This window comes from Amycolatopsis halotolerans, assembly GCF_042647905.1.
Taxonomy (GTDB): domain Bacteria; phylum Actinomycetota; class Actinomycetes; order Mycobacteriales; family Pseudonocardiaceae; genus Amycolatopsis; species Amycolatopsis halotolerans.
Window position 1 is genome coordinate 166,203 of the sequence record NZ_JBHRWI010000042.1, and the last position, 113,759, is coordinate 279,961.

The 113,759-nt window shown below is 69.8% G+C and carries 102 protein-coding genes (2 of these 102 cut by a window edge); 66 read left to right on the top strand and 36 right to left on the bottom strand.

Features of this window, described 5'->3' with window-relative positions; all coding sequences use genetic code 11:
- Together ACFORO_RS31315 and merB are read right to left on the bottom strand one after the other, a co-directional pair.
- Positions 1-1,058, bottom strand: the 5' portion of a protein-coding gene (locus ACFORO_RS31315; protein WP_377872728.1) for a polyprenyl synthetase family protein. It extends 34 nt beyond the left edge of the window; 1,058 of the gene's 1,092 nt are visible here — the first part of the coding sequence; it begins with the start codon at positions 1,056-1,058; its stop codon lies off the left edge, out of view.
- Positions 1,059-1,129: 71 nt separating this feature from the next.
- Positions 1,130-1,774, bottom strand: coding sequence for an organomercurial lyase (gene merB / locus ACFORO_RS31320; RefSeq protein WP_377872727.1), 645 nt, complete (start codon positions 1,772-1,774; stop codon positions 1,130-1,132).
- Positions 1,775-1,980: 206 nt separating this feature from the next.
- Between merB and metF the strand changes: the two genes are divergently transcribed.
- The 5 genes from metF to ACFORO_RS31345 all read left to right on the top strand — a co-directional run bounded on the left by metF (position 1,981) and on the right by ACFORO_RS31345 (position 7,311).
- Entirely contained in the window at positions 1,981-2,865 is an 885-nt protein-coding gene (metF, locus tag ACFORO_RS31325) for a methylenetetrahydrofolate reductase [NAD(P)H] (RefSeq protein WP_354747968.1), read from the top strand.
- 42 nt (positions 2,866-2,907) lie between these two features.
- A complete protein-coding gene (locus tag ACFORO_RS31330) occupies positions 2,908-4,587 on the top strand; it encodes a DUF885 domain-containing protein (RefSeq protein WP_354747966.1) in 1,680 nt (559 codons plus the stop codon).
- Positions 4,588-4,638: 51 nt separating this feature from the next.
- On the top strand, positions 4,639-5,139 hold the full coding sequence (locus tag ACFORO_RS31335; protein ID WP_377872726.1) for a GNAT family N-acetyltransferase: 501 nt from the start codon (positions 4,639-4,641) through the stop codon (positions 5,137-5,139).
- A gap of 204 nt (positions 5,140-5,343) precedes the next feature.
- Positions 5,344-6,240 (top strand): DMT family transporter, encoded by an 897-nt coding sequence (locus tag ACFORO_RS31340; RefSeq protein ID WP_377872725.1) that lies wholly within the window; start codon positions 5,344-5,346, stop codon positions 6,238-6,240.
- Positions 6,241-6,315: 75 nt separating this feature from the next.
- The gene (locus ACFORO_RS31345; protein WP_377872724.1) at positions 6,316-7,311 is read left to right on the top strand and encodes a DUF3558 family protein; all 996 of its coding nucleotides are present in this window, start codon (positions 6,316-6,318) and stop codon (positions 7,309-7,311) included.
- Between the two features lie 110 nt (positions 7,312-7,421).
- On the opposite strand, the gene ACFORO_RS31350 is transcribed toward ACFORO_RS31345, so the two are convergent.
- Together ACFORO_RS31350 and ACFORO_RS31355 are read right to left on the bottom strand one after the other, a co-directional pair.
- The gene (locus ACFORO_RS31350; protein ID WP_377872723.1) at positions 7,422-8,009 is read right to left on the bottom strand and encodes a GNAT family N-acetyltransferase; all 588 of its coding nucleotides are present in this window, start codon (positions 8,007-8,009) and stop codon (positions 7,422-7,424) included.
- A complete protein-coding gene (locus tag ACFORO_RS31355; protein ID WP_377872722.1) occupies positions 8,006-8,530 on the bottom strand; it encodes a YbaK/EbsC family protein in 525 nt (174 codons plus the stop codon). Before ACFORO_RS31355 ends, ACFORO_RS31350 begins: the two co-directional genes overlap by 4 nt.
- 714 nt (positions 8,531-9,244) lie before the next feature.
- On the opposite strand from ACFORO_RS31355, the gene ACFORO_RS31360 reads away from it, so the two are divergent.
- From ACFORO_RS31360 to ACFORO_RS31375, 4 genes are all read left to right on the top strand, one after another.
- Entirely contained in the window at positions 9,245-9,796 is a 552-nt protein-coding gene (locus ACFORO_RS31360) for an SAV_6107 family HEPN domain-containing protein (protein WP_377872721.1), read from the top strand.
- Positions 9,786-10,550: a maleylpyruvate isomerase N-terminal domain-containing protein gene (locus ACFORO_RS31365; RefSeq protein ID WP_377872720.1), complete on the top strand. Its 765-nt coding sequence runs from the start codon at positions 9,786-9,788 to the stop codon at positions 10,548-10,550. Before ACFORO_RS31360 ends, ACFORO_RS31365 begins: the two co-directional genes overlap by 11 nt.
- A gap of 169 nt (positions 10,551-10,719) precedes the next feature.
- Positions 10,720-11,421 carry a VOC family protein gene (locus ACFORO_RS31370; protein ID WP_377872719.1) on the top strand — a complete coding sequence of 234 codons (702 nt, stop codon included), beginning with the start codon at positions 10,720-10,722 and terminating at the stop codon, positions 11,419-11,421.
- A gap of 1,178 nt (positions 11,422-12,599) precedes the next feature.
- Entirely contained in the window at positions 12,600-13,388 is a 789-nt protein-coding gene (locus tag ACFORO_RS31375; protein WP_377872718.1) for a GNAT family N-acetyltransferase, read from the top strand.
- Here ACFORO_RS31375 and def read toward each other — a convergent pair.
- From def to ACFORO_RS31390, 3 genes are all read right to left on the bottom strand, one after another.
- Complete coding sequence (def, locus tag ACFORO_RS31380; RefSeq protein WP_037809726.1) at positions 13,321-13,821, bottom strand: peptide deformylase; 501 nt, start codon at positions 13,819-13,821, stop codon at positions 13,321-13,323. The two genes, ACFORO_RS31375 and def, sit on opposite strands and share 68 nt — an antisense overlap.
- Before the next feature lie 178 nt (positions 13,822-13,999).
- Entirely contained in the window at positions 14,000-18,661 is a 4,662-nt protein-coding gene (locus ACFORO_RS31385; RefSeq protein ID WP_446681611.1) for an ATP-dependent helicase, read from the bottom strand.
- 78 nt (positions 18,662-18,739) lie between these two features.
- Positions 18,740-19,948, bottom strand: coding sequence for a hypothetical protein (locus tag ACFORO_RS31390; protein WP_377872717.1), 1,209 nt, complete (start codon positions 19,946-19,948; stop codon positions 18,740-18,742).
- 141 nt (positions 19,949-20,089) lie between these two features.
- On the opposite strand from ACFORO_RS31390, the gene ACFORO_RS31395 reads away from it, so the two are divergent.
- The 4 genes from ACFORO_RS31395 to ACFORO_RS31410 all read left to right on the top strand — a co-directional run bounded on the left by ACFORO_RS31395 (position 20,090) and on the right by ACFORO_RS31410 (position 24,592).
- Complete coding sequence (locus ACFORO_RS31395; protein ID WP_354747948.1) at positions 20,090-21,919, top strand: Hsp70 family protein; 1,830 nt, start codon at positions 20,090-20,092, stop codon at positions 21,917-21,919.
- Positions 21,920-21,953: 34 nt separating this feature from the next.
- On the top strand, positions 21,954-22,148 hold the full coding sequence (locus ACFORO_RS31400) for a DUF3046 domain-containing protein (RefSeq protein WP_344268025.1): 195 nt from the start codon (positions 21,954-21,956) through the stop codon (positions 22,146-22,148).
- A gap of 249 nt (positions 22,149-22,397) precedes the next feature.
- Positions 22,398-23,441 (top strand): recombinase RecA, encoded by a 1,044-nt coding sequence (gene recA / locus ACFORO_RS31405; RefSeq protein WP_377872716.1) that lies wholly within the window; start codon positions 22,398-22,400, stop codon positions 23,439-23,441.
- 632 nt (positions 23,442-24,073) lie between these two features.
- Positions 24,074-24,592: a regulatory protein RecX gene (locus ACFORO_RS31410; protein ID WP_354747944.1), complete on the top strand. Its 519-nt coding sequence runs from the start codon at positions 24,074-24,076 to the stop codon at positions 24,590-24,592.
- Between the two features lie 64 nt (positions 24,593-24,656).
- Here the strand turns inward: ACFORO_RS31410 and eda are convergent, their stop codons facing one another.
- Together eda and edd are read right to left on the bottom strand one after the other, a co-directional pair.
- Entirely contained in the window at positions 24,657-25,280 is a 624-nt protein-coding gene (gene eda, locus ACFORO_RS31415) for a bifunctional 4-hydroxy-2-oxoglutarate aldolase/2-dehydro-3-deoxy-phosphogluconate aldolase (protein WP_377872714.1), read from the bottom strand.
- Positions 25,277-27,217: a phosphogluconate dehydratase gene (gene edd, locus ACFORO_RS31420; RefSeq protein ID WP_377872713.1), complete on the bottom strand. Its 1,941-nt coding sequence runs from the start codon at positions 27,215-27,217 to the stop codon at positions 25,277-25,279. The genes eda and edd overlap by 4 nt, the downstream gene beginning before the upstream one ends.
- 328 nt (positions 27,218-27,545) lie before the next feature.
- On the opposite strand from edd, the gene ACFORO_RS31425 reads away from it, so the two are divergent.
- Positions 27,546-28,445, top strand: coding sequence for a helix-turn-helix domain-containing protein (locus ACFORO_RS31425; protein WP_377872712.1), 900 nt, complete (start codon positions 27,546-27,548; stop codon positions 28,443-28,445).
- On the opposite strand, the gene ACFORO_RS31430 is transcribed toward ACFORO_RS31425, so the two are convergent.
- The gene (locus ACFORO_RS31430) at positions 28,442-29,563 is read right to left on the bottom strand and encodes an epoxide hydrolase family protein (RefSeq protein WP_377872711.1); all 1,122 of its coding nucleotides are present in this window, start codon (positions 29,561-29,563) and stop codon (positions 28,442-28,444) included. The genes ACFORO_RS31425 and ACFORO_RS31430 overlap by 4 nt on opposite strands.
- 118 nt (positions 29,564-29,681) lie before the next feature.
- Between ACFORO_RS31430 and ACFORO_RS31435 the strand changes: the two genes are divergently transcribed.
- The 7 genes from ACFORO_RS31435 (at position 29,682) to ACFORO_RS31465 (ending at position 35,542) form a co-directional block, all read left to right on the top strand.
- Positions 29,682-30,260, top strand: coding sequence for a CGNR zinc finger domain-containing protein (locus tag ACFORO_RS31435; protein ID WP_377872710.1), 579 nt, complete (start codon positions 29,682-29,684; stop codon positions 30,258-30,260).
- 209 nt (positions 30,261-30,469) lie between these two features.
- Positions 30,470-30,757 carry a hypothetical protein gene (locus ACFORO_RS31440; protein ID WP_377872709.1) on the top strand — a complete coding sequence of 96 codons (288 nt, stop codon included), beginning with the start codon at positions 30,470-30,472 and terminating at the stop codon, positions 30,755-30,757.
- Entirely contained in the window at positions 30,754-31,584 is an 831-nt protein-coding gene (locus ACFORO_RS31445) for a hypothetical protein (RefSeq protein WP_354747933.1), read from the top strand. The genes ACFORO_RS31440 and ACFORO_RS31445 overlap by 4 nt, the downstream gene beginning before the upstream one ends.
- 58 nt (positions 31,585-31,642) lie before the next feature.
- Complete coding sequence (locus ACFORO_RS31450) at positions 31,643-33,559, top strand: fumarate reductase/succinate dehydrogenase flavoprotein subunit (protein ID WP_354747931.1); 1,917 nt, start codon at positions 31,643-31,645, stop codon at positions 33,557-33,559.
- On the top strand, positions 33,556-34,308 hold the full coding sequence (locus tag ACFORO_RS31455) for a succinate dehydrogenase/fumarate reductase iron-sulfur subunit (protein WP_344267985.1): 753 nt from the start codon (positions 33,556-33,558) through the stop codon (positions 34,306-34,308). The genes ACFORO_RS31450 and ACFORO_RS31455 overlap by 4 nt, the downstream gene beginning before the upstream one ends.
- A gap of 266 nt (positions 34,309-34,574) precedes the next feature.
- Positions 34,575-35,198 carry a hypothetical protein gene (locus ACFORO_RS31460; RefSeq protein ID WP_377872707.1) on the top strand — a complete coding sequence of 208 codons (624 nt, stop codon included), beginning with the start codon at positions 34,575-34,577 and terminating at the stop codon, positions 35,196-35,198.
- The gene (locus ACFORO_RS31465) at positions 35,195-35,542 is read left to right on the top strand and encodes a VOC family protein (RefSeq protein ID WP_377872706.1); all 348 of its coding nucleotides are present in this window, start codon (positions 35,195-35,197) and stop codon (positions 35,540-35,542) included. Before ACFORO_RS31460 ends, ACFORO_RS31465 begins: the two co-directional genes overlap by 4 nt.
- Positions 35,543-35,610: 68 nt before the next feature.
- Here ACFORO_RS31465 and ACFORO_RS31470 read toward each other — a convergent pair whose 3' ends face one another.
- The 4 genes from ACFORO_RS31470 to ACFORO_RS31485 all read right to left on the bottom strand — a co-directional run bounded on the left by ACFORO_RS31470 (position 35,611) and on the right by ACFORO_RS31485 (position 38,997).
- Positions 35,611-36,504: an amino acid ABC transporter permease gene (locus tag ACFORO_RS31470; protein WP_377872705.1), complete on the bottom strand. Its 894-nt coding sequence runs from the start codon at positions 36,502-36,504 to the stop codon at positions 35,611-35,613.
- Positions 36,501-37,148 (bottom strand): amino acid ABC transporter permease, encoded by a 648-nt coding sequence (locus tag ACFORO_RS31475; protein ID WP_354747921.1) that lies wholly within the window; start codon positions 37,146-37,148, stop codon positions 36,501-36,503. Before ACFORO_RS31475 ends, ACFORO_RS31470 begins: the two co-directional genes overlap by 4 nt.
- An 84-nt stretch (positions 37,149-37,232) precedes the next feature.
- Positions 37,233-38,138 carry a glutamate ABC transporter substrate-binding protein gene (locus ACFORO_RS31480; protein ID WP_354745585.1) on the bottom strand — a complete coding sequence of 302 codons (906 nt, stop codon included), beginning with the start codon at positions 38,136-38,138 and terminating at the stop codon, positions 37,233-37,235.
- Between the two features lie 130 nt (positions 38,139-38,268).
- Entirely contained in the window at positions 38,269-38,997 is a 729-nt protein-coding gene (locus ACFORO_RS31485) for an amino acid ABC transporter ATP-binding protein (protein ID WP_377872803.1), read from the bottom strand.
- A 280-nt stretch (positions 38,998-39,277) separates the two neighbouring features.
- Here ACFORO_RS31485 and ACFORO_RS31490 point away from each other — a divergent pair, with 280 nt between their 5' ends.
- Genes ACFORO_RS31490 through ACFORO_RS31500 form a run of 3 tightly spaced genes read left to right on the top strand, consistent with a single transcriptional unit; the run spans position 39,278 to position 41,913 of the window.
- The gene (locus ACFORO_RS31490; protein WP_354745583.1) at positions 39,278-39,946 is read left to right on the top strand and encodes a response regulator transcription factor; all 669 of its coding nucleotides are present in this window, start codon (positions 39,278-39,280) and stop codon (positions 39,944-39,946) included.
- A 3-nt stretch (positions 39,947-39,949) separates the two neighbouring features.
- Positions 39,950-41,350 (top strand): ATP-binding protein, encoded by a 1,401-nt coding sequence (locus ACFORO_RS31495; RefSeq protein WP_377872704.1) that lies wholly within the window; start codon positions 39,950-39,952, stop codon positions 41,348-41,350.
- A complete protein-coding gene (locus ACFORO_RS31500) occupies positions 41,350-41,913 on the top strand; it encodes a hypothetical protein (RefSeq protein WP_377872703.1) in 564 nt (187 codons plus the stop codon). Before ACFORO_RS31495 ends, ACFORO_RS31500 begins: the two co-directional genes overlap by 1 nt.
- Here ACFORO_RS31500 and ACFORO_RS31505 read toward each other — a convergent pair.
- Together ACFORO_RS31505 and ACFORO_RS31510 are read right to left on the bottom strand one after the other, a co-directional pair.
- Positions 41,910-42,827, bottom strand: a complete 918-nt coding sequence (locus ACFORO_RS31505; RefSeq protein ID WP_354745577.1) for a TAXI family TRAP transporter solute-binding subunit — start codon at positions 42,825-42,827, stop codon at positions 41,910-41,912. The genes ACFORO_RS31500 and ACFORO_RS31505 overlap by 4 nt on opposite strands.
- 19 nt (positions 42,828-42,846) lie before the next feature.
- Positions 42,847-43,557 (bottom strand): heparin lyase I family protein, encoded by a 711-nt coding sequence (locus tag ACFORO_RS31510; RefSeq protein ID WP_377872702.1) that lies wholly within the window; start codon positions 43,555-43,557, stop codon positions 42,847-42,849.
- 257 nt (positions 43,558-43,814) lie between these two features.
- Between ACFORO_RS31510 and miaB the strand changes: the two genes are divergently transcribed.
- Together miaB and ACFORO_RS31520 are read left to right on the top strand one after the other, a co-directional pair.
- Complete coding sequence (miaB, locus tag ACFORO_RS31515; protein WP_344267966.1) at positions 43,815-45,296, top strand: tRNA (N6-isopentenyl adenosine(37)-C2)-methylthiotransferase MiaB; 1,482 nt, start codon at positions 43,815-43,817, stop codon at positions 45,294-45,296.
- The gene (locus ACFORO_RS31520; RefSeq protein ID WP_377872701.1) at positions 45,293-45,769 is read left to right on the top strand and encodes an Rv2732c family membrane protein; all 477 of its coding nucleotides are present in this window, start codon (positions 45,293-45,295) and stop codon (positions 45,767-45,769) included. Before miaB ends, ACFORO_RS31520 begins: the two co-directional genes overlap by 4 nt.
- A 125-nt stretch (positions 45,770-45,894) precedes the next feature.
- Here the strand turns inward: ACFORO_RS31520 and ACFORO_RS31525 are convergent, their stop codons facing one another.
- Complete coding sequence (locus tag ACFORO_RS31525; RefSeq protein ID WP_354745569.1) at positions 45,895-47,208, bottom strand: DUF349 domain-containing protein; 1,314 nt, start codon at positions 47,206-47,208, stop codon at positions 45,895-45,897.
- Positions 47,209-47,433: 225 nt separating this feature from the next.
- On the opposite strand from ACFORO_RS31525, the gene miaA reads away from it, so the two are divergent.
- Positions 47,434-48,354, top strand: coding sequence for a tRNA (adenosine(37)-N6)-dimethylallyltransferase MiaA (gene miaA / locus ACFORO_RS31530; protein ID WP_377872700.1), 921 nt, complete (start codon positions 47,434-47,436; stop codon positions 48,352-48,354).
- 9 nt (positions 48,355-48,363) lie between these two features.
- The gene (gene dapF, locus ACFORO_RS31535) at positions 48,364-49,191 is read left to right on the top strand and encodes a diaminopimelate epimerase (protein WP_354745565.1); all 828 of its coding nucleotides are present in this window, start codon (positions 48,364-48,366) and stop codon (positions 49,189-49,191) included.
- On the opposite strand, the gene valS is transcribed toward dapF, so the two are convergent.
- Complete coding sequence (valS, locus tag ACFORO_RS31540; RefSeq protein ID WP_377872699.1) at positions 49,192-51,690, bottom strand: valine--tRNA ligase; 2,499 nt, start codon at positions 51,688-51,690, stop codon at positions 49,192-49,194.
- A 9-nt stretch (positions 51,691-51,699) separates the two neighbouring features.
- A complete protein-coding gene (locus ACFORO_RS31545; protein WP_377872698.1) occupies positions 51,700-52,953 on the bottom strand; it encodes an MFS transporter in 1,254 nt (417 codons plus the stop codon).
- 58 nt (positions 52,954-53,011) lie between these two features.
- Between ACFORO_RS31545 and ACFORO_RS31550 the strand changes: the two genes are divergently transcribed.
- The 3 genes from ACFORO_RS31550 to ACFORO_RS31560 are packed head-to-tail and all read left to right on the top strand — an operon-like array spanning position 53,012 to position 56,068.
- Positions 53,012-53,518 (top strand): ArsR/SmtB family transcription factor, encoded by a 507-nt coding sequence (locus ACFORO_RS31550; protein ID WP_377872697.1) that lies wholly within the window; start codon positions 53,012-53,014, stop codon positions 53,516-53,518.
- A gap of 43 nt (positions 53,519-53,561) precedes the next feature.
- Complete coding sequence (hflX, locus tag ACFORO_RS31555) at positions 53,562-55,007, top strand: GTPase HflX (RefSeq protein ID WP_344267952.1); 1,446 nt, start codon at positions 53,562-53,564, stop codon at positions 55,005-55,007.
- Between the two features lie 53 nt (positions 55,008-55,060).
- Positions 55,061-56,068 (top strand): hypothetical protein, encoded by a 1,008-nt coding sequence (locus tag ACFORO_RS31560; RefSeq protein ID WP_377872696.1) that lies wholly within the window; start codon positions 55,061-55,063, stop codon positions 56,066-56,068.
- 482 nt (positions 56,069-56,550) lie between these two features.
- Here ACFORO_RS31560 and lexA read toward each other — a convergent pair whose 3' ends face one another.
- Positions 56,551-57,210 carry a transcriptional repressor LexA gene (gene lexA, locus ACFORO_RS31565; protein ID WP_377872802.1) on the bottom strand — a complete coding sequence of 220 codons (660 nt, stop codon included), beginning with the start codon at positions 57,208-57,210 and terminating at the stop codon, positions 56,551-56,553.
- Positions 57,211-58,208: 998 nt separating this feature from the next.
- Here lexA and ACFORO_RS31570 point away from each other — a divergent pair.
- From ACFORO_RS31570 to ACFORO_RS31590, 5 genes are all read left to right on the top strand, one after another.
- Positions 58,209-59,120: a LysM peptidoglycan-binding domain-containing protein gene (locus ACFORO_RS31570; RefSeq protein WP_377872695.1), complete on the top strand. Its 912-nt coding sequence runs from the start codon at positions 58,209-58,211 to the stop codon at positions 59,118-59,120.
- A 310-nt stretch (positions 59,121-59,430) separates the two neighbouring features.
- Entirely contained in the window at positions 59,431-59,922 is a 492-nt protein-coding gene (nrdR, locus tag ACFORO_RS31575) for a transcriptional regulator NrdR (RefSeq protein WP_037809784.1), read from the top strand.
- Between the two features lie 38 nt (positions 59,923-59,960).
- Complete coding sequence (locus ACFORO_RS31580) at positions 59,961-62,777, top strand: vitamin B12-dependent ribonucleotide reductase (protein WP_377872694.1); 2,817 nt, start codon at positions 59,961-59,963, stop codon at positions 62,775-62,777.
- Positions 62,778-62,941: 164 nt separating this feature from the next.
- The gene (locus ACFORO_RS31585) at positions 62,942-63,358 is read left to right on the top strand and encodes a prevent-host-death protein (protein ID WP_377872693.1); all 417 of its coding nucleotides are present in this window, start codon (positions 62,942-62,944) and stop codon (positions 63,356-63,358) included.
- On the top strand, positions 63,355-63,783 hold the full coding sequence (locus ACFORO_RS31590; RefSeq protein WP_377872692.1) for a cytotoxic translational repressor of toxin-antitoxin stability system: 429 nt from the start codon (positions 63,355-63,357) through the stop codon (positions 63,781-63,783). The genes ACFORO_RS31585 and ACFORO_RS31590 overlap by 4 nt, the downstream gene beginning before the upstream one ends.
- Positions 63,784-63,797: 14 nt before the next feature.
- On the opposite strand, the gene ACFORO_RS31595 is transcribed toward ACFORO_RS31590, so the two are convergent.
- From ACFORO_RS31595 to ACFORO_RS31605, 3 genes are read right to left on the bottom strand one after another with little or no spacing between them, the layout of a single operon-like run.
- Entirely contained in the window at positions 63,798-64,190 is a 393-nt protein-coding gene (locus ACFORO_RS31595) for a tautomerase family protein (RefSeq protein ID WP_354745549.1), read from the bottom strand.
- 11 nt (positions 64,191-64,201) lie between these two features.
- Positions 64,202-64,729 (bottom strand): DUF4865 family protein, encoded by a 528-nt coding sequence (locus tag ACFORO_RS31600; protein ID WP_377872691.1) that lies wholly within the window; start codon positions 64,727-64,729, stop codon positions 64,202-64,204.
- Between the two features lie 5 nt (positions 64,730-64,734).
- Complete coding sequence (locus ACFORO_RS31605; protein ID WP_377872690.1) at positions 64,735-65,292, bottom strand: TetR/AcrR family transcriptional regulator; 558 nt, start codon at positions 65,290-65,292, stop codon at positions 64,735-64,737.
- Between the two features lie 135 nt (positions 65,293-65,427).
- On the opposite strand from ACFORO_RS31605, the gene ACFORO_RS31610 reads away from it, so the two are divergent.
- The 3 genes from ACFORO_RS31610 (at position 65,428) to ACFORO_RS31620 (ending at position 67,383) form a co-directional block, all read left to right on the top strand.
- Positions 65,428-66,249, top strand: coding sequence for a S1 family peptidase (locus tag ACFORO_RS31610; protein WP_377872689.1), 822 nt, complete (start codon positions 65,428-65,430; stop codon positions 66,247-66,249).
- A gap of 5 nt (positions 66,250-66,254) precedes the next feature.
- Positions 66,255-66,743 carry a hypothetical protein gene (locus tag ACFORO_RS31615; RefSeq protein WP_377872688.1) on the top strand — a complete coding sequence of 163 codons (489 nt, stop codon included), beginning with the start codon at positions 66,255-66,257 and terminating at the stop codon, positions 66,741-66,743.
- A 61-nt stretch (positions 66,744-66,804) separates the two neighbouring features.
- Positions 66,805-67,383, top strand: coding sequence for a hypothetical protein (locus tag ACFORO_RS31620; RefSeq protein ID WP_377872687.1), 579 nt, complete (start codon positions 66,805-66,807; stop codon positions 67,381-67,383).
- Here the strand turns inward: ACFORO_RS31620 and ACFORO_RS31625 are convergent.
- Complete coding sequence (locus ACFORO_RS31625) at positions 67,380-69,389, bottom strand: prolyl oligopeptidase family serine peptidase (protein WP_377872686.1); 2,010 nt, start codon at positions 69,387-69,389, stop codon at positions 67,380-67,382. The two genes, ACFORO_RS31620 and ACFORO_RS31625, sit on opposite strands and share 4 nt — an antisense overlap.
- A 107-nt stretch (positions 69,390-69,496) precedes the next feature.
- Here ACFORO_RS31625 and ACFORO_RS31630 point away from each other — a divergent pair, with 107 nt between their 5' ends.
- Positions 69,497-70,399 (top strand): neutral zinc metallopeptidase, encoded by a 903-nt coding sequence (locus ACFORO_RS31630; RefSeq protein WP_377872684.1) that lies wholly within the window; start codon positions 69,497-69,499, stop codon positions 70,397-70,399.
- On the opposite strand, the gene ACFORO_RS31635 is transcribed toward ACFORO_RS31630, so the two are convergent.
- The gene (locus ACFORO_RS31635; protein ID WP_377872683.1) at positions 70,392-70,970 is read right to left on the bottom strand and encodes a TIGR03086 family metal-binding protein; all 579 of its coding nucleotides are present in this window, start codon (positions 70,968-70,970) and stop codon (positions 70,392-70,394) included. The genes ACFORO_RS31630 and ACFORO_RS31635 overlap by 8 nt on opposite strands.
- Positions 70,971-71,051: 81 nt before the next feature.
- Here ACFORO_RS31635 and pdxR point away from each other — a divergent pair, with 81 nt between their 5' ends.
- Both pdxR and ACFORO_RS31645 read left to right on the top strand, forming a co-directional pair.
- Positions 71,052-72,461 (top strand): MocR-like pyridoxine biosynthesis transcription factor PdxR, encoded by a 1,410-nt coding sequence (gene pdxR, locus ACFORO_RS31640; protein ID WP_377872682.1) that lies wholly within the window; start codon positions 71,052-71,054, stop codon positions 72,459-72,461.
- Positions 72,462-72,559: 98 nt separating this feature from the next.
- Positions 72,560-72,991: a CBS domain-containing protein gene (locus ACFORO_RS31645; RefSeq protein WP_377872680.1), complete on the top strand. Its 432-nt coding sequence runs from the start codon at positions 72,560-72,562 to the stop codon at positions 72,989-72,991.
- Positions 72,992-72,995: 4 nt separating this feature from the next.
- Here the strand turns inward: ACFORO_RS31645 and ACFORO_RS31650 are convergent, their stop codons facing one another.
- Positions 72,996-74,519 (bottom strand): DUF4139 domain-containing protein, encoded by a 1,524-nt coding sequence (locus tag ACFORO_RS31650; protein WP_377872679.1) that lies wholly within the window; start codon positions 74,517-74,519, stop codon positions 72,996-72,998.
- A 124-nt stretch (positions 74,520-74,643) separates the two neighbouring features.
- Here ACFORO_RS31650 and ACFORO_RS31655 point away from each other — a divergent pair, with 124 nt between their 5' ends.
- Positions 74,644-76,374 (top strand): Xaa-Pro dipeptidyl-peptidase, encoded by a 1,731-nt coding sequence (locus ACFORO_RS31655; RefSeq protein WP_377872678.1) that lies wholly within the window; start codon positions 74,644-74,646, stop codon positions 76,372-76,374.
- Here ACFORO_RS31655 and ACFORO_RS31660 read toward each other — a convergent pair.
- Both ACFORO_RS31660 and ACFORO_RS31665 read right to left on the bottom strand, forming a co-directional pair.
- Complete coding sequence (locus tag ACFORO_RS31660; RefSeq protein ID WP_377872677.1) at positions 76,350-76,991, bottom strand: response regulator; 642 nt, start codon at positions 76,989-76,991, stop codon at positions 76,350-76,352. The two genes, ACFORO_RS31655 and ACFORO_RS31660, sit on opposite strands and share 25 nt — an antisense overlap.
- Complete coding sequence (locus ACFORO_RS31665) at positions 76,988-78,124, bottom strand: sensor histidine kinase (RefSeq protein WP_377872676.1); 1,137 nt, start codon at positions 78,122-78,124, stop codon at positions 76,988-76,990. Before ACFORO_RS31665 ends, ACFORO_RS31660 begins: the two co-directional genes overlap by 4 nt.
- A gap of 90 nt (positions 78,125-78,214) precedes the next feature.
- Between ACFORO_RS31665 and ACFORO_RS31670 the strand changes: the two genes are divergently transcribed.
- Together ACFORO_RS31670 and ACFORO_RS31675 are read left to right on the top strand one after the other, a co-directional pair.
- On the top strand, positions 78,215-79,066 hold the full coding sequence (locus ACFORO_RS31670) for a M23 family metallopeptidase (RefSeq protein WP_354745519.1): 852 nt from the start codon (positions 78,215-78,217) through the stop codon (positions 79,064-79,066).
- A 203-nt stretch (positions 79,067-79,269) separates the two neighbouring features.
- Positions 79,270-80,364: a DUF4192 domain-containing protein gene (locus tag ACFORO_RS31675; protein WP_377872675.1), complete on the top strand. Its 1,095-nt coding sequence runs from the start codon at positions 79,270-79,272 to the stop codon at positions 80,362-80,364.
- A 507-nt stretch (positions 80,365-80,871) separates the two neighbouring features.
- Here the strand turns inward: ACFORO_RS31675 and galE are convergent.
- The 3 genes from galE to ACFORO_RS31690 all read right to left on the bottom strand — a co-directional run bounded on the left by galE (position 80,872) and on the right by ACFORO_RS31690 (position 83,846).
- A complete protein-coding gene (gene galE, locus ACFORO_RS31680) occupies positions 80,872-81,852 on the bottom strand; it encodes a UDP-glucose 4-epimerase GalE (RefSeq protein WP_370939061.1) in 981 nt (326 codons plus the stop codon).
- 90 nt (positions 81,853-81,942) lie between these two features.
- The gene (gene galK / locus ACFORO_RS31685; RefSeq protein ID WP_377872674.1) at positions 81,943-83,127 is read right to left on the bottom strand and encodes a galactokinase; all 1,185 of its coding nucleotides are present in this window, start codon (positions 83,125-83,127) and stop codon (positions 81,943-81,945) included.
- Positions 83,124-83,846 (bottom strand): metal-dependent transcriptional regulator, encoded by a 723-nt coding sequence (locus ACFORO_RS31690; RefSeq protein ID WP_354745511.1) that lies wholly within the window; start codon positions 83,844-83,846, stop codon positions 83,124-83,126. Before ACFORO_RS31690 ends, galK begins: the two co-directional genes overlap by 4 nt.
- 109 nt (positions 83,847-83,955) lie before the next feature.
- Between ACFORO_RS31690 and ACFORO_RS31695 the strand changes: the two genes are divergently transcribed.
- From ACFORO_RS31695 to ACFORO_RS31710, 4 genes are all read left to right on the top strand, one after another.
- On the top strand, positions 83,956-84,795 hold the full coding sequence (locus ACFORO_RS31695) for a sulfurtransferase (RefSeq protein ID WP_377872672.1): 840 nt from the start codon (positions 83,956-83,958) through the stop codon (positions 84,793-84,795).
- A gap of 72 nt (positions 84,796-84,867) precedes the next feature.
- On the top strand, positions 84,868-85,659 hold the full coding sequence (locus ACFORO_RS31700; RefSeq protein ID WP_377872671.1) for a DJ-1/PfpI family protein: 792 nt from the start codon (positions 84,868-84,870) through the stop codon (positions 85,657-85,659).
- A 57-nt stretch (positions 85,660-85,716) separates the two neighbouring features.
- Positions 85,717-86,889: an acetoin utilization protein AcuC gene (locus tag ACFORO_RS31705; protein WP_377872669.1), complete on the top strand. Its 1,173-nt coding sequence runs from the start codon at positions 85,717-85,719 to the stop codon at positions 86,887-86,889.
- A gap of 410 nt (positions 86,890-87,299) precedes the next feature.
- Positions 87,300-90,008: a bifunctional acetate--CoA ligase family protein/GNAT family N-acetyltransferase gene (locus ACFORO_RS31710; protein ID WP_377872667.1), complete on the top strand. Its 2,709-nt coding sequence runs from the start codon at positions 87,300-87,302 to the stop codon at positions 90,006-90,008.
- Here the strand turns inward: ACFORO_RS31710 and ACFORO_RS31715 are convergent.
- Positions 89,992-91,020, bottom strand: coding sequence for an acyl-CoA dehydrogenase family protein (locus tag ACFORO_RS31715; protein WP_354745504.1), 1,029 nt, complete (start codon positions 91,018-91,020; stop codon positions 89,992-89,994). The two genes, ACFORO_RS31710 and ACFORO_RS31715, sit on opposite strands and share 17 nt — an antisense overlap.
- 11 nt (positions 91,021-91,031) lie before the next feature.
- Positions 91,032-92,195 carry an acyl-CoA dehydrogenase family protein gene (locus tag ACFORO_RS31720; RefSeq protein WP_354745502.1) on the bottom strand — a complete coding sequence of 388 codons (1,164 nt, stop codon included), beginning with the start codon at positions 92,193-92,195 and terminating at the stop codon, positions 91,032-91,034.
- Positions 92,196-92,298: 103 nt separating this feature from the next.
- Between ACFORO_RS31720 and ACFORO_RS31725 the strand changes: the two genes are divergently transcribed.
- The 13 genes from ACFORO_RS31725 (at position 92,299) to ACFORO_RS31785 (ending at position 104,110) form a co-directional block, all read left to right on the top strand.
- Positions 92,299-92,484 carry a ferredoxin gene (locus tag ACFORO_RS31725; protein WP_116202111.1) on the top strand — a complete coding sequence of 62 codons (186 nt, stop codon included), beginning with the start codon at positions 92,299-92,301 and terminating at the stop codon, positions 92,482-92,484.
- A 124-nt stretch (positions 92,485-92,608) separates the two neighbouring features.
- Positions 92,609-93,490, top strand: coding sequence for a 3-oxoacyl-ACP reductase (locus tag ACFORO_RS31730; protein WP_354745500.1), 882 nt, complete (start codon positions 92,609-92,611; stop codon positions 93,488-93,490).
- Between the two features lie 13 nt (positions 93,491-93,503).
- Entirely contained in the window at positions 93,504-94,268 is a 765-nt protein-coding gene (locus ACFORO_RS31735) for a glucose 1-dehydrogenase (protein ID WP_377872665.1), read from the top strand.
- 117 nt (positions 94,269-94,385) lie between these two features.
- Entirely contained in the window at positions 94,386-95,177 is a 792-nt protein-coding gene (locus tag ACFORO_RS31740; RefSeq protein WP_377872664.1) for an MlaE family ABC transporter permease, read from the top strand.
- A gap of 1 nt (position 95,178) precedes the next feature.
- Positions 95,179-96,039 carry an MlaE family ABC transporter permease gene (locus ACFORO_RS31745; RefSeq protein WP_354745496.1) on the top strand — a complete coding sequence of 287 codons (861 nt, stop codon included), beginning with the start codon at positions 95,179-95,181 and terminating at the stop codon, positions 96,037-96,039.
- Positions 96,036-97,391, top strand: coding sequence for an MCE family protein (locus tag ACFORO_RS31750; protein ID WP_377872661.1), 1,356 nt, complete (start codon positions 96,036-96,038; stop codon positions 97,389-97,391). Before ACFORO_RS31745 ends, ACFORO_RS31750 begins: the two co-directional genes overlap by 4 nt.
- Entirely contained in the window at positions 97,388-98,425 is a 1,038-nt protein-coding gene (locus tag ACFORO_RS31755) for an MCE family protein (protein WP_377872659.1), read from the top strand. The genes ACFORO_RS31750 and ACFORO_RS31755 overlap by 4 nt, the downstream gene beginning before the upstream one ends.
- Positions 98,422-99,453, top strand: a complete 1,032-nt coding sequence (locus tag ACFORO_RS31760; protein WP_354745490.1) for an MlaD family protein — start codon at positions 98,422-98,424, stop codon at positions 99,451-99,453. The genes ACFORO_RS31755 and ACFORO_RS31760 overlap by 4 nt, the downstream gene beginning before the upstream one ends.
- Positions 99,450-100,646 carry an MCE family protein gene (locus ACFORO_RS31765; protein ID WP_377872655.1) on the top strand — a complete coding sequence of 399 codons (1,197 nt, stop codon included), beginning with the start codon at positions 99,450-99,452 and terminating at the stop codon, positions 100,644-100,646. The genes ACFORO_RS31760 and ACFORO_RS31765 overlap by 4 nt, the downstream gene beginning before the upstream one ends.
- A complete protein-coding gene (locus tag ACFORO_RS31770; protein WP_377872654.1) occupies positions 100,643-101,833 on the top strand; it encodes an MCE family protein in 1,191 nt (396 codons plus the stop codon). The genes ACFORO_RS31765 and ACFORO_RS31770 overlap by 4 nt, the downstream gene beginning before the upstream one ends.
- A complete protein-coding gene (locus ACFORO_RS31775) occupies positions 101,833-103,074 on the top strand; it encodes an MlaD family protein (protein WP_377872652.1) in 1,242 nt (413 codons plus the stop codon). Before ACFORO_RS31770 ends, ACFORO_RS31775 begins: the two co-directional genes overlap by 1 nt.
- 62 nt (positions 103,075-103,136) lie before the next feature.
- A complete protein-coding gene (locus ACFORO_RS31780) occupies positions 103,137-103,625 on the top strand; it encodes a hypothetical protein (RefSeq protein ID WP_377872801.1) in 489 nt (162 codons plus the stop codon).
- On the top strand, positions 103,622-104,110 hold the full coding sequence (locus ACFORO_RS31785; protein ID WP_377872650.1) for a hypothetical protein: 489 nt from the start codon (positions 103,622-103,624) through the stop codon (positions 104,108-104,110). Before ACFORO_RS31780 ends, ACFORO_RS31785 begins: the two co-directional genes overlap by 4 nt.
- Here ACFORO_RS31785 and ACFORO_RS31790 read toward each other — a convergent pair.
- The 3 genes from ACFORO_RS31790 to ACFORO_RS31800 all read right to left on the bottom strand — a co-directional run bounded on the left by ACFORO_RS31790 (position 104,088) and on the right by ACFORO_RS31800 (position 106,866).
- Positions 104,088-105,029: a methylenetetrahydrofolate reductase gene (locus tag ACFORO_RS31790; RefSeq protein ID WP_377872648.1), complete on the bottom strand. Its 942-nt coding sequence runs from the start codon at positions 105,027-105,029 to the stop codon at positions 104,088-104,090. The two genes, ACFORO_RS31785 and ACFORO_RS31790, sit on opposite strands and share 23 nt — an antisense overlap.
- Positions 105,030-105,193: 164 nt before the next feature.
- Positions 105,194-106,339, bottom strand: a complete 1,146-nt coding sequence (locus ACFORO_RS31795) for a GDSL-type esterase/lipase family protein (protein ID WP_377872646.1) — start codon at positions 106,337-106,339, stop codon at positions 105,194-105,196.
- Positions 106,340-106,383: 44 nt separating this feature from the next.
- Positions 106,384-106,866, bottom strand: a complete 483-nt coding sequence (locus tag ACFORO_RS31800; protein ID WP_377872644.1) for a hypothetical protein — start codon at positions 106,864-106,866, stop codon at positions 106,384-106,386.
- Between the two features lie 71 nt (positions 106,867-106,937).
- Here ACFORO_RS31800 and ACFORO_RS31805 point away from each other — a divergent pair, with 71 nt between their 5' ends.
- The 4 genes from ACFORO_RS31805 to ACFORO_RS31820 form a co-directional block, all read left to right on the top strand.
- Entirely contained in the window at positions 106,938-108,176 is a 1,239-nt protein-coding gene (locus ACFORO_RS31805) for an aminotransferase class I/II-fold pyridoxal phosphate-dependent enzyme (protein ID WP_377872642.1), read from the top strand.
- 66 nt (positions 108,177-108,242) lie between these two features.
- Complete coding sequence (locus ACFORO_RS31810) at positions 108,243-109,337, top strand: FAD-dependent monooxygenase (RefSeq protein ID WP_377872641.1); 1,095 nt, start codon at positions 108,243-108,245, stop codon at positions 109,335-109,337.
- Positions 109,338-109,364: 27 nt separating this feature from the next.
- Positions 109,365-109,829, top strand: coding sequence for a YbjQ family protein (locus tag ACFORO_RS31815; RefSeq protein WP_354745469.1), 465 nt, complete (start codon positions 109,365-109,367; stop codon positions 109,827-109,829).
- 104 nt (positions 109,830-109,933) lie between these two features.
- Positions 109,934-113,759, top strand: partial view of an RHS repeat-associated core domain-containing protein gene (locus ACFORO_RS31820; RefSeq protein ID WP_377872639.1) — the 5' portion only. 980 nt of this gene lie beyond the right edge of the window; 3,826 of the gene's 4,806 nt are visible here — the first part of the coding sequence; its start codon is at positions 109,934-109,936; its stop codon lies beyond the right edge, outside the window.

Sequence of the window (113,759 nt, forward strand, 5' to 3'; positions counted from 1 at the left end):
TCGGCGAGCGCCGACGGGGCGGGCTCGGCCAGGTGCGCGCGTTCCAGCGCGGCGTTCGCGGAGGCGGTCAGCTCGTCGATCTGGCGCTCCACCGCGGCGACCGCGCCGACCGAGGTCAGCGCCTCGCGGACCTGGTCCACGGTGCCGCCGGTGAGGTCAGCGGCACCGATCGCGTCGGCGATCACCTTGGCTGCGGCGTGGTCGCCCTTCTCCTCGGCCAGCTGCAGGCCCAGCGCCACGAGCAGCGTGCGCTTGCCCTCGCGCAGGTCGTCGCCGGCGGGTTTGCCGGTCACTGACGGGTCGCCGAACACGCCGAGCAGGTCGTCGCGCAGCTGGAACGCCACGCCCACGTCGCCGCCGAACTCCAGCAGCGTGGCGATCAGCCGGTCGTCCGCCCCGGCGAGCGAAGCGCCGAGGTGCAGCGGCCGCTGGACGGTGTACGCGGCCGTCTTGAGCCGGTCGATCCGCAGCGCGGCCTCAGGCGAGGCGTCGCCCACGGCCTGCGTACGGACGTCGAGGTACTGCCCGGCGAGGACCTCGGTGCGCATCGCGCGCCAAGCCGGGCGAGCCGCCGCGATCGTGGCAGCGGGCAGCGGGGCCTCGGCGAACATGTCGTCGGCCCAGGCCAGCGCCAGGTCGCCCACCAGCACCGCGCTGGCCAGCCCGAACACCGACGGCGACCCGAGCCAGCCACGGTCCGCGTGCAGTTTCTCGGCGGCCACGTGCACGGTCGGCCTGCCGCGGCGAGAGTCGGAGGAGTCGATGAGGTCGTCGTGGATCAGCGCGCAGGCCTGGATCAGCTCCAGGCTCGCGACCGCCCGCAGCGCGCCCTCGGCGAGCGGACCGGAAGCCGCGCCGCCCGCGCCGCGCCAGCCCCACCAGGCGAACGTCGGGCGGATCCGCTTGCCGCCGCCCAGCACGAAACCGGACAGCGCCTCGATCCCGGCCGCGACGCTCGGCTCGGTGCGCAGGATCTCGGTCCCCGCCCGGCCGAGGAAATCGGCCAGCGCACGCTCCACGTGCACGGGGAGATCGGCGTCGAATCCGGGCGCGTCCATGTCTTCATCCTCCGGGACGCGGGCGGCCGGGGTCACGCCGGGCGCCCCCGGATGTGGCGCACCAGACGCGCTCAGCCGCTCCGGAACGCGTCAGGACGCCCGCTCGCCGCGAAGTATTCCGCCGCCTCCGCGGGCCCGCGCGGCCGGTAGCCGGGTTCCAGGCAGCCCGCGTACCAGTCCTTCGCGAGATGCCACAGCGCGTCGAGCCCGAGCACCTCGCCCGGACTGTCCACACAGGACTCGGCGCAGTACAGCCGCTGCTTCCCGCGATCGCCCGCGAGCTGCTCAGGCGAGGCCGGGAAGTACGCGACCTGCGCGCCCTCAGGCGGCCGGTCCCGCCGCACGACCAGCGCGGACGGCTCGCCGCAGCCCGGGCAGCGCGTCGCCACCAGCACCTCGGGCTCGCCGGAGACGAGGTGCGGGATCGCGAACGAATCCCAGGCGCACCCGCCCCACCACATGGTGTGCTCGCCCATCACCGCGAACCCGAGCGGGACCGCCGCGAACGGCGCGGCCAGCGCCACGTGCTCGCATTCGTCGAGCCACAGCCATCTCGGGTCGGCCATCCGGTGCAGCGCCTGTTTCGCCACCGCGAGCGACCCGTGCGCGGCGTCGGCCAGTTCGGGCGCGGTGGGCGGGCGGCCGCGCGAGGCGAACGCGCGGTAGACGGCCACGCGCACGTCTTCGTCCCAGGCCAGATCGTCTTCACTGCTCATGGGCTCGCCTCCCCGGAGGGTTCGCCCCCTGACGGTACGCGCGCCCACGCCCGCCGGGAGGGTTTGCGGTCCGTGAGGGGAACCCTGAGGGACTCAGAGTCCCTCAGGGTTCCCCTCACGGACGTCCCCGGCATCGGTACGCCGCGTGGCCAAGGCCACCCGTCGGCTCTGCCGGGGCTCGAGCCGAGCCACTACCATTTCACTCCATGACGTCGGTGATCGAAAGGCTGCGGGGGGACGGGCCCGCGTTCTCCGTCGAGTTCTTCCCGCCCCGCGACGAGGCCGACGAGGCCGTCCTGTGGAAGGCCATCCGCGAGCTGGAACCGCTGGACCCGGCGTACATGTCGATCACCTACGGCGCGGGCGGTTCGAGCCGCGACGGCACCATCCGCAGCATCGCCCGCGTCGCCACCGAGACCACGCTCTGCCCGATGGCGCACCTGACGGCGGTCGACCATTCGGTGTCCGAACTGCGGAACGTGATCGGCTGGTACGCGGCGGTCGGCGTGCGCAACATCCTCGCGCTGCGCGGCGACCCGCCCGGCGACGTCTACGGCGACTGGGTGCCGCACCCCGAGGGCCTCACCTACGCCGAGGAACTGGTCGAACTGGTCCGCTCGCTCGGCGACTTCTGCGTCGGCGTCTCGGCGTTCCCGTACGGCCACCCGCGCTCGGCGGACCTGGAATCGGACACGAAGCACCTGGTGCGCAAGTTCCGCGCGGGAGCCGATTTCGCGATCGCGCAGCTGTTTTTCGAGGCCGAGGACTTCCTGCGGCTGCGCGACCGGGTCGCCGCCGCGGGCTGCGACGCGCTGGTGCTGCCCGGCATCATGCCGCTGACCACCCTGCGGACGCTGCACACCACGATCAAGCTGTCCGGTGCCCCGGCGTCGCAGCGCCTGCTCGACCGGCTCGAACCGCTGTCGGACGACCCCAAGTCCTTCCGCGCGGCGGGCATCGACTGGGTCACCGAACTGTGCGAGAAACTGATCGCCGAAGGCGTGCCCGACCTGCACTTCTACACCTTCAACCGGTCCAAGGCGACCCGCGAGGTGGTGACCCGGCTCGGACTGGTGCCCGCCCGCGCGTAACTGCGTGGGCTCGGGGCGCCTCCGGCCGGTAGCGTGCCGGGCATGGCTTCCACCGAACAGAGCGTTCCGGAGATCTGCGACCGGTACGTCGACGATTACGTGGCCGTGGACCCGGTCGCGGCCACCATGCTCGGCGTCGCGGGCTATGACGACCAGCTCACCGACTATTCGCCCGCCGGCCACGACGCCCGCGCGGAGCTGGCGCGGCGCGCGCTGGCCGCGGTGACCGCCGCGGAACCGGCGGACGCGGGGGAGCGGGTCGCGAAGGCCGTCTTCAGCGAGCGGATCGGCCTCGAGCTGGAGATCCACGACGCGGGTCTCGACGCCGCTTCGCTCAACGTGATCGAGAGCCCGGTGCAGGGCCTGCGGATGGTCTTCGACCTGATGCCGACCGACACCCCGGACGACTGGGCGAACGTCGCGGCCCGGCTGCCGAAGGTGCCCGAGGCGCTCGCCGGGGTCCGCGCGTCGCTGCTGGCCTCGGCCGACAAGGGGCGGGTTTCGGCGCTGCGGCAGGTCTCGAAGGTCGCCGAGCAGTGCGAGACGTGGGCCGGGCTCAAGGACGGACCCGGGTTCTTCGCCAGCATGGTCGCCGGCGCGGGGGTCGATTCGCTGAAGTCCGACCTGGCCGCGGGAGCGCGGGCCGCGGACGAGGCGTTCGCGGAGTTCGCCGGATTCCTGCGCGCCGAGCTCGCTCCGAAGGCCCCGGTCAAGGACGCCGTCGGCGAGGACACCTACCGGCTGTGGTCGCGCTACTTCATCGGCGCGGAGCTGGACCTGCGCGAGGCGTACGAGTGGGGCTGGCACGAATTCTCGCGGCTGGAAACGGAAATGCGCGCGGTCGCGAACCGCATCAAGCCCGGCGCGACGCCCGCGGAGGCCGCCGCGGTGCTCGACGCCGACCCGCGCTACCGCGTGCAGGGCCGCCCGCAGTTCGAGGCGTGGATGCAGCAGCTGTCCGACGACGCGTTGAAGTCCTTGCGCGGCAAGCACTTCGACATCCCGGACCGGCTGATGGCGCTGGAGTGCAAGATCGCCCCGCCGGGCGGCGGCGTCGGCGCGTACTACACCGGGCCGAGCGAGGACTTCAGCCGTCCCGGCCGGATGTGGTGGTCGCTTCCCGCGGACCGCAACGAATTCACGACCTGGCGCGAGGTCTCGACGGTCTACCACGAGGGCGTCCCGGGCCACCACCTGCAGATCGCGACGGCGGTCAACCAGGCCGAGACCCTCACGAAGTACCAGCGGCTCATGACGTTCATCTCGGCGCACGGCGAAGGCTGGGCGCTGTACGCGGAACGCCTGATGGAGGAACTCGGCTACCTCTCCGACGACGGCAACCTGCTCGGCATGCTGTCCGAGCAGATGTTCCGCGCCGCCCGCGTCGTGGTCGACCTCGGCATGCACCTGGAACGGGAAATCCCGGCGGGCACCGGATTCCACGAGGGCGAGCGCTGGACGCCCGAGCTGGGCCTGGAGTTCATGCTGACCCGCACGATCACCGACCACGCGCACGTCCACGACGAGATCGACCGCTACCTCGGCTGGCCGGGCCAGGCCCCCGCGTACAAGCTCGGCGAACGCCTGTGGCTCGCCGCGCGCGACGACGCCCGCGCGCGGCAGGGTTCGGCGTTCGACATCAAGCAGTTCCACACCAAGGCCCTGCAGATGGGCGGCATGGGACTGGACACCCTGCGCGAGCAGCTGGCGCAGCTGGACTGAGACTGCTTTCCCGGGCCGGTGTTCCCGCACCGGCCCGGGTGTCTTCCTCTCATGGTTACCGCTCAGCTCATCGAAACCGCCCGGTTGGACCTGCTGCCGCTGTCTGTCTCGCATGCCGAGGAGATGGCGTCAGTGCTGTCCGACCCGGCCTTGCACACGTACATCGGCGGCGCGCCGGACTCCTTGGCCGCTCTCCGTTCGCGCTACCGGCGGATGACCGCAGGCTCGCCCGATCCGGCGGTGTCCTGGCTGAACTGGGTGATCCAGGTGCGCGATTCCGGCCTGGCGGGCACTGTTCAGGCGACGGTCGACGGTTCGGTCGCCGAAATCGCCTGGGTGGTGGGAACTCCGTGGCAGGGCCGAGGCATCGCCACCGAAGCCGCGCGAGGACTCGTGGGCTGGTTGCTCTCGCAGCCGGTGGACGCGATCATCGCCCACATCCACCCGGAAAACCGGGCCTCCGCCGCCGTCGCGGCCGCTGCCGGGCTCACCGCCACCGACGAATGGCAGGACGGCGAAATCCGTTGGCGCCGCACGCCGCAAACCCGTTGATCGTCCCCTCGGCCTCTGGTTAAGCTCCCGTCCGTGCAGTGGCTCCTCGTCGTCATCCCACCACCAGCCTCCTGAGCGGGGCAGTTTTCGCCGCGTGCGCCCGAAACCGGGCCCGCGGCCACCGGATGACGTCCTGAACCGGCCCGTGCACGCTGCCCCGCGTCGTCGATTTCCGATTCCTTCGACGCAGGAGCCCACTTCCGAATGTCTGTTCTCGTACCTTCGCGCGCCCGCTCGTCGGCCGCCCTTGTCGTAGCCGGTGTGCTCTGGGGAACCGGCGGCCTGTCCGGCTCGCTGCTCGCCCAGCAAGCCGGCCTGCACCCGCTGGCCGTCGCCACCTATCGCTTGCTCATCGGCGGCGCCGCGAGCGCGGTCTACGTCGCTCTCACCGGCGGACTTCGCTTTCCAGCCAAGCAAAACTGGTGCCGTCTCGTTCTCATCGGAGCCCTCTTCGCGCTCTTCCAAGCCAGCTACTTCGCCGCTGTCGCGCTCAGCTCAGTCAGCACAGCGACGATGACCACGATCGGTGCCGCACCCGTTGTCCTCACGGTGTTTTCCGCGGTGCGGCGGCGTCGCGCACCCCAGTTGTGGACGCTGGTGTCCGTCGGCGGCGCCGTCGCGGGGCTGGTGCTGTTGCGCTGGTCGCCGGAAACCGCGGCGTCACCCGCCCGGCTGGTCGGCGGCCTCGGCTTCGCGCTGCTTGCGGCGACCGGGTTCGCCGTGCTCACGCTCATCACGGCGAAGCCCGTCGACGGCCTCGATCCGTTGGCCACCACGGCATTCGGCTGCCTGACCGGCGGTTTGCTGCTGACGCCCGCCGCACTGTGGCTCGGCATGGACCTGCCCGCCCGCGCCGACGTGCTGCTGCTGGCTGTGTATTTCGGCGTGGTCCCGACAGCCGTCGCGTATGCCGCATACTTCCGCGGTCTCGGCGGCGCCCACCCGGTGCTGGGCGCGCTGTCCGCGCTGCTGGAGCCGCTGACGGCGTCCGTGCTTTCGGTTGTTTTCCTGCACGAACGGCTGAGCGCGTTCGCGTGGGGCGGCGCGGTGCTGCTCGTGGCGGCGCTCGCGGTCGGCTACTGGCGGCCTGAGCCCCGGTGAGCATCATTCACGGACTGTCCGCATTTTTGGAGATTTCGCCACGAACGGGTGACAGATTCCGCTACGGTGCCGCGCATGATCACCGAAAACCGAATATTCCGGGCATCGGCGCTGGCTGCTGGGGTGGCTCTGCTGGCGTTGCTCGCGGGCTGCGGCGGCTCGACCGCGGGCACCGCCGCCGCGGACTCTCCCACCTCCGAAGCGAAACCCCCGATCACCGACCCCGCGGTGCAGGCGGCGGCCCTGCGCACCGTGGATCCGTGCGCGCTGCTGGACAGCAAGACCCTCGGCGGCGTCGGCGCCCCGGACCAGTCGAGCCTTTCCTCCTCCGAATGGGGCGAGTGCCGCGTCGACGTCAAGGACGCCGGCGGCAAGACCGTCGAATTGGTGCTGCGCGTCGGCGACCAGCTGATCATGTCGAAGGACCCGGTCGAGAAACTCGAAGGCCTTCCGCTGGTCGTCGACGGCGACAAGCCAGGGTCGTGCTGGGTCTCCGTCGTGACGTCGTTCGAACAGTCGCTGGGGATCACCTTCCAGACCAAGTCCGCCGGCGACGCCTGCGCGCCCGGCCGCGCGGCGCTGACCAAGGTCGTGCAGGCCCTGCACAGCTCCCCGCCGCAGTACAAGCAGGTGCCCGGCTCCGTGCTGACGACCGATCCGTGCGCGGTGGCGGGCAAGCAGGCCGTCGAGACCGCGCTGGGGCAGAAGTCCTTCGTGGAGCCCAAGAGCCTGCACGAATGCGACTTCTGGTCCGGCGACGGCACCCATTACCCGCAGGTGTCCGTGCACCTGCACCAGGGCCTGCCCGCCGATGCCGGGGACGGCCAGCCCGCCGACCTCGGCAATGGCGTCACGGCCATCCAGAAGAAGGACGCGGACAGCAGCGTGGTCAGCTGCGACGCGACCTGGCGCAAGGTCGAGACTCCGAAGGACGACGAGGCTCACGGGTACGGCGAGATCGTTTCCGTGCAGTTCAGCGGCGAGCCCGAAAGCGGCCTCGACACCGCCACCGCCTGCACGAAGGCGGTCGCCGTGGCCAAGACGGTGGCGCCGTCGCTCGGTCACGCCTGATAGCTCGCAATCACTGGCGCGCACGGCCTCTGGGGGCCGTTTCGCGGAGACGCTCCGCTGCGGTAGGCGAGCGCGCCGCACGCCCGGTCCGGCACCGGGCGTGCGGCGTCCTACGCCTGACCCTGCTGCGCTTCGAGCGGCAGCGACCGGCCGAGAATCGCGAACGGCCGCGGATCGCCGGTGAACTGGTAATCGCGCAGAACGTCGACGAACCCCATGCGCCGGTACAGCTTCCACGCCCGGCTCGTGCCTTCCGGCGTGGAGAGCAGGACGTTCGCGCTGGGGACGCCGTCGAGCAGCCGGCGCAGCAGGTCCTCGCCGATCTGCTTGCCCTGGTTCTCCGGCCGCACGTGGATCTCGGTGAGCTCGAAGTAGTCCGTCAGCCAGCGCTCGGCTTCCTCCGTCCCGGCGCGGCGGGTGAGGCCGTGCCGGACCTGCTCGTGCCACCACTGCCCGGCGCGGCCCTTGTAGCCGTACGCGACTCCGAGCAGCACGCCGTTGTCGTCGAGGGCGGCCATGCAGCGCCAGCCCTCGCGCAGCGCGTGGGTGAGCCACATCGGCGCGCGCTGCTCGGCCGTGCCCTCGGAGTAGCGCATCGCGTTCACGTAGATCGCCAGCGCTTCCGGCAGCCGGGAGCGGAACTCGTCGGCGGAGAGCTGCACGTACCGGGAACACCCGGAGGAGGACATGGCGGTCACAGTCGACCATCCTCCCCTTCGCCCGCCAGATCGCCCGGGGTGCCCCCGGTGAGCGTGACGAGCGCGTCGAACGTGGTCGGGAAGACCGATTTCGGATGCCCCGCCGCGGCCCACACCTCGGGACAGTCGCGCAACGCCGTGTCCACGAGCGTCACGAGCCGCTCCGGATGCCCGACCGGAGCGACGCACCCGATCGGCTGTCCCGTGTGCTCCCGGACGAACGCCGCGTCCGCCTTGCCGACCTCCGCGACCCCCGCGAGTTCCGCCAGCCGGGACTCCTTCGCCCGATGCGCCCCCGAGGTGAGGGCAAGCAACGCCACCTCGGCCCCGTCGCTCGTGCGGGCCCGGAAAACCAGGCTGTTGGCAATAGCGCCGACCGGCACGCCGAGCGCCTCCGCGGCCTGCGCGGCAGTGCGCACCTCGGCGGGCAGCACCCGCACTCCGTCAGCGGCGGCGTGCTGCCCGGCCTCGCCCAGCGCGGCGGTGACCTTGGCGACAGCGGGATGGTCGTGGGTGCTCACTCCGTTATGAGACCACGCCAGTGCGGCCGTGTCCCGCACCACGTGCCCCGATTCCACCGGCGGGGTTGAGCGGAGTGGCCGGCGCGGCTACTCTGGAAACAGATCGAACAGACGTTCGATACCCGGTGGGAGCGCACCGGCCGGTCCCGGGGTGGGGGAAGCACCTCGGGCCCCGGCCGGGCCCACCCGAGCAGGAGGAGGGTCGCCATGTCCGTCTCGGTCGTGTCCCCCGCGGACCGTGCGTTGGAGGGCAGCCCAGACCGACCTGGCGCGGTTGGCGAACAGCTGACGTTCGGCGCGGCGGTGCAGCCGGGAAGTGCTGGTTCAGCCTCGGCCGCTTCCGCGGCCGTTCCCTCGGACAGTGCTGCTCAACCGGCGGCTTCCGCTGCGCACGTGGTTCCCGAAGGCAGTGCTGTCCAACCGTCGGCTTCTGGCGCTCCGTCTGCTTCGGCTCCGTCGTCCGCTTCGACGGCTGGCTCTGCTCGGCGTGCTGCTCCGGCGACCGACCCCGCGCTGCCCTTTGCGCCAGAGGACATCTCCACCGCGCGATCCGCCGCGGCGGCCCAGCCCGCTCTCCAGCCTGAGCGCACCCCGGCGGGTTCCTCCGCATCCAGGCTGTCGGAGAACCGCTCCACCGCACCCTCTGCCGCAGCGGCCAACCCCGCTCCCCAGCCCGAACGCACCCCGTCGGGCGCTCCAACCTCCAAGCCAACCGTGCACCACGTCCCCGAACCCGCCCTGCCCAGTTCGCCGCCCCCGAGGCAGGTCGTCCACCGCAGCCGAGCCGCCGTCCGGCCCTCCGCCGAGTCGGCCGCCCATCGCTCCGGCGGCCCGGGCCAGCCGCAACTCCCGCTGTCCTTGCGCCCGCCGGTCGCTCCCGAGGCGGTCACCCTCCTGGCCCAGGCCAATCGCGGACTCGACCACGCGGAAAACGAACACGACCCGGCCGAACGCTTCATCGGCGCCTACCTCGCCGCCCTGCGCGGCGCGGGTGCGGTGCTCGCCGTCCGGGGTCGTCCGCGTCGAGGCCGGGGCCGTCCCGCCAGCGGCTGGGTGCTGCTCGACGCCGTCGCTCCCGAACTGCGCGAATGGTCGGCCTTCTTCGCCGACCATTCCGAAACCCGGGCCGCCGCCGAAGCGGGCATCACCGGCCGCGTCACCGCCGAACTGGCTGAGGGCCTGCTGCAGGCAACAGCCCAGTTCCTCGAATTGGTCCGCCGGGTCGTGCACGGCCTGCCGATGTCCGGGGAAGCTCATGTCGCGTGAACTCGGCACGGTCGACCACGGCCGGTTGCTCGAGGCGTTCTCCGCGGAGGCGCTGCTGCTGGGGGAGGTGGCGCACTCGGCGTCGCCCGATTCGCCGGTGCCCACCGCCCCGGGCTGGACGTTGAACGAGCTGCTCAAGCACGTCGGCGCCGTGTACTGGCAGGTGCTCGGCTGGATCCGCGAAGGCCGCCGCCCCGAACTGTGGCGCGAACCCCTGCCCGGCCAGCCGGTCGTCGATTTCTACTCCGCCGCCCGCACCGAACTCGAGGTGGAACTGGCCGACCACGACCCGGCCTCCCGAGCCGCCACCTGGTGGTCCGCCGACCCGACCCACGGTTTCTGGCGCCGCCGCATGCTCCACGAAACCCTCGTCCACCGAGTGGACGCCGAAAACGCAGCCGGAACCGGCGACTCGACAGTCCCGGACGACCTGGCCGCCGACGGCGTCGACGAGGCCCTCACCCTCTACTTCGGACACAAGCTCACCACCATGGGCATCTCGGGAACCCGAAACGGCACAGTGGGTTTCCACACCGGAGGCCACAGCTGGATCGCGAGAGCGGGCCCCGGCGAAACAGAAGCCTGGCGCTGCTCTGCCCGAGAAGCCGACGCCGCGGACGCGATAGTCACCGGCTCGCCCGAAAACGTGTACCTCTGGCTCTGGGGGAGAGTCCCGGTGACCATGGTCCACACCGACGGCGACCACGAGCTGTCCGCCCAAACCTGGGCCCTGCTGCGACTGGCCACCAGGTGACCGCCTAGAACCGAAAGCGGGGAAGCTTCTCGGTTTCTCACCGGCCACCTGGCGATCCGGCTGTGCCGGCAAGCGCGATACCCCCGCGCTTGCCGGCACAGTTCTTTCACCCGGTCTCGCCAGCGCACGATCCGCCGTTTTTGTCGGACCTCCCCGTTACCGTGGCGACATGGCAACCCGTCTGGTCAACCTGGCCATCGCCGCCGAACAACCAGCCCGCCTGGCCCGGTTCTGGTCCGGCCTCCTTGGCTGGCACACCACCGCGGAATCCCCGGACGAGGTCCATCCCGCAGCGAACGACGGCTGTGATCTCAACCTGGTCTTCGCCCGCTCGTCCCGTCCGAAGACCACCAAAAACCGGCTGCACCTAGACCTCTCCAGCACGTCCGGCGAACACCAACGCGAAACCGTCGCCCGAGCCGTTTCCCTAGGCGCCCGCCCCATCGACATCGGCCAGCGCGACGTCCCGTGGATCGTCCTGGCAGACCCCGAAGACAACGAGTTCTGCGTGCTGGAACCTCGCCAGGAATACGCCAGTGCCGGTGCCCTGGCAGCGATCGTCGTGGACGCAGAGGACCCCGCACGCCTAGCGCATTTCTGGTCTTCGCTCACAGCCTGGCCCATCACCGCCGATGAGCCCGCCATCACTACCCTCCGCAACCCCTCCGGCCGCGGCCCCACTCTCGAATTCCTCCGCGTGAAAACCCCGAAGCACGACCGAAACCGCCTTCACCTGGAACTAGCCCCGGCCCTCGACGAGGACCACGCCGCCGAAGCCCGCCGCCTCCAAGCAGCCGGTGCCCACTTGATCGGCCAGACCGACTTCACCGACCCGGAAGACAACGAATTCCGCCTGCTCGCCCCACGCTGATCCGCGCCACGTTTCCCGCAGATCACGCATTCCCGGGCACCCTCTGACAAACCCGAAACACCACAGGACGCCCCCGGTTACGTGCGTCAGGAACGGTAAGTCCCATGGACATGCCTTCGACGCCCCGCAGCCTCCTCGCAAACGCCCTTGCCGACGAGCCGGCACACCTCGCTCGCTCCGAGCCAAACCCCAGCCATTCCAAAGAAAACCGCCCACCGGCCCGAGCCTGGCGAGTACGCGTACGCTCCGACGACTACCCCGGAACGCTGGCCCGCTTCGCGATCCGACTAGCCGACCTCGAATGCCGCATCGTCGGCCTCACCAGACACCCCGTACCCGGCGGCGTCCTGGACGAGTTCGTGCTGCGCCCCGCAACCGGCCTGCCGCAACACCTCCTGATAGACGCCCTCCGCGACGAAGGCGGCGATTGCCTGGGGATGACCGAAACCGCCATCCCCGAACTCCGCGCACCGGCCCCCGCACCCGAGGATTCGATCGCCGAGGCCGTCGCCCGGGAACTCCTCACTCCGATCACGGACACACCCGCTCCCGGCCGGACGACTGCCGCTGCGCCTGATACCGGGGAACACGGTGTTCCGGAGGCAACTGCGTTCCGCGCCGACCGGGAGATGCGCGCTGGGATGCCTGCGTGCGAACACCATGCTTCGTCAGCGTCGGCGGCTGACCAGACGACCCGCTCTGAAGCCGATGCCAGCGAACGCTCTGCGGCAAAACCGCTCCCGGGTGCGGAGCACCCGCCCGCTGATTCCGTCGTCGGAGAATCGCGCGGCCTTGGAGCAAGTGCTTTCGCTGCCGATCGAGAGGCCACCTCCGGCACCGGCGTCCGGAAGCCTGCCGCAGCTCAACCGCTCGCGCTGGGGAAGTCCGACGGCGATGCCGCGATCCGGGAGTCGCCTGCCTCGGCGGTGAACGGATTCGTCGCAGTTCAGGAGGCCGCAACGGGAGCCGGTACTACGGAACTCCGTGCGGCGACTGCGCTCCCCGTCGCGGGGGAGTTGTGCATCGGGACTGGAGACCTGCCCGCCCCGGCAGCACCCGCGCGCGCCTTAGCGCGAGAGGCAGCTGTCGAAACCAGCGTTTGCGGCCTTCGCGATTCGACCGCAACGGCCCTCAGCGCCGCTCGGCGGGCGATTGCCGATCCCGGTTGCCGTGCTCCGATGCTGCGGTCGGTCCTGTCCGCCGACCTCGTCACGCTGGTTCCCGCGAACGAATCCAACCCGGCGCGCACGGAGGGCGGGCACCGGGCGGTCTTTCCCTTCGGCGACGGGCAGGCGTTCGTCGCGCGGCGGCGGTGGGTGGCGTTCGCCGACTCCGAACTTGCTCAGGCTGCGGCGTTCCTGGAATTACTCGCCGCGGCGGAGCAGAATCTGGCCGGGCCGATGGTGCTTGACCGTCCGGACGGGGCCGCGGTCGTTCTGCGGATCGGCACTCCGCGCGACATCGACGCGATCGGCGCGGTGCACCTTCGCTGTTCGGCGAAGACATTGTTCAACCGCTACCACACCGGGCTGCGCACGGTTCCCCGAAAATGGCTGCACCGCTTGCTCATGCCGCCGCGCGGAACCAGCTTGCTCGCAGTGTGCGGCCCGGACGTGATCGGGTTCGGACAGCTGATCTCTCAGCGCGACGGCACGGCTGAGGTATCGCTGCTCGTCGAGGATGCTTGGCAGCGACAGGGAATCGGCACGGCGTTGCTCGCTCGGCTGATCGCCCTCGCCGGGGCGGACGGGATCACGGAACTGACCGCGGTCCGCCTTCCGAGCAACGACGCCATGGCCCGGACTGCCGCGCGCGCCGGACTGTACGTCGAAACCAGCCCGGACGACGACACGGTGCTGCGGCTCTTCGCCGCCCGGACGCCCCGGGCTCCGCGGCCGGTCAGCGGTTCCAGAACCAGTCTTTGCCCCGCGCCTCGCGCAGCGCCTGCTTCTTCCGGTCGGGAGTGAGCCGGTCGAGGTAGAGCTTTCCGTCGAGGTGGTCGGTTTCGTGCTGGAGGCATTGGGCCAGCACGTCGACGCCCTCGACCTCGATCGGCTCGTTGCGCAGGTCGACGCCCCGCACGACGGCGTGCTTCGCGCGGACTGTCGGGAACCACAGCTCCGGCACGGACAGGCAGCCCTCGCCGATTTCGTGCGTCTCCTCGGAGAGGTGGGCGATCTCCGGGTTGATGACGTACCCGGTCAGCCCGCCGACGTCGTAGCTGAACACCCGCAGCCCGACCCCGATCTGCGGAGCCGCGAGCCCGGCCCGGCCCTCCGGCTGCACGCTGTCGAGGAGGTCCTTCACCAGCGCCTCGATCTTGCTGTCGAACGTGGTCACCGGGTCGCACACGGACTTGAGCACCGGGTCACCGAAGTAGCGCAACTCGCGCATCGCCATGATCGAACGTCCTTTTGTCCACCGAGGGGCCACGAGAAGTCTAGTGACGCCACCTGCTTCCCCGACGCGGGTCCGCCGCGCGCGCCCGCTGACCGCGCGACGGAGGCAGCCGATCGGTGGGACTATGGGCCGGACGCGTCCATGCTCATGGCTAGGCCGAGCAACAACCCAGGCAGTGTCAAGCTCTCAAACGGAGTCCCTTCGGAGTCGCACGGAAGCCGGCTTCCTGCAGGATCTCGGCCAGCTCCGAGGTCAGCGCGTGTTCTCCGTCCGCGCGCTGCACGGCCAGTTGACCCAGCCAGCCCTCCCGGACCGCAGTCGACAAGGCAGCTGCGGCGGCCTGCAGCGAACCGCGTTCCTCCGTGAAGCTCAGCAAGGAGCGACCGCCGCGTTCGACGTACAGGGCCGGGATTCCGTCGACTAGCACCGCCAGCGCTCCGGCTTTGCGCGCTGGCCGGTGTTTCGTGTCGCCAGTCGCGGCAGGCCAGGACAGTGCCGCGCCGTACGGCTGTGCTGGGTCCGCGGCGGCGAGAACTACGGCACGAGCGCTGTCGTTGCGGCTCGCAGTGGCGGGCGCGGTGCTGGAGAGGGCGCGCAGCCGGTCGACTGCGCCCTTCGCCGCGAACTGTGCGGCGCCGAGACCCTCGACGACGTAGCCGCGAATGACCTGCCCGGTGTCCTCCATGCCGCGCAACACCTTGTAGATCCCGGAAAAACCGCCGGTGACCCGTTCGGTGTCGAGCGCGCCTCGGGTGAGGACGCCGTGCCGTTCCAGGAACGCCTCGGTGCGGGCGTGCGCACGACGAGTCGGCTCGGCTTCCCGAAGTGGGGTCAGCGCCCATCGGCCAGCGGCGGTCGGCGGTCCGGTGCGTGAGGGCATCGCCGGACGCCCGGCGCGCATGCGGGCGTACCGGCCGCGTGGTGCTTGCCGCCGCGGCTTGTGCGCGCCGTGGCCCGCGACCTGCGCGCGCAGCGGCGCAAGCGTGTCGCCGGTGACCAGCCCGGCCCACACCAGATCCCACAGCGCGGCCACCACGGCACCATCGTCCGGCGATTGCTCCAGGCCCGGCGTGACCCGGTCGACGAGCTGCCGGAAGAACAACGCTCCGCCTTCCAACGCCGTCACGATCGCTTCGTGCAGTGGGCTGGTCGGCGGATTCTCCTCGACCTCGGGCAGCAGCAGATCCGCGACGTCGGACGGAGCCAGCGCCAGCCAGCCGTCTCCGCCGGAGAGCGCGCCGCAGCCCGCCCAGGTGACCTCGCCCGCGGTGGTGAGTTCGTCGAGCAGCGCGGGGGAGTAGCCCGGCAACCGGCTGGGCAGGATCAGCGACTCCACCGCGCTCGCCGGCAAGGGCGCGCCGGCAAGCTGTTCGACCACCGACAGCACGTCGTCGGCCGTCGGCGCGGACCGCAGCCGCGCGCCGATTCCGTGCCACGAGGGCAAGAACCGGCCCAGCGCCGCCGGTTCCACGGGCTCGACCTCTGCCCGCAGCCGGGCGAGCGACGCGCGCCGCAACCGCCGCAGTACGGCCGCGTCGCAGTATTCGACGCCCACACCATGGGTTTCCGGATGCCCCACCGGACTCAGCTCGCCGCGGACCAGCCTGCCTTCACCGGTGAGCCGGTCCAGCACGCCGGTGACAACTGCTGTTCCTAGCCCGAACCGGTCTGCCGCAGCAGTCGCGGAGAACGGACCGTGAGTCCGCGCGTAGCGGCCGAGCAGATCGCCCACTGGATCCGCCACCGGCTCGGTGAACGCCTCGGGCACGCCGACCGGAAGCGCGACGCCCAGTGCGTCTCGCACCCGTCCGGCGTCCTCGATGGCCAGATACCGCTCCTCGCCGCCGATGCGCACTTGGATCGCACGCCGTGCCGAGGCGAGTTCTGCCAGCCACTCCGGCTGGATCCCGCGCTCCGCGGCTTCCGCGATGGACAGATCGCCGAGGAACCGCAACAAGTCCGCCGCGTCCTCCGCCGACCGGGCGTGCCGGTCCGGATCGAGCCGCTGCAGCGACCGTTCGACCTCGGCCACTGCCTCGGGATCGAGCAGTTCGCGAATCGCTTCCGTACCGAGCAATTCGGCCAGCAGCGCGGAATCCAGCGACAACGCCGCGGCCCGCCGTTCGGCCAGCGGGGCGTCTGTCTCGTACAGGAACATCCCGACGTAACCGAACAACAGGCTCCGTGCGAACGGCGACGGGGCCGGTGTCTCCACTTCGACCAGCCGCACCTTGCGCGCCCGGACGTCCGACATCAGCTCCCGCAGCCCGCCGACGTCGTAGACGTCCTGCAGGACCTCGCGCATGGCCTCCAGCACGACCGGGAACCGTTCGTACTTCGCCGCCACTGACAACAGCTGCGACGCCCGTTGCCGTTGCTGCCACAACGGAGTGCGCCGCCGCGGATCACGTCGCGGCAGAAGCAGCGAGCGTGCCGCACACTCCCGGAACCGCGCCGCGAAGACCGCCGAACCGCCGACCTCCGCCACGATCAACTGCTCGACCTCCTCCGGGTCCAGCAGGACGTCGTCGGCGCCGATGGCGACTTCGCCGCCGTCGGCGTCGAGCGCGTCGGGCAGCCGCAGCACGATGCCGTCGTCGGAGTGCGCCACCTGGGCGTCGACGCCGCGGTTTTCCCGCAGCCGGGCGGCGATCGCGAGCGCCCACGGAGCGTTGACCTGAGCGCCGAACGGCGAGTGCAGCACGATTCGCCAGTCGCCCAGTTCGTCGCGGTAGCGCTCGAGCAGGATGACCCGGTCATTGGGCACGTGCCGGGTCGCTGATTTCTGTTCTTCCAGATACGCCAGCAAGTTGTCACAGGCGCGCTGGTCGAGCCCGGCCGCGGCGGCCCGGTCTCGCGCCGCCGGGGTGTCCGAAGTGGACAGTTCGCGGACGAACGCGCCGAGCGCCCGCCCCAGTTCCAGCGGGCGTCCGGCGGCATCGCCCTTCCAGAACGGCATCCGGGCGGGCTGGCCGGGAGCGGGCACGACGATCACGCGGTCATGGGTGATGTCGGTGATCCGCCACGACGAGGTGCCGAGCAGGATCGTGTCGCCGACCCGCGATTCGTACACCATCTCCTCGTCGAACTCGCCCACGCGCGAGCCGGGTTTGCCTTCGTCGCCCGGCGTCATCACGGTGAACAGCCCGCGGTCCGGGATGGTGCCGCCGGACGTGACGGCGAGCCGCTGCGAGCCCGGCCGCCCGTGCAGCTCGCCGCCGACCCGGTCCCACGTGATCCGCGCCCGCAGCTCGCCGAACTCCTCGCTCGGATAGCGGCCGGCGAGCATGTCGAGCACCGCGTGCAGCGCGTCGTCCGGCAGCGAGCTGAACGGCGCCGCCCGCCGGACTAGCGCCGCCAGCTCCGGAACTGTCCACGGTTCGAGCGCCACCATCGCCACGACGTGCTGGGCCAGCACGTCGAGCGGGTTGCGCGGGTAGCGCACCGCCTCGATCGCCCCGGTCGCCATCCGTTCCGCGACCACCGCGCACGACACCAGGTCGCCGCGGAACTTCGGGAACATCACGCCGGACGACACCGCGCCGACCTGGTGCCCGGCCCGGCCGACGCGCTGCAGCCCGGACGCCACGGTGGGCGGAGCCTCGATCTGCACGACCAGGTCCACCGCGCCCATGTCGATGCCGAGTTCGAGCGACGACGTGGCCACCACGCACGGCAGCCGCCCGGACTTCAGTTCCTCTTCGACGTGGGTGCGCTGCTCGCGGGACATCGACCCGTGGTGCGCCCGCGCGATGACCGGCTCCGCACCCGACGTGACGCCGGACTGCCCGACCGCCTCCGCCGGGAACGCGTCGTTCTGAGACAGACCGGTCTGCTCGGACGCGAGTTCGTTGAGCCGCGCGGTGAGCCGTTCGGTGAGCCGCCGCGAGTTGCCGAACACAATGGTGGAGCGGTGCGCGCGGATCAGCTCCAGCACCCGTTCCTCCACCGCGGGCCAGATCGACGGCCGCTTCACCGCCGCGCCGGCCACCTCTTCCTGGGTGCCGATCCCGCCTTCGGACGGCAATTGCGACAGCGACGTGAGGTCGTCGAGCCGCTCCATCGGAGACGGTGCCGGGCCGTCGAGGTTCGCCATGTCCTCGACCGGCACTTCCACCCGCACCTGGATCGTCTTCGCGAGCTTCGGCTGCACGACGGTGACCGGGCGACCGCCGGCGAGGAACGCGCTCACCTCGTCGACCGGGCGCACGGTGGCCGACAGCCCGATGCGCTGGGCCGGCTTGGGCAGCAGCGCGTCGAGCCGTTCCAGCGACAACGCCAGGTGCGCGCCGCGTTTGCCGCCCGCGACGGCGTGCACCTCGTCGACGATCACCGTCTCGACGCCCTTCAGCGATTCCCGCGCCGAGGACGTGAGGATGAGAAACAGCGACTCCGGCGTGGTGACCAGCACGTCCGGCGGGGTTTTCCCGAACGACCGGCGCTCCGCCGCCGTGGTGTCGCCGGTGCGCATGCCGACCTCGATCTCCGGCGCGGGCAGGCCGAGCCGGTGCGCGGCCTGGGAGATGCCCGCCAGCGGCGCGCGCAGGTTGCGCTGCACGTCGACCGCCAGCGCTTTCAGCGGCGAGACGTAGAGGATCCGGCACCGCTCGCGCGGGTTCGCCGGCGGCGGTTCCGCCGCCAGCCGGTCCAGTGCCCACAGGAACGCGGACAGCGTCTTGCCGGACCCGGTGGGCGCCACGACCAGGGCGTGCTGCCCGGCGTGTGCGGCCCGCCAGGCCCCTTCCTGCGCGGCCGTCGGGGCGGCGAAGGCTCCGGCGAACCAGGTGCTGGTCGCCGGGGAGAAGAGGTCGAGGACGTCGTTTGCCACGGGATCCATCATGCGCGGCACCCCCGACAATTTCCGGGGCCAGGGCACAGCGGTCCGAGCCGGATCCGCTCGTGTGGGTGACCGATCGGCTTAGATCGCGTACTTCCACACAGTCAGCGAATAGGCCGAATACCAGGCCCCGACCAGCACGAACACGGTCGTCGCGGCGATCATCGTGGACTTCTTGCGACCGGCCAGCCCCATCGCGACGGGCAGCAGGAGAGCGAAGTCCGGAAGCAGGAACCTCGACTTCAGGGCAGGCAGCCCGGCGCTGCACAGGACCAGCACCACGACCCCCGCCGCATACGCGGCCAACGGCCACGGAATCCGGCGGCCGGTCACGGAGACGACCGCGAGCGCGATCGCCGCGAGCGTCACGAGCACGACGAGCGTCTCCCACGCATTGCCCGAGGTGAAGAGCGTCTGCGTGATCCACTTCCAGGCTTCGGAACCGGCGTCGAAACGCGTGTTCCAGCCGCGAAGCTCCACGTCCTGCCAGCCGGTCAGGCTGCCGGTCTGCACCGCGACGAACATCCAGTAGCCGAGCAGCCCGAGCGGCGCGACGAAAACGCACACGAGCGCGTTCCACCGCTGTCTGTTCCGCCACACGTCGACGGCCGCGGCGATCACCACGACAGCGACCAGCACGCACGCGGTGGACCGGGTGAGCCCGGCGAACAGCGTCGCGGTAGCGGCGAGGTACCACTTGCGTTCGAGCACGCCGACCAGCGCCCACGCGGCGAACGCGGTGAAGAGCGCCTCGGTCATCACCATGCTCTCGGCGATCGCCATCGGCGCGGCGCCCCACAACACGGCGAGCAGCAGCCCCGCCCGCTGGCTGTGGACGAGCTGGCCGATCCGGTACATCGCCGTCGCGGCCGCGATTCCGGCGAGCGTCGACACGAGGATGCCCGCCCCGAAGTACGACACCCCAGGCAGCTTCTCGAGCATGCCGGTCAAAGCCGGGTACAGCGGGAAATAGCCGTACGCCGCATCGGGATAGGGCAGCCCGGCGGCGTCGAGCGGATTGCTCACGCCGGTGTAGCTGTGCTCCGCGATCTGCAGATACCACCAGCCGTCCCACGACTGCAGCCGGTCGCCCAGCGGCAGGTCCCGGGGCGCGGCCATGGCTGCGAGCGCGCCGACGCCGACCAGTCGCACCACGAGGAACAGCACTGCCGCGTGCACGTAGCCGGAACGGCCCCATTTGGCCGCCGCGACCCGCCACGGTCTTGCCGGACCGCCCGCCGCGGTCTGTCCGAACTGTGCTCGGCGAGTCTTGTCCACTAGCTCTGTCATTGCCTCCCCGTCCTCGGAAGACGAGACGTTCCGTTGTCTCCCGGGGTTGCGCGCGCCGCGAGTTTCGCGGGTCCGCACGCACGGTGACCGGGCACGTGGCAGCATCTCCGCCAGCGCTGCTTGAGTCGAGGGGAAATTACTGTGCGGATCCTGTCGGTGGACCTCGGGACGTCCAACACCGTTGCCGTCCTTTCCGCGCACGGCAGGCCGCCTCGCGTCGTAGAGGTCGACGGGTCGGCCAACATGCCCTCCGCGGTGTTCGCCGGTGAAGACGGCACACTCATGGTCGGCCGGGACGCCGAACGTCGCGCGCGCCTCGACCCGACACGGTTCGAGCCCAACCCTAAACGGCGCATCGACGAGCAGACGCTGCTGCTCGGCACAGACGTCGTCCCGGTCAACGAAGCGCTGGCCGCGATCCTGCGCCGGGTGCTCGACGAGACCACGCGCCAGCTCGGCGGCGAGCAGCCGGACGAGGTCCGGCTCACCCACCCCGCGCAGTGGGGCCCGGTGCGCCGCAACGTATTGCTGAGCGCGGCGCGGCTTGCTGGCGTTCGCGGAAACGTAGTCCTCGTGCCGGAGCCAGTCGCCGCCGCGGCGCACTTCGCGTCGTTCCCGGAGCGCGCGTTGGCGCCAGGACAGGCTCTCGCGGTGTACGACCTCGGCGCGGGCACCTTCGACGTCGCAGTCGTCGGCGCGAACCAGAACGGCTACACAGTGCTTGCCGAAGACGGTCTGCCCGATCTCGGCGGCCTCGACGTCGACCAGGCGCTGATGGTCCACGTCGGACGTGAGGTGTCGCACTCGGACCCGCAGCGCTGGCAGCGGCTGCTTCGCCCCGAGTCCACTGCGGACCGGCGTACGCGACGCGCGCTGCAAGAAGACGTGAAGGCCGCGAAGGAAGCACTGTCTCGGCATCCGCAGACAGAGGTCCCGATGCCGGAGCCGTTCAAAGACGTGCTCGTCACGCGCGGAGAGCTCGAAGGCTTGGTGCGTCCCGCGATGCTGCGCAGCGTGGAGCTGCTTTCGCGGACGCTGCGTTCGGCTGGGCTGACCTCGGATCGTCTTGTCGGCATCTACCTCGTCGGTGGTTCGAGCCGGTTGCCGCTGGTCGGGTCGATGATCGCGGAGAAGCTCGGCGTTGTCCCGACGAGCCTTGACCAGCCCGAGACGGCCGTTGCGCTGGGTGCGCAGCACGTCGCTAAAGACGGACTGTCGATGCGTACGCAGAACGTCGAGGGCCAGGTGGCGTCAGGCGCGCCGTACGCGCCGCCTGTTGCGCCACAAGGCAACTACCCGGCGTACTCGCCGACGCAGCCACAGCCGATGCCGCCGTTCCAGCCTTCGCCGGCACCGTCCAACTTCCCGACGTACACGCCCGCTGCGCCGGAGAAGAAGAGCCGCACCAAGCTGTTGATCGGCATCGCGGCGGCTGTGGTGGTCGTGCTCGCGGCGGGGCTGACAGTGTTCCTGACAACACAAGGTTCGTCGGTGAAGACGTACACCGCTGATGAATGCCGTACGCCGGGGCAAGCCGACTCGTCCGGACTGACCGGCTGCATGCGTCAGCTGGCGGGCAAGGTCGCTGACAACGGCGGCTGCGCTCCCGGCATGGGCAACGGTCCGGCCGCGCCGGCGAAGAGCCTCGGTGCCGCGTCGACGTGCGCCGCGCCGGGACGCGCGGGCACTCAGGTGACGTACGTGCAGGGGCAGTCGGCAGCGGAGCTGAAGCAGTACACCGACGGACTGCTCTCCTCCGCGGGCGGCGACCGCACCGAAGCGGACTGGAAGGGCAACGCCCTCGAAGGCCACTACGCGGCGGCGGCCGGGCAGTCGTCGGCGGTCCTCGTTTTCACGGTGAAGGACCGGCCTCTCGTCGGGTTCCTCTATCAGGTGAATTCCGGCGGGCAGGCGGCCACGCCGGGTGCCCTGGCCGACTACTTCGAACAGAACGTCCAGCCGGGGGAGTGATCCGCGGCGGAGCGGGAAAGCTAGCATTCGCCCGATGCGTATCACGGTGTTCCGACGGCTGATGGCCGAGGAGTTCGGGTCCGGACGCGCCGAGATGCTCGCCAAGGACCACGTGTTCAGCGGGCTCGGCGGGCGCACGGTCGAAGAGGCGCTGAACTCGGGGACGTCGGCGAAGGAGATCTGGCGAGCGGTCTGCGTCGAGTTCGAGGTGCCGCCGGAACGGCGCTGACCTGGGGGTTCCAGCTCCGGAAGCGGCGGAGGGCGAAAACCTCGCCGGACGGGCGTGTCGCTGTAAACCTCGAACACCTGTTCGTCTATGGTGTTGTGCACAACGGGGCCAGCGATCCACAGATCAGTCGCCGCGCCTGGAATTGTCGGTCCCTCCCCGTAGCGTCGGACCGGACAGAGCTTGGACCCCGGACAAGCTTGATCTGGACAACCGAACAGACACAGGCCCCAACCAGCGAGGTGGACTTCCATGCCAGCAGCACCCGACAAGGACAAGGCGCTCGAACTCGCCCTTGCGCAGATCGACAAGCAGTACGGCAAGGGCTCGGTGATGCGCCTCGGCGAGGACAACCGTCCGCCCATCGCCGTGATCCCCACCGGCGCGATCGCCCTCGACGTCGCGCTCGGCATCGGCGGCCTGCCCCGCGGCCGCGTCATCGAGGTCTACGGCCCGGAATCCTCCGGTAAGACCACGGTCGCCCTGCACGCGGTGGCCAACGCGCAGCGCAACGGCGGCATCGCGGCGTTCATCGACGCGGAGCACGCGCTGGACCCGGAGTACGCCAGGAAGCTCGGCGTCGACACCGACGCGCTGCTCGTGTCCCAGCCGGACACCGGCGAGCAGGCGCTGGAGATCGCGGACATGCTGATCCGCTCCGGCGCGCTCGACATCCTGGTCATCGACTCCGTGGCCGCGCTCGTGCCGCGCGCCGAGATCGAGGGCGAGATGGGCGACTCGCACGTCGGCCTCCAGGCCCGCCTGATGAGCCAGGCGCTGCGCAAGATGACCGGTGCGATGAACAACTCCGGCACCACCGCGATCTTCATCAACCAGCTGCGCGAGAAGATCGGCGTCATGTTCGGCTCGCCGGAGACCACAACCGGCGGCAAGGCGCTCAAGTTCTACGCCTCGGTCCGGCTCGACGTCCGCCGCATCGAAACGCTCAAGGACGGCGGCGAGCCGGTCGGCAACCGCACCCGCGTCAAGGTCGTCAAGAACAAGATGGCCCCGCCCTTCAAGCAGGCCGAGTTCGACATCCTCTACGGCGTGGGCGTCTCCCGCGAGGGCTCGCTCATCGACATGGGCGTCGACCAGGGCATTCTGCGCAAGTCGGGTGCCTGGTACACGTACGAGGGCGACCAGCTCGGCCAGGGCAAGGAGAACGCGCGGAAGTTCCTGCGCGACAACCCGGACATCGCCAACGAGATAGAGAAACGCATCAAGGAGAAGCTCAACATCGGCCCGCAGGTCGACGCCGAAGCCGAGGCAGTGCCCGCGCCGGTCGACTTCTGATCCGGGGAGGGGAGGGGATCGGCAGGTTCCCTCCTCGGTGCTCGGGTCAGGTATCGGGCTGTCGCTGAAGCCTGGGTCTGGTGCGGTTCGCCGCGCCGGGGTCCCCCGGTGAGGTCCAGGTCCGCTGCGATCCGTCGCGCCGGGATCTTCGACGGGTCTGGGCCTGGTGCGGTTCGCCGTAGCGGGATATTCGGGCGTGGCGGTGTTCCGGCGGCGGCGTCCTGTTGCTTGGCGGGGGAGAGGATTCCCTGCCTGGGTGCGGGGCTGCTGGGTGCGGTCGGCGGATCGTGAGCTGGCTGCAGCTGAGCCTCTCAGCGGATCGTGTGCGATTGCGGCTGCGCCGGTCAGCGATGGGGACCGGATTGCGGCTGGGGTCGGTCGGCGCGGTGTGCGCGGTCGGCCCGAGACGGCGGGCGCGTGGGCTTGCCGGTGCCGGGATTCGCTGGCACGGAGGCTGGTCGCGTCCGGTCCGGGGTGAGTTTCGTCGGCCGCGGTTCGGTCGGCGGGAGGCAAGACGGTGCTGAACCGGCGGTGTCCGGCACCGGGTGAGAAACGGTGTGGCGGTGCCGTCGTCCGACGGCGGCACTGGGAACGGGAGTGTGGTCGTGGCCAGGGCGCCGAAGGTCGATCCGATGGAGTTGCCTCCGGAGGAGCGGGCCAAGAAGGCCAAGGAGATCTGCTTCGACCTCCTCGCCGCCCGGCCGCGGGCGGTCGAGGAGCTGCGGCAGACGTTGCAGCGCAAGGGTTTCGACAGCGAGACCAGCGAAACCCTGCTCGGCAAGCTCGACCGGGCCGGTCTCGTCAACGACGCCGAGTTCGCCGAAGCCTGGGTCCGCGACCGGCACGCCAACCAAGGGTTGTCGCGCACGGCGTTGGTCGCGGAGTTGCGGCGCAAGGGCGTCGACGACGAGGTCGCCGCACTTGCGGCGGAGGAAGTCGACCGGGAATCCGAGGAACAGCGGGCTCGCGAGCTGGTGCGCAAACGGCTGAGGTCGCTCGGGAACGTCGACGAGCAGACCGCGATCCGCCGGTTGCTCGGGTTCCTCGCGCGCAAGGGCTATCCGCAAGGACTGGCGTACACAGTGATCCGCGACGAGCTCCGCGAGTTCGGCGCGGAATCCAGCCTGCTGGACGACGCGACGGTCGACTGATCGGGCCTGCGCCACCAAGAAACCCGCCGCCTCCAGCACGAAGGCGACGGGTTTCCGGGAAGGCTCAGCGCAGCGCGGCGGCTTCGGCGGCCAGCTTCTCGACGGCAGCGAAGTCCTTGGCCGCCACCAGCTTCGACGGCGTCAGCCACGAACCGCCGATGCAGCCGACGTTCGGCAGCGCCAGATACGACGGTGCCGACGACACCGTGATCCCGCCGGTCGGGCAGAACTGCAGCTGCGGCAGCGGACCGGCGATCGACTTCAAGAACGCCGCGCCCCCGCTGGCCTCCGCAGGGAAGAACTTCAGCGCGCTCAACCCGCGTTCGGCCAGTCGCATCGCCTCCGACACCGTGCTCGCGCCCGGCAGGAACGGCAGCCCGGTGGCGAACGCGGCGTCCAGCACCGAGTCCGTGCAGCCCGGCGTCACGAGGAACTTCGCGCCCGCGTCGGCGGCCTGCTTCGCCTGCTCTGGCGAGGTCACCGTTCCGGCACCCACGACGATGTCCGGCACCTCCGCGGCCACCCGCTCGATCGCGGCCAGTGCGACCGGCGTGCGCAGCGTCAGCTCGATCACCCCGATCCCGCCGGCGTGCAGGGCGCGGGCCGTCGGGACCGCGTCGTCGACGTCGTCGATCACCACGACGGGCATCACGGGGGACAGGGCGAGCAGGTCCGTGCCGGTGGTCACTGACCGACCTCCTGGGTCTGGAGAGCGTAGGGGGACGAGTCCATTGTCCCGCTTCCGAATGGCGGAACGCCCCGGGCGAGGTCCAGCTCCGGCGTGAGGGCCCCGAAGACGCTCGCGCCCTGGTCAGCCGGGCCGATCGCGCGCCGCAACGCCCCGAACAGCTCCCGCCCGGTCCCACTCCACGCGGCCTCCGACGGCGGAGCGTCCGCGAGGTCCCGCCGCGAAAGTTCGTCGTCCGCGATCAGTACGTCGAGGGACCCGGACCGGGCGTCGAACCGGATCACGTCGCCGTCGGCGATCCGGGCGATCGGTCCGCCCACCGCGGCCTCCGGCGTCACCTGAATCGCGGCCGGGACCTTGCCCGACGCGCCCGACATCCGTCCGTCAGTGAGCAGCGCGACCCGGAAACCCCGGTCCATCAGCACGCCCAGCGCCGGGGTCAGTCCGTGCAGCTCCGGCATTCCGTTCGCCTGCGGACCCTGCTGCCGCAGCACCACGACAACATCCCGGTCCAGTTCCCCGGCCTCGAACGCGACCTGGAACCCCTCCTGCGACGTGAACACCCGCGCCGGTGCCTCCACCACCCGGTGCTCAGGAGCCACCGCCGACACCTTCGTGACGGCCCGGCCCAGGTTGCCTTCCACCATCCGCAGCCCGCCGTCCGGCGCGAACGGCCGCCACACCGGACGCAGCACCTCCTCGTCGAGGCTGCGCGTCGGCACGTCTCGCCACACCAGTTCGCCGTCCGACAAGATCGGCTCTTGCGTGTACCGGCGAAGACCGGGACCCGCGACGGTGCGCACGTCCTCGTGCAGCAGGCCCGCGTCGAGCAGCGTGCCGACGAGGAACTGGATGCCGCCGGCCGCGTGGAAGTGGTTGATGTCCGCGCTGCCGTTCGGGTACACCCGCGCCAGCAGCGGCACGACCGCCGACAGGTCCGAGAAATCGTCCCAGCTCAGCTGAATCCCGGCCGCCGCGGCGATCGCCACCAGGTGCATCGTGTGGTTCGTCGACCCGCCGGTGGCCAGCAGCGCGACGATGCCGTTCACGAACGCTTTTTCGTCCAGCACCTGCGAAATCGGCGTGTACGCCTCGCCTCGGGACAGTTCGACGACCCGCCGTCCGGCCTCTGCGGTGAGCGCCTGGCGCAACGGCGTGTTCGGTGGCACGAAGCTGGCTCCCGGCAGGTGCAGGCCCATCACCTCGACCACCATCTGGTTCGAGTTGGCGGTGCCGTAAAACGTGCAGGTCCCAGCGGAGTGATACGACGCCGCTTCGGCGTCGAGCAGGTCTTCCCGCGTCGCGAGCCCCTCCGCGTACAGCTGGCGCACGCGGGCTTTTTCCTTGTTGGGCAAGCCTGAATTCATCGGCCCGGCAGGCACGAGCACCGCGGGCAGATGCCCGAACGACAGCGCGCCGATCAACAATCCCGGCACGATCTTGTCGCACACGCCGAGCAACAACGCCGCGTCGAACATGTCGTGGGACAACGCGATCGCCGTCGCCATCGCGATCACCTCGCGGCTGAACAGCGACAACTCCATGCCCGGACGACCCTGCGTGATGCCGTCGCACATCGCGGGCACCCCACCCGCGAACTGCGCGACACCGCCGACTTCGCGGACAGATTTCTTCAGCCACGCCGGGTAATCCTGCATCGGCTGGTGCGCGGAGAGCATGTCGTTGTAGGAGGACACGATCGCGACGCCGGGCGCGCGCAGCTGCCGCAGCGCCTGCTTGTCGACGCCGTCCATCGCGGCGAAACCGTGCGCGAGGTTGCTGCAAGCGAGGCCGCGGCGGACCGGCCCCTCCTCGAAAGCGGCCGCGCTGCGGGCGAGGTACGCCGCGCGCGTGTCCGCGCTGCGCTCGGCGATCCGGTCGGTGACGTCGGCGAGAACGCGGTGCACCGCGGCGGTCGGGTTCGGGCTGCTGCTCATCTCAAGCTCCCGGCTCGTGACGGGTTCGCGAGACGGCGGCGCTGGCGTCGCGGGAACGTGACGGTGCACACGGTAACCCGAAAACCCTCCGGAAACAAAATCGATTCAGAAGACCCCCTATGGGGTGACGGTGCCGGGCCTGGGCCGGGCGGGCGGCGCTGGTCCGGGAGGTGCGGCTGGTGCCGGCGAAGCCGGTGACGCGGCCGTGGAGCTGGGCTCAGGGGGTACTCAAGACTGTGTCGTCCGCTGCTGAAGACACGGATCGGGCGATGTGAATAGGTGTCAGCAGCTTGGGACAGGCACTATCCGCGGCTGGAGGTGACTGTGGATGCGAGATTCGGAGATGCCCGCCCCGTACGACCGCGTTTTGGGCACGGCACTGCGGAACGCCCGGATCGAGGCGAGCTTCGGTTTGGGCGAGCTGGGCCGGTGGCTCGGGGTCGACCCGGCGCTGCTGTCGAGCTGGGAGCTGGGCCAGCGGATGCCGACGCTGGAGGACGTGGCAGGGGTACTGGGCGCGCTCGGAGTGGTCGGCGAGAAGAAGGCGCGGATCATGGCGCTGGCGCGCGAGCTGGCGGGGTCGAGCTGGGTCATGCGGGGATCGCAGGAGGACACGGCGCACTACGCGATGGTGGCCGGGCACGAGCGGACCGCGGAGTCGGTGACAGTGTGGGCTCCGCTGCAGATCCCGGAGTTGCTGCAGATCCCCGATTACGCGCGGCTGGTGTTCGGTCCGGGCCTGCGGGACAAGGAGATCTTGGAGCAGGTTGTGGAGAACCGCTTGAGTCGCAACGAGATCCTGTTCGGTGCGGAGGCGGTCGAGGCGCAGCTGTTCGTCGGAACCGAGGCACTGCGGAACCACCTTGGCGATGCCGAGGTAATGCTGCGGCAGGTGCGGTACCTCATGGAGGTTTCGCAGACGGTGATGATTCGGCTGGTCCCGAGTCCGGCCGTTTCGGAGGACGCGTTCAGCCGGTACCGGCAGCGGGACGAGACGGAAGTCGTGTACTGCCCGCACCATCGCGCGGGTGTCTTTCTGGTCGGTCGGCAGGCTGCCCCGTACGCGGGAACCATCGAGCGGCTGGCCGAGTCCGCACTGTCTCGAACGGATTCGCTGCACAGCTTGTCGGCCGCGGCCGCCGGTTTCGCGGAGGAGGTGAAAACCCAGCGGCTGGCGAATGAGGCCGGACTGACGAGGCTCTTGGCAGGCGAGGATCCCGTTGGCTAGCGGAACAGGCGGAAGAACCCGCGCACTTGTTTGACCAGCGACTCCGGCTGCTCCAGCGCGGCGAAGTGGCCACCACGGGGCAGTTCCTCGAACCAGCGCAAGTCGGTGAACCGCAACTCGGCCTCCCGCCGCGACGGGCGGGTGATGTCGCGCGGGTAGACCGACAGCCCGGACGGCGCGGTCACCTTGTCCCGGAAGTCGGCGAAGCTCTCCCAGTACAGACGCGCCGACGACGTGGCCGACGCGGTGAACCAGTAGACCGAGATCTCGTCGAGGATCGCCTGCCGCGACACCGCGTCCTCGGGATGGCCGTCGTTGTCCGTCCACGCCCAGAACTTCTCGGCGATCCAGGCGGCCTGCCCCGCCGGGGAGTCGGTGAGGCCGTAGCCGAGCGTCTGCGGCCGGGTCGCCTGGATGGCCGCGTACCCCCGGCCGGTGCGCTCGATCTCCTTCTGAGCCTCGAGGCTCGCCCGTTCAGCGGGCGTTGGGTCGTCGAAGTTGCCTAGCGTCACAGACCCCATGTTCAGGTGCACAGCGGCGACCCGCTCGGGCGCTACTTCACCCAGCGCGCCGGACACCGCCGAGCCCCAGTCACCACCTTGCGCGCCGTACCGGTCGTAGCCCAGCGAGACCATCAACGTGTCCCAGGCGCGCGCGGTGCGCGTGAGGCCCCACCCGGTCGTCGACGGCTTGTCACTCCAGCCGTATCCGGGCAATGACGGCGCGACCACGTGAAACGCGTCCGCCGGGTCACCGCCGTGCGCGCGCGGATCGGTCAGCGGGCCGAGAATCTCCAGGAACTCGAGCACCGAACCCGGCCACCCGTGCGTGAGCACGAGCGGGAACGCGTCCGGCTCCGGCGAGCGGACGTGCAGGAAGTGGATGCCCAGCCCGTCGATCGTGTCGCGGTACTGCGGGAACACGTTCAGCCGCTCGGCGAACCCGAAGTCGTAGTCCTCGGCCCAGCTGCGGCACAGCTCCCGCGCATACTCCAGCGGCAAACCCTGTGACCAGTCGTCCACCGGCTCGCGCTCGGGCCACCGGGTCCGTCGCAACCGTTCACGCAGGTCCGCGATCTCGGCTTCGGTGACGCTGACCTCGAATGGCTCGGCGGACATGGCAAGGCTCCTTACTGGTCAAGGCCCCTTCCGCGCGGGAGCGTCCCTGCCAGGTATGTTGTGACATGCGAAAGTGCATTTGCATGTCACGCTACGGGGCAGTGAGGAGATACGTCAAATGCAGGACGCATATCACGGCCCAGTGGCAGTCCAGGCGGCCGTCGACCTGGCCAACACCTTGAGACCGATCAAGGGTGAGGACGCGCTCGAGACCGTGGAGCAGCTCCGGAAGTTCCTCGACGGCCATCCCGCGGCTGCCCCTCCGAGTTCGGCCGCAAACCAAGGCCCGCGGCATCTCACCCGCGCCGATCTGACGGAGGTCCGCGCGTTACGCGAGACGGTGCGCGAGGTGCTCGAACGGGCGGCCGCGGACCCGGTCGAAGCCGCGGGCCTGATCAACGACGGCCTGCGTCGCAACCGCGCCACCCCGGTACTGCGCCACGAGGACGACCGCTGGTGGACCGAGGTAATCTCCGACACCGACCGCTGCTCGGCGCACCTAGCGGCGACTTTGCTGAGCGCACTGGCCTCCGTGATCGCCACACTCGGTCCCGCTCGTCTCGGCGTATGTGCCGGGTTGAACTGTCGAGCCACTTTTGTTGACCTGTCGCGCAACGGCTCGAAGCAGTACTGCACCCGAAACTGCGCACACCGGGCGAGTGTCGCGGCCTACCGGAGCCGTCGCAGCCCGCGTTGAACGCCGACTGACGGCCCAGAGACGGCCCAGGGACGTCCTGGACCCCACTTTCGGCCCCTATCTAGGGAGAAATCCCCAGGTCAACAGGTACAACATGCCCCGCTCTGGTAAATGTGCTACTTGTCACAGTGCACCGCGCGAGGCAGAGTCGTACCCGGCGACGTTGATCGTCACCCGAACTGCCGGCCCCACCATCAGGGAGGCTTCCGATGTCCACCACAGAGATCGCCGAACTCCGGCGCACCATCGGCCAGTTGCGGCAGTGCGTGGGCGCATTGCGATCGCGCTACGGCGACGCGTCCGCGGTGCGCCGGCTGGCCAACGACGTCGAGCGGCTCGACATCGACACCGCTGATCTGGACGGGCACCCGCCCGCTGTGCCCGCGCAGGCGAAAGCCGTCGAACGCGTGCCTGTCCCCGATACTCCCTACGATCCGGCGCTGTGGAATGGCGCTGACGACGAAGGTGTCGGTGGCTACAAGCGCGACCAGCGGTGAGCGCCCCCGCTGACAACGACGTCAGCCGCGCCCCCACCGGCGTTCGAGCGCCGGGGCGGGCGCGGCTCGCCGCCCGGACACTGCGCACCGACCGGTGGTGGCTGTCGCCCCTGCTCACTGTGCTGGGGCTGGCCACCTTCGTCGTTTACGCGACTGTCCGGGCATTCGTGCGCACCGCCTACTGGGTGCCCGAATACCACTATCTGACGCCGTTTTACTCCCCCTGCGTGTCCACTTCCTGCGTCCCGGGATCGAGCCACTTCGGGCACTGGTTCGGCGAAATGCCGACCTGGCTGCCGCTCGGCGTGCTCGTGCTGCCGTTCCTGCTCGGGTTCCGGTTGACCTGCTATTACTACCGCAAGGCCTACTACCGCTCCGTATGGTTCTCCCCGCCTGCCTGCGCGGTCGCCGAACCGCACGCGCGCTACACCGGCGAGACGCGGTTGCCGTTGATCGTGCAGAACGTGCACCGGTATTTCTTCTACGTCGCGTGCGTCGTGTCGCTCGTCAACACCTACGACGCCATTGTCGCCTTCCGGAGTCCCACCGGGTTCGGTTTCGGGCTCGGCAACGTGATTCTCGTGCTGAACGTCGTGCTGCTGTGGGCGTACACGCTCTCCTGCCACTCGTGCCGGCACGTCACCGGCGGGCGGCTCAAGCATTTCTCGAAACATCCCGTCCGGTACTGGATCTGGACGCAGGTCACGAAGCTCAACACGCGGCACATGGCCCTCGCGTGGACGACGCTCGGCACGCTCGTGCTGACCGACTTCTACGTGATGCTCGTGTCCAGCGGTGCGATCTCGGACCTGCGATTCGTGGGCTGAACCCCGGAAATCCAGCAGCGCAAGGCAGTTCTCCCCAGCTCGTGAGGTGGCTTATTCCATGACCGAGGTCGAACGGCACAGCTACGACGTGGTGGTGATCGGTGCCGGCGGCGCCGGTCTGCGCGCGGTGATCGAAGCGCGCGAACGCGGTTTCAGCGTCGCGGTGGTGTGCAAATCCCTTTTCGGCAAAGCGCACACGGTGATGGCCGAGGGCGGCTGCGCGGCGTCGATGGGCAACGCGAACTCGAACGACAACTGGCAGGTGCACTTCCGCGACACCATGCGCGGCGGGAAGTTCCTCAACAACTGGCGGATGGCCGAGCTGCACGCCCGGGAAGCGCCGGACCGCGTCTGGGAACTGGAGACGTACGGCGCGCTCTTCGACCGTACCGCGGACGGGCGGATCAGCCAGCGCAACTTCGGCGGACACACGTACCCGCGGCTCGCGCACGTCGGCGACCGCACCGGGCTCGAGCTGATCCGCACGATGCAGCAGAAGATCGTTTCGCTGCAGCAGGAGGATTTCAAGAAGTACGGCGACTACGAGGCCCGGATCAAGGTCTTCGCCGAATGCACGGTCACCGAGCTGCTGCTGGACAACGGCGCGGTCGCCGGGGCGTTCGGCTACTGGCGCGAGAGCGGGCGGTTCGTGCTGTTCGAAGCGCCCGCGGTGGTACTCGCGACGGGCGGCATCGGCAAGTCGTTCAAGGTGACTTCGAATTCGTGGGAGTACACCGGCGACGGGCACGCGCTGGCCCTTCGCGCCGGCGCGAAGCTGATCAACATGGAGTTCGTGCAGTTCCATCCGACCGGGATGGTCTGGCCGCCGAGTGTGAAGGGCATCCTCGTCACCGAGGGCGTGCGCGGCGACGGCGGGGTGCTCAAGAACTCCGAGGACAAGCGGTTCATGTTCGAGTACGTGCCCGAGGTGTTCAAAGGCCAGTACGCGGACAGCGAGGGCGAGGCCGACCGCTGGTACACCGACCAGGAGAACAACCGCCGCACGCCGGACCTGCTGCCGCGCGACGAGGTGGCGCGGGCGATCAACTCCGAGGTCAAGGAGGGGCGCGGATCCCCGCACGGCGGTGTGTTCCTCGACATCGCGAGCAGGTTGCCCGCGGAGGAGATCCAGCGGCGGCTGCCGTCGATGTACCACCAGTTCAAGGAACTGGCCGACGTCGATATCACCAAGGAGGCCATGGAGGTCGGTCCGACCTGCCACTACGTGATGGGCGGCGTGGAGGTCGACCCGGACACCGGCGCGGCGAGCGTGCCCGGTCTGTTCGCGGCGGGGGAGTGCTCCGGCGGGATGCACGGGTCGAACCGGCTCGGCGGCAACTCGCTGTCGGACCTGCTCGTGTTCGGCAGGCGAGCCGGGCTGGGCGCGGCGTCCTATGTGGACGGTCTCAAGGACCGGCCCGCGGTTTCGCAGTCCGATGTGGACACCGCGGCCGCGATGGCGCTCGAACCGTTCGACCCGCCCGCCGACGGCACGCCGGAGAATCCGTACACGCTGCACACCGAGCTGCAGCAGTCGATGAACGACCTGGTCGGCATCATCCGCAAGGCCGGGGAAATCCGGCGGGCGCTGGAAAAGCTCGCGGACATCCGCCGTCGCGTGCGGCAGGTGGAGGTGGAAGGCCACCGGCAGTTCAACCCCGGCTGGCACCTCGCGCTCGACCTGCGGAACATGCTGCTGGTGAGCGAATGCGTCGCCCGCGCGGCGCTGACTCGCACGGAAAGCCGCGGCGGCCACACCCGCGACGACTACCCGTCGATGGACGCGGACTGGCGGCACCGGCTGCTCGTCTGCTCCGCGCAGCCGGGCGACAATCCGCTCGTGCCGGACGTCGACGTGGCCGTGAAGGAACAGGTCCCGATGCGGCCGGACTTGCTCGAGCTGTTCGAACTCGACGAACTGGGCAAGTACTTCACCGACGGCGAGCTGGAGACCCACCCCGGGAGGACCGCGTGAGCTACCAGGCGAAGTTCCGCGTGTGGCGAGGCGACGCGACCGGCGGCGACCTGCAGGACTTCACCGTCGAGGTGAACGAGGGCGAGGTCGTGCTCGACATCATCCACCGGCTGCAGGCCACCCAGGCCGCCGACCTCGCCGTGCGCTGGAACTGCAAGGCAGGCAAGTGCGGCTCCTGCTCGGCGGAGATCAACGGCAGGCCGCGGCTGCTGTGCATGACGCGCATGTCGACGTTCACCGAGGCCGAGGTCGTGACGGTCACGCCGATGCGCACCTTCCCGGTGATCCGCGACCTCGTCACCGACGTGTCGTTCAACTACACGAAGGCTCGCGAGATCCCGTCGTTCACCCCGCCGGAGGGGCTGAAACCCGGCGAGTACCGGATGCAGCAGGTGGACGTCGAGCGCTCGCAAGAGTTTCGCAAGTGCATCGAGTGCTACCTGTGCCAGAACACCTGCCACGTCGTCCGCGACCACGAGGAGAACAAGGAGAGCTTCGCCGGACCTCGGTACCTCATGCGGATCGCCGAACTGGAGATGCACCCACTGGACGTCGCCGACCGCCGCGACGCCGCCCAGGACGAGCACGGGCTCGGGCTCTGCAACATCACGAAGTGCTGCACCGAGGTGTGCCCGGAAGGCATCCACATCACCGACAACGCGCTGATCCCGATGAAGGAACGCGTCGCCGACCGCAAGTACGACCCGATTGTCTGGCTGGGGGACAAGCTGTTCCGCCGTAACCGGTGACCGGCGCGCTCCCTCGGCACGACGCCGTGGTGGCTGGGTTCGCGGACCCCTTCACCCGGTCTGTGGGCGTATTCAGTTGTGGTTGGGCGATAGGCATTTCCTCCTCAGGTGGCGACAACGGGCGTAATGGCATGGAGCAGATCCCGTCCGGCCGGACGGCTGGGCGAGCGCCAGTACCGAAGCCGAAACCGAAACCGGCATCGGCAGCGGGACCGGGAACGGCACCGAAACCGGCACCGAAACCAGCATCGGCGTCGGCACCGACGATGAAGCGGGACGTGCTGGCGGACCGCATCATCGGGGCGCTGGCTGTCTCGTGCCCCGGTTCCCGTGCGCAGCTGCGCGGTTCGCTGCGCACGGGAACCGCGGACGAGTACAGCGACATCGACGTCGAGTGGCTCGTGCCCGACGGAGGCCTGGCCGGCTGCCTGGCCTCCGTGCGGGCGACGCTGGAGCGGGTGCAGCCGGTGGCGGCCGTCCGGACGGCGCCTGACTGGTTCCACTCGACGCGACAGCGGTTGCTGTTCGTGCGGTTCGCCGAGGTTTCCTTGTTCTGGCGGCTTGATCTCGCCGTGCGCGAGGTCGGGGCCGGTCCGGGCGATCCGGCCGATCACGCGCGGGACGGAGAGTGGTCCAAGCCGGCCAGTGCGCTGGCCAACGCACTGGGAGCGATCAAGGCAGTTGCTCGCGGGCGCTACGAGGATGCTCGAGGGCTCTTGTCACGGGGATGTTCTCGCATTGATGAAATCGACGTTAGCACGGGTTCGTGGGTCGACGGCATCACTCGATTGGCTCGTGCCGCGGCGAGCCGGGAAGCGGAGCTGACCGCGCTGGCGGAAGAGACGATTTCCCTTGCCAGAGAAGAACTTTCCGGAAGGACGCAGTCATGATCACCGGTGCTCACGTGATCCTCTACAGCAAAGACGCAACGGCCGACCGAGAGTTCCTCAGGGACGTACTAGAACTAGGCCACGTGGACGCAGGCAACGACTGGCTCATTTTCCGTTTGCCCCCAACGGAACTCGCGGTTCACCCGTCCGAAGGTGACCCGCGGCAAGAGTTCTACCTGATGTGCGACAACCTCGACGAAACAGTCCGCCAGCTGACCGGCAAGGGTGCCAAAGTGGACGGTGAGGCGACGACAGCCTCGTGGGGCACGCGAGTGTCGATCCGCCTCCCCAGCGGCAGCGTCCTGCCGCTGTATCAACCGCGCCATCCGACAGCGCACGGCTGAAAGCAAGAAACCCCCGGTGCCGCAACGAAAGCAGCGCCGGGGGCTTCAAACGAGAACGTAACGAACCGTCAGGCAGATCCAGCGCCCCCGAGCGCGTTGCTGCCCGCGGCAGCGGCGAGCCCCGCCTGCTTGATGCCGGCGTCCGTGTCGATGTGCTTCTTGCTGCGGCGGTTGCGCCGCTCCAAGTACGTCGCGAGCGCGGTCAGCAGCAGGCACATCGCGATGTAGATCGCGGCGGCCACCAGCGTCGACGGCACGATCGGGCGGCCGAAGTCGCCCTGGCTGCCGATGTAGCGGGCGTAGTACAGCAGCTCCGGGTACGTCACCAGGAAGCCGAGCGCGGTGTCCTTGAGCAGCACCACCAGCTGGCTGATGATCGTCGGCAGCATCGCGCGCAGAGCCTGCGGCAGCAGGACCGTGAACATCACCTGGGTCTTGCGCATGCCGAGCGCGTACGCGGCTTCGCTCTGGCCCTTCGGCAGCGACTGGATGCCCGCGCGGAACACCTCCGCCAGCACCGAGCCGTTGTACAGCGTCAGGCCGAGCACCACCGCGAACAGCGGCGACGTGTCCACGCCGAGGGTCGGGAGGCCGTAATAGAACAGGAACATCAGGATCAGCAGCGGGATCGCGCGGAAGAACTCCACGATGAACGTGCAGAATCCGCGCACCCACGCGTGATCGGAGAGCCGTCCGGCGGCGAACACCGCGCCGAACACGATGGCGAGCACCGCGCCCAGCGCGAAGGCCTTCACGGTCGCCAGCACGGCGGTCGCGAGGTCGCTCTGCACCTGGGAGTACTGCAGCCATTCCCATTTGCGGGCGGTGAACTGGCCGCTGTCGATGAAGCGGAAGATCACGAACGCGATCAGCGCCACCACGGCGACGATGCCGAGCACCGCGTAGATCCGGTGCCGCATCCGCGCTTTCGGGCCCGGGGTGTCGAAAAGAACCGTGCTCATCGGGCCACGCTCCAGCGCTTCTCCAGGCTGCGCTGCACCAGCGACAGCACCGACACGAGGATGATGAAGCCGAGCGCCACCCACAGCAGCGCGATCATCTGGTTGTCGCCGCGTTCGGACACGTACTGCCGGATCGCGCCGGCCTCGGCCACCGAGAACCCGCTGGCGATCGTCGTGTTCTTCAGCAGCGCGATGAGCATGCTGACGAGCGGCGGCACCACCGACCGCAGGGCCTGCGGGAGGACGATGCCGCCGAGGATCTGCCCGGACGACAGGCCCAGCGCGCGGCCCGCCTCGGCCTGGCCGATCGGCACCGTGTTGATGCCCGAGCGCACGACCTCGCAGATGAACGCGGACGTGTAGATCGTCAGCGCCACCGCGGCGGTCGGGAAGTAGTCGATCTTGACGATGTCGAGCAGCGGGTAGGCGAACACGAGGAACGCGAACACCAGCGTCAGCGGCGTGTTGCGCAGCACGGTGACGTAGGTCGTGCCGATCGCGCGCAGCATCGGGACCGGGCTCACCCGCAGCATCGCGAGGACCGTGCCCAGCACCAGGCTGCACGCTCCCGCGATCAGGAACAGTTCGATCGTGGTGAGAAAGAACGGACCGAAGAGGTCCAGATTGTCGAGCAGGACGTCCATGGAGCCTTCCCCGCGTCCGTGTGCCGATAGTGGGTGTACGGCGGCCGGTGGGCGAAAGCTTCGCCCACCGGCCGCCGGATCAGGTCAGTACCGCTCGATGGCCGGCGGCGTCGCGGGCGCGCCGGACTTGCCGAGGGTGGCGTCGTAGATCTTCTTCCAGGTGCCGTTGGTCTCGGCGGCCTGCAGCAGGTCGTCGATCTTGTCGCGCAGCACCTTGTCGTCCTTGTTCAGGCCGATGCCGTAGGGCTCCTTCGAGAACGGCTTGCCGACGACCTTGAAGCTGTCCGGGTCCTGCGCCGCGTAGCCCTTGAGGATCGCGTCGTCGGTGGTGACCGCGTCGACGTCCTTCGTGTTCAGCTTCTCCACGCACTGCGAGTACTTCTGGAACTCGACGATCTGGTCGGTCAGCTTCTGCTCGCGCACGCGCTGGATCGGGGTCGACCCGGTGACCGAGCAGACCTTCTTGCCCTTCAGCGTCTCCGGGCCGGTGATCGAGGTGTCGTCCTTGCGCACCAGCAGGTCCTGCCCGGCCTGGAAGTACGGGCCGGCGAACGACACGAGCTTCTTGCGCTTGTCGTTGATGGTGTAGGTGCCGACGTAGAGGTCGACCTGGCCGTTGGAGATGGCCTGCTCGCGGGCGGCCGAGTCGATCGTCGTGTACTTGATCTTGTCCTCGCTGAAGCCGAGGCCCGCCGCGACCATCCGGGCGATCTCGACGTCGAAGCCCTGGAACTTGCCGGTCTTCGGGTCCTTCTGGCCCAGCTCGGGCTGGTCGTCCTTGACGCCGATGGTGATCGTGCCCGCGGACTTGATCTTCGTGAAGACCGACGAGCCGTCGAGCTTGACGTCCTTCGCCACTTCGTAGGTCGGCAGCGCCGCGGCGTTGGTGTTGGCGTCCCCGCCGGAACCGGCCGGGGTGCCTTCCTTGCCGCAGGCCGTGAGCAGCAGCCCGCCGGCGAGCAGGGCGGCCGCGAGGGTGCGGATCCTCATGTCAGTCTCTCCAATATCTGTCCGGGAAAAATCTGTCCGGGAACGTCGGTGCCGGTCGGGGCGGCACCGATGGACACGGCCGATTACAGCCACCTCGGCCGCGGGGCGCCGGGGGATTCCCCCGAACGGGTCAGTGGGTCAGGATCTTGCCGAGGAAGTCCTTGGCGCGGTCGGACTTCGGCTTGGTGAAGAACTCTTCCGGCGTCGTGTCCTCGACGATCTCGCCGTCGGCCATGAACAGGACGCGGTCGGCCGCGCGGCGGGCGAAGCCCATCTCGTGGGTGACCACGAGCATGGTCATGCCGTCCTTCGCCAGCCCGGTCATCACGTCCAGCACCTCCTGGACCATCTCCGGGTCCAGCGCCGAGGTCGGCTCGTCGAACAGCATCACCTTGGGCCGCATCGCGAGCGCGCGGGCGATCGCCACGCGCTGCTGCTGGCCGCCGGACAGCTGGGCCGGGTACTTGTCGGCCTGGTTCGCGATGCCGACGCGCTCGAGCAGTTCCATCGCGGTCTTGCGGGCCTGCGCCTGCGCGGTCTTGCGCACCTTCACCGGCGCGAGCATGACGTTCTCGAGGATCGTCTTGTGCGCGAACAGGTTGAACTGCTGGAAGACCATGCCGACGTCGGCGCGCAGCGCGGCGAGCGCCTTGCCCTCGGCGGGCAGCGGCACGCCGTCGACGGCGATCTCGCCGGAGTTGATCGGCTCGAGCCGGTTGATCGCGCGGCACAGCGTCGACTTGCCCGACCCGGACGGCCCGAGCACGACGACGACCTGGCCGCGCGGCACCTCGAGAGTGATCTCGCGCAGCACGTGCAGCTCGCCGAAGTACTTGTTCACGGCGGCCGCCTTGATCATCGGCGTCGCCACCTCGGTGGTCATCGTGGCCTCCAGAGCTCCGTTGGTCGTCGGCGTCCGCGGAACCGGGGTTCCGCAACGCTTGCGGAAACCTACTACCGGGACATCTCTTGTAAAGACGGCTTGAGCAATACTTAGGGTTTCAACTACGTATCGGATGCGGCCGTCGTGGCGGCTTTCAGCCTAGTCGGGACTGTGGCGGCCGCCACGCACCGTGTCCGCGGGGCGTGGCGCCCTAGAGTCCGGCTACCGTGGTCGGGATCACCGGGGAGGCTGAAGCGTGCGCGTGCTGCTGGTGGAAGACGACGACCGGGTCGCGGGCGCGCTCGTCCCCGCGCTGGTCCGCCGGGGCCTCACCATGCAGCGGCTGCCGTCCGGGGCCGGCGTGCTCGACCGGGTCCACGACGTCGACGTGATCCTCCTCGACCTCGGCCTTCCCGATGTCGACGGCGTGGTGCTCTGCCGCCAGATCCGCGCGGTCAGCGACGTCGCGGTGATCGTGGTGTCCGCGCGCGGCGAGGTGAACGACCGGGTGCACGGCCTGCGCGCCGGCGCCGACGACTACCTGGTCAAGCCGTACGACGTGGAGGAACTGCTCGCGCGGGTCGAAGCGGTGCGCAGGCGGCGCACCGAAAAGACCACGCCGACGGTGCCGGTGGTCGAGGTCGGCGACGTCCGGATCGACCTCTCCCGGCACGAGGTGCTGGTCGCGGGCGAGCCGATCGCGTTGTCCCGCAAGGAGTTCCAGGTGCTCGCGCTGGTCGCGGCGGCGGGCGGCGCGGTGTGTTCGCGCGAGCAGGTGCTGAACGAGGTGTGGGGGCACCGCGGCGCGGCGGAGAGCCGTTCGCTGGACGTACACGTCGCCACTCTGCGCACCAAACTCGGCCGTCCGGCGCTGATCGAAACGGTGCGCGGAGTCGGTTACCGGCTGGGCATCCGGCGGGACTGACCGATGCGCGTCCGGCTGCAGGGCATCGTCGTCACGCTCGTCGCGCTGCTCGTGTTCGGGCTCGGCATCCCGCTCGCGTTGAGCATCGCGAGCAGCCTCCAGCAGAAGCTCTTCCTCGACCGGCTCACCGACACCTCGCGGTTCGCCTCGCTCGCCCAGCGTCCGCTGCTGGACAACCAGCTCGGCCGGCTGGAGCCCGAACTGCGCCGGTACACCGAGGTGTACGGCGTGAAAGTGGTCGTGGTGAACCAGGACGGCGACCCGGTGCTGAGCTCGCCGGGCGGCACCGACGCCCGGCGCGTCGACCGGGCCGCGATCCGGGTGCCGGTGAACGAGGCGCTCGCCGCCCGTCCGCCCGAAGCCGGGCCGCTGCTGATGCCGTGGGCCAGCAAACCGCTGGTGCTGGCCGAGCCGATCCTCATCGACGGCGAGGTGCGCGGCGCGGTCGTCACGGAGTCCGCGACCGATCACATCCGCACCCAGTTGCTGTGGCAATGGCTGCTGCTGGCCGCGTGCGCGCTGGTCGCGTTCGGGCTCGCGCTGCTCGTCGCGCTGCCGGTGGTGCGCTGGACGCTGCGCCCGGTCCGGCGGCTGGACGAGGCGACGGGCGCGCTGGTCGCGTCGGTGGTCAGCGGCCGGGAAGCGGAGCCGGTGGGAGAGAGCGGCGGGCCGCCGGAGCTGCGGCAGCTCGGGCGGTCGTTCGACCGGATGGCAGCGAGTGTGTCGGAAGCGCTGGCCGCGCAGCGTGCGTTCGTCGCCGACGCCTCGCATCAGCTGCGCAATCCGTTGACGGCGTTGAAGATCCGGCTGGGCAATCTCGACGGCCAGGTGACCGACGAAACCGCGGCCGCCGATCTCGAAGCGGCACAGGTGGACGCCAAACGGCTGAACCAGATCCTCGACGAGCTGCTGTCGATGGCCCGCGCCGAATCCGCGGGCGGCGAACTGGTCTCCGAAGACCTCGCGGAGGTGATCGCCGATCGGGTCGCGGACTGGTCGGTGGTCGGGGCGGCTCGCGAGGTCGCGCTGGAGAGCGCGGTGGACGTCAACGGGGCGCGGGTGCTCGTGCCGCCGCGTGGCCTGGAGGTCGTGCTCGACGCTTTGCTGGACAACGCGCTCAAGTTCAGCCCCTCCGGTACCTCGGTGGAGGTGGCCGCGAGCGTCGCGCAGGACCGGGTGACGGTTTCGGTCCGCGACCACGGTCCTGGGCTGCGAGAGGACGAACTGGAGCGGGCGGTGGACCGGTTCTGGCGGAGCACGGCGCACCAGAACGTGCCGGGGTCGGGGCTGGGGCTGGCGATCGTGACGGAGATCGTCCGGCATTCCGGCGGCGAGATGCGGTTGTCCCTGCCTGAGGGCGGCGGGTTGCGGATCGCGATGGACTTCCCGGTCGTGGAGCGCTGATGGGAATCGACGTCTTCGCCTTGGTCGCCGACTGGGCTCCGACGGTCGCGGCGTACCGCGAAGCAGGCGGCTCCGGCTTCTACTGGGACTACGACGACCAGCCGTACTTCACCGAGCACCGGCTTCCGGGCGGCAAGGCCTTCCTCGAAGCCGGGCAGTACTACGACCTGCTCCGGCCGCACTTGCCCGAACGGCTGCGGCAACCGGCGGACGCGGTATTCGGCCAGGTCTTGCCGTGCGCCGTCGGCTACGACTGGACCGCCGAGGACCGCGACGACTTGGCCGCCGACGCCGGTCTCGACGGCAGTGGCGACATCATCTACGCGTTCCGTCCGGATACCGCCGCCGCCGTCGCGCGATCGCCGGTGCCGTGGGAGGAACTCGCCGCGGCGGCCGAAGAGCACCCGGTGCCCGGCGAGCGCCTCGCTCCGGCCGGTACGCGGGCAGGCATGTGGCAGGTCGTCGACTGGGACAGCTTTCACTGGCACGCCAGCGCACACCTGGCATCGGTGACGGACGCGGTTCAAGCCGGCCGCGGTCTTGTCACCATGGTGTCGATCTAGACCTTCTCCGCGCGGTAATACGCCAGCGCCCCGGGATGCAGCGGCAGCGGCCCCGTCTCGATCCCCGGATGCACGTCGATCGACAGCGCCGCCCGGTTGACCGCCGCGAGCGCGGGCCGGGCGTCGTACAGGCCCTTCGTGAGCGCTTCGGCGACGTCGGCGGACATCGAGGTGGGCACGACCAGGAAGTTCGGCACCACCAGCGTCGTGACCGGGCCGCCCTGGTCGTAGGTGCTGCCGGGGATGGTCGCGGTGCCGTACACCGGGCTGAACCGCTGCATGCCCGGCATCAGCGAGGACATGTCGAGCAGCCGCAGGCCGATCTTGCGGTTGTACTCGGTGATGAGCGGCGTCGGCAGCCCGCCGGACCAGAACATCGCGTCGATCTTGCGGTCGGCCAGCGCGGTGAGCGAATCGTCCAGGCTCAGCTGGTCGATCGCGACCGCGCCCTTCAGCCCGGCGACCCCCAGCACCCGGTCGGCGATGTACTCGACGCCCGACTCCGGGGAGCCCACCGCGATGTGGCGGCCGCGCAGCATCGACACCGAGGTGTAGGGCGAATCCTTGCGGACGACGATGTGCAGGTAGTCGTCGTGGATGCGGGCCAGCGCGGCGAGCTTGCCGGGGTGCGCGGCCGCCGCGTCCGCGGCCAGGTCCGCGGCGACGAACGCGACGTCCGCGCCCCCGGAAAGCACTCGGTTGAGGTTGTCGCGCGACCCCTGGGTGGCGAGCACCTCGGGCGTCTCGATGCCGAGTTCGCCCGCCCACGACGACGCCAGCGGCCCGGCGAGGTCGTGGTAGACGCCGCCCACCGACCCGGCCGCGACGCGCAGGTGCAGGTTCGCGAAGCTCGGCCCGCACCCGCTCAGCAGCACCATGAGCACTGCCAGCGCCAGCGTCCGCCTCCATCGCATGGGGCGATGGTGCCAGAGGTCAGCCGGTGACGTCGGTCAGGCTGCTGCCCATCCGGATCTTGCTGAACCATTGCGTCGCCGTCTCGTCGGCCTCGTGGTAGACGCCCCACTTCAGATAGTTGCGGTCGCCGTCGATCGTGGTGCCGGTGTAAGTGGTCGACCCGTCGGAGAACGTCTGCTGCTTGCCGTCGAACCAGAACTGGATGGTGCCCTTGGTGCGGTCGGTCGAGATCCGGAAGGCGATGTCGTGCCACTGGTCGTTCGAGACCGGCGCTTCCCAGAGCTTGACGCTCGTGTGGTCGACGGTCCATTCCTCCAGCTGGAGCTTGCCGCCGGAGATCTTGAGGACGATCGGGTGGTTCGCGGTGCCGGTGCTCGGGCTGCATTTCAGCTGGAACACGTAGCGGCTGGTGGAGTCGGTGATGCGGTACTTCGACGACCAGCCGAGGTAGAAGGTCTTGCCCGCTTCGAGGTCCGGGCCGACCGCCTCGCAGCGTTCCTCCTTCGCGAGCTGCTCGGCGACGAACACTTTGCCCTTCGCGGAGTCCGCGGTCTTGAAGTGGCCGTCGGCGCACTGGACCGAGTTGAACGCCTTGGCGCCGTCGGCCGGGTCGGCGGACCAGGTGACCGAGCGGGGAGCCGGGGCCGCGGCGACCGGCGCGGCCGCCAATGCCGCGACGGCGAGAGTGCTCGCGACAGCAGCCGCGGAGCAGGCGAAAACCTTGCGCACTTTTCCTCCAGAGCGGCGGCGGTCCGATTCGGAAACAATGGCGATGATCTTATCTTCGGGAGCGCGCGGAAAACAATAGGAGAAATTCCGGCGGTATTGTTCTGCGGTGCCCGGTTCAGTGCATTTCCGTTCCCGGTCAACGGCACATTTCCCGATTAACGGAATGCCGGGCGGGCCAGGTCGCGGACGCCGTCGCATAACGCCCGCGAGGCGGGTGCCGGGTCCGGCGCGGGCTCCGGGGTTTAGGCTGGAGCACGATGAACGCGAAAACGTACCAGATCCGCACGTTCGGCTGCCAGATGAACGTGCACGACTCCGAACGGCTCGCCGGGCAGCTCGAGGAAGCCGGCTACGTCCCCGCCGCGGGGCCGTCGAAGCCGGATCTGGTCGTGTTCAACACCTGCGCCGTGCGGGAGAACGCGGACAACAAGCTCTACGGCACCCTCGGGCACCTCCGCCCGGACAAGGTCGCCAATCCGGACATGCAGATCGCCGTCGGCGGCTGTCTCGCGCAGAAGGACCGCGGCGACATCGTCAAGCGCGCTCCGTGGGTCGACGTCGTCTTCGGGACGCACAACATCGGTTCGCTGCCGACGCTGCTGGAGCGCGCGCGGCACAACGCCGAGGCCGAGGTCGAAATCCTCGAATCGCTCGAGACGTTCCCGTCCACGCTGCCCGCTCGCCGCGAATCGTCCTACGCGAGCTGGGTGTCGGTTTCGGTCGGCTGCAACAACACCTGCACGTTCTGCATCGTGCCGTCGCTGCGCGGCAAGGAGCGCGACCGCCGTCCCGGCGAGATCCTCGCCGAGGTCGAGGCGCTGGTCGCCGAGGGCGTGCTCGAGGTGACCCTGCTGGGCCAGAACGTGAACTCCTACGGCGTCGAGTTCGGCGACCGGCTCGCGTTCGGCAAGCTGCTGCGCGCGACCGGCGGGATCGACGGGCTGGAGCGCGTGCGGTTCACCTCGCCGCACCCGGCCGCGTTCACCTCGGACGTCATCGACGCGATGGCCGAGACGCCGAACGTCTGCCACCAGCTGCACATGCCGCTGCAGTCCGGTTCGGACCGGGTGCTGCGCGAGATGCGCCGCTCGTACCGGTCGACGCGGTTCCTGAACATCCTCGACGAGGTGCGCGCCAAGATGCCGGACGCCGCCATCACCACCGACATCATCGTCGGCTTCCCCGGCGAGACCGAGGAAGACTTCCAGGCGACGCTCGACGTCGTCCGCGCCGCGCGGTTCTCCAGCGCGTTCACCTTCCAGTACTCGAAGCGCCCCGGCACGCCCGCCGCCGAGATGGCGGAGCAGCTGCCGAAGGAGGTCGTGCAGGAGCGCTACGACCGGCTGGTCGAGCTGCAGAACGAGATCTCCTGGGAAGAGAACCGCAAGCTGGTCGGCCGCCGGGTCGAGCTGCTGGTCGCGGCGGGCGAGGGCCGCAAGGACGCGGAGACGCACCGGATGAGCGGGCGCGCCCGCGACGGACGGCTGGTGCACTTCACGCCGTCCGGTTCGGCTGTCGACCGTTCGGTCCGGCCGGGCGACGTCGTGGAGACGGTGATCAGCTACGGCGCGCCGCACCACCTCGTCGCCGACGGCGACCTTCTGACGCATCGCCGCACGCGAGCGGGCGACAACGCCGAAGCCGGTCTTCGGCCCAAGACGAGCGGGGTCACCCTGGGACTGCCGGGCTTCGGAGCCCCGGCGGCGCAGCCTGCCCCGGTGAGTGGGTGTGCAGGATGAGCGAACCGGGAACGCCGGCCGAGGTCGACCGGCGACTCAGCGACGAGATCGACGACGCGGGCCGCAACGCCGCGCGCACGGTCGAGCTGGGCAGGCGCGGCTTCACCATCTCGGTGCTGATGTTCGTGCTGCTGGTGGCCCAGATCCTGCCGTGGGCCCAGGGCCGCGCGGGCTGGGAGACGCTCGCGGGCGAGGCGGGCGGGGTCCCGCAGCTGTTCGCCGTGACGTCCACCGGCGTCGGCGTCTTCATCGGCGCGGTCGCGCTCGTGTCGCGCCGCTGGTGGGTCGCGTGGTGCTGCGCCGCGGGCGGCTGGTTCGCCTCGGTCGACGGCCTGCTGGCGATCTGGTCGCAGCAGTCCGCGCACGCCAGCGGAGCGGCCGGCGACGGTCCGGGAATCGGGATGATCGTGGCGTGGATCGCGACGATCATCCTGGCGACGCTCTGGATGCGGACGGCGTTCTCGCGCGCCTGACCGCTTCCGCTAAAAGTCCGTGAGGGGAACCCTCACGGACTCTGATTCCCGCAGGGTTCCCCTCACGGACTTCGGCGGGCAGCAGAACGGCCGGTACCCAGCGGTACCGGCCGTTTCGGGAAAAATCAGCGATCGGCGACGGCGGCTTCCGCGGCCTCCATCCATTCCCGCCACTGAGCGGCCTGCTCGTCGGCCTTCTTCGCCCGCCGCTCGTCCCCGGCGGCCCGCGCTTTCGCGGCCTGCGATTCGAACTGCTCGACGCGCTCCCGGAACTGCGCGGCGCGCGCCTGCGCCTCCGGGTCGGTGCGGCGCCAGCGGCTGTCCTCGGCCGACTTCACCGCGTCCTGCACGGCCTTGAGCCGCCCGTCCAGCTCGCGGATGCGTTCGCGCGGGACCTTGCCGATCTCGTCCCACTGCTCCTGGATCCGGCGCAGCGCCGACTTGGCCGCCTCGAGGTTGGCCGCGACGTCGATCTTCTCAGCCTCGACCAGCAGTTCTTCCTTGCGCTGGGCGTTGCCGGCGAACTCCGCGTCGCGCTCGGAGAACACGGCCGAGCGGCGGGCGAAGAACGCGTCCTGCGCCGCGCGGAACCGCTGCCACAGCGCCTCGTCGCTGTCCTTCGGCGCGCGCCCGGCGGCCTTCCACTCGGCCATCAGGTCCTTGTACCGGCCCGCGGTGGCGCCCCAGTCGTCCGAATCGGCGATCGACTCGGCCTCGGCGATCAGCTCTTCCTTGCGCTGCTTCGCGCTCGCCCGCTGCTTGTCCAGTTCGGCGAAGTGCGAGCCGCGGCGGCGGTTGAACGCCTCGCGCGCCTTCGAGAACCGCTTCCACAGCTCGTCGTCGGTCTTGCGGTCGACGCCCTTGACCGTCTTCCACTCGTCGAGGATCGCGCGCAGCCGGTCGCCCGCGGCCTTCCACTGCGTGGAATCGGCGGCGATCTTCTCCGCCTCGTCGGCCAGCGCCTGCTTGCGCGCGACTGCCGCGGCCCGGGCTTCCTCGCGTTCGTGCTTGACGTTGACCAGCGCCTTCTCCGCCAGCCCGATCACGAACTCGAGCCGCGCGGAGAGCGCCTTCAGGTCGCCGACCACGGCCGCCTCGCCGAGCCCGTCGCGGATCTGGGTGGCGCTCGACAGCGCGTGCTTCGGGTCGCCCGCCCCGGAGTTCAGCCGCGTTTCGAGCAGTTCGACCTCGGTGCGCACGTCGTCGAAGCGGCGCGCGTAGTGCAGCAGGCCCTCCTCGGGCGTGCCTGCCTGCCAGACCCCGACCTCGCGTTCGCCGTCGGCGGTGAAGACGTAAACGGTGCCTTCCCCGTCGACCCGGCCCCAGGTGGCGGGGGCGGGCTCGGCGGGCGGCACCGGAGGCGCGGCATGGCCGGCGCCGTGCGCGTGCGGCACCGGGTGCGGTGCCGGGGTGCCGGGGGACGTGTTCTCCTGGGCCATCGCAGGCTCCTTATCGCCTGTACGCCCGCGGCTGCGGGCGCCCCGCCGCGTGAGCGGGGCCGGGTTACGCTGTTGTCGTGCTCTGCCGGGGGCATGGGGCCCCAGCGGCATTCAAGCAGCTCAGCGCGCGCCGTGGTACTGGATGAGCCGCCTGAAAGCGTTGATCCTACTTCTCCTTGACGCTCCGTGCCCGCGTCTATCCCCGGCCGGGTAGCGTTCTGCGGCGTGATCAGCCCTGCTCAACGGCCCCGTCCGGTGGCCGTCGTCGGCCCCACCGCCACCGGGAAGACGGCACTGGCCGTCGAGCTGGCGCTGGCGCTGGACGGCGAGGTGGTGAACGCGGACGCGCTCCAGCTCTACCGGGGCATGGACATCGGCACCGCCAAAGCGACTATGCGAGAACGGCGAGGGGTCCCGCACCACCTGCTGGACGTACTCGACGTGACCGAGACCGCGTCGGTCGCCGCCTATCAGCGTGACGCCCGCGGCACGATCGAGCGGATTCTCGAAGCGGGCCGGGTTCCGGTGCTGACTGGCGGCTCGGGACTGTATGTGCAAGCGGTCCTGGACGACCTCCGTTTCCCCGGCACCGACCCCGCGGTGCGCGCGCGGCTCGACGAGGAGGCCGCCGAATTCGGCACCGCCGCGCTCTACACCCGGCTGGGGGAGCGCGACCCGGTCGCCGCGGCGGCGATCCTGCCCACGAACACCCGGCGGATCGTGCGGGCGCTGGAGGTCATCGAGATCACCGGCGAGCCGTTCTCGGCGAACCTGCCGAAACCGGGTCCGGCGCGCTGGGACACCGTGCTGATCGGGGTCGACCGCGAGGTCGCAGAGCTGGACGAGCGTGTCGACCTGCGGGTGGAGCGGATGTTCGAAGGCGGTCTCGTGGACGAGGTGCGCGCGTTGCTCGGTCGCGGTTTGCGGGACGGGAAAACCGCTTCACGGGCGCTCGGCTATCAGCAGGTGCTGGCCGAACTGGACGGCGAAAGCGACTTCGCGGCGGCAGCGGCGGCGACCGCGCAGGCCACCCGCCGGTTCGTGCGGCGGCAGCGTTCGTGGTTCCGGCGGGACAAGCGGATCCAGTGGTTCGACGGCGGATCGGCGGACCTGGCCGCGCGGGTCCTCGCCGTGCTCGACCAGTAGCCTGGACGCATGGGCGGCATCGAATTCCTCAAGGGCCACGGCACGCAGAACGACTTTGTGCTGCTGCCTGACGCGGCCGGCCGCCTCGACCTCACCGCGGAGCGAGTCGCGGCGCTGTGCGACCGGCAGCGGGGCATCGGCGCGGACGGCGTGCTGCGTGTCGTGCGCGCGAAGGCGATCGGCGAAGAGTCGGCGGGCGAGTGGTTCATGGACTACCGCAACGCGGACGGTTCGATCGCCGAGATGTGCGGCAACGGCACCCGCGTTTTCGCGCGCTACCTGGTCGACGCCGGGCTGGCCGAGGACGGCGAGTTCGTCATCGGCACCCGCGCGGGCGACCGGCCGGTCGTCGTGCACCCGGACCGTTCGGTCACCGTCCAGATGGGCCCGGCGGCGATCACCGGCACGTCGGTCACCGTGGTGGCCGGGCAGCCGTTCTCCGGCGTCGCGGTGAACGTCGGCAACCCGCACCTGGTGTCGGTCACCGACACCGACATCGCGGGCCTGGACCTGCGCGACCAGCCAGACTTCGACCACGACGTCTTCCCGACCGGCGTCAACCTGGAGTTCGTCAACGTGCTCTCCGAGGGCGCGCTGCGGATGCGCGTGCACGAGCGCGGCGTGGGGGAGACGCGCGCCTGCGGCACCGGCACGGTCGCCGCGGTGGCCGCCGCGCTGCACCTCGCGGGCAAGGACGCCGGCGAATCCACAGTGGACATCCCGGGCGGCCGGGTGTCGGTCACGGTCGGACGCGGCGAATCGACGCTGTCCGGACCGGCCGAGATCGTGGCCCGCGGCGAGCTGGACGAAGCCTGGTGGCTCGCCGCGGGCGCTTGATCAGCTGATCGTCACCGCCACCGAGAGTTCGCCTTCCTGGGTGGCCACGGTGTTGACCACGCCGGCGACTCGCACGTCCTCGGCGATTCCGGCGAAGCCTTCGAGCACGTCCGCCGGAGCGGTGACCGACAGCGTCTCGACGGCGGTCCGCATCGACACCTTCGCGTCGGACTTGGCCCGGCGCACGGCAGCGATCACGGAACCGGCCAGCGGCAGCAGCGTGCTGTCGCCGTCGACGTCCGGCGCGGTCGGCCAAGACGCCTGGTGCACCGAACCTTCCCGCCACCACGACCAGATCTCTTCCGTGGCGAACGGCAGCACTGGCGCGAACATCCGCACCAACGCCGACAGCACGGTCCGCAACGCCACCTGTGCCGATTCCGCTGCCGCCGCGCCGAGGTCGCCGTACGCGCGGCCCTTCACCAGTTCCACGTAGTCGTCGCAGAACGTCCAGAAGAAGGTCTCCGTCACCTGCAACGCACGCGCTTGGTCGAGCGCCTCGAAAGCGGCTGTCGCTTCCTCGATGACCTTCGCCAGCGAGGCGAGCACGGACCGGTCCAGCGGCTCCGTCGCGACCGACTCGGCCGCCGGCGTCCCGAGGCCGAGCACGAACTTGCTCACGTTCAACAGCTTCGTCGCCAGCCGTCGCCCGACCTTCATCTGGCCTTCGTCGACCGCCGTGTCGACACCCGGGCGAGCGCTGGCCGCCCAGTAGCGCACCGCGTCGGAACCGTGCCGCTCCAGCAGATCCGCCGGGGTGACGACGTTGCCGACCGACTTGGACATCTTCTTGCGGTCCGGGTCGAGCACCCAGCCGGAGATCACCGCGTCCCGCCACGGCAGGACGTCTTCCTCCAGTTCGGCGCGCACCGCGGTCGAGAACAGCCAGGTGCGGATGATCTCGTGCGCCTGCGGCCGCAGCGAGTACGGGAACACGCGGCGGAACAGGTCGTCGTCGAGGGTCCAGCGCCCGGCGATCTGCGGCGTCAGCGACGACGTGGCCCAGGTGTCCATCACGTCCGCCTCCGCGACGAACCCGCCCGGCACGCCGCGCTGCTCCTCGGCGTAGCCCGGCGGAACGTCGGTGCTCGGGTCCACGGGCAGGTTCGCGTCGGCGGGCACCAGGACGGCGTCGTGGTCCGGCTCGCCGTCGGCGTCCAGCGGGTACCAGACCGGGATCGGCACGCCGAAGAACCGCTGGCGGCTGACCAGCCAGTCGCTGGTCAGGCCCTCGACCCAGCTGCGGTAGCGGACCTGCATGTGCGGCGGGACCCAGTTCAGCTCCTCGCCGCGCGCCAGCAGTTTCGTGCGCAGCGCGTCGTCGCGGCCTCCGTTGCGCAGATACCACTGGCGGCTGGTGACGATTTCCAGTGGCTTGTCGCCCTTTTCGTAGAACTTCACCGGATGCGTGATCGGCCTCGGCTCGCCGCGCAGCGCGCCCGCCTCCCGCAGGAGGTCCACCACGATCTGGCGTCCAGTGTGGACAGTCTTGCCCGCCAGCGGCTCGTACGCCCCGGCCGGAACGCCGTGCGGCGGCTCGGCGCGGAACCGGCCGTCGCGGCCCAGCACCGGGCGCGTTTCCAGCTGCAGTGCGCGCCACCAGGTGACGTCCGTGGTGTCGCCGAAGGTGCACACCATCGCGATGCCGGTGCCCTTTTCCGGATCGGCGAGATGGTGCGCGTGCACCGGCACCTCGACGCCGAACACCGGCGTGCGCACGGTCTTTCCGAAAAGGCCTTGGTACCGCTCGTCATCCGGATGCGCGACGAGTGCGACGCACGCGGGCAGCAATTCGGGCCGCGTCGTGGAGATCAGCACTTCGCCGTCATCCGCCGTGAACACGAGATCGTGATACGCGCCCGGCCGTTCGCGGTCTTCCAGTTCAGCCTGCGCGACGGCGGTGCGGAAAGTGACGTCCCACAGCGTCGGGGCTTCGGATTGGTACGCCTCGCCGCGCGCGAGGTTGCGCAGGAACGCGCGCTGCGAGATCTCCGTGGTCGCCGGGTCGATCGTCTGGTACGCCAGCGTCCAGTCCACCGAAAGCCCGATGCTCCGCCAGACCTCCTCGAACACCTTCTCGTCGGTTTCAGTCAGCTCAAGGCACAGTTCCACGAAATTGCGCCGCGACACCGGAATCGCGTTCTTGCCGGGCTTTTCCGGCGGAGTGAAGGACGGGTCGTAAGGCAGTGAGGGCTCGCAGCGCACGCCGAAATGGTTCTGCACGCGGCGTTCGGTGGGCAGGCCGTTGTCGTCCCACCCGACCGGGTAGAAGACCGAACGGCCGCGCATCCGTTGGTAGCGCGCGAGAACGTCGGTGTGCGTGTAGGAGAAGACGTGCCCGATGTGCAGCGAACCGCTCGCGGTCAGCGGCGGCGTGTCGATCGAGTAGACGTCCGGGCGCGCGCGGTCGAACCGGTATACGCCTTCGCGTTCCCACACCGGTACCCATTTGGCGGCAAGGCCGTCGACGCCGACTTTGTGCGGGATCTTCTCGTTCATGCCCGCACTTTACGGGGCGGGTACAGCGATTTCCCCGCCCGTCGGTAGGTCCCGCATGCGCCGCAGCGGCGAGCAGAGCACCCACAGGGTCCCGGCGACCTCCCCGGCGCAGCCGACCCACAGCGCGCCGGTCAGCCCGAGCCATTCGCCGAGCGCGCCGCCCAGCAGCCCGCCGAGCGGCATCGCTCCCCAGACGACGAACCGGACGCTCGCGTTCATCCGGCCCAGCAGCTGGTCCGGGGTGATCGCCTGGCGGTAGGAGACCTGCGCGATGTTGTAGAGGATCACGCCGAACCCGAACGCCGCCAAGCCCAGTCCGGCGAGCGCGATCCGCCAGCCCGGCCCGGCGAACGGGATCAGCAGCGCGCCCGGCCACACCATGAGCGGCACCAGCCAGATCGAGCGGGCCTGGCCGATCTTCCGGATGATCGGCCCGGCGCAGAGCGCGGCCGCGATGCCGCCGACGCCGCTCACCGCGAGGAGCCCGCCGACCTCGGCCGGTTTCAGCCCGGCGGTGCGGGTCAGGAACAGCACCTCGACGGCCTGCACCACTCCGCTGAACAGGTTCGACGTGGCGGTGCAGGAGACGATCGCGCGCAGCGGCCGGTCGGAGACGACGAACCGCAGGCCTTCCAGCATCTGCGGTATCAAGCGGTCGTGTTCGGCGCGTTCCGGGCGGGTTTCGACGGTGCGGATGCGCCACAGGCACAGCGCGGACGTGAGATAGCCGAGCCCGGTGATCAGGACCGTGCTGGCCGCGCCGGCGAATTGCACGAGCACGCCGGCGAGGCTCGGCCCGGCGATCTGCGCCGACGACTGCACGCCCTGCAGTTTCGCGTTGCCTTCCAGCAGCTTTTCGCGGCCGACCAGTGCGGGCAGATACGCCTGGTAGGAGACGTCGAAGAACACCGTCGCGAACCCGACGAGCAGCACGACCACCAGCACCTGCGCCATGGTGAGCACGCCGGCCCACCACGCGAACGGGATGCTGAGCAGCAGGATCCCGCGGGCCAGGTCGGCGGCGAGCATGAGCGGCCGTTTGCGCATCCGGTCCACCCAGACGCCCGCCGGCAGGCCGATCACCAGGAAGCCGAGCGTCTCGGCCATGGTCAGCAGGCCCATCTCGAACGGGGTGGCGGCCAGCGTGACCGCGGCGAGCAGCGGGATGGCGGTGATGCCGACGAACATCCCCAGCTGGCTCGCCGTGTCCCCGGCCCACAGCCTGCGGAAGTCGGCGTGGAAGAACAACGAGTCTCGACGCACCCGATCGAGTGTTGTCCAGTGATTGGAAAGAGTCAATCACTTTGTTTAGGCTGCGGGGGTGCCGCTGAAACGACGTCCTTCCACCGAAGCCGAAGTCGCCGCGCTCGCCTCCGGAATACGGCTGCGCATCATCCGGTTGACCTCTTTCGAGGCGATGACGAACAAGGAGCTGGCGGCGCGGCTGAGCCGTGACCCGGCGACCACGCTGCACCACGTGCGACGGCTGGTCGACGCCGGTTTTCTCGTCCCTCAGGAACCGCGGCGCGGCGCGCGCGGAGCGAAGGAGATCCCGTACCTGTCCACCGGGCTTTCCTGGCAGCTGGACTACGGCGGCGCGGACCCCGTCGTGGTCAACGAGGCCATGCTCGAGGCATATCTGGCCGAGATGGCCGACGCCGACCTGGCGGAGACGGAGACGACCCGGCTCGTGGTCCAGGCGGGCGCGGAGGAGGTCGCGGAGTTCAAGCGGCGGCTCGACGGGCTGCTCGAGGAATTCGCGGCCAGGCCCCGGGATCCGGCCGCGAAACGCACCGCCGTGTACGTCTCGGTTTATCCCAGCAGGTAATCCGTTCGGCTCCCGCGCCGAAACGTGGGACCATGGAGGCACGATGACAGAACAGACACACGAAGACTTTTACGACGACAACGACCCCTACGACCCCTCGGTCGGGGAGATGGAGCTCGAGGACCGCGCGTCGCTGCGCCGGGTCGCGGGCCTGTCCACCGAGCTCGAGGACATCACCGAGGTCGAGTACCGGCAGCTTCGGCTGGAGCGCGTTGTGCTGGTCGGCGTGTGGACTGAAGGCACCGCCCAGCAGTCCGAGGCGTCGCTGGCCGAACTGGCGCGACTGGCCGAGACGGCGGGCTCGGAAGTGCTCGAAGGCATCGTCCAGCGGCGGCAGAAGCCCGACCCGGCGACGTATGTCGGCTCCGGCAAGGTGCGCGAGCTGCGCGACATCGTCGTGGCGACCGGCGCCGACACGGTGATCTGCGACGGCGAGCTTTCGCCCGGCCAGCTGCGCCAGCTGGAGGAGAAGGTCAAGGTCAAGGTGATCGATCGGACCGCCCTGATCCTCGACATCTTCGCCCAGCACGCCCGCTCCAAGGAGGGCAAGGCGCAGGTCGAGCTGGCCCAGCTGCAGTACCTCGTCCCGCGGCTTCGCGGGTGGGGTTCGGCGCTGTCCCGGCAGGCCGGTGGCCGCGCGGGCGGCGCGAACGGCGGCGTGGGCCTGCGCGGGCCTGGTGAGACGAAGCTGGAGACGGACCGGCGGCGGATCAGCAAGCGCGTGGCGAAGCTGCGCCGGGAGATCGCCGCGATGGACACCATCCGCGAGACCAAGCGCGGCAAGCGCGTGGCCAACGAGGTGCCGAGCGTGGCGATCGTCGGCTACACCAACGCCGGCAAGTCGAGCCTGCTCAACGCCCTGACCGGGGCCGGGGTGCTGGTGGAGGACGCGCTGTTCGCCACCCTGGACCCGACCACGCGCCGGGCGCAGACGGCCGACGGGCGCACGTTCACCCTCACCGACACCGTCGGGTTCGTGCGGCACCTGCCGCACCAGCTGGTGGACGCGTTCCGCTCGACGCTGGAGGAGGCGGCCGACGCCGACCTGCTCCTGCACGTCGTGGACGGCTCCGACCCGGCTCCCGAAGACCAGGTCAACGCGGTGCGCGAGGTGCTCGCCGAGATCACCCGCAGCCGCAAGGAACCGCTCCCGCCGGAACTGCTGGTGATCAACAAGGCCGACGCGGCCGACGCGGTCACCCTGGCCCGGCTGCGGCACGCGCTGGCCGGTTCGGTGCAGATCTCCGCGCGCACCGGTTCGGGCGTGGCCGACCTGGCCGAGGTGCTGGCCGAGCGGCTGCCGCGCGCGGAAACGGTGATCGACGTGCTGGTCCCGTATGCGCGGGGCGAGCTCGTGTCGCGGGCGCACGCGGAGGGCGAGGTGCTGGAAGAGGAGCACGTCGCCGACGGCACGCGCCTGCAGGTGCGGGTCCGGCCGGACCTCGCCGCGGCTCTGCGGGCGTTCGAGACCAACGCCTCGGCGCTCTGAACGTCTTCCGTAGTGCACGGCCCGCGCGGGTCGTGCACTACGGAGGTGAACTGGTGCGGGTCGTCCTGGCACTGACGGCTGTCCTGATGCTCGCGGGCGCTGTCCCGGCTGCGGCGGCTCCTGCTCCTGCGCCGGAGACGCTGTGCCAGATCACGGACAAGCGCCTCAACGAACTGTCCGGCCTGGTTTCCGACGGCGAGCATTGGTACGCCATCAACGACGGCGGCACCAAGGTGCAGGTCTTCGTTCTGGACCGGAAATGCCAGCTCAAGGACGTCCTGAGCGATCCGACGGATCCGTACGACGTCGAAGACCTCGCTCGAGGCAAAGACGGCACTCTCTGGCTCTCCGACACCGGCGACAACCGCGCGAAACGCGAAACGGTCGCCCTGCTGGAGCTGAAACCGTCCGGCGGCGCGGCGGTCGTGCATCGCCTGACCTATCCGGACGGTCCGCACGACACCGAAGCCCTTGTCCTGGACCAGTCCGGCACGCCGTTCCTGGTGACCAAGGACCTGCTGGGCACTTCCAAGGTCTACAAACCGTCGGCTCCGCTGGCGACTCCCGGCCCGACGAAACTGGAGCAGGTCGGCACGCTGCGCGTCCGCAGCACCGACACTCCCGGCGGTCCGGTCGGCTCGTTCGGTTCGGCGCTGATCACCGGAGGCGCGACCAGCGCGGACGGCAAGATCATCGCCCTGCGGACCTACACGGACGCGTATCTGTACGCGGCCCCGGACGGCGACGTCGCGGCGGCATTGCAACGAGAACCCGTGCGGATTCCGCTGCCGAACGAAAAACAGGGCGAAGCCATCGCTTTCGAACCGGACGGCACGCTGCTGTCCGGGAGCGAAGGCGTCGGCGAACCCATCCGCGCGGTCAAAAACGCGACGGCTTTGGTCACTCCGAACGCGCCCGCGCCGAAACCAGGAGGCGCCGCCACTCCGCAACCAGCCGCGGAGGACGCCGGTGGTTTCCCGCTCATTCCTGCTGCCGGTGTCGCTGCGGTCGTGGTTCTCGCCGCCTGGTTCCTGCTGGCGAGGAAACGCCGCCGCTCCTGATCAAGCTGCTCCTGGCGCGCCGTCACTCCTGGCACGGCACCGTTCCTGGCGTGCGGCTGCCACTGATGCGTTGCTGCTCGCTCTTGGCGTGGCGCTGTCACTGGCGCAATGGCGCTCCTGACGCGGCACCGTTCCTGACGCGCGGCTGCCACTGGCGCGGTGCCGCTCGCTCCTGAGGCGGCGCTGTCGCTGGCGCGGCACCGTTCCTGGCGTCGCCCTGCCATTGACGCGTTGCCGCTCACTCCTCACGTGGCGCTGCCACTGGCGCAGGGCCAGTTTCGGCGTGGTGCTGCCAGTGATGCAGCGCCGTCCCAGCGCGCCGGTGCCACTGGCGCGCTGCGTCTCCTGACGTGCCGCCGCTTCTGACCTGGCGCTGCCCCTGACCCGGCACAACACCACGGCCGTCGGCAAAGTCCGCCTCCTGCGTTGCTCGCACCCCCGCCCCGGGGCCCAGGCCTCAGGGCCGGGGAGCGAACCACGACTCAGAGACGCCGCAGAACCGCCACGACCTTGCCCAGGATCGACGCGTCGTCGCCGGGAATGGGCTCGTACGCGTCGTTGTGCGGCATCAGCCACACGTGCCCGTCCTTGCGTTTGAACGTCTTCACCGTCGCCTCGCCGTCGATCATCGCGGCGACGATGTCCCCGTTCTCCGCGGCGGGCTGCTGCCGGACGACGACCCAGTCGCCGTCGGTGATGGCCGCGTCGACCATCGAATCGCCGGTGACGCTCAACAGGAACAGCTCGCCCTCGCCGACGATTTCGCGCGGCAGCGGGAAAACGTCCTCGACGGCCTGCTCGGCGAGCACCGGACCGCCCGCCGCGATCCGCCCGACCAGCGGCACGTACGCCGCCTTCGGCACGGACGGCTGCTGGTCCATCTCGATGCCCATCGGGTTGTCGTCCGTGGACGAGAGCACGCCCACCGCGCGCGGCCGGTTGGCGTCACGGCGCAGATAACCCTTGCGCTGCAACGCGCGCAGCTGGTGCGACACCGACGACGTGGACGTGAGCCCCACCGCCTCGCCGATCTCGCGCACGCTCGGCGGGTAGCCGAAGCGGCTCACCCACGTGCGGATGACGTCGAGCACTTGCTGCTGGCGGACGGTCAGCGTCTCGTCCACGTCGTACACCTCCGGCATGGCGCTCACCTTCCCCGTGCTCTCGTGGCCGGATTCGCGCGCGGATCGTGCGGACGCCTTGCCTCGCGAGGCCGCTTTGGCCCCTTTCGCCGCGGTGCCCTTCACCGTGTCCTTCTCCAACGCTGCGTCGCCTCCAGCCGTCCCGCGGCCGCCGTTGTCGGCGTCCCGCGCGTGTCCGCGTGCGCCGGTCCGGGATCCGCGTTTTCCGCGAACGCCCGTCCGGCGGCACCCGCCGGAGCCGGTCCGGCAGATGTCCTGGTCACCGACGTTAGCCACCGCGCGCGACGATTTCAAACATCTGTTCGATCGACACGCCGTGTCCTCTCGATTTTGTCGGTGCGGGGTGGTAGACCTTCGCACGGACGTTCGATAGAACGCCTGTTCGATCTGGACCGCTGCGGCGCAGGTGTACGGCCCGGACCGGACGGATCCGCAGGTCACGAGGAGGTTCCGTCATGTCGATCCTGGCAGATCGCGGGCTCGTCCGCCCGCTTCGGCCCGTCCCCGCCGACTGCCCCGCCGAGGGCGGCGGTGCGTCGGATGGGGCTGTCCCGTCCCGGCGGACGCCCAGGTCCGGCGGTCCGGCGCGCCGGTCACGGCGGCGCGCGAAGAGCGTCGATGCCACCCGAAAGGATGGTGTTCCGGAGGAGATCGAAGCCGGAACGGGCGCTGATCCGGGCCCGGCGGGCGGTTCTGGCGAGGTAGTGGAGCTTCGCGGCCGCACGGGTGCCCGGCGCGGCCCTGCTTCGGACCGGTCCTCCGAGGGTTCTCGCGGCGAAGCGGGTCGCGGCGACTCGCGGCGGAGCCGGGGCGGCGAGTCCCGGGGAGGTTCGCGCGGCGAGCCCGGGCGGCGGCGCGCCTGGCAAGCGGCGGCAGAAGCTGGGCTCGCTGGTGGCGAACTGGCTGACTCCGGACGGTCGGCGCCTGGCGGTGCCTCCCGGCGCACCGGTGCGCGGTCGGCGGACGCGCCCGCTGAGTTCGTGTCCTCGGCCGAGCCGATGCCCCTCGAGCGAGATGCGAGCGAGGTTCTCGGGCGGGTCGGTGCGCGGTCGGCCGCGGAATCTTCCAGGTTCTCGCTCTCGATCGAGCGAGGCGCGCGGGCAACCGCAGCCGAGCTGCGCTCCGCCACCGCGGTCCGGTCCGCTGAGCGAGCCGGATTCCAGACGTCGACCCGGTCGGCCGTCGAAACTGAAGAAGCTCCTGCCCGCAAGCCGCGTGAGGCGCGCGGTCGCGCTGCGGCTCGGTTCGCTGAGCGAGCCGGATTCCAGACGTCGGCCCGGTCGGCCGTCGAAACTGAAGAAGCTCCTGCCCGCAAGCCCCGTGAGGCGCGCGGTCGCGCTGCGGCTCGGTTCGCTGAGCGAGCCGGATTCCAGACGTCGACCCCGTCGGCCGTCGAAACCGAAGAAGCGCCTGTCCGCGAGGTTCGCGGCCGCACCGCGGTCCGGCACATTCCCGCCGCCGTCCCGGCCAACCCCGGTCGCACCGCGCGCGAGCGGCGCGGCGAGCCGTTGCGGCCGCAGTCCCGGGCGCGGGTCGTCGCCGGACGGCGCGGCGGCGTGGCCTGCCAGACCGCGACCCGGCCGGCGGTGCGGTGGCCGTGGCTGTTCGCGATCGCCTTCGCGGCCTGCCTGATCGTCACCGGGCTCGGCGTCTTCGGCTCGGGCGTGTCCAGCGGTCCGGTGCCGTCGCGGACCGCGTCCGTTTCGGTGCAGCCCGGTGATTCGCTCGGCGCCCTCGCCGCTCGGTTCGCGCCGAACGCCGACCAGAGCGCGGTCGTCGAACGCATCAAGGAGCTCAACAACCTCGACGACACCGCGCTGCTGCCCGGCATGCCGCTCACCGTGCCGGTCGCCTGGTCCGGCAACGGTTCGGCGGGGGAAGCGGGCGAAGGATCGGCTTCTGCCGGATGATGACTGTCGGAAACCACCCGGTCGCATCTTGCGCAACCGGACTTTCACCCTCTCGGGTTTCTTGCGCCCGCCCCGGAGGCGATCTATGGTCTACCCCTATATCTAGTAGTTACACCGCTGTAGTTGGTCCACAGGTAGGGGTAGACTGGCGGCAGTTGTCCACAGCCGGCCGGCAGTTGCCCACCGGGTGTCCACAAGTCGATCACCAGGCGCGGGGTCGCGCGCGGTGACCGCGGTCCAGGCCGTAGCGTGGCGGCAGGGGCCGGTTGAGACAGGAATCGACCGGCGCGGAGGGGAAGGTGATCGGCGGATGAGGTGCCCGTTCTGCCGGCATGCGGACTCTCGGGTCGTCGACTCCCGAGAGGTGGACGAGGGACAGGCGATCCGGCGGCGGCGTTCGTGCGCCGAGTGCGGTCGGCGTTTCACCACGTCGGAGACGATGGTGCTGGCCGTGGTCAAACGGTCCGGCGCCACCGAGCAGTTCAGCCGGGACAAGGTGGTCAACGGCGTGCGGAGGGCCTGTCAGGGCCGTCCGGTCGACGACGACGCGCTGCAGAAGCTCGCGCAGCGCGTGGAGGAGTCGATCCGTTCCGCCGGACTGGCCGAGATCCCCAGCCACGAGGTCGGCCTCGCCATCCTCGGCCCGCTGCGGGAACTGGACGGCGTCGCGTATCTCCGGTTCGCCAGCGTCTACCGCTCCTTCTCCTCGGTCGAGGACTTCGAGAAGGAGATCTCGGACCTGCGGAAAGCCATGGCGGGAACTGCGGAGGACCAGGAAGGCGAGCGCGCCGGCGACGACTGAGCCGTCACCGGGTCGCGGGGAGCGAGGGACAGGACCGCATGACCGAAACCGTGGGAACCGGCGCGGCGGCCGGACAGAACAAGAAGCCGAACAAGGGCCTCACCGTCCGGCGGGTCTTCACCACCGAGGGGACCCACCCCTACGACGAGGTCGCGTGGGAGACCCGCGACGTCGTCATGACGAACTGGCGCGACGGCAGCGTCAACTTCGAGCAGCGCGGGGTCGAATTCCCCGGGTTCTGGTCGGTCAACGCCACCAACATCGTCACCAGCAAGTACTTCCGCGGCGCGGTCGGCAGCCCGCAGCGCGAGAGCAGCCTCAAGCAGCTCATCGACCGCGTGGTGCGCACCTACGTGAAGGCCGCCGCCGAGCACGACTACTTCGCCGGTCCGTCCGACCTCGAGATCTTCGAGCACGAGCTCACCTGGATGCTGCTGCACCAGGTCTTCAGCTTCAACTCCCCGGTGTGGTTCAACGTCGGCACGTCCTCGAAGCAGCAGGTGTCCGCCTGCTTCATCCTCGCCGTCGACGACACGATGGAGTCGATCCTCAACTGGTACCGCGAGGAAGGCCTGATCTTCAAGGGCGGTTCCGGCGCGGGCCTCAACCTCTCGCGGATCCGGTCCTCGAAGGAACTGCTCACCTCCGGCGGCACCGCGTCCGGCCCGGTCTCGTTCATGCGCGGCGCCGACGCGTCCGCGGGCACCATCAAGTCCGGCGGGGCCACTCGGCGCGCGGCGAAGATGGTCGTGCTCGACGTCGACCACCCGGACATCGAGGAGTTCATCCAGACCAAGGCGCGCGAAGAGGAAAAAATCAAGGTCCTCCGCGACGCCGGGTTCGACATGGACCTCTCCGGCTCCGACATCTCCTCGGTGCAGTACCAGAACGCGAACAACTCGGTCCGCGTCTCCGACGAGTTCATGCACGCCGTCGAGAACGGCACGGACTTCGGCCTGCGCGCCCGGCTCACCGGCGAGGTCATCGACCGCACCGACGGGAAGAAGCTGTTCCGCGGCATGGCTCAAGCGGCGTGGGAATGCGCCGACCCGGGCATCCAGTACGACAGCACGATCAACGACTGGCACACCTGCCCCGAATCGGGCCGGATCACCGCGTCCAACCCGTGCAGCGAGTACATGCACCTCGACAACTCGAGCTGCAACCTCGCGTCGCTCAACCTGCTGAAGTTCGTGTCCGAAGAGGGCACGTTCGACGCGCCGCTGTTCGCGAAGGCCGTCGAGTTCGTCATCACCGCGATGGACGTCTCGATCTGCTTCGCCGACTTCCCGACCGAGCCGATCGCCGACACCACGCGCAAGTTCCGTCAGCTCGGCATCGGCTACGCCAACCTCGGCGCGCTGCTGATGGCGCTGGGCCACGCGTACGACTCCGAGGGCGGCCGCGCGCTCGCCGCGGCGATCACGTCCCTGATGACCGGCGTGTCCTACCGTCGCTCGGCCGAGTTGGCCAGCGTCGTCGGACCGTACGAGGGCTACGCCCGCAACGCCGAGGCGCACCAGCGCGTCATGCGCAAGCACGCCGCGGCCAACGAGCTTGTCCGCACCTATCACAGCAACGACGCGGCAGTTCGCGCTCTCGCGTCGCAGGAATGGAAGCAGGGCATCGAGCTCGGCACTCGCGACGGCTGGCGCAACGCGCAGGCTTCGGTGCTCGCGCCCACCGGCACCATCGGCTTCATGATGGACTGCGACACCACCGGCATCGAGCCGGACTTCTCGCTGGTGAAGTTCAAGAAGCTCGTCGGCGGCGGGTCCATGCAGATCGTGAACCAGACCGTGCCGCGCGCCCTGCAGGTGCTGGGCTACCAGGCTGAGCAGGTCGAGGCGATCGTCGAGTACGTCGCGGAGCACGGCCACGTGGTCGACGCGCCGGGCCTGCGCCCCGAGCACTACGAGGTGTTCGACTGCGCGGTCGGCGACCGGTCCATCGCGCCGATGGGCCACGTGCGGATGATGGCCGCGGTGCAGCCGTTCATCTCGGGCGCGATCTCGAAGACGGTCAACATGCCGGAGTCCGCGACGGTCGAGGACGTCGAGGAGATTTACTTCCAGGGCTGGAAACTCGGTCTCAAGGCGCTCGCGATCTACCGCGACAACTGCAAGGTCGGCCAGCCGCTGTCCACGGGCAAGAAGAAGGAAGCCGCGGCCGAGACCGAGCCGGAGAAGGTCGTCGAATACCGCCCGGTGCGCCGCCGCCTGCCGAAGAAGCGCCCGAGCCAGACGGTGTCGTTCACCGTCGGCGGCGCCGAGGGCTACCTGCACGCGGGTTCGTACCCGGACGACGGTCTCGGCGAGATCTTCGTGAAGCTGGGCAAGCAGGGCTCCACCCTGTCCGGCGTGATGGACGCCTTCTCGATGTCGATCTCGGTCGGCCTGCAGCACGGCATCCCGCTCGAGTTCTACGTCTCGAAGTTCTCCAACCTGCGCTTCGAACCGGCGGGCATGACCGACGACCCGGACATCCGGATCGCCACGAGCGTCATGGACTACCTGTTCCGCCGCTTGGCACTCGACTACCTGCCGTACGAAAAGCGGGCCCAGCTGGGCATTTTCACCGCGGACGAACGCTCCGCGGAGGTCGAGGCGAACTACGGCGGGCAGAACCTCGAGATCGAGGCGCTGCGCAGCAGCGTGGATTCGTCGCCCGCCCGTGCGGAAGAGTCCACAACGGACACTTCGTCGCGTGACGCGCACAGCACGGCCGAACTGATGGAACTGCACCTAGGCAAGGCCGCCGACGCCCCGCTCTGCATGACCTGCGGAACGAAAATGCGGCCCGCCGGATCGTGCTACGCCTGCGAGGGCTGCGGAGCTACTTCCGGCTGCAGCTAAGCGTTTCTTCGCCAGCTGAACGACTGGTCGGGGCTGGGGCAGCAGGTGCTGCCCCAGCCCCGATTTTCGTCTGCTGACAGCTGCGCTGACCTCTCAAGTACGTCACGTACTTGACGTACTTGCTTCCGGGAGGCATGCTGGTGGGGACCGCCTGGGAGGCTGACATGTCCGCAGTGCACTACGACACCTACACCGATGCGCGTGCACATTTGAAGGATTTGCTGGACGCCGCTGAGAAAGGGCTCGTCGCGACAGTTCGGCGCGATTCCGCGACGACCGCCGTGGTGGATGTCGTGCGCCTGCGCCACGTCCTCGCGGCGGTCGTTCCGTCGCACGCTCAAGTCGTCCCCGAAGCCGGCGGCTGGTCGGTGTTCATCCCGGGGCTGCCGGTGTCCGCGGACGGCGCGTCGTTCGACGAGGCGGTCGACGAAATGGTCGACGCCCTGCGGGAGTACGCGCAGGATTGGCAGGAGCGTTTGCTGAACGCTCCGAACCACCGGGACAACTGGGGGCTGGTGCAGCTGATCAGCTTCAGCGACGACGCGCAGCTGCGCGACTGGCTTGTCGGTGCCGCGCAATGACTTCCTGGCCCCAGCCGACCCGCGACGACCACGAGACGTTCTGCAAGGTCGAAGAATGGCGCAGAGTGCGCGACGCTCGCGGGCGAACGGGTACGCATCACGTCACGTACGAACTAGATCTTGTCGACGGCCGGATTCTGCGTACCCGAGTCTCGCGTCCGGTGGACCGCAGCGGTTACGGACCGGGCCTGTGGAAGCACATTCTCCGCGACCAGCTTGATGTCGGGGAACCAGTTTTCTGGTCCTGCGTGCAGGACGGCGTCAAACCGGCTCGCGGGACACCTCAGCCACCAGCCGAGGCCCTGCCCGCCGATCTGGTGTACCTGCTGCTCCGGCGCGTGGGGCTCGAAGAGTCCGAGGTGGCCGGGATGAGCAAGGACGAGGCGGTGGCCAGGGTTCAGCGTTACTGGACCGAGAATGCTTGATCAGGCCACCGCTTTCAGGGCGCTGACGGCAGCATCTGCGCGACCCCCTCGCCGAACGACCAGTCCACCTCGTGGTTTTCCGTCAGGCTGAAGAACACATTCCTCGGCTCGATCCCCGTCGACTCGGCGATGAGTTCCGTCGCTCGCCGGTACAGCGCGGTTTTCTGGTCGTTCGTGCGCCCGGCGCGCAACGTGATGGCGATGTACACGATGTCGTCGTCGCGGTGGACGCCGAAGTAGTCGGGGTCGTAGCGCAAGCGGTCGGCGGCGTGGCTGTTCAGGATCTGGAACCGGTCGTCGACGGGGACGTCGATGGTTTCGGTCATCGCCTGGTGCACGGCTTCGCCGATGGCGGGGAGGCGGTCGGCGTTGGGTGCGGACAGCACGTCGATGCGGACGAGCGGCATGGGGTGACCTTTCAGCTCAGCTGGTCGAGATTTGGTTGGGACAGGTGAAGCACTCGGTAGCAGACGTCGGCGTCCTCGGTCGGGGCGGTGGTCCAGAGGGTGAAGCGCACGGCTTCCCAGCGACGTGGGTCGATGGCCAGTGCGGTGGTGTGCACGGCCGGGTTGTGGGACAGCTGCGCGAGTTCGGCTAGTTCGCGTTCGATTCCGCCAGAGGGCGCCAGCGGGCGTACGCGTTTGGTCGCGAAGTTCGGGGAGGTTGCCCGCGCCGGACCAGGCAGGCAGCTTGCGCCGGTCCAGTGCTGCACCGGCGGTCGGCCGAAATCCTGGACTATGCCGTCGAATCCGCCGCCGCCCCAGAGGAATTGGCTCATTCCGCCGGTGTCGGTCCAGAGGTAGAACGGCGCGTACTTGTTGTCGCGTACCAGATATGCCTTGAGTCCCAGTCCAGGGAAGGCGTCGGTGCGATGGCCTCGGGTGGCGACTCGGTGCTCGATGTCGTATCCGGCGGGCAGGTCGATCTCGTACTGCATCGCGTACATCGGCGTCACCGCCGGCCGAGGAGGGCAAGTGCGCCGCGGATTGCCTGGTCGAACGGCTCCACTGTGCCGGATGATCGGGCCAGGACGTACCCGCCTTGCAGCACCGCGACCAGTGTGGTTGCCGTCGCGGCTGGGTCGAGATCGCTGGGCAGTTCGCCGTTCGCGGCGCCCTCGGCGAGCACTTCGGCGAGACGGCCGCGGAGCCAGTCGAACGTTTCTTCCAGCGGTGCGCGCAATTCCGGGTTCGTGACGATCTCGGGATCCAGCGCCAGCCGGCCGACCGGGCAGCCGCGCAGGACGTCTCGTTCGCGCAGCAGGTAGGCGGAGACGCGTTCGACCGCGGTCGTGCCCTGGGCGAACGCGGCCTCGGCGGAGGCGCGCAGATCGTCGGCGTTCTGCCGGATCGCGGCGAGCGCCAGGTCCGCCTTGCCGGTGAAGTGGTGGTACATGCTGCCCTGCCCGGCCCCGGCGCGCTGCTGGATCGCCTTCGGGCTGGTGCCGACGTACCCCCGCTCCCACAACAGGTCCTGGGTGCTCGCGATGAGCTGGTCTCTGGTGGACATGAGCTCAGCGTACATACTAGTAGGTACAGAGACAAGCGTGGGGGCAGGCCCTACCGCGGAGAGACCGGCTGTCCGCATGGTCCGGATGATCTTGGCCGGGCAGGCTGACCGGGAAGCGAACGAAAGGACTTCTCCGTGATCAAGTCTGCTGGCCGCCGGGCGGTCGCCGTGACGATGGCCGCCGCGGTGTGCACCGCCTTGTTCTCGACCGGCACTGCCGAGGCGATCGTGAAGGGCGGCGATTCGACGCAGCGCTACCCGTTCATGGCGTCAATACCGGAGACAGTCAGCCAGACCGGCGACCGCGGTGTGTGCGGTGCTTCGCTGATCGACCCGCAGTGGGTGGTGACCGCGGGGCACTGCGTGGACTCGAACCTCGTAACGCCGGACGGGACCGTCCGGATCGGCAGCGAGCGGCAGCATTCCGGCGGGACCGTCCGGCGGATCACGCAGGTGATCACGCATCCGGGCTACGCGTTGCAGAGCGAGACCATTCCCTTCAATCGCAACGACGTCGCGTTGATCAAGCTGGACCGTCCTGTCGCCGAGAAGCCGATCCGGCTGGCGTCCCGGCCGGGTGCGCCCGGTACGCCGACGCGGCTGCTCGGGTTCGGCACCACCGTGGACACGTACGACTTCACGAAGGCCCGGTTCCCGGAACGATTGCAGGAACTGGACGTTCGACGCGGCGCGGAATCCGAATGCGGCCCAGGTTATGCGGGTCGGACGCGGTTGTGCACGGTCAGCCCTAGGCCGGAAGCGATGGCGTGCATCGGCGACTCCGGCGGTCCGCAGGTCCGGCGTGGAGCGGGTGGGCGGTGGGAACTGGTCGGGGTGACATCCGGGCCGGGCACCGCGCGTTCGGCTTGTGCGGGCGGTCCGGGGCTGTACAGCAGCGTGCCTGCGTACGCCGACTGGATCCGGCGGACGATCTGGGCGAACCGGGGAGGAAACTAGCGATCGTGACTCTTGTTTCGGCGGGCTACCGCGCTGTGCGGCGGACCAGCGAACTCGTGTCGATCAGCGAGTGCGTCGCCGAGGTGCACGACGACTGGTTCCGCGATCTCGCCCTCGCTCGGCAAACCGGGCTTGACGTGCTCGAAGTGGGCTTCGTGCCGGACGAAGCCGAGCCGATCGTCCGCGAAATCATCGCGGACGGCTGGACTCGCGAGACCAGCGCCGTTGTCGGGCGGATCGAGGAAGGCGCGAGCACGTCCGGCGAGTTGCTCGGCTTCGAGTTGGTCGGGTACGACGGCGGACTCTGGCACACCTGGCGCTGCCTCGACGGCCTGGTCGACGACGTCCGTGCGGCCACCGGCGTTGTGTCCGGACGGCACGGGCTGATCGAGAGCGAGGACGCTGCCCATCAGGCGGCCCGCTGGCTCACCGAATCCGGTCTGGGCGACCCGAAAGTGTTCGACTGGGCCGCCGCCGCGTTGTACGTCCCGTAGCTCCACCGAATCTCCACAACCTCCACTCCGCAACGGCACATCCAGGCGGCAGCATGACCGCGTGGACTGGAGTGCGGTGTTCGAGGCGGAAGCGCGGCGGCGGAAGGTCCGGCCGCAGCCGGTGTGGGGGAGCGGGGTGCGGCTGGATCCAGTGGTGGCGCGCAGCGTCCGGCGGTTCCGGCAGGCGCCGGACGAGCTGACCGCGGAAGACCAACAGCTGGTTGCCCGGTTGCTCGAAACCGCGAGCAAACCGGGGAGAAGCGATGTGATGAGCCAGCTGATCTCCGACGTTCTCGCGCTCGGCTACTACCGTGCGTTGCGAGATGGCACCCGCGATCCGGTCACTGTGGAGGTTGCCGCGCGCGTGTTCGCCGGGCTGGAACGGCGGCTCGGCTATCACGTGGACCGGTTGCGGCGGCAGAGAATCGCGGCCTCGGTGAAGTGGCGAGCCAAGGCGGTGCTGGAAACTGGCGGCGTACTAGTCGGCCACGGACGCGCGTTGCGGCGGCTCGGTACGCCGTGGCTCGCGTTCGTCACCGACGCCTGGGCTCAGTTCGAACGAGCGCTTGCGGATGTCCACAGAGGACCGTCGGTACGCCCGGGGCCGCGCGTGCGGGCGCGGCCCCGGGGACTGGTCTAGGAAAGCTTCGACCAGAGGAATTCGTACGCGACCGCCGAACGGAACGCGAGCTGTTCGTTGTCCGCCGCCGCTCCGTGGCCGCCTTCGATGTTCTCGAAGTACTCCACGTCGTGGCCCTGCTCGCGCATCCGGGCGACCATCTTGCGCGCGTGCCCGGGGTGCACGCGGTCGTCGCGCGTCGAGGTCACGAAGAGGATCGGCGGATAGCCGACGTCCGCCGAAACGTTGTGGTACGGCGAGTATTTCGAGATGTACTCCCACTCTTCCGGGACGTCCGGGTCGCCCCATTCGGCCATCCACGAGGCCCCGGCCGGCAACAGGTGGTAGCGCTTCATGTCGAGCAACGGCACCTGGCACACGATCGCGCTGAACAGCTCCGGGTAGCGGGTGAGCATGACGCCCATCAGCAGTCCGCCGTTGCTGCCGCCTTGGATGCCGAGCCGTTCCTTCGTCGTGATGCCCCGTGCGACGAGATCGCGCGCGACCGCGGCGAAGTCCTCGTACGCCTTGTGCCGGTTCTCCTTCACCGCCTGCATGTGCCATTCCGGGCCGTACTCGCCGCCGCCGCGGATGTTCGCGACCACGTACGTGCCGCCGCGCGACAGCCAGGACCGGCCGACGACCCCGCCGTACGACGGGGTCAGCGAAACCTCGAAACCGCCGTAGCCGTACAGCAGCGTGGGGCCGTTTTCTGCGCCCGGCGGGCGGACCACGAAGTACGGGATCCTCGTGCCGTCGTCCGACGTCGCGAAGTACTGGCTGACCTCCATCCCGGTCGCGTCGAAGAACTCCGGCGCCTGCTTCAGCACCTCGACGACGCCGCCGACGACGCCGCGGGTGAGCGTGGACGGCTGGACGTAGCTGGAGGAATCCACCAGATATTCGTCGTCGACGTCCGGTTCGGTGTCGACGATCTGCGCGCTGCCGAATTCCGGCGCACCGCCCAGTTCCGCCTCGGCCCAGCCGTCTGGGCCCGGCGTCAGCACGCGCAGCTCCGACTTGACGTCGTGCAGCGTCGCGAGCAGGAGATGGTTGCGGGTCCACGTGTAGTAGTCCAGCGACGTGTGCGCGTCCGGGGTGAACAGCGCGGTGAAGTCACGGTCGCCCGACTTGAACGCGTCGTAGTTGATCGCGAGCAGCGTGCCCGCCGGATGCTCGGCGCCGCCGACGGTCCACGCGCTGCGCGGGTGCACGAGCAGCCATTCGCGGTGCGTGGACACCTCGACGTCCTCGGGCAGGTCCAGTTTGGTCAATCCGGACGGAGTCCGCTCGAAGTACTCGGTGCGGTAGAAGTCGATCGCGCGGCGCACGAAATCGCGTTGGAAGCCCTCGGTCGGGTCGTGGACCGCCATCACCGCGACGTCGTCCGGCTTGCCCTCGGCGACGAGCACCGCGTCTTCGAGCGGGGTGCCGCGCCGCCATTCCTTCACCAGCCGCGGATAGCCCGACGTGGTCAGCGAGCCCGGGCCGAAGTCGGTTCCGATGTACACCCGGTCGGCGTCGATCCACCCGATCCGGTGCTTCGCCTCGGGCAGGGTGTAGCCGTCCGCCACGAACTCGTGCGCGTCGAGGTCGAACTCGCGGACGACGGTCGCGTCCGCGCCGCCGCGCGAGAGCTGGACCAGGCCGAGCCGGTGCCCTGGACGCAGCACCGCGGCGCCCTTCCAGACCCAGTTCTCGTCCTCGGCCGCGGCGAGCGCGTCGACGTCGAGCAGGATCTCCCAGTCCGGTTCGCCGGTGCGGTACTGCTCCAGCGTGGTGCGTCGCCACAGCCCGCGCGGGTGCTCGGCGTCCTGCCAGAAGTTGTAGTAGCGCGTCCCCCGGCGCGCGACGTACGGGATCCGGCCGCCCGCGTCGAGCACCTCGCGGATCGAGTCCCGCAGCTGCCCGAACCTCTCGCTCGCGGTGAGCACGTCCAGCGTCTCCGCGTTGCGCGAACGGACCCATTCGAGCGCCTCGTCGCCCGTCACGTCTTCCAGCCACAGGTACGGATCTTCGACAGTCATAGCGTCCAGTCTCGCTGCCTGTCGCGGATCAGGCCAGGAGCCCGGCGTTCCCGTTTCGTGATCCAGGGCGGCTCGCGGTCTCCGTATGCTGGTCGGGAGGGGGAGGAATGACGTATTACGCCGGGGGCCCGTGGCCTCCGCCGCCAGTGCAGGCTCCGCCGCGCCGGAAGGCGGGCAAAGCGCTGGGCGCCGTCGCCGCGGTGGCGATCGTCGCGGTCACGCTCGCCTTGATGGCCGTGGTGCCGCACGAGGTGTCCGGACACGCGATCGCGGCCCCGGACTCCGACGCGATGCCGGACCGCCAGGACGCCAAACCGGTGCGCAAGCTCAGCGGCAATCCGTTGCTGGCCGAGGGCGTCGCGCTCGGCCGGGTGTCGTGCGATCTGCCGGATCTGAGCCGGGACGCGGAGCAGCTCAAGACCTTCTACACCGCGCTGGTCGGCTGCCTGAAACAGGCGTGGCAGCCCGCGCTGGACAAAGCGGACGAGCCGAACCTGCCGGTCAAGGTGTCGGTCACGCTGCCGAAGACCAGCGCCTGCGGCAACGCGCCGTCCCGCGACGAAGCGGTCGCGTATTACTGCGGCGGCGACGCCACGATCTACGCGCCCACCGACTGGATGCTGTCGGACGCCGGGCTGAGCCGGGCCCGGCACCTGGCGACGCTCGCGCACGAGTACGGCCACCACGTCCAGCGCGAGAGCGGCATCCTCGACGCGGCGAGCGCGGAGATGGGTTCGCCGGAGCCGACCAGCGACGCGGACAAGGCCGTCGTGCGCCGGATCGAGCTGCAGGCCAACTGTTTCGGCGCGCTGTTCCTCAACGCCGCGGCGGACCGCGGGTCGATCAGCCGGGCCACCGCGAACGCCGCCGTCGCCGACTACGGCCGCGCCGACGACAGCGGCGACCACGGCACCCGCGCGAACCAGCTGGCCTGGGCGAAGGCGGGCTACACCGGAGCCGGCCCGTCCGCCTGCGACACCTGGTCGGCTCCGGCGGACAAGGTCAGCTGACCCGCCATTCCGGGTCGCGGCCCAGCAAGCCGAGGAACTGGTCGAGTTCGCTTTCGTCGGTGCTGACCGGCACTACCGGCGCGAAGGTTCCGCGCTCGACGCGTTCCTTCGGGTCGGTCGGGATCATCAGCGCGAACTGCAGGGCGGCGTGCACCGCCTCCGGCACCGGGTCGTACGCGACGTCGAGGGTCTTGGCCAGGTCCCAGCCGTGCGCGACGGTGTCGACGAGGTGCATCGCGGTCGCGACTGTGCCGGGGAAGGTGCCGAAGGTGTTGATGGCGATCTGGCGTTCCGCGACGTCGGCTTCGCCATACGCGGCGAGGTAGTCGGTCACTGAAGCCGCGTACGCGGCGTACGGGTCTTCGCCAAGCTGACCGCTGTCCCAGTCCTTCGCGGAGCCGTTGCGCGCTGCTTCGGCGAAGGCGCGGTTTTCGCTGACTTGGTGGCGGAGCAGATCGGCGAGCGTCCAGCCGGCGCACGGCGTGGGCCGGTCGAGATCCGCCGCGGTGGCCTTCGCGACGATCGGGTCGAGGACGAGAAGGGACTGCCGGTCGAGGTCGAACGTGGTCATGAGCTCACGCTAACCGCCAGATCGGTCCAGGAAGAGAGCCAAAGTGGAGCCAACTGCGGTGGACCAATCTAGGCTGGACGCGTGGACCTGCACCTGGACCTGTCCGGCACCCGCGGCCACCGCGACGAGATCTACCGCCAGATCCGCGAAGCGGTGCTCGACGGGCGGCTCCGCGACGGCGACGCGCTGCCGCCGACCCGGGAACTGGCGCACCAGCTGGCCGTTTCGCGCACCACCGTCACCGCGGCGTACGAACGCCTCACCGCGGAAGGATTCCTGACCGGCCGGGTCGGAGCCGGTACTTACGTGCGCGCCGGCGCCGCGCCGCGTCCTGTCGAACCGACCGGGCTCGCTGAGGACGTCCAGCCACGTCCAGAGTGGACAGACGTACCCACGCCGCCGAGAGCGTTCACCGACCCGCCGGAGTTCGATTTCCGTGCCGGAGTCCCGGATGTGCGGCTGTTTCCGTTCGACACCTGGCGTCGGCTGATGACCCAGTCGTTGCGCGCTACCCGCGCGGAGCTGATGACTTACGGCGAACCGCAAGGCGATCCCCGGCTGCGCACCGAGCTCGCACGGCACCTCGCGGTGTCCCGAAATGTTCGCGTGCGCCCCGACCATCTCGTGATCACCTCGGGCGCGCAGCAGACGATCGACCTCGTCGCCCGGGTCCTGCTGCGGCCCGGCGACCTGGCCGCGGTCGAGGATCCCGGTTACCCGCCGCCGCGCCTGCTGCTGGGCACGCTCGGAGTCCGCGTCGCGCCGGTTCCGGTGGACGACGAGGGCATCGTGGTCGAAGCGATTCCACCGGGCACTCGGCTGGTGCACGTCACGCCGTCGCACCAGTACCCGCTCGGGGTCGCGATGTCGCCGTCTCGCCGGCGAGCGCTGCTGGATTGGGCTGAGGACAACGGGGCCGTGGTGGTCGAGGACGATTACGACACCGAGTTCCGCTACTCCGGGCGTCCGCTGGAACCGTTGCACAGCTTGGATTCGCACGGCCGGGTGGTCTACGTCGGCTCGTTCTCGAAGGTCCTGTCGCCCGCGCTGCGGCTGGGTTTCCTCGCCGCGCCGCCCGCGTTGGCGGAGGCGATCGTGAAGGCGAAATACCTCGCCGACTGGCATTCCCCGGGCATCGAGCAGGCAGTGGTCGCGGCGTTCATCGCCGAAGGCGGGTTCGCCCGGCACGTCCGCCGGATGCGCGGCATCTACCGCGCCCGGCACGACCTTCTCGTGGACGGCCTCCGGGCGGAATTCGGCGACGTCCTGGAGCCGGTGCCCGCGTCGGCCGGTCTGCACCTGAGCGCGTCGGCGGACCGGGACCTGCGCGGTTTCGCGCGGAAGGCGACCGGGGCGGGCGTCCGGCTGTTCTCGCTCGGCGATTTCTCCGTGGCGGCGCGGCGGCACGGACTGCTGTTCGGCTACGGCGCGATCGCGACTGACCGGATCGGACCCGGGCTCGCCCGGTTGCGCCGGGTGTTCGACGGATGAGCGCGTTACCACGAACGGACGCATCCCGCCGGACTTTCGCACACGGCAGCGGGGCCCTAACCTGAGGTGACCCGACTCACCGAGGAGAGGGCATCGCCATGCGGATTGCGGATTTGCTTCAGCGCAAGGGCGCGACGGTCGCCACTGTGTCGCCGGGTACCACAGTCGCCGAGCTGCTGGCGGGGCTCGCCCGGCACAACGTCGGCGCGATGGTCGTGGTGGACGCCGAAGGCGGGATCGCCGGGATCGTGTCCGAACGCGACGTCGTGCGCAAGCTCAACGACCACGGGCCTTCGGTCCTGCAGGGGCCGGTCGCGGACATCATGACCACCATGGTCGCCAGCTGCACCCCGGACGATCCGGTGGACCAGCTCAGCGTGGTGATGACCGAACGGCGGATCCGGCACGTGCCGGTGCTCGACGGCGGGCGCCTCGCCGGGATCGTGAGCATCGGCGACGTGGTGAAGATCCGGATGGAGCAGCTGGAACAGAGCCAGGAACAGCTCGAGGCCTACATCGCACAGGGCTGACGCCTCACTCGCGCCAGCCGCTGAGTTCGACGCCCTTCGCGACGTCCACCCGGTAGCCGAGCGAGACCGTCGCGGACGCCCCGGGCGCGATCGTGAGCCGCCAGGTGAACTGGCCCAGTTCGGTGCGCTCGACCGGTTCCGGGCTGAGCCGCAGGTCTCGCACGGTGATCGAGTCGTCCCGGGAGACCGGTGCCTGGTCGAGCACGGCCACCACGGCTTCGCGGGGGCTGTGGTTGGTCACCGTCGTCAGGTAGTCGGCTTCGCGGCGGCGTTGCGTGGAGAACGTCGCCTTGCTGGCACTGCGCTTGACCAGTTCGCGTTCGATGCGGATCCGGTCGTCGACGCCCAGCGCGAGTTCGAGTTCCTCGCCGGGAGCCCACAGCTCCAGTTGCGTGCTGCCGACGAATTCGGCCTCGTGGAACACTGCGGCGCGACCGGCGCGAAGCGTGTGCTCGGCGGTGTTGACCACCTTCGCGCGCAGGTAGGCCTCCGCGGCCTGCGTCGGCGCGGTTACGTAGTCGAGTTCGGCCGTGAGGTCCAGTTGCGCGAGCGTCGTCCGATGGCCTTGCGCGCCGGACGGGATCGCGACCGGGCGCGCTGGGCGGTAGGTGACTGCGGTGGTGCCTTGCTCCACTGCGGAGAGGTGTGCGGCGAAGCCGTCTCGACCGGCTCCTGCTGCGCCGCCGTACGCCATCGCAGGGGCCGCCATCGCAGCTCGCGGCTGGGGTGGCGGAGGCTGCTGCCGATCCAGGTACCAGGGCTGGAGTTCCGGGATCACGACGGTGTTCGCCGGGCGGGCGGTCGACAGCGTCAGCTCGCACTCCGGCCAGTCCTCGCCGGTGTGCTGGCTTACGAGCCCGTACGAGGTGACCGTGACGTCGGCGCCGCGTACGCGGACGTCATATCCGGGTTCCCAGCGCGCGCCGGGGACCACATAGGACAGTTCGATTTCGGCGGTGGCCGGGGATTCCAGCTCCACGGTGATCGTCGAACTGTCCTGTTCGGACTGTGCGCTGCGAGTTTCGATCTGCCGGTCGAGCGCGGCGAGGTCTTCGCGCAGCCGTTCTAGCCTCGTGCCGAGCGCGCGACGTTCCTTGAGCGCCACCGCTAACTGCGTACTAAGCGCTTCGCTCACTTCCTGGACGCGTCCCGGTTCGGCGTCACCGCCAGCCAACGCCTTCGCGAAGCTTGCTCCGCTGCGTCGCGAGACTCCGGTCAACAGGTCGACGCGCGCCGCAGCAGCGCTCTCGTCGTCTGCAACCTCGTCGACAGTCGCTTGGTCCGCGCGTCGCTGCTCCACGAGCGCGCGCAGCGTCGGGTCTGCGGGAGCGGCGTGCTGCGCGTACGCGACGTCGACGCCAGTGACCAACGCGTCGCCCGCGCCGCTGACGCGCACCGAAGCAGCGTCGAGCGACAGGGGGAGACCCGTGATCTCTACGCGGGACCCGTCGGCCGGAGTGACTTGACAACGACGGGTGACGCGCGCGTTCTGCGGATAGACCGTGACCGTGGCGATCGGTGCGTCCATGGCTCCGACGTTAGTCGGTTGACGCGACTTGCGGTTGACGGAACTCTCAACTTACTCGTCTGCTTCGTCCAGCTTGGGGGTCCTGGTGGGAGTTGCCGCTCGAGTCGCTGCCGTTTTCGTCGCAGTGGCCACGTTATCCGTACCCGCGGTCGCTGAAGCCGCTTCGCCGCCAGCGCCGGTTTTCACCGACGGTCAAGCACAGGCGGTCTTCGATCCGGCTGACGTCATCCGCGAAGACGTCTGGGTCACCGCGCCCGTCGACAGCGACCACGACGGCAAGCCTGACCTCGTACACGCGCAAGTAGTGCGTCCGCGCGCCACGGAGCAGGGCATGAAGGTGCCTGTCGTGTACGAAGCGAGCCCGTACTTCGCGGGTGGCAACGACGTGCCGAACCACGACGTCGACACCGAGCTGTACGTGCCAGGCCCGCACGTCGCGGCGCCGATCGGGTGGGGCTACCAGAACTACTTCACCGCGCGCGGATTCGCGGTCGTGTACGGCGAATCCCTCGGCACCGGGCTGTCCACCGGCTGTCCGACGACCGGCGACGTGAACGAGACGATCGGCGCGCGTTCGGTGGTCGACTGGCTGAACGGCCGCGCTGAAGCGCACGACAAGGCTGGCGCGCCCGTCGCGGCGACCTGGAGCACGGGGAAGACCGGAATGATGGGCGTGTCGTACAACGGTACGCTGCCCAACGCCGTGGCCAGCACCGGTGTCGAAGGGCTCGAGACGATCGTGCCGATCGCCGCCATTTCGAGCTGGTACGGCTACTACCGCAACGCCGGCGCGGTCGTCGCTCCCGGCGGTTATCAGGGCGAGGACACGGACGTGCTCGCCGGCTATGTCTACTCGCGCGCTGACCAGCAGGTCTGCCGTCCGGTGCTCGACGGCCTCACCGCCGAGCAGGACCGGCTGACCGGGGACTACAGCCAGTTCTGGGACGTGCGGAACTACCGCGACGACGTCGGCAAGGTGCACGCGTCGGTGCTGGCGGTGCACGGGCTGAACGACTGGAACGTGAAGACCGAGCAGGTCGCGACCTGGTACGAAGCGCTGAAGAAGCACGGCGTCGAGCACAAGATCTGGCTGCACCAGTCCGGCCACGCGGACCCGATTTCGCTGCGCCGCGACGTCTGGCTCACGACGCTGAACAAGTGGATGTCGCATTACCTGTACGGCGTCGACAACGGCATCGAGCGCGAGCCGAAGGCGACGATCCAGCGCGAGGACAAGTCGTGGGTCGACGAGGCCGAATGGCCCGCGCCCGGCACTTCGGACGTCGAGCTGCACCCGTGGCCGGGCGGACGTTCGACCGGGGCACTCGACCGGCAGCCGGTGCCCGGCCGTCCGACCGTCGAAACGCTGGCCGACGACGCGAGCAAGAAGATCGAGCAGCTCGCCGACGCGGCGTCGTCCGGGAACCGCTTGCGCTACCGCACTTCCGCGACCACGGAACCGGTGCGGCTGTCCGGTACCGCGAAGGCCGAGCTGCGGCTGTCGTTCGACCGCCCCGCCGCGAACGTCACCGCGGTGCTGCTCGACCGTGCGCCGGACGGCACTTCCCACGTGATCAGCCGGGGCTGGACGGATCCGCAGAACCGCGTCAGCCCGTCGATCACGTCGCCGATCACGCCCGGACAGCGGTACCGCATCGAGGTTTCGCTGATGCCCAAGGACTACATCGTGGCCGCCGGGCATCGGCTGGAGTTCGTGCTGGCGTCCAGCGACCACGACTTCACGCTGCGGCCGGAGCCGGGCACCGGGCTGTCGCTGGACCTGACCGGGACGACGGTGACGCTGCCGATCGTCGGCGGGAAGCAGGCGTTCTACTCGGCGATTCCGGCGCGGTAAGCGAAGGCGACGGCCTGCGCGCGATCGCGCAGGCCTGCCTTGGAGAACAGGTGATTGACGTGCGTCTTCACCGTCGCCTCGCTGACCACGAGGGTGCGCGCGATCTCCGTGTTCGACAGGCCGGCCGCGATCAGCCGCAGCACCTCGACTTCGCGCGCGGTAAGGCCTTCGAGCTCCTTCGTGCGCACGGGGGAGCGGCTTGTCGCGGCCGCCACCAGCCGTTGCTGGAGTGCGCCGTCCACAGTGGACTGGCCAGCTGCCGCTGAGCGGAGCGCGCGGACGATCGCGTCGGCATCGGCGTCCTTGGTGAGGAACCCGCGTGCACCTGCTTTGAGCGCGGCGAGCAGGGAATCGTCGTCGGCGTACGTGGTGAGGACGACTACCTCGGTCTTCGGATGCTGTGCTCGGACCAGTTCAGTTGTCTCGACGCCGTCGCGGTTCGGCATGCGCAGGTCGACGAGCAGTACGTCCGGCTGGTGTTCCGCGACAAGTTCGAGAGCCTGTACGCCGTCTGCCGCCGCGCCTACGACCTCGACGCCCGGCAGCAGGCCGAGCAGCGTTACGAGCCCTTCGCGCACCACTGCCTGGTCGTCGGCTAGCACCACGCGAAGCGTCACGCCGGCACTGTCAGCTGAATCCGCCATCCGTCCTCCCCAGGGCCGCATTCGAGCTTCCCGTTCAACAGCGCGACCCGTTCGCCCATGCCGCGCAAACCGTATCCCGGCGACGGCGACTCCGGCGGACGGCGGCCTTGGTGGTCGATGATCGTTAAGCCGACTTCGTCTTTGTTAAAGGCCACCGTGACGTCTACGGCGGGACCGGCTGCGTGTTTGCGCGAGTTGGCGAGGGCTTCCTGTACGGCGCGTACGAGCGTTGTGCCGACAGCTGCGTCTAGCTCGCGTGGTTCGCCTTCGATCACGAGGTCGGCGCGAGAGCCGGTGTCGAGCCTGTACGCGGCTAGAAGGTCTGAGACCGAGCGCTCGACGGGTACGGCGTCTTCGCGCAGCGCGGCGACGGCCTTGCGCGCTTCGGCGAGACCGTCTGTCGCCAGCTTCTGCGCACGTTCTATCTGCGCGAGAGACTCTTCGCTCGCACCGTCGCGGACCAGCATCAGACGCGCACCCTGAAGGTTGAGCGCGAGACCGGCGAGGGAATGCGCGAGGACGTCGTGCAGTTCGCGGGCGATGCGCGCGCGTTCGGCAAGCGCGGCTGCGCGGGCGTGCTCCTCGCTGGCTGTCTGGGCGCGGGCAAGTGCGAGTTCGGTCTGTTCCAGCCGTTCCTCGCGACCCCGGCGGTTGGCCGCGAGCAGCACCATCACGACGAGGACCGCGAAGAGGGCGACGGCGTTCAGCCAGTCGAGGTCGTAGGCGATCGACCAGATGAGGATCGCCGCCGAAGCCACGGCGAGCGCGACAGCCGCCGCGATCCGGCTGCTCACGCGCAGGGTGTAGAAGGCCGCGCCGAACATCGTCGTCGAGGTCCAACTGGTCGGCTGAAGGATCCAGAGCGCTCCCGCCGCCGCGACCACGGCGATCATGGTCGAGGGCATCAGCCAGCGCGGTTTCGACTCGCGGGTGAGCCACAGGGCCGGGACGGACAGGACGAGGATCAGCCCGATCAGCGGCCACGTCCACGGCCGCGCGTTCGGGATCGCGAACAGCGGCGGCACGGCGAGCACGCCCCAGCGCACCCAGTCGGCGCCCTCGAACCGTTGCCGGGCGTTGGCGAGCGAGGCCGCCGGTGTGCCCATGGGTCCTCCCCGTCGTCTTGTACGGAAAATGTACTGGCTCGGGCTTGGCTGGAGGTGCTCGGACATTTCCCCCACCAGGAGGTACGCCCCATGTCCAGATTGAGACGGTTCGCGGCGGTCGCGGCCGCGGTGGCCTTGCCCGCGTGCGGCCTGACGCTCGCCGCCCAGTCGACGGCGTCCGCGGCCCCCAACTTCCAGGTGCCGTTCAAGTGCGGCGTCACGGTCACCGCGGCGACCTTCAGCGGCCACAACCCGGCCAACTCGGTCGACTTCCAGAAGTCCGGCATCACCGGCATGCCGGTGCTCGCGGCCGCGCCCGGGACGGTCACGCGCGTCGCGAACGAGGGCAGCACCAGCTACGGCCGCTGGATCGAACTGGACCACGGCGGCGGCTGGCGGACCCGCTACGCGCACCTGTCCGAACAGGAAGTCTCGGTGGGCCAGAGCGTCGGGCAGGGCAAGGAGATCGGCAAGGCGGGCGCGACCGGCGGGGTGACCGGCCCGCACCTGCACTTCGAGGAGAACTTGAACGGCGTGACGCAGAAGGCCGTGCTGAACGGCGTCGCGGTGCCGTACTACGGCAAGAAGGACTTCACCAGCAAGAACGGCTGCGGCGGCAACCCGTACTCGGCGACGCAGGTGTGCGGGTCGGGCTTCTCGGTGATCGACCAGCAGGCGCTGGGGACGGCGGGCACCGCGTACCTGCTGTACAACTCGTCCTCCAAAGAGAACTGCGTGACGACCCTGAAGGCGGTTTCGCTGGGGACCGCCAGCGCGGCTTCGGCGTTCCTGGAAGTGCAGGGCTCGACCAGGGCGACGGATTCGGGGAACTTCACCTACTACGCCGGCCCGGTGAAGAAGAACGCCGGTTCGACGTGCGTCAAATGGGGCGGTTCGGTCGGCTCTTCGTCGTACGAGAGCCCGTTCGAACACTGCGGCTGAGTTTGTCTTGACCGATGCTGCCGGAGCCGTTCGCTGGCTCCGGCAGCATCGGTCTATTGTGGACAGTGTTGGTCGATGCACAGGCCACCGACAATTTCCGCCGGTTGTCCCCACCGGTGACCCGGTTGTCCACAACTGCCCGCCGACTCCACAGATTTGCCGTGTTCGTCCCGATTCGCGCATTCCCGGCGCACAGTGGAGGCGTGACCACCTCGACGCCGCCCGGCATCTCCCGGGCCACCCTCCGCAATCCGGCCGACCTCATCGCTTCCCTCCCGTACCTGCTGGGCTTCCGTCCCGCCGATTCCCTTGTGCTGCTGGGCCATCGCGTCCCCGGCACCACGATCGGCCTGATGCTGCGCGCCGACCTCCCGCCGCGAGAACTCCAAGCAGAGCAGGCGGATGCGCTGATCCCGCGCTTCGCCGATCGCGAGCACAACGGTGTCACCGTCGTCCTTGTCGGCGGCTCGCCTGATGAAAACGGTCCACCGCACAGGGAATTCTTAGCCGAGCTTCGGCGGGTCCTGGCTCGACATAACCTCCGCCTGTTCCACGCACTGTGGGCCGCCGAGATCGAACCCGGTGCGCCATGGTCGTGCTATCTGGATCCGGACTGCGGCGGCGTTGTGCCCGATCCGCAGGAAACCGTCATCGCCGCCGCGACCACGGAGGCGGGTTTCGTCGTCTTCCGCAGCCGTGAAGAGCTGGCCGCGGTGCTGGAACCGCGTTCCCCGGAGGCGATCACTCGTCGCGCCGACTTGCTCGCGTCCTGCCCGGAACCGTTGTACAGCCCCGGAATGTCGCAGGGCGATGTCTTGGACGCTGCGGTAACCGAACTCCGCGACGCGTTCCTCCGGCAGCGACGAGGCGCGGGTCCACCTGATGACGACCAAGCCGTCCGGCTGGCTCACGCTCTGATGTTCACCCCCATCCGCGACGCGTGCATGGCCCTTGCGGTCCCGCCGCATACTGCGCTTACTCGGGAGGCTGAGGAGGTGTGGCTGACGCTCGTCCGCGAATTGCCGCCGCCGCACCGTGCCGAGGCTGCGCTCTATCTCGGCTACACCGCTTTGATGCGCGGGGAAGGCGCGTTGGCCGGGATGGCTTTGGCGAACGCGGTCGAGGCCGATCCTGACCACATGGTGGCGCAGTTGCTGCAGACCGCCTGGAACATCGGTATGGACCCGGCGAAGCTGACCGGCCTCGCGGACTTCAGCACGGCGGCGGATCTCGGGTTGCCGCCGCCGTCGGAGCCGGAGAGCGCTGCCGAGCCGGGGCCGCCGAGGGGGATGAGATGACCGTGGCCTGATCGCACGTCGGGAGTGCCGCCGAGTCCGAGCCGCCGAGGAGGACGAGATGACCGTGACCCTGACTGCACGTCGGGAGGGCGGAGGGCGGAGACGGGCCCCTGTCGAACCGGTTCGCTGCCTCGGTGGTGGGAGGGCTCCCTGGCGAAGCCCCGCACAGTGCCGGAAAGGCTTTGCTCGAGCCGGATTTGCCTTGGTTCCTCGCCGTGGCGTTCGATCGCATCGGCCTGTTGCGCCAACACTCCGTCGTGCACGGTGCGGGACGGGGGTCGGAACCTCGCCATCCCGGCGCGGACGTGCTTGAGCTGATTCCTTCCGTGGTCCCGAGCCCGCGTCGCACCAGTGAGTCCTAAGTGGACTATCGGCTCCTCGCCCAGTGCGTCTGGGAGGTGTGCGCAGAAACGATGCGGGGCGAGGATCTGCCAGGATCCCCGCCCCGAAACACCACACCCGGATCAGGCACCGCCCGCAGTCCGACGCTGCGGCCCGGAATCGCCGTCAGGAAAGACGCGACTGGGTGAACTGCCAAGCGTCCGACACGATCCCGTCGAGGTCGGTCAGCTTGGGCGTCCAGCCGAGTTCGCCGTTGGCCTTGTCGCTCGACGCCACCAGCACCGACGGGTCGCCCGCGCGGCGCGGGGCCACGACGGCGGGGATCGCGTGCCCGGTGACCCGGCGGCAGGCTTCCACGACCTCCAGCACCGAGAAGCCGGTGCCGCTGCCGAGGTTGTAGATGCGGTGCTCGCCGGCGGCGGCGTGGCGCAGGGCGAGGAGGTGGGCGTCGGCGAGGTCGACCACGTGGATGTAGTCGCGGACGGCCGTTTTGTCGGGCGTCGGGTAGTCGTCGCCGTAGATGGAGATGTGTTCGCGGTCGCCGGTCGCGACCTGGAGAACGAGAGGGATGAGATGGGTTTCGGTGGTGTGCCGTTCGCCGAACGCGCCGTACGCGCCGGCCACGTTGAAGTACCGCAGGCTGACCGCGGCCAGGCCGTGGGCGCGGGCGAAGCTGGTGATCGCGTGGTCGATGGCGAGCTTCGACGCGCCATACGTATTGGTCGGCTGCGTCGGGGCCGTTTCCGGGATCGGCGACACGTCGGGCTCGCCGTAGGTCGCCGCGGTGGAGGAGAACACGAGGCGCGGCGTGCCGTGCTTCTTCATCGCCTCCAGCAGCCGCAGCGAGGTCACCACGTTGCCTTCCCAGTACTTCGCCGGGTCGGCCATCGACTCGCCCACCAGCGACTTCGCGGCGAAGTGCAGCACGCCGTCGAAACCTTCGCCGAGAATGTCCGCGGCGACCTCGGCGGCGTCGCCCTCGACGAAACGCGCCTGCGGGTGCACCGCGTCCGCGTGCCCGGTCGACAGGTCGTCCACCACGGTGACCTGGTGACCCGCTTCGATGAGGCGGGCGGCGCACACGCTGCCCACGTACCCCGCGCCGCCCGTCACGATGAGCTTCAGGGGGCTTTGCTGGTCCGTCACGTCAAGGCCTTTCTGCTGAGGGGTGGCGACTCTGCGGCACAGTCTCCCCTCAGAGCGACGTGCCGGACCCTCCGGGGGTTGCTCCGGAAATCAGGCCTCGTCGCGGCCCGCGCCGCGCGACGGCACCGCCGTGAACATCCGCGGGCGGCGGAACCCGGCCTGCTCGCAGGCGGTTTCGACCGCGGTGCGCACTCCGTCCAGATCCTCGTCGCGGACCAGCGCGATCGCCGAGCCGCCGAACCCGCCGCCGGTCATCCGCGCGCCCAGTGCGCCGGCCGACCGGGCCGAGTCGACCGCGAGGTCGAGTTCGGGCGTCGAGATGCGGTAGTCGTCGCGCATGCTCACGTGCGAAGCGTCGAGGTACGGCCCGATCTCGGCGAGCTTCTTCTCGCGCAGCAACGCGACCACGTCGAGCACCCGCTGGTTCTCGGTGACCACGTGGCGCACCAGCGGAACCAGGTCTGCGGGCAGGTGCGCGAGAGCCTCGTCGAGGCCGTCGGGCGTGACGTCGCGCAGCGCCTTCACGCCGAGCAGTTCCGCCGCGCGCTCGGTGCCGCGCCGCCGCGCGCCGTAGCCGCCGTCGGCGTGGGAATGCTTGGTGCGGGTGTCCATGATCAGCACCCGGAGCCCGGCCTCGCCGAGCGGGAACGGCACCTGCTCCATCTCGCCCGAGCGGACGTCGAGGAACAGCACGCGCGAGTCCTCGCAGCACAGCGACGCCGTCTGGTCGAGCAGCCCGGTGGGCGCGCCGACGAAGTCGTTTTCCGACCGCTGCACCCAGCGTGCGATCTCCGGGCGTGCGGGGGTGCTCGCTCCGCCGTCTTCGAGTTCGACCCCGGCCACGCCCAGCAAAGCCAGCGACACCGCGCATTCCAGCGCGTGAGAGGAGGAAAGCCCGGCCCCGGACGGCACGTCGCCGGCGATGACCAGGTCGGCTCCGCCCGCGAAACCCTGGTCGCGCAGCACCCACGCCACCCCGGCGGGATACGCGGCCCAGCCCGGGATCGAACCCGGTTCGAGCGCGGCGATGTCGTGCGGCCCGGAGTGCTGCAGCTGCCCGTCGTCGCCGAGGGTGGCGACCTGGAGCTTGCCGTCCTGGCGCGGGGACGCGGCCGCGGCGAGCCGGTGCGGGAGCGCGAAGGGCAGCACGAAACCGTCGTTGTAGTCGGTGTGCTCGCCGATCAGGTTCACCCGGCCCGGCGCGGACCACACGCCTGCCGGGGCCCGCCCGTGGACCTCCCGGAACGCGCGTGCCGCGTCGGTCGCCGGGGTCACTTGGCGAGCGCCAGCACGGCGTGCAGCGCCGCGGTGGACACCTGCGCCGTGGTTTCGGTGCCCTTGACCTCGACGGTCGCACTGCCGCCGGAGGCCTTGCCGACCGTGACGAACCCGCCGGGCACGATCCCGACCGTGCGCAGCTCGGTGAGCAGCGACTCGTCGAGCTGCACGTGCTCGGCGATGCGGCGGATCTCCACCTCGCCGCCGCCGGTGCGGGCGAACTCGTCGAGACGCACCAGGCCGTCCTCGGCGCGCGGCGCGGGATCGCCGTCGCCGAGCTTGTCGAGCCCGGGGATCGGGTTGCCGTAGGGCGACGTGGTCGGGTGGTCGAGCAGCTTCACCAGCTTGCGCTCGACGGCCTCGCTCATCACGTGCTCCCAGCGGCACGCCTCGTTGTGCACGTGCTCCCACTCGAGGCCGATCACGTCGACGAGGAGGCGTTCGGCGAGCCGGTGCTTGCGCATGACCGCGACGGCGAGGTCGTGGCCGTGGTCGGTGAGCTGCAGATGCCGGTCGTCGGCGACGACGACCAGCCCGTCGCGCTCCATCCTGGCCACGGTCTGGCTCACGGTGGGCCCGCTCTGCTGCAGCCGCTCCGCGATCCGGGCCCGCAGCGGGACGACCCCTTCCTCTTCGAGCTCGTAGATGGTACGCAGGTACATCTCGGTGGTGTCGATGAGATCGTTCACGCTGTCCCCTTCGTCCGCGTAGCTCATCGTAGTCGTTGGCCCCGACAGCGACGGCCCGCCTCGGCGTAACGGCGCGGCCCCGCCGAAAAGTCCTGCCCTGATGCGCGAACCGCGTCCGGACCTGCAGGATGGGGCCATGCGACCGTTGATCTCGCCCGCTGAGCTCGCCGCGTTCCCCGATCGCGAGCGTCCCGTCGTGCTGGACGTCCGCTGGCGGCTCGGCGGACCGCCCGGCGCGGAGTCCTACCAGGAGGGACACGTGCCCGGGGCGGTGTTCGCCGACCTCGACACGGCGCTGGCCTCGCCGCCCGGAGACGGCGGCCGCCACCCGCTGCCCGACCCGGCCGTGCTGCAGCGTGAGCTGCGCGAAGCGGGCGTTCGGGACGGGCGTCCGGTGGTCGTGTACGACGACGCCGACGGTTCGGTCGCCGCGCGGGCCTGGTGGCTGCTGCGCTGGGCCGGCCATCCGGAGGTCGCGGTGCTCGACGGCGGTTACACAGCGTGGCTGGCCGAGGGGCGGGAAGTGACGGCCGAGACCCCGTCGCCGGAGCCGGGCGACATCGAGGTCCGGCCGGGCGGCATGCCGGTGCTGTCGGCGGACGACGCGGCGGCCCTCGCGCGCGAGGGCGTGCTGTTCGACGCGCGGGCGCACGTCCGCTACACCGGCGAGACCGAGCCGGTCGACCCGCGTGCCGGGCACATCCCGGGCGCGGTCAGCGCGCCGTCGTCCGAGCACGCTGGCGCGGACGGGCGCTGGAAGTCGCCGTCCGAGCTTGCCGAGCGGTTCGCGGCGCTGGGTTTGGCCGACGGGGTTCCGGTCGGCGCTTACTGCGGTTCGGGCGTGACCGCTTCGTCGGTGGTGCTCGCGCTGGAGGTGGCGGGACGGACTGAGCCCGCGGCGCTGTATGCGGGGTCGTGGTCGCACTGGTCGCGCGATCCGGAACGTCCGGCGGCCACCGGTCCCGAACGCGGCTGAATTCGCCGGAACTTTCGGTGCCGCGGGCCGACTTCTCGTCCGGAAGGCTTTTCCAGGCGAGAGGCGGCGTTCATGGAGCGAAGGACATTCCTGCGCGGGTCGGCGGCGGCCGGGGCGGCGATGGCAGCGACGTCCGCGGCGGTGGTGCCAGCTGCAGCTGCGGCGACGTCCGGGGCTGCGGCAGGGACCGGGGCGGCATCGGCCGGAGCTGTAGCGGCCGGGTCGGCGGCGACCGAGGCCGCGGCCGGGCGGCGGCCCTTGCGGGTGCAGGTCGTGTTGTTCGACGGTGTTGAGGAGCAGGACTTCGCCGGTCCGTACGAGGTGTTCTCCGCGGCGGGCATGCACGCGAAGCGCGGCACGGACGTTTCGTACGTGCGCGTGGACGGGCCGGGCGTCGTGCGCGCGTCGTACGGGACGAAGGTGGAGGTCGAGCGCGGCTGGTCCCCGCAGGACGCTGACCTCATCGTCGTGCCCGGCGGCGGCTACAGGAAGCGGAAAGGGCCGGGCATCTGGGCGGAGATCGACCGCCGGGTGCTGCCGGACGCGCTCGCCGCCGCGCCGCGCAAGGGGCTGACTCTGGCGTCGCTCTGCACGGGCACGCTTCTGCTCGGCGCGGCCGGACTGGTGCGCGGACGTCCGTGCACGACGCACCACGGCGCGGTCGAGACGCTTGTCCAACAAGGTGGCGTGGTCAAGAAAGCCCGCGTGGTCGACGACGGCGACGTGGTCACCTCGGGCGGCATCACGAGCGGGCTGGACCTGGCGTTGTGGCTGGTCAAACGGGAACTCGGCGCCGACGCGGCGGCCGGGCTGGAGGAGATGCTGGAGTACGAAGCGCGCGGCGTCGTCTGGACGCGCGGCTGAGTTTCGCCCCGCCGCGGAACCCGGCTCGGGGCGCGGCGGGGAAGTACAGTGCGGGGCATGTCGTCGCCTGCAGTCGTCTGGGATCCGTCGCTGCTGAAGTACGACCTGGGCGGGCAGCATCCGTTCAACCCCGTCCGGCTCGACCTCACCGTGCGGCTCGCCACTGAGCTGGGCGTGCTCGACGGGGTCGAACTGCTCGTGCCCACCGCGGCCGGCGACGAGGAACTGCTGCGCGTGCACGCGCCCGAGTACTTGGCCGCCGTGCGGGAAGCTCCGGACGTCAGCTGGGACGTCGGGCACGGGCTCGGGACCGACGACAACCCCGTGTTCCCCGGGATGCACGACGCGACCGCGCTGGTCGTGGGCTCGACGTTGCTCGCCGCCCGCAAGATCGCCGACGGCGAGGTGCGGCGGGCGGTCAACATCGCGGGCGGGCTGCACCACGCGATGCGCGATCACGCGTCCGGGTTCTGCGTCTACAACGACTGCGCGATCGCCATCTCGTGGCTGCTCGACCACGGCTTCGACCGCATCGCGTACGTGGACACCGACGTGCACCACGGCGACGGCGTCCAGGCCGCGTTTTACGACGACCCGCGCGTCCTCACCGTTTCGATGCACCAGCACCCGTTCACGCTCTGGCCCGGCACCGGCTACTCCGCCGAGGTCGGCAGGGGCAAGGCATCCGGCACGGCGGTGAACATCCCGCTGCCGCCGCACACCCGGGACCCGGGGTGGCTGCGGGCGTTCGACGCGGTGGTTCCCGCTGTGCTGCAAGAGTTCCAGCCGCAGCTGCTCGTCACGCAGTGCGGGGTCGACTCGCACGAGGAAGACCCGATGGCGGACATGTCCCTGTCGGTCGACGGCCACCGCACCATCTACTCCACCTTGCGCGACCTGGCCGAACGCTACGCGAACGGCCGCTGGCTGGCCGTCGGCGGCGGGGGATACCAGCTGATCCGCGTGGTGCCGCGCTCGTGGACGCACCTGATGGCGACCGTGCTGGACCGCGACGTCCCGCCGGAAACGCCGCTGCCGCCCGGCTGGGTCTCGACGGTCCAGCGCGCCGCCCCGGCGGCCGTCCTCCCCGCCGCGATGACCGACGGCAAGGACACCGCCTTCACACCGTGGGGCGACGACGCGGACGACCCGGTGGACATCGCGATCCGCGACACCCGCCGTGCGATCTTCCCGCTGCACGGCCTCGACCCGGACGATCCGAGGGACTGACCATGCCCGACCAGCCGCGCCATCCCGGCGAAAACTCCGGCACTCCCGACCCCGGCGGCCCTGCTCCCGGCGTCCGCGCGACGGGCGAGCCCGGCGGCGCCTTCGGCCGCGACGCCCGTTACCCAGCGGGCGGGCATACCGCCGAGGGAACGACGGAGCCCGGCCGCGCTTCCGCGGGGGACAGTGCCGGACCGCCTGGTGGCAAGCGCGGAGAGAAGGGTTTGCCGGACGGACCTGGGCGGGGCGGCGAGCCGGGCGCAACCGGCGGTTCCTCCGGTCCGGACCCGGCCAAGGGCGGGCGCGCGGCGTCGGAACAGCCTGATTCCGCAGGGAATTCGGCCGCGTCGGGTGCTACTGCGACGGCTGGCGAAGCCACCACCGCGAACCCCGCGGCGAAAGGAGTTGCAGCAGTGGATCCCGCTGCAGAACACCCCGCCCCCAGCGGGAAGCGCGATCCCTACGACTACCCCCGCGATTGGGAAGCCGACGTTGTCCTCTCCGACGGCGGCACTGTCCACTTGCGACCCGTCGTGCCCAGTGACGCCGACGGGCTCGTCGCGTTGCACGGCAGGCTTTCCGAGCGCACCCGGTACTTCCGGTATTTCGGCGCCTACCCCCGCATCCCGCCGCGGGATCTTGAGCGGTTCTCCACGGTGGACCACCACGACCGGGTCGCGTTCGTCGCTTTGCTCGGCGACGACGTGGTCGCGGTGGGGCGCTACGAGCGGCTCGATCAGGGGCCTTCGGCGGAGGTCGCGTTCGTCGTCGACGACAAGCATCAGGGGCGCGGGCTCGGGTCGATCCTGCTGGAGCACCTCGCGGCGGCGGCGTCGGAGAGCGGGCTGCGGCGGTTCGTCGCCGAGGTGCTGAGCGAGAACGCGGCGATGGTGCGCGTGTTCCGCGACGCGGGCTACCAGGTCAGCCGCGCGATCGAGGAGGGCGTGCTGCATCTCGAGTTCGACATCGACCCCACGGAGGAATCGCTCGCGGTCGCGCGGTCGCGGGAGCAAGCCGCGGAGGCGCGGAGTGTGCACAATCTGCTCCATCCCGACACGGTGGCGGTGATCGGGGCGTCGGCGGATCCCACCAAGGTCGGGCATGTCGCGTTCGCCAACATGCTCGCGGCCGATTTCGCGGGGGCCGTTTATCCGGTCAATCCGGAGCATCGGTCGGTTCGCGGGGTGCGGGCGTATCCGTCGGTGCTGGACATTCCGGATCCGGTGGATCTCGCGTTGGTGGCGGTGCCCGCGGAGGCCGTCGAATCGGTGTTGGACGCTTGTTTGGCCAAGGGCGTCAAGACGCTGGTGATCGTCTCCGGCGGGTTCGCCGAGTCCGGGCCGCTCGGGTTGCACGCGGAGTTGCGGCTGGTCGGCGAGGCGCGGGCGCACGGGATGCGCGTGGTCGGGCCGAACGCGCTGGGCGTGCTGAATACCGCGAAGGACGTTCGGCTCAACGCCACGCTCGCGCCGCGGTTGCCGAAGCGTGGGCGGACGGGGTTCTTCTGTCAGTCCGGCGCGCTCGGGACGGCGATTCTTGCCGACGCGGGGTCGCGCGGGCTCGGGTTGTCGACGTTCGTGTCGGCGGGCAACCGGGCGGATGTGTCCGGCAATGATTTGCTGCAGTATTGGGAAACCGATCCGGATACCGACCTGGTGTTGCTGTATCTGGAGTCGTTCGGCAACCCGCGCAAGTTCGCGCGGCTCGCGCGCAGGTTGGCGCGGTCGAAGCCGATCGTGGCGGTGAAATCCGGGCGGCATGCGGTGCGGCCGCAGCTCGCGGCGACGTCGGCGGAGGTCGACGAGGCCAGCGTGCAGGCGTTGTTCGAGCAGGCCGGCGTTGTGCGGGTCGAGTCGCTGGCGCAGTTGTTCGACACGGCGCTCGTGTTCGCGCATCAGCCGTTGCCGGCGGGGCCGCGGATCGGGATTGTCGGGAACTCCAGTGCGATCGGGTTGCTGGCGGCCGATACCGCTCGTGCGGAGGGGTTGCGGCTGGCGTTCGATCCGGTCGACATCGGGCCGCAAGCGGGGCCGGACGAGTTCGCTACGGCGGTGCGCGAGGCGTTGGATTCGCCGGAGACGGACGCGTTGATAGCGGTTTTCGCGCCTCCGGTGGCGATTCCTGGGGCTGCGTACGCGCGGGCGTTGCGCGAAGCGGTGTCGGAGATGAAGCAGTCGAAGCCGATCGTCTCGACGTTCCTTGCCGCAGAAGGCGTACCGGACGAGTTGGCGGTGCTTTCCGACGACGGAGTGCCGACGCGTGGGTCGATTCCGTCGTATTCGAGTCCGGAGCGCGCGGTGAACGCGTTGGCGCGCGTGGTGCGGTACGCGGCGTGGCGGCAGCGGCCGCAGGGGACGTTGGTGCGGCCTGGCGGGCTGCATGTCGAGCAGGCGCAGGAGATCGTGCGCGAGCTGTTGCCGGAGGACGGCAGTTCGACGCTGTTGTCTGACGACGACGTGGTGCGGTTGCTCAGCTGTTACGGCGTGGATGTGGTGCCGTTCCGAGTGGCGTCCAGCGAAAGCAACGCAGTGGCCGCGGCGGCTGAGCTTGGGTACCCCGTCACGTTGAAGGCCGTCGACGAGCGGTTGCGGGGGCGGCCGGACTTCGCTGGCGTACGGCTTGACCTGATGTCCGAAGACTCCGTACGCGGTGCGTACCGGGATCTGTGCGCTGTGTCGGGCGACGAAGACGTGTACGTGCAACAGATGGCGCCGAAGGGGCTGTCGTGCGCGATCGGGCTGCAGGACGACCCATCGTTCGGCACGCTCGTGTCGTTCGGGCTGTCCGGGTTGGTCAGCACGCTGCTCGGCGACCGCGCGTACCGAGCGGTGCCGTTGACGGACGTCGACGCGGCGACGCTCATTCGTGAGCCGCGTACGTCGCCGTTGCTGACTGGGTATCGCGGTGACGAGCCCGCGGACCTCGCGGCGTTGCAGGACATGGTGTTGCGCGTCGCGGCGCTCGCGGAGGACAACCCCGAGGTGCGGTCGTTGGCGTTGGATCCGATCCTCGCGTCGCCGGACGGGGCGTTCGTCGCCAACGCGCGGCTGGTGGTGGGCGCACCGCCGACGCGGCCGGATACCGGACCGCGTCGGCTGCGGCACATCACGCCGTTGGACTGACCACCAGTTCGCCGAGGCCCAACAGCTGTTCGGTCGCGCCACCGCTGGTGAACTCCAGGCGCTTCGCGGCGGCGAAGTAACGGTGGATGGGGTGCTCGACATCGATGCCGACACCGCCGTGCAAATGCACGGCGGTGTGCGCGACGCGGTGTCCGGCCTCTGCGGCCCAGAACTTCGCAGTGGCCACGTCAGCGGCAGCGGGCAGGCCTTCGGAAAGTTTCCAGGCCGCCTGCCACAGCGTCAGCCGTACGGCTTCGACGTCGATGTACGCGTCGGCGAGACGGTGTCGGACGGCTTGGAAGCTGCCCAGCACCTTGTCGAACTGTTTGCGCTCGCGTGTGTACTCGGCGGTCAGTTCCAGCGCGCGTTCCAACACGCCCAACTGTTGCGCGCAAGCGCCGAGAGCGCCGCGAAGACGCAACTGTTCGCCGACGTCGCCGAGAGCGACGCCAGGGGTGTCGGACAGCGTCACCAAAGCAGCGTCGGCATGGTCCGTGGTGGACTGCGCTTCGATAGAGACACCAGCAGCGTCCTTCTCGACGATGTACACGCCGTCGTTGGCTTCGACAAGCAAGGCGTCCGCGAAGGCCGCGAAGGGGACTGCGGTCTGCGTACCGGTGAGGCGTCCGTCTGAAGCGACGAACGAACCGCCCAGGGCGACAGCGAGTACGGCTTTACCGCGCGAAACCGGCAGCAGCCATCGCTCGGCCAGCAACGGATCGGTGAGCACCGAGCCAGCCTGGACGACCGACGACAGATAGGGGACCGGAGCGACCGCGCGGCCGATCTCGATCAGGACAGAGCACTGTTCCAGCAAGCCGAAACCGCCGCCGCCGACCGTCGAGGGCAGGGCGGCGTCGAGGACTCCGGAACGGGCCAAAACCGTCCACAGTGGAGCGTCGAAACCGCCGGAACCGTGCGGGCCCAGCGATTCCGCGGTGACCTGGTCGGCGAGAATGCGCCTGGTCAAAGCGGAAAGGTCGGTTTGTGCTTCGGTGAGAGAGAAGTCCACCGGGAGAACTCCTAACGCGTCACGGGCTGGCCGAGGGCGGTGGCGGCGACGATGTCGCGCTGCACCTCGTTGGTGCCGCCGCCGAAAGTGAGGATCAACGCCGAACGGTGCAGCCGTTCCAGCCGTCCCGCGAGCACCGCGCCGGGGGAGCCGTCGCGCACCACGGCGGCCGCGCCGACCACCTCCATCAGCAGCCGGTACGCCTCGATCGCCATCTCGGTGCCGTACACCTTGGTCGCCGAGGCCTCGGCCGGGCCGAGCTCGCTGGCCGCGGCGGCCCAGGCGATCTTCCAGTTCCGCAGCTTCAGGTACTCGGCACAGGCGTGCACGCGCGCGAGGTGCGTCCGGACCCATTCGCGGTCGGTCAGCGACTCCGCGCGGGCCCATTCGACGACGTCGGCCAGCGCTTTCCGCACCGGCGCGGCGGAGGTCAGCGCCACGCGTTCGTGGTTGAGTTGGTTGGTGATCAGCGGCCAGCCCGCGTTCTCCTCGGCGACCCGCGACGTGACCGGTACGCGGATGTCGTCGTAGTAGGTCGCGCTGGTGCCGGGCCCGGCGACGGTGTGCACCTTCGTCCAGGAAAAGCCCGGCGCGGAGGTCGGCACGATCAGGATCGACAGGCCCTTGTGCTTGCGCGCCTCCGGGTCGGTGCGCGCGGCGAGCCACACGTAGTCGGCGTACTCGATCAGGCTGGTCCACATTTTCTGCCCGTTGACCACGTACTCGTCGCCGTCGCGGGTAGCCCGCGTGCGCAGCGAGGCGAGGTCTGTGCCCGCGCCCGGTTCGGAGTAGCCGATCGCGAAATGCAGCTCGCCCGCGGCGATCTTCGGCAGGTAGAACGCCTTCTGGTCCGGCGTGCCGAAGCGCATGATCGTCGGGCCGACCGTGTTCACCGTCAGGAACGGCACCGGCACCCCGGCGATCGCCGCCTCGTCGGTGAAGACCAGCTGGTCGAGCATGCTCCGGTCCTGGCCGCCGTACTCGCGCGGCCAGCCGAGCGCGAGCCAGCCGTCCTTGCCGAGCTGCCGCACGATTTCTTTGTACGCCAACCCGTCGCCGTACTCTCCGCCCGGCGCGGCGAGACTTTCCCGCCGTGCCGGGGTCATCAGTTCAGCGAAGTATTCCCGCAGCTCAGCGGCCAGTGCCTGCTGCTCGCTCGTATAGTCGATCCGCACCCGTCACCTCCACCCCGCCGGTCTCGTTGTGGTGTCGTACCGGGCCCCGGCGGTAAGCTAGAACCTGTTCTAGTTGTACCAGGAGCGGCGAGCGGGAGGAAGCATGGAGGTCAGTGTCGACCGGACGCTGTGCGAGGCCAACGCGGTGTGCGTGGGGTTCGCGCCGGAGGTCTTCGATCTCGACGACGACGAGAACCTGGTGATCGGGCCGGTTCCGGAGGATGAAGTAGAACGTGTTTCGCAAGCGGTGACGAACTGCCCGAAGAACGCCCTGTTCACGACCGGTTGATCGGGGCTTGCTCAATACGAGAACAGATTCTAGTCTGTGCTTCGTCAGGCAGGCTTCGACGAGGAGGCTCGCGGGTGAAATCGGCCGCAGGGAACACGTACGACGACCGGGCTGGGGCGATTCGATGACGCTCGAGGGCAAGGTCGCTGTCGTCACCGGAGCCGGAGCGGGGCTGGGCCGGGCCGAAGCGCTCGCGCTGGCCCGCGAAGGCGCGTCCGTCGTGGTCAACGACATCGGCGAGGCGACGGACGTCGTGGCCGAGATCGAGAAGCACGGCGGCAAGGCGCTCGCGGTCGCCGGGGACGTCTCCTCGGCCGAGACCGCGAAGGAACTGCTGTCGGCCGCAGTGGACCACTTCGGCAGCCTCGACATCGTCGTGAACAACGCGGGCGTGCTCCGCGACCGGATGCTGTTCTCGATGTCCGACGAGGACTGGGACAAGGTCATCGCGGTGCACCTGCGGGGCCATTTCCTGCTGTCCCGCAACGCCGCCGCGTACTGGCGCGATCGCTCCAAAATGGAGGGACAGCCGGTGTACGGTCGGCTGATCAACACCGCGTCCGAGGCGTTTCTGGTCGGTTCGCCGGGTCAGCCCAACTACTCGGCGGCCAAGGCGGGCATCGCGGCGCTCACCATGTCCGCGGCGCGCGGGCTGGCGAAGTACGGCGTGCGCGCCAACACGATCTGCCCGCGCGCGCGCACCGCGATGACCGCGGATGTCTTCGGCGAAGCGCCGGCCGACGGGCTCGATCCGTTGTCGGTAGAGCACGTTGCTCCGTTTGTCGCATTCCTTGCCTCACCGGACGCGGACGCCGTCAACGGGCAGGTTTTCGTCGTCCACGGCGGCATGGTCGCGTTGCTGAAGCCGCCGTCGGTGGAGGAGCGGTTCGACACCGCCAACGGCGCCTGGACCACCGGCGAACTCGCCGCGACCGTCGGCGCGCACTTCGCCGATCGCGACCCGGAGCGGATGTTCGCCGCGACCGATCTGCTTTCGCTGCCCTGAACCCGGAGGACGCATGACCGACGACCGGTTGGCCGGCAAAGTCGCCCTGATCACCGGAGCAGCACGCGGGCAGGGCGCGGCGGCCGCGCGCGCGTTCGTCGCGCAAGGCGCGAAGGTGGTGATCGCCGACGTCCTCGACGACGAAGGCAAGCAGCTCGCCGCCGAACTCGGCGAATCGGCCGTGTTCTGCCACCTCGACGTGAGCGACGAGGACGGCTGGACGGCCGCGGTCGAGACCACGGTGACGGAGTTCGGCGCGCCGACGGTGCTGGTCAACAACGCCGGGGTGCTGTACTTTTCGGAACTCGCGAAGACGCCGCTGGCCGAATACGAACGCGTCGTGCGGATCAACCAGATCGGGGCGTTTCTCGGCATGCGCTCGGTCGTTGAACCGATGGCGGGGGCCGGCGGCGGCTCCATCGTCAACGTGTCCTCTGTGGAGGGTCTGGCCGGGATGCCGTTCCTCGTCGCTTACACCGCGACCAAGTTCGCGATCCGCGGGATGACCAAGGTCGCCGCGCTGGAGCTGGGCGCGCGCGGGATCCGGGTCAACTCGGTGCATCCGGGGATGATCGACACGAAAATGGTGTCCGACGCCGCGGGCGCGGACGTGGACGTGTCCTGGGTGGGCAAGAAGGTCGCGCTCGGCCGGGTGGGCCGCGCCGACGAGATCGCGCCGCTGCTGGTGTTCCTCGGCAGCGACGAGAGTTCGTATTGCACCGGCAGCGAGTTCGTCGCCGACGGCGGAGCCACGGCGACACACGCGTTGAAACTGTGATCGGTGCTGGTGAGCCTAGGGTGACGGCTGGGGGCTGAAGGGACGGGAGTGAACACCGCTAACCGAAATCGGCGGGCGGGGATGGGCAAGACTCGGGGGTGACTACTGGGAGGTGCGGTGGGCGGAAGCGGCTCGGTCACTCTCCCGGGCACCGCGGCGCTGACTCAGGTCGGCAGGCTCGCCACGCTGTCCTGGGAGGTCCTGCGGGCGATTTTCAAGCGTCCGTTCCAACTCCGCGAATGGATCCAGCAGTGCTGGTTCTTCGCGAGCGTGACCATTCTTCCGACGGCCTTGGTCGCGATCCCGTTCGGCGCGGTCATCGCGCTGCAGCTGGGATCGCTGACCACGCAGATCGGCGCGCAGTCCTTCACCGGCGCGGCCAGCGCGCTCGCCATCGTGCAGCAGGCGAGCCCGTTGATCACCGCGCTGCTGGTGGCCGGTGCAGGAGGAAGCGCCGTCTGTGCTGATATTGGCGCGCGCAAGATCCGCGAAGAAATCGACGCGATGGAAGTGCTCGGCGTCAACCCGATCCAGCGCATCGTGGTGCCCCGCGTGCTCGCCGCGATCGTGGTGTCGGTGCTGCTCAACGGCCTGGTCAGCGTGGTCGGCGTGCTCGGCGGCTACTTCTTCAACGTGGTCCTGCAAGGCGGCACGCCCGGCGCGTACCTGGCCAGCTTCAACGCGCTCGCGCAGGTGCCGGACCTCTGGATCAGCGAGATCAAGGCGTTCCTGTACGGCTTCGTCGCGGGCGTGGTCGCCGCGTTCCGCGGGCTGAACCCGGCGGGCGGGCCGAAGGGCGTCGGCGACGCGGTGAACCAGGCGGTGGTGATCACCTTCCTGCTGCTGTTCCTGATCAACGTCGTGCTGACCGCCGTGTACCTCAAAGTCGTGCCTCCGAAGGCGTTGTGACATGACGGCCGAACCGATCGAGCAGCCGCGCGCGTCCGACCGGACGCTGGAGATCATCGCGCGCCCCGGCGCGAGTCTCGAAGGACTCGGGAAGCAGCTTTCGTTCTACGGCCGGGCGCTCGCCTGGTCGCCGCGTACGATCCGCCGCTACGGCCGGGAAACCACGCGGCTGCTCACCGAGGTCTGCTTCGGCACCGGCGGTCTCGCGGTGATCGGCGGGACGCTCGGCGTGATGATCGGGATGACGCTGTTCACCGGTCTCATCGTGGGCCTGCAAGGCTATTCGGCGCTGAACCAGCTCGGCACCGCCGCGCTCACCGGGTTCATTTCGGCCTACTTCAACACCCGCGAGGTCGCGCCGCTGTCGGCCGGGCTCGCGTTGTCGGCCACCGTCGGCTGCGGTTTCACCGCCCAGCTCGGCGCGATGCGGATCTCCGAAGAGATCGACGCGCTCGAAGTGATGGCCGTGCCGAGCATGCCCTACCTCGTCACCACGCGCGTGCTCGCCGGCGTCACCGCGGTGATCCCGCTGTACGCGGTGGGCCTGCTGTCCTCGTATCTCGCGTCGCGGCAGATCACCATCTGGCTCTACGGCCAGTCCGCGGGCACGTACGACCATTACTTCACGCTGTTCCTCCCGCCGGAGGACGTGCTGTGGTCGTTCGCCAAGGTGATCGTGTTCAGCGTGCTGGTGATCCTTTCCCATTGCTATTACGGCTATACCGCGTCCGGCGGACCGGCCGGGGTGGGCATCGCGGTGGGCCGCGCGGTGCGGACGTCGATCGTGCTGATCTCGGTGCTGGACTTCTTCCTGAGCCTCGCGATCTGGGGCGCGAACACGACAGTGCGGATATCCGGATGAGTACCCGTCGAGAGTTGCGCAAACGGCTCCAGTACCAGCTGCTGGGGCTGGTCTTCCTCGTCGTGGCGGCGTTGTTCTTCACCACCACGATCGCCGCGTACCGCAAGGTCTTCACACCGGTCACGCTCGTGAAGCTGGAGACCGACCACGTCGGCAGCCAGCTGCGCGTCGGCGGCGACGTGAAGGTGCGCGGCATGCTCGTCGGCGAGATCCGCGACGTGCGGCCGGTCGGCGACCACGCGGAGCTGGAACTGGCGCTGCAGCCGGACAAGACCGACGTGATCCCGTCGAACGTTTCGGCGCGGCTGCTGCCGAAAACCCTGTTCGGCGAACGATACGTCGCGCTCCAACTGCCCGAGCAGGCGCAGCGGCCGATCAAGGCGGGCGACGTCATCCCGCAGGACCGCAGCAGCACCGCGATCGAACTGGAGCAGGTCCTCAACCACGTCATGCCGCTGCTGCAGGCGGTGCAGCCGGAAAAGCTCTCCAGCACGCTCAACGCGGTGTCCACCGCGCTCGACGGACGCGGCAAGAAGCTCGGCGCGACGCTGACCCAGCTGTCGGACTACCTCGGCAAGCTCAACCCGTCGCTGCCCGATCTCAAGGCCGACATCACCGGGCTGGCCAACGTTTCCGGCATCTACGACAAGGCCGCGCCGGACGCGCTGCAGGCGCTTTCGGACCTCACCACGACGACGCAGACCATCGTGGAGAAACAGCGCGGCCTGACCGACCTGTACTCCTCGGTCACCGGCACCGCCACCGACCTGACGCGCTTCCTGGAAGTCAACAAGGACAACATCATCCGCCTCACCACCGCCGTGCAGCCCACGCTCGACGTGCTCGCGAAGTACGCGCCGGAATACCCGTGCCTGTTCAAGCAGCTGGCCGGGACGGTGCCGAACGCGGAGCTGGCGTTCGGCAAGGGCACCGCGCATCCGGAGGTCAGCCGCGTGACGATCGAGTTCTCGGCGAGCCGCGGCAAGTACCTGCCCGGCGTCGACGAGCCGAAGTACGACGACAAACGCGGCCCGCGCTGCTATCCGCAGGTGCCGAAACCCGGGCACTGGCCGCAGTACCCGCCGGACGGCGCGGTGAAGGACGGGACGACCAAGCCCGCCCCGCCGCACAACCCGGACGGCACGCTGCCCGGCGACATCACCAACGGCCCGCTGCCCGGCGGGTCCGGATCGACCGGCGGCGCGCCGAGCATCGTCGGGTCGGCCGACGAGCAGAAGCTGCTCGACCTGCTGGTCTCGCCGACGCTGAACACCACGCCGGACAACGTTCCGGGCTGGTCCGGGCTGCTGGTCGGGCCGCTGTACCGCGGGGCGGAGGTGGAGCTGAAATGAGGTCGTTCGTCCCCGCGCTGATCAAGATCGGCATCTTCGCCGTGGTCACCGTGCTGCTCACCGGGGTCCTCGCCACCACGATCGCGAACACGAACTTCGGCGACACCGCCTCCTACGTCGCGAAGTTCACCGACGCGTCCGGCCTGCAGGCCGGCGACGACGTGCGGATCTCCGGCGTGAAGGTCGGCCAGGTCGAGACGATCGGGGTCGACCAGGGCGAGCGGAACTATGCCGAGGTGCGGTTCCTCGTCGAATCGGCGTATCAGCTGCCCTCGCTCGCCACCGCGACCATCAAGTACCGCAACCTCGTCGGCCAGCGCTACCTCTCGCTCGGCACCGACGTCAGCGGCGGCGACCTGCTGTCTCCCGGCGACACGATCCCGCCGGAGCGGACCAAGCCGGCGCTCAACCTGACCGTGCTGTTCAACGGGTTCAAGCCGCTGTTCAAGGCGCTGGACCCGAAGGAGGTCAACCAGCTTTCCGCCGAGATCGTGCAGGTGTTCCAGGGCGAGGGCGGCACGATCACGAGCCTGCTGTCGCACACCGCGTCGATCACGTCGGCGATCGCGGGCAAGGACAAGGTGATCGGGCAGGTCATCGACAACCTCAACCAGGTGCTCAGCACGGTCAACGCGCGCGGCCCGCAGCTCGGCGACCTCGTCGACCAGACGCAGCGGCTGGTGAGCGGGCTGGCCGAGCAGCGCAAGCCGATCGGCGACGCGGTGGGCGCGCTCGGCGACCTGACCAACGCGACCGCCGGTCTGCTCGCCGACGCGCGGCCCGCGGTGCAGCAGGACGTGGCCCAGCTCGGGAAGCTGTCGAACAACCTCAACGATTCGCAGCCGCTCATCGAGCACCTGCTGCAGGTGCTGCCGGGGAACCTGGAGAAGTTCACCCGGACCCTGAGCTACGGCAGCTGGTTCAACTACTACCTGTGCGGGATCGAAGGCACCATCGGCATTTCCTCGCTGGACGTGACGCTGCCGATCGTTCCGGTCCCCGGCACCGAACGCGCGCCGAGGTGTGGCCCGTGAAACGACTCAAAGACCGGAACCAGGCCGGCGTCGGCGCGGTGACGCTCGTGCTCATCGTGCTGATCACCGCCGTGACGTACTTTTCCGACAGCATCCCGATGTTCGGCAACGGCACCACCTACACCGCGGCGTTCGCCGAGTCCGCCGGGCTCGCGCCGGACAACGAGGTGCAGGTGGCCGGCGTCAAGGTGGGGCAGGTGACTTCGGTGGAGCTGGGGCACAAGCAGGTGCTCGTGAAGTTCCGCGTGAAGGGCGTGCGGGTCGGCGACGCGTCCACGGCGTCGATCGAGATCAAGACGCTGCTGGGGGAGAAGTACCTCGCGCTGGACACGAAGGGCGGCGGCACGCAGACGCCCGGCGACACGATCCCGGTGCAGCGCACGCGGACGCCGTTCCAGCTGCAGGACGCGTTCAACCAGCTGTCCACGACGGTCGGCGACATCGACACCAAACAGCTGGCGCAGAGCTTCACCGCGCTGTCGGATTCCCTCAAGGACAGTCCGCAGTACTTGAAGGACACGCTGTCCGGGCTGTCGGCGTTGTCGAAGACGGTGTCCTCGCGCGACGCCGATCTGCACGCGCTGCTGTCCAACACGAGCAAGATCTCGAAGACGCTGTCCGACCGGAACGCCCAGCTGCAGCAGGTGATCAGCGACGGCAACCTGCTGTTGACCGAACTGCAGCAGCGCCGCGAGCAGATCAGCACGCTGCTCAAGGGCACCCAGGCGATCTCGGCGCAGCTGTCCGGGCTGGTCGCGGACAACCGCACGCAGATCGGGCCGACGCTCGCCGCGCTCGGGAAGGTCACCGACGTGCTGCAGCGCAACCAGGGCAACCTCGACCGGAGCCTGCAGCTGATGGCCCCGTTCGCCCGGGTCGGCGCGAACGCGACCGGCAACGGGCGCTGGTTCGAGGGGTATCTGTGCGGCCTGCTGCCGCCGACGATCACCGCGGGCGGAATCTCGATCAACCCGGAGGGCTGTACGCCGCCGATCTCCGCACCTGATCAGGGGGTGGGTGGACGATGACTGTCGAAACGCGCGCTGGGCGCAGTGTGGTTACCTGGCTCGGATTGGCTTGCGTGGCAGCGCTTTTGCTGACCGCGGGCATCTACCTCGTTCTGCGCGACACCGGCGGGACGAAGATCTCGGCGTACTTCGGCAAAACCGTCGGCCTCTACGCCGGTTCTTCTGTCCGCGTCTTGGGCGTGGCGGTCGGCGAGGTCACCGCGGTGACGCCGGAGGGCCAAGCGGTGCGCGTGGACATGAAGGTCAACGACGACGTCCCGATCCCGAAAGACGTGGGCGCGGTGGTCGTTTCGCCGAGCTTGGTGAGCGACCGGTACGTGCAGCTGACCCCGTCGTACGACAGCGGTCCGACGCTCGCGAGCGGAACCGTGCTGGCGCGCGACAAAACCGCGACGCCGGTGGAACTGGACGACCTCTACGCGAGCCTCGACAAGCTGTCCACCGCGCTCGGACCCAACGGGGCCAACAAAAACGGCGCGTTCTCCGATCTGCTGGACACCGCCGCGGCCAACCTCAAGGGCAACGGCAAGGACCTGAACTCGACCGTCACCAGGCTGGCCGATCTGGCCGGCACGCTCGACGATTCGAAGGACGACTTGTTCTCCACGGTGAAGAACCTGAACTCCTTCACCTCCGCGCTGTCCCAAAGCGACAGCCAGCTGAACGAGTTCTACCAGCGGCTCGCGGACGTCAGCGGGTTCCTCGCCGACGATTCGCACGACGTCGGGGCCGCGCTCGATTCGCTGTCGACGTCGCTCGGGGACGTGAAACAGTTCGTGGCGGACAACAAAAACGGGCTTTCGTCCAATGTGGCCAAACTGGCGTCGCTCACCAAGGTGCTGGTGGACCAGCGGGCCTCGCTCGCCGAGGTGCTCGACATCGCGCCGACCGGGGCGACGAACTTCATCAACACCTACGACGCGGCGTCCGGCACGATCGCGGTGCGCGACAACCTGAACGAGATCACCAACCCGCCGATCCTCACCATCTGCCGGTTGATCAGCGCGGGCACGCCGAAGCCGCTGCCGGACACACTCGGCACTATCTGCAAGAAGCTCGCGCCGGTGCTCGACGGCACGCTGAAGCTGCCGTCCATCCCGCAGGCGCTGAACTCCCTGCAAAACGGCCAGCTTCCGCCGTTGCCGCTGCCGCTGTCGGACGTGCTGACGCAGAAACCCGGAGGTGGCAAGTGAAACGCCTCCGCAAACGGCTGGCGGGCGTGCTCGCCGGGGTGCTGGTGCTCGCCGGGTGCAGCGACGGCGGGTTCAACGGGCTGTACTCGACGCCGTTGCCCGGCGGCCCGGACGTCGGCGACCACCCGTACCACGTCACCGCGCTGTTCACCGACGTGCTGGACCTGGTGCCGCAGGCGAACGTGAAGGTGAACGACGTCGCGGTCGGCCGGATCGACCGGATCGCGCTCACCCCGGACACCCGGTCCGCGCTCGTGTCGATGACGGTGAACGGCGACGTCCAGCTGCCCGCCAACGCGCTCGCCGAACTGCGCCAGTCCAGTCTGCTCGGCGAGAAGTTCGTGCAGCTGAGCGCGCCGACCGCGGAGAAACCGGCCGGCAAGCTCGCCGACGGGGCGCAGATCCCGCTCGGGCGCACGAACCGCAACCCGGAGATCGAGGAGGTGCTGGGCGCGTTGTCGTTGCTGCTCAACGGCGGCGGCGTCGACCAGCTGCAGAACATCAGCCACGAACTCAACGACGCGCTGTCGGGCAACGAACCGCAGATGCGCGCGCTGCTGTCCCGGGTGGACGAACTGGCCACCCAGCTGGACGGGCACAAGGGCGAGATCCTGCGCGCGATCGACGGGCTGGACAAACTGTCGACCACGCTCGTCGGGCAGAAGCAGAACCTCGCCACCGCGCTGGACAAACTCGCGCCGGGGCTGAAGATCGTCGCCGACCAGCGCGACCAGCTGGTGGCGATGCTGAACTCGCTGAACAAGCTCTCCGGCGTCGCGGTCGACACGGTGAACCGCAGCCGGGACCAGCTCGTCGCGAACCTCAAGGCGCTCGAGCCGACGCTGCGCCAGCTCAGCGCGGCGGGCAAGGACCTGCCGAACGCGTTGCGGATCCTGCTCACCTATCCGTTCCCGGACTACGCGGGCAACGTGATCAAGGGCGACTACGCGAACGTCGACGCGCGGATCAACCTCGATCTCGACAAGCTGGTGCAGAACTTCACGAACTCGTCGCAGCCGCCGTTCCAGCTGCCGACGCCTCCCTCGACCGGGGGCACGCCGCCCGCTGCCGGGCAAGGGACGCCGCAGCTGCCGCAGCTGCCGTTGCCGCTGCCCAACACACCGGCCACGGGCGGAGCGAAACCGGGCTTGGGCGGGTTGCTCGGCGGTCTGCTGGGAGGCGGCTGATGAACACGCGCAAAGTCCGGATCCAGCTGCTGGTGTTCTTCGCGATCGCCATCGTCTCGGTGGCGTACGCGGGCGGGCATTACGCCGGTCTCGACCGGATTTTCGGCAACCGCGGCTACCACGTGACGCTCAAACTCGCTGACTCCGGCGGGGTTTTCGTCAACTCCGAGGTCGCCTACCGCGGCGTGACGGTCGGCCGCGTCGGGGCCATGACGCTCACCCCGCAGGGCATCGACGTCCGCCTCGACATCGACTCCGGCGGCCCGGACATCCCGTCCGCGCTGCACGCGCAGGTCGCGAACCGGTCGGCGGTGGGGGAGCAGTTCGTGGACCTGCTGCCGGACCGCGAATCCGGCCCGTACCTGGAGGACGGCGCGGTGATCACGCAGGACCGCACGTCGCTGCCCGCGACGCCGGATTCCGTGCTGACGCATCTCGACGGCCTGGTCGCGAGCGTCCATCCGGAGTCGTTGAAGACCGTGGTGGACGAGACGTACGACGCGTTCGCCGGTTCCGGGCCGGAGTTGCAGAAGCTGTTGGACAGCACCAGTTCGCTCACCGCGACGGCCGCGCAGTACGTGCCGGACACGCAGGGGTTGCTGGCGAATTCGCGCACTGTCTTCGCCACGCAGGAACGGCAGGCGCAGAACATCACGGCGTTCGCGTCCGGGCTGAAGACGATCACCGGGCAGTTGAAATCGTCGGATCCGGCTATCCGCAAGGTGATCGACGAGGCTCCGCAGTTGAGCCGCCAGATCAGCGATGTGCTCGCGACGTCCGGGACCGACCTCGGGGTGCTGTTCGCGAACTCGCTCACCACCGCGCAGGTCACCTCGATGCGGAAGGACGCGATCGAGGAGCTTTTGGTGGCGTACCCGGTGATCTCGGCGTTCTCGCCGACGACCTCGCCGGACGGCACCGGGCATCTGGGCGTGGTGTTCAACTTCTTCGACCCGCATTCGTGCACGAAGGGGTACGAGGGCACGAAACAGCGTCCGGCCAACGACACGAGCGAAGCGCCGGTCAACATGAACGCTTACTGCGCGGAGCCTCCCGGCAGCCCGACTGAGGTGCGCGGGGCGCAGAACGCGCCGTACGCGGGGAAGCCGCCCGCGATTCCGGCTGCGCCCAAGGCTTCCGCGCCTTCGGACCAGGGCTCGCAGCAGCAGTTGCCGGGCCTGCTGGGACAGCTGACCGCGCCGCTGAAGGGCGGGCTCGGTGCGTTGCTGGGCGGTTCGTGATGGCTGTTGATACCGCGGAAACTGACGACGCTGCCGACGAGGTTGTCACGGGACAGCCCTTCCTGACTGCGAGAGTGCTGACCGCGCTGGCCGTGGTCGCGGTGCTGGCCGCGGCGTGGTTCGGCTGGTCGTGGTGGAGCGCGGCGCAGGACGACAGCCTCGCCCGCGGCCGGGCCCGGGACGCCGTGCTGGCCGCCGCGAGCACGAGCCTGGTCACGCTCAACACGATCGACTACCGCACGAGCGCGGTCGACGTGGACCGCTGGATCGCCGCGACGACCGGGCAGTACGGCAAAGACCTTTCCGGCGACCGGCAGATGCAGATCGACCGGGCCAAGCGCGCCAAGATCGTGTCGACAGCTTCGCTGGTGCAAGCCGCTGTCACCGATCTGGACCCTTCGGCAGGTACAGCAAGGCTGATCGCAGTCCTGAACGTCCGCGTGAGCACCAACGATGGCGCGCCCTCGGCGAAACAAGCGCGCCTGGCCGTGGACTTCGCGCGCGACGGCGAGGCGTGGAAGATCGGCGCTGTCCAGGCGGTGGGCTCGTGAACCGGCGGACGATCGCCGCTGGCGTGGCCGCGGTCGCGCTGGCGTGCGCGGTGTGGTTCGGAGTGCAAGCGTCGCTGCTGCAACCCGAAGACGACGAAGCGATGGTCGACCCCGTCGCGACATCTCAAGTCACCGACCAGGTCAGCGCCGCGGTCAAGGCGGTTTTCTCCTACGACTACGCGAACCTGGACCGCACCGCTCGCGCCGCGGGCGACGTCCTCACGGGCTCAGCAGTGGGCCAGTACCAAGCCCAATTCGCCGCGGCCCGCCAACGCGCGACGAACGAAAAACTCGTCCGCACCACGACCGTCCGCGCGATCGGAGTCCGCTCCCTGCACGGCGACGACGCGAGCCTGCTGCTTTTCCTTGACCAGCAAACGATCCTGCCCGGCGGCGGTGCGCCTCAATCGTCGGTCGGCCAGCTTTCCGTGACCGCGCATCGCACCGACGGACAGTGGAAGATCACCGCGCTGGATCCGCTGTAACCGTCCGGCCGAGCAGCCCGCTCACCTCTTTCGCGAGGGACACCGACGCCTCGATCTCGACCTTGCGGATCGACACGCTCTCCACGAGGAACCCGAACGGCATGCCGAGCTTGCGGCAGAAAGCGGCCAGTTCGCGGGCGTTCGCCAGGCATTGCTCGTAGGACTCGGCCAGCGTGTCGTCCGCGTGGCGCAGGGAATTCTCCAGCCAGCGCGGGACGTGGACGCCGAGCCACTTGAGGAACGCCAGCGTTTTCGCCGAACCGCAGACCGAGAGGGTGAACAGGACCGGTTTGGGTTCGAGCTGCTGCTCGCGGCAGGCGTAGAAGTAGTCGGAGACCATGCTCTTGGCCGCGTCGGCGCTGTAGATCACCTGCGAGATGAAGTACGCGCAGCCGGCTTGCTGTTTGGCGATCAGCCGGAGGTACTCGTCGGGCCGCTCGGTGATGGCGACGCCGCCGAGCAGCAGGTCCGGCCGGACTTCGCGGCGCAACGCCTGCGCCTCGGACAGCCGGGTGCGCACCTCTTTGCCCTTCGAGGAAGCCCCGACGAAGACGGACAGCACCCGCTCGGTGTCGGCGGTCCGCAACCAATCGCGCAGCTCGTGGCCGGGGTACTTGCCGACGCACCGGTAGATCACCGCCGGACGGTCCCACTCGCTGAGATAGTCCGCGTGGTAGGCGGCCGGGTCGAGGGTCGGCAGGTAGGGGAACGGCCGCTCCTCGGGGTTGCGGTCGCTCTCGTCGTCGATGTCGTAGAGGGCGAGGCCGTCGACGTCGAGGTCGCCGAGCCGCGCGAGGGTGGCGGCGGTGATCTCCCGGATCCGCTCGGGCGAGGTGCTGAGGCGCGGCGGGGTGATGCCGAAGAGCAGCACGCCGCTGCCGGAGTCGGTCAGCTTGGCCCGGAGAGTGTGGTCCGCCATGAGGCGGAAGTTAGCAGCCGAGGCCGTCAGGCCGCGGCCCGGCGCTGGATCACTGTGTCCAGCGCCGCGCTGTCCGTGAGGGGAACCCTGAGGGAATCAGAGTCCCTCAGGGTTCCCCTCACGTACGCGAGCAAGCGGTCATGAGGGCAAAGACCAACCGGGCCTCAGGCCGCGAACGGGCCACCCGCCCCGAACACCTGCTCAGCAAACCTTTCCCCCGCACCCCGATGCGTAGCCGCGTCCGGATGCAGCGCGTCCGGCAGGGGATGCGCAGCGAAGTCCTCTTCCCCGTACAGCGAAAGCCCGTCCACGTAATACAACCCCGGATCCTCCCGCGCCGTCACGATCTGCGCCAGTTCCTCCCGGATCACCTTCAACGTCAGCTTCCCCTCCGCCACCGCAGAAGGATCGCCTGTCGCCTTGAACCGCAGCGTTCCGGCGCTGAAGTCCGGCGCACCCGGCCCGGGCGTGTCCTCGTGGATCGGGCACAGCCAAGGCGAGATCACCACCAGCGGAACATCCGGATGACCCTCCCGGATCGTGTCCAAGAACCCATGCACTGCCGGGCCGAAAGCGCGCAATCGCATCAGGTCCGCGTTCACCACGTTGATCCCCAGCTTCACGCTGATCAGATCGGCGGGCGTGTCCCGCATCGCCCGTGCGGTGAACGGGTCCAGCAGTGCGCTCCCGCTGAAGCCCAGGTTGATCAGGTCCACCCCGGCGGCCGCGGCGGCGAGCGCGGCCCACGTCTGGGACGGCCCGGCCGCACCGGTGCCGTGGCTGATCGAGCTGCCGTGGTGCAGCCAGACCCGTCCAGCGGGTGGCAGCGGCGTGCTCGGGGCCGTGGTGCGCAACGCGACCAAGCGAGTGGTTTCGTTGTGCGGCAACCAGATCTCGACGTCCTTGACGCCCGAGGGCAGATCGGAGAACCGGACTGTGCCGGGCGGGCCGGGGCGGGTTTCGCCGGAGCCGGTCATCATGTCGAGGATCAGTTCGTCGCCGCCGGAGACCGTCGCGGAGCCGGCCGGGCGGCCGTTCAGGACGAGGTCGTAGTTGCCGTCCGGCAGCGGCGGCACGCCCGCGTAGCCGACCTTCGTGCGGTGGGTGTCCAGTTCGATGGCGGTCGACTCGGTGCGGAACACCAAGCGCACGCCGGACGGCTGGGTCTCGGCCAGCGCGAGCCTGCTGTCGGTGTTCTGCGCCCGCGCCCGTGCGGTCAGCCGGTGCGGCAGCAAGCCCTGCGGCGTGCGTTCCAGCTCAAGCGCACCGCGCACGAACTCTTCGCCGATCTCGGTGGTGATCCACTGCATGCCGCCGAGTCTGCCGTCCCCGTCCGCGCGCCGCCAACGGGATATCAGCCGTCCCAGACTCCGGCGCCCTGGCGCAGCACCGCGACCGGGGCGGCCTCGGCGGACGGCCACAGGTCCAGCACGTACCGGAAATGCTCGCCGAATTCGTGGTCGTGCCATTCGGCGTCCGGCGGGCCGCTTTCCACATAGGACACTCGGACTCGGTACCGGCCGGGCGGGACCGCGATCCGGTGTTCCTGGCGCGCGTAGTCGGCGGGACCGGCCAGCGTCGCCTCGCCGCCGGGGACGTCGAGATCGGCTTCCACGACGTGGGACGCGTCCGGCAGCACCGGCGGTGCCGCGGCGTCGACCGACACGTCGACCTCGACCCAATCGGAGCGCGCGGTCGCCACGGAGAGCGACGACGGCTCTACCGCGACGCGGTGCACGGACACCGCCTCATCGGTCCATCCGCCGTCGCCGGGACGCCAGGCGTCCTTGTCCCGCAAGGAGAACTGCCGTTGCTCGGCATGCACCAGGTACCGCACGGGTCCCACGCTAGCCCACGAGAGCCGGGGGTCACCCGAACTGGCTTGCGCGAGCGGTTTAGCGTGGTGGTATGACCACAGCTCCTGTCGACGTCGACACCGCCCGTCGCGACTACGCTGCGCTGGTCGAGCGCGGCCTGTCCCTGGACATCACCCGCGGCAAGCCGTCGCCCCGGCAGCTCGACCTCTCCGCAGATCTCCTGACGCTGCCGAACGGCCAGTACAAGGCCGAGGACGGCACCGACACCCGCAACTACGGCGGGCTCAAGGGGCTGCCGGAGCTGCGCCGCATCTTCGCCGACGCGCTGCAAGTGCCGGTCGAGCAGCTGTTCGCGGCGGGCAACTCCAGCCTGGAGCTGATGCACGACACCATCGCCCAGGCGATGCTCAGCACCCTGCCGGGCGCCACCCGCCGCTGGGCCGACGAGCCCCGCATCGCGATGCTGTGCCCGGTGCCCGGCTACGACCGGCACTTCGCGCTCGCCGAGCGGTTCGGCATCGAGCTGATCCCGGTGCCGATGACCGAAACCGGTCCGGACATGGACGTCGTCGAGCGGCTCGTCGCCGACGACGCCGCGGTCAAGGGCATCTGGTGCGTGCCGAAGTACTCCAACCCGACCGGCGTCACCTTCAGCGCCGAGACCGCCGGACGGCTCGCCGCGATGCCGACCGCCGCGCCGGACTTCCGGATCATCTGGGACAACGCCTACGCGGTGCACCACCTCACCGACGACGAGCCGGAGCTGGCCGACATCCTCGCGCTCTGCGCCGAGGCCGGTAACCCGGACCGCGCGTTCGTGTTCGGCTCCACCTCGAAGATCACCTTCGCCGGGGCCGGCGTCGGCTTCTTCGGCGCGTCCGAGGCCAACCTGGCCTGGTGGCAGAGCGTGCTCAGCAAGCGCACCATCGGCCCGGACAAGGTCAACCAGCTGCGCCACGCGCTGTTCCTCAAGGACGCCGACGGCGTCCGCGCGCTCATGCGCCGGCACGCCGAGCTGATCGCGCCCAAGTTCGCCGCCGTCGAGCGCATCCTCTCCGAGGAACTGGGCGACCTGGCGACCTGGACCAAGCCGACCGGCGGCTACTTCATCTCGCTGACCGTGCCCGAGGGCACCGCGAAGGAGGTCGTGCGGCTGGCCAAGGAAGCGGGCGTCGCGCTGACCCCGGCCGGGGCCACCCACCCGCACGGCGACGACCCGGCCGACGCGGTCATCCGCATCGCGCCGACCTTCCCCGAGCTGCCCGAGGTGGAGGAGGCCGTCCGCGCCCTCGCCGTCTGCGTGCGGCTCGCGGTCGCGCAGCGCGCCTGAGCACTGGTTCCGTGCCGCCGCCACCCGCTACGGTGGCGGCGGCACGGTCGTATCCAGGGGGGCGCGATGCGCGTTTTGATCGCAGGCGGCGGAGTCGCGGGCACGGTCGCGGCGATGGCGCTGCAGCTGGCCGGGCACGAGCCGGTGGTGTTCGAGGCGCATCCCAGCGGGGGAGCGGACGCGGGCGCGTTCCTCGTCGTGATGCACAACGGCATGAACGCGTTGCGCGCGATCGACGCCGATTCTCCGGTGATCGAAGCGTCCTTCGCCTCGACCGGCATGGAACTCGTCGGCCCGGACGGGACCACGCTCGGCGCGCACGAATTCGACCGCGAACTCGACGGCCCGCGCACCCTCACTCGTGCCGCGCTTTACCGTGCGCTGCAACAGGAAGCGGAACGGCGCGGAATCCGGATCGTGCACGGCAAGCGTCTCGTCTCCGCCACTGACGGCGTCACCGCGACCTTCCAGGACGGCACCACCGAGTCCGGCGATGTGCTCGTCGGCGCGGACGGACTCCATTCCGTCGTCCGCACCCTCATCGACCCGAGCGCCGAGCCGCCGCGCTTCACCGGCTTGACCGTGGTCTACGGCTACACCCGCGCCGAAGGATTTCCCGCCGCGCCCGGCATCTACCGGATGGTGCGCGGCAGCCGCGCCGCGTTCGGTTACACCACCGCGCCGGACGGCGCGACGTTCTGGTTCGCCCGCGTCCCCGACTCCGAGCGCTCGCGCGCCGAGATCGCCGCCGTCGCCCCGGAAGGCTGGCGTGAGTTCACCCACGCCGCTTTCGCCGACGACCCGCTGCCGTGCGCCGCGATCGTGGCCGCGACCGGCGACGACGTCCGCGGCGGCCATTCCTACGACCTGCCGACCACCCGCGTCTGGTCCACGTCGTCGATGGTGCTGGCCGGGGACGCTGCCCACGCGGCGTCGCCCGCTGCCGGGCAGGGAGCGTCGATGGCGCTGGAAGACGCGGTGGTGCTCGGCCAGTGCCTGCGCGATCTGCCGGACGCGCCCGCGGCGTTCGCGGCCTACGAACGGCTGCGCCGCGCCCGGGTCGAGAAGCTCGTGGCGGCCAGCGCGGGCAACGACGTCGGCGGCGAGCGAGGATGGGCATACCGGCATCATCTGGACTGGACTGCGCGAATCACAGCGTGAGCGCGTCGCCGACGATACGATCCGCGCATGACTCAAGCCGCGCCACCGCAACAGCAGCAGCCGCAGTTCCCGATCCTGCTGTCCACGATGAACGATCTGCCCGGGTACCGCGTGGTCCGAGTGTTCGGCGAGGTCTTCGGGCTCACCGTCCGCAGCCGCAACATGTTCTCCAACATCGGGTCCGGGTTCAAGGCGATGGGAGGCGGCGAGCTCAAGGGCCTCACGAAGCTGCTGTCGGACTCGCGCCACGAAGCCCTCTTCCGGCTGTGCCAGGAAGCCATGCAGCACGGGGCCAACGCCGTGCTCGCGCTGCGCTTCGACTGCAACGAGATCGCGGGCACCGCCAGTGAGATCGCCGCCTACGGCACCGCGGTGTACGTGGTCCCGGACGGCGCCCAGCAGCAGGCTCCGCAACAGCAGCAGGCCGCCCCGCAGCAGCAGTACGCGCAGGCGCCGCAGCAGCAGTACCAGGCTCAGCCGCCGCAGGCCTGAGCCCCACGACAGGCTTGCCCGTGCGTCCAGCTCTGCGTGGATGCACGGGCAACTAGCGTGCGCGGCCGGAAAACGCCCCCGCCGTCCCGGATAGCGTTCTTCGTGTGAGCAACCCGTTGATCGCGGAGACGAAGGACTCGACCAAGGCGTATTCGGGCATCACCCTGCTCGAATCGGGCGAGATGGTGAAGTCCGGCATCGAATCCGGCGACTGGGCGTCGATCGCGATGGGGGCGGTCGGGGTCGCGCTGGACGTGCTGTCGACCGCGATGGACCCGTTCGGGTCGATCCTGGCGGCGGGCGTCGGCTGGCTGATCGAGCACGTCGGGCCGCTGAAGCAGGCGCTGGAGGCGCTGACCGGCAAGGCCGACGAGATCAAGGCGCAGGCCGAGACGTGGCAGAACGTCGCGAAAGAGCTCGAAAGCATCGGCAAGGACCTGACCGCCTGCGTCGAGAAGGACCTGCAGAGCTGGACCGGCGAGGCGGCCGACTCCTATCGCGAGCGGACCAAGGACGTCGCGAACCTGCTCGGCGCGGCGCAGAAGGGCACCGAGGGCGCGGCGTCCGGGGTGAAGACCGCGGGCGAGGTCGTCGCGGCTGTGCGGATGCTGGTGCGCGACATCATCGCGCAGCTCGTCGGGCACCTGATCAGCTGGGCGCTGCAGGTGCTGTTCACCGCCGGGATCGGGATGGCGTGGGTGCTGCCGCAGGTGGTCGGCGCCGTCGCCAAGACCGCCGCGCAGCTCGCCAAGATCACCAAGCAGCTGGTCTCCGCGCTCAAGGCGCTGATGCCGCTGCTGAAGAAGGCGGGCGTCCTGTTCGAGGACGCCGCGAAGGCGTTGAAGGGCATCAAGGGCGGCAAGCCCAAGCCGTCGGGCGCGCCGAAGAACATCGAGACCAAGCCGAAGTCGGAGCCCAAACCCGAGCCCAAGCCGGAGAACGGAAAGGGCGGGGATTCGACGACCGCCTCGGGCGATCACTCCGGGCCGCCCAAGGACGAGGTGAAACCGCAAGGCGACCATTCCCCGCCGCCGAAGGACGAAACGAAACCGCAGGGCAACCACTCCGAGCAGCCGAGGAGCGAGGAGCCGCCGCCGGACCGGAGCGGCAACCAGGGCGAGTCCGGCAAGACACCGCCGAAGGACGACCCGAAAGCCGCCGACACCCGGGGCGGCGCGGACGAGTGCAAGACCGCGGGAGACCCGGTCGACGTCGTGCGGGGCTCCGTCCTGATCGAGGACGTCGACCTCGAACTGCCGAGCCCGCTCGTGCTCGAACGGCTGCACGTCTCGTCCTACCGGTCCGGCCGCTGGTTCGGCCCGAGCTGGACGTCGACGGTGGACCAGCGGCTCGAAGCCGACTCCGAAGCCGTCCGGTTCTACGCGGCGGACGGCCGGATCCTGGTGTACCCGCGCACCGGGGAGCCGGTGCTGCCGCTGGAAGGCCCGCGCCGCCCGCTGACCGCGACCGACGACGGCGGGTATCTGCTCGTCGATCCGGTCAACGGCACGGAATCGCGCTTCGGCCCCGGCCGAGGCGGCGTCTTCCCGCTGCTGAGCGCGACCGACGCCGCGGGCGACCGGATGGACGTCGAGTACGACGAAAGCGGCGCTCCCCGGCTGATCCGCCACTCGGCGGGCTACCGCGTGGCGCTCGACGCCGAGGCAGGCCGCGTCACCGCGATCCGGGTGCTCAGCGAGGGCCAGGAACCGGTGCTGGTCCGCACTTTCGGCTACGACGACCACGGCCGGCTGGTCCGGGTTTTCAATTCCTCCGGTGTGGCAACGCACTACGACTACGACGCCGACGGCCGGATCACCGGCTGGCAGGACCGCAACGGCATCTGGTACCGCTACATCTACGACGCCGACGGCCGCTGCATCCGCACGGTCGGCGACCGGGGCGTGTACGACGGCGAGTTCGCGTACGACCGCGAGCAGCGGATCACCCGCTACACCAACGCTTTGGGCCACGTCACGGAATTCCACTTCAACGAGGCCTCGCAGCCGATCAAGGACGTCAGCCCGCTCGGCGCGGCCACAGTGTCCACATGGGACCGTTACGACCGGCTGCTGTCGCGCACCGACCCGCTCGGCCGCACGACCGGGTTCGAGTACACCGCCGAGGGCCTGCTCACCGCGGTCGTCCGCCCGGACGGCAGCCGCGCGCAGGTCAGCTCCGCGCCGGACGGGACGCTGACCGTTGCCGTCGAGACCGCCGAACGAACCTGGCGGCGCGTCTACCCGCCGGGCACCGCGCCGGACCTGTTCACCGCGCAGGCCGGGATCGCCGCGACCGAGTTCGCCCAGGACCGTCAGCTGACCGGGGGAGAGCCGCCGCGCGCCGAGCCCGACCCGGTGGAGCGCGACCAGTTCGGCCGCCCGCGCGTGGTGGCCGACGGCACCCGGTTCGGCTGGACGGTCGACGGGAGCCAGGCCAGCCGGACCGGCCCGTCCGGGCGGCACGAGGAATGGCGTTACGACGCCGAGGGGAACCTCGTGGAACGCACGGACGCCCGTTTCGAATACGGCCCCTTCGACCTGCCGGTCGCGAAGACCGACGCCACCGGAGCCCGCACCTCGTACGAGTACGACACCGAACTGCGGCTCGTCCGCATCACCGATCCGGCGGGCCTGACCTGGAACTACACCTACGACGCCGACGGCAGGCTCATCGCGGAAAGCGACTTCGACGGCCGCGAGCGGCAGTTCGCCTACGACGCGGCAGGTCAGCTCGTGCGGTCGGTCGACGGGCTGGGCGCGGTCACCGAGTACCGCTATGACGCGCTCGGCAACGTGATCGAGCGTCGCACGGACAGCGGCGCCATCCGCTACGAGTACGACCCCGTCGGCTTCCTCGCACGCGCCACCGAGGGTTCCTGCGTGCTGGAGATCGAGCGCGACGAGGACGGCCGCGTGGTCCGGGAATCGGTCGACGGCCGCGCGGTCGCGTACGTCCACGAGCCCTCTGGAATGCGCCGCACCACTCCGTCCGGCTCAGTCAGCGAGTGGAGCTTCGACGACGCCGGGAAGGCGGTCGCGCTGTCGACCGCCGGGCACGAAGTGCTTTTCCGCCACGACGAAGCGGGCCACGAGGTCGAACGCGTCCTGGGCGGAAACACCGTGCTGGCACAGGCTTTCGACGCCGAACACCAGTTGGTCGCGCAGACTTTGGCCGCGGGCAGCCAGATCCGGCAGCGGCGCGAGTACCACTACCGCCCGGACGGCCACCTGGTCGGCGTGGACGACACCCTGTCCGGCCCCACGCGATACCAGCTCGACGCCGTCGGCCGTGTCACGTCGGTGGCCCGGCGAGACGGCCAGGAGAGCTACCACTACGACCCGTCCGGAAACATCCGGCACGCGCAACTCCCGTTCGCCGAGGCGGATTCCGGCTCGCGCGGCTACACCGGAAACCGGCTCGCCGCGGCCGGTTCGGTGCGGTATGTCCACGATGGACAGGGGCGGCTCACCGCCCGTCACGAGAACTCGCGCACCTGGACCTACCGCTGGGACGCGCAGGATCGGTTGCTGGCGGTGGAAACCCCGGACGGCGTTGAGTGGCGCTACCGCTACGACCCGCTGGGGCGCCGCATCGCCAAACAACGCTGGCTGCCCGGCGCCGAAACCCCCGCCGAGGAGACCCTCTTCTCGTGGAGCGGCCAGCTCCTGGTCGAACAGGAACACCGGCTGGCCGGGTCCGCCCCGCTCACGCTGACGTGGGACCACCTGCCCGGCACCGTGCGCCCGGTGACGCAGACCGAACTGCTCGGTAAGAGCGCCCGGTTCTTCTCGTTCGTCACCGACCCGGTCGGCACTCCGGTGGGTCTGGTGGACGCCTACGGCACTGTCGCCTGGCGCGCGTCCGGTTCGCTGTGGGGCCGCACCCGCCCGGGCGCCACGCCGCTGCGGTTCCCCGGCCAGTACGCGG

Coding starts and splice junctions, on each gene's coding strand:
- merB (WP_377872727.1), bottom strand. CDS start 1,774: ATGAGCAGTGAAGACGATCTGGCCTGGGACGAAGACGTGCGCGTGGCC.
- metF (WP_354747968.1), top strand. CDS start 1,981: ATGACGTCGGTGATCGAAAGGCTGCGGGGGGACGGGCCCGCGTTCTCC.
- ACFORO_RS31330 (WP_354747966.1), top strand. CDS start 2,908: ATGGCTTCCACCGAACAGAGCGTTCCGGAGATCTGCGACCGGTACGTC.
- ACFORO_RS31335 (WP_377872726.1), top strand. CDS start 4,639: ATGGTTACCGCTCAGCTCATCGAAACCGCCCGGTTGGACCTGCTGCCG.
- ACFORO_RS31340 (WP_377872725.1), top strand. CDS start 5,344: ATGTCTGTTCTCGTACCTTCGCGCGCCCGCTCGTCGGCCGCCCTTGTC.
- ACFORO_RS31345 (WP_377872724.1), top strand. CDS start 6,316: ATGATCACCGAAAACCGAATATTCCGGGCATCGGCGCTGGCTGCTGGG.
- ACFORO_RS31365 (WP_377872720.1), top strand. CDS start 9,786: ATGTCGCGTGAACTCGGCACGGTCGACCACGGCCGGTTGCTCGAGGCG.
- ACFORO_RS31370 (WP_377872719.1), top strand. CDS start 10,720: ATGGCAACCCGTCTGGTCAACCTGGCCATCGCCGCCGAACAACCAGCC.
- ACFORO_RS31375 (WP_377872718.1), top strand. CDS start 12,600: ATGCTGCGGTCGGTCCTGTCCGCCGACCTCGTCACGCTGGTTCCCGCG.
- def (WP_037809726.1), bottom strand. CDS start 13,821: ATGGCGATGCGCGAGTTGCGCTACTTCGGTGACCCGGTGCTCAAGTCC.
- ACFORO_RS31385 (WP_446681611.1), bottom strand. CDS start 18,661: ATGATGGATCCCGTGGCAAACGACGTCCTCGACCTCTTCTCCCCGGCG.
- ACFORO_RS31390 (WP_377872717.1), bottom strand. CDS start 19,948: ATGACAGAGCTAGTGGACAAGACTCGCCGAGCACAGTTCGGACAGACC.
- ACFORO_RS31400 (WP_344268025.1), top strand. CDS start 21,954: ATGCGTATCACGGTGTTCCGACGGCTGATGGCCGAGGAGTTCGGGTCC.
- recA (WP_377872716.1), top strand. CDS start 22,398: ATGCCAGCAGCACCCGACAAGGACAAGGCGCTCGAACTCGCCCTTGCG.
- ACFORO_RS31410 (WP_354747944.1), top strand. CDS start 24,074: ATGGAGTTGCCTCCGGAGGAGCGGGCCAAGAAGGCCAAGGAGATCTGC.
- edd (WP_377872713.1), bottom strand. CDS start 27,217: ATGAGCAGCAGCCCGAACCCGACCGCCGCGGTGCACCGCGTTCTCGCC.
- ACFORO_RS31425 (WP_377872712.1), top strand. CDS start 27,546: ATGCGAGATTCGGAGATGCCCGCCCCGTACGACCGCGTTTTGGGCACG.
- ACFORO_RS31430 (WP_377872711.1), bottom strand. CDS start 29,563: ATGTCCGCCGAGCCATTCGAGGTCAGCGTCACCGAAGCCGAGATCGCG.
- ACFORO_RS31435 (WP_377872710.1), top strand. CDS start 29,682: ATGCAGGACGCATATCACGGCCCAGTGGCAGTCCAGGCGGCCGTCGAC.
- ACFORO_RS31440 (WP_377872709.1), top strand. CDS start 30,470: ATGTCCACCACAGAGATCGCCGAACTCCGGCGCACCATCGGCCAGTTG.
- ACFORO_RS31450 (WP_354747931.1), top strand. CDS start 31,643: ATGACCGAGGTCGAACGGCACAGCTACGACGTGGTGGTGATCGGTGCC.
- ACFORO_RS31460 (WP_377872707.1), top strand. CDS start 34,575: ATGAAGCGGGACGTGCTGGCGGACCGCATCATCGGGGCGCTGGCTGTC.
- ACFORO_RS31465 (WP_377872706.1), top strand. CDS start 35,195: ATGATCACCGGTGCTCACGTGATCCTCTACAGCAAAGACGCAACGGCC.
- ACFORO_RS31470 (WP_377872705.1), bottom strand. CDS start 36,504: ATGAGCACGGTTCTTTTCGACACCCCGGGCCCGAAAGCGCGGATGCGG.
- ACFORO_RS31475 (WP_354747921.1), bottom strand. CDS start 37,148: ATGGACGTCCTGCTCGACAATCTGGACCTCTTCGGTCCGTTCTTTCTC.
- ACFORO_RS31480 (WP_354745585.1), bottom strand. CDS start 38,138: ATGAGGATCCGCACCCTCGCGGCCGCCCTGCTCGCCGGCGGGCTGCTG.
- ACFORO_RS31485 (WP_377872803.1), bottom strand. CDS start 38,997: ATGATCAAGGCGGCCGCCGTGAACAAGTACTTCGGCGAGCTGCACGTG.
- ACFORO_RS31495 (WP_377872704.1), top strand. CDS start 39,950: ATGCGCGTCCGGCTGCAGGGCATCGTCGTCACGCTCGTCGCGCTGCTC.
- ACFORO_RS31500 (WP_377872703.1), top strand. CDS start 41,350: ATGGGAATCGACGTCTTCGCCTTGGTCGCCGACTGGGCTCCGACGGTC.
- ACFORO_RS31505 (WP_354745577.1), bottom strand. CDS start 42,827: ATGCGATGGAGGCGGACGCTGGCGCTGGCAGTGCTCATGGTGCTGCTG.
- miaB (WP_344267966.1), top strand. CDS start 43,815: ATGAACGCGAAAACGTACCAGATCCGCACGTTCGGCTGCCAGATGAAC.
- ACFORO_RS31520 (WP_377872701.1), top strand. CDS start 45,293: ATGAGCGAACCGGGAACGCCGGCCGAGGTCGACCGGCGACTCAGCGAC.
- ACFORO_RS31525 (WP_354745569.1), bottom strand. CDS start 47,208: ATGGCCCAGGAGAACACGTCCCCCGGCACCCCGGCACCGCACCCGGTG.
- dapF (WP_354745565.1), top strand. CDS start 48,364: ATGGGCGGCATCGAATTCCTCAAGGGCCACGGCACGCAGAACGACTTT.
- valS (WP_377872699.1), bottom strand. CDS start 51,690: ATGAACGAGAAGATCCCGCACAAAGTCGGCGTCGACGGCCTTGCCGCC.
- hflX (WP_344267952.1), top strand. CDS start 53,562: ATGACAGAACAGACACACGAAGACTTTTACGACGACAACGACCCCTAC.
- lexA (WP_377872802.1), bottom strand. CDS start 57,210: ATGCCGGAGGTGTACGACGTGGACGAGACGCTGACCGTCCGCCAGCAG.
- ACFORO_RS31570 (WP_377872695.1), top strand. CDS start 58,209: ATGCCCCTCGAGCGAGATGCGAGCGAGGTTCTCGGGCGGGTCGGTGCG.
- nrdR (WP_037809784.1), top strand. CDS start 59,431: ATGAGGTGCCCGTTCTGCCGGCATGCGGACTCTCGGGTCGTCGACTCC.
- ACFORO_RS31580 (WP_377872694.1), top strand. CDS start 59,961: ATGACCGAAACCGTGGGAACCGGCGCGGCGGCCGGACAGAACAAGAAG.
- ACFORO_RS31585 (WP_377872693.1), top strand. CDS start 62,942: ATGTCCGCAGTGCACTACGACACCTACACCGATGCGCGTGCACATTTG.
- ACFORO_RS31590 (WP_377872692.1), top strand. CDS start 63,355: ATGACTTCCTGGCCCCAGCCGACCCGCGACGACCACGAGACGTTCTGC.
- ACFORO_RS31595 (WP_354745549.1), bottom strand. CDS start 64,190: ATGCCGCTCGTCCGCATCGACGTGCTGTCCGCACCCAACGCCGACCGC.
- ACFORO_RS31600 (WP_377872691.1), bottom strand. CDS start 64,729: ATGTACGCGATGCAGTACGAGATCGACCTGCCCGCCGGATACGACATC.
- ACFORO_RS31605 (WP_377872690.1), bottom strand. CDS start 65,292: ATGTCCACCAGAGACCAGCTCATCGCGAGCACCCAGGACCTGTTGTGG.
- ACFORO_RS31625 (WP_377872686.1), bottom strand. CDS start 69,389: ATGACTGTCGAAGATCCGTACCTGTGGCTGGAAGACGTGACGGGCGAC.
- ACFORO_RS31630 (WP_377872684.1), top strand. CDS start 69,497: ATGACGTATTACGCCGGGGGCCCGTGGCCTCCGCCGCCAGTGCAGGCT.
- ACFORO_RS31635 (WP_377872683.1), bottom strand. CDS start 70,970: ATGACCACGTTCGACCTCGACCGGCAGTCCCTTCTCGTCCTCGACCCG.
- ACFORO_RS31645 (WP_377872680.1), top strand. CDS start 72,560: ATGCGGATTGCGGATTTGCTTCAGCGCAAGGGCGCGACGGTCGCCACT.
- ACFORO_RS31650 (WP_377872679.1), bottom strand. CDS start 74,519: ATGGACGCACCGATCGCCACGGTCACGGTCTATCCGCAGAACGCGCGC.
- ACFORO_RS31665 (WP_377872676.1), bottom strand. CDS start 78,124: ATGGGCACACCGGCGGCCTCGCTCGCCAACGCCCGGCAACGGTTCGAG.
- ACFORO_RS31670 (WP_354745519.1), top strand. CDS start 78,215: ATGTCCAGATTGAGACGGTTCGCGGCGGTCGCGGCCGCGGTGGCCTTG.
- ACFORO_RS31690 (WP_354745511.1), bottom strand. CDS start 83,846: ATGAGCTACGCGGACGAAGGGGACAGCGTGAACGATCTCATCGACACC.
- ACFORO_RS31695 (WP_377872672.1), top strand. CDS start 83,956: ATGCGACCGTTGATCTCGCCCGCTGAGCTCGCCGCGTTCCCCGATCGC.
- ACFORO_RS31700 (WP_377872671.1), top strand. CDS start 84,868: ATGGAGCGAAGGACATTCCTGCGCGGGTCGGCGGCGGCCGGGGCGGCG.
- ACFORO_RS31705 (WP_377872669.1), top strand. CDS start 85,717: ATGTCGTCGCCTGCAGTCGTCTGGGATCCGTCGCTGCTGAAGTACGAC.
- ACFORO_RS31725 (WP_116202111.1), top strand. CDS start 92,299: ATGGAGGTCAGTGTCGACCGGACGCTGTGCGAGGCCAACGCGGTGTGC.
- ACFORO_RS31730 (WP_354745500.1), top strand. CDS start 92,609: ATGACGCTCGAGGGCAAGGTCGCTGTCGTCACCGGAGCCGGAGCGGGG.
- ACFORO_RS31735 (WP_377872665.1), top strand. CDS start 93,504: ATGACCGACGACCGGTTGGCCGGCAAAGTCGCCCTGATCACCGGAGCA.
- ACFORO_RS31745 (WP_354745496.1), top strand. CDS start 95,179: ATGACGGCCGAACCGATCGAGCAGCCGCGCGCGTCCGACCGGACGCTG.
- ACFORO_RS31750 (WP_377872661.1), top strand. CDS start 96,036: ATGAGTACCCGTCGAGAGTTGCGCAAACGGCTCCAGTACCAGCTGCTG.
- ACFORO_RS31755 (WP_377872659.1), top strand. CDS start 97,388: ATGAGGTCGTTCGTCCCCGCGCTGATCAAGATCGGCATCTTCGCCGTG.
- ACFORO_RS31765 (WP_377872655.1), top strand. CDS start 99,450: ATGACTGTCGAAACGCGCGCTGGGCGCAGTGTGGTTACCTGGCTCGGA.
- ACFORO_RS31775 (WP_377872652.1), top strand. CDS start 101,833: ATGAACACGCGCAAAGTCCGGATCCAGCTGCTGGTGTTCTTCGCGATC.
- ACFORO_RS31790 (WP_377872648.1), bottom strand. CDS start 105,029: ATGGCGGACCACACTCTCCGGGCCAAGCTGACCGACTCCGGCAGCGGC.
- ACFORO_RS31795 (WP_377872646.1), bottom strand. CDS start 106,339: ATGCAGTGGATCACCACCGAGATCGGCGAAGAGTTCGTGCGCGGTGCG.
- ACFORO_RS31805 (WP_377872642.1), top strand. CDS start 106,938: ATGACCACAGCTCCTGTCGACGTCGACACCGCCCGTCGCGACTACGCT.
- ACFORO_RS31810 (WP_377872641.1), top strand. CDS start 108,243: ATGCGCGTTTTGATCGCAGGCGGCGGAGTCGCGGGCACGGTCGCGGCG.
- ACFORO_RS31815 (WP_354745469.1), top strand. CDS start 109,365: ATGACTCAAGCCGCGCCACCGCAACAGCAGCAGCCGCAGTTCCCGATC.